This is a genomic window from Actinacidiphila sp. bgisy145, assembly GCF_057708125.1.
Genome location: NZ_JBYIRL010000001.1, coordinates 229,204 through 344,546, shown reverse-complemented (window position 1 = coordinate 344,546; position 115,343 = coordinate 229,204). Strand labels below are relative to the sequence as shown.

The window sequence follows — 115,343 nt, the reverse complement described above, 5'->3', positions numbered from 1 at the left end:
GGGGTGGCCGCGGCCATGTCGGGCGGGGACTGCGCGGCGGTGATCACCGCCGCGCTGTCGGTGGTGCCCGAGGACTCCTGGACGGCACGCTCGCTGCGGCGGGCGGTGACCGTGGCGCGCCGGGTCCGGCGCGATCCGGCGCTGAGCGTGCTCGACCGGGAGCGGGCGCTGCGCTCGGCCGTCGTGATCGGCGGCTACCCGTGGACGGACCTGGCGCCGGAGGCGGTGGGCCTGGCGTTCGGCGCGTTCGCGCTGGCCGACGGCGAGTTCACCGGCTCGGTGCTCACCGCGGTCAACATGGGCCGCGACGCCGACACCACGGCGGCGCTGGCCGGGGCGCTGGCCGGCTCGGTCGGCGGCCTCGGCGCGATCCCCGCGCGCTGGTCGGCGGCGATCGGGCCGGTGACCGGCAGCTGCCTGCCGGCCATGGCGGGCTACCACGTGCGGGACATCGCCGACCTCCTCACCCCCGCCGATCCGCTCCCCGGGCAGCGGCCCGCGCCTGCCGCCCGGGTCGCCTCGTGAGCGCCGCGCGGCCCCCGGTGTCCCTGGACCGGGCGGACACCGGGCGCGGCGGCCGGGTCGAGGGGCTGCTGCTGGGGCTGGCCGCGGGCGACGCCGCCGGATGGCCCGCCGCCCGGCACCGCGCCGCGCGGATGCCGGAGTGGACCCGGCGGCTGACCCGCGAGCTGGACACGTTCGCCGAGCAGTACGCCACCACGACACTGCCGGTGCCGATCGCCCTCAACCAGCCGCCGGAGCCCCTGCGGCTGGGGCCGTCCGACGACGCGGAGTGGGCGGCGTTCACCGCCGAGTCGGTGCTGTCCGCGCGCGGCGCGCCGCTCAGCGACCTCAGCCGCGACCGCCGGGTGCGGGCCGCGGTGGACCTGGCGTGGATGTCGCTGGCCGCGGAGATCTCCTCGGCGGCGGCGCGCGCGTCGGAGGTGGAGTCCGCGGTGGTGCCGCTGCGCGCCCGGATCTCGGTCCGGGCCGGGCTCGGCAACCTCGCGACCGGGCTGCGGCCGCCCGCCACCGGCCACGACAACCCGCACTTCTTCGACGACGCGGCGTGCGGGCGCGCCTGCGTGCTGGCGGTGGTGCACCCCGGCGACCCGGCGGCCGCCGCGGACCTCGCGGAGTACGACGCCCGGTACACGCAGGACGGCGACGGGGTTCATGGTGCCCGGGCGATGGCCGCGGCCGTCTGCCTCGCGCTGGCCGGCGCGGGCGCCGCGGACTGCGTACGGGCCGCGCTGCGCGAGCTGCCGGACGGTTCGGAGATCTCCCGCAACGCCGAGCACGCGGTCGCGCTCGCCCGGGCCGCCCGCGCGGCCGGACCCGGCGGCCGCGGGCGGGCGTTCGGCCTGGTCCCGCTGCTGGAGCACCAGATCGTGGACCACGTGTACAGCTACGGCATCGCCGCCGCGGAGACCGTGCCGGTGGCGCTGGCCCTGGTGCTGGCGGCCGACGGCGCGGTGGCCGAGGCGGTCCCGGCGGCGGCCTGCCTGTCGCGGGTGGCGGACTCCGCGCCCGCGCTGGCCGGGGCGCTGGCCGGCGCGCTCGGCGGCGGTGCCGGGGTGCCCGGCTCCTGGCGGGAGGCGTGCCGGACCCTGCCGGGCTGTGCGCTGCCCCGGCTGGCGGGCACCGACCTGGTGCGGCTGGCCGCGCAACTGGCCGGCCCCGGGCCGGAGTCGGGACCGGCGCCGTACGGAGACGGGGACGGGGACGCGGGCGGGTACGGCGCGCCGGGCCCGCCACCGTACGCCCGCGGGCCGCGCCCCGCCCCGTATCCCGTCCCGCGCACCGACCGCAGCGACCGCACCGACCGCACGGAAGGACCCGGACACCATGACACCCACTCTTGAGGACCGCGTCACCGGCTGCCTCGTCGGCGCCGCGGTCGGCGACGCGCTGGGCGGCCCGGTCGAGGGCCTGGCACCCGAGCAGATCACCGCGCGGCACGGCGGGCGGGTGCGGGGCGTCGTCGGCCCCTACCACGCGCAGTGGCGCACCGCGCGGCCGATCGCCCCGTACCACAAGGGCGACGGGCACGTCACCGACGACACCCTCATGACGCACGCGCTGGTCCGGGTCTACGCGAAGGTCCGCGACCACCTCGACGCGTACAGCGTCGCCGACCACCTGGTGCCCGACCTCATCGGCACGCCGCGCTGGATTCCCGAGCTGGAGGCCGAGGCGCTGCCGCTCCAGCGGGTCTTCCTCGCCGAGAAGTGGATCGTGGCGCGGCTGCACTACGGCCATGTCGACCCGCGCGAGGCGGGCGTCGGCAACATCGTCAACTGCGGTGCCGCGATGTACATGGCGCCGGTCGGCGCGGTCAACGCGGCCAACCCGGCCGGTGCCTACGCCGAGGCGCTGGAGGTCGCCGCGCCGCACCAGTCCTCCTACGGGCGGGAGGCGGCGGGGGTGTTCGCCGCCGCCGTGGCCGCGGCCTTCCTGCCCGGCGCCACCGCCGCGTCCGTCGCCGAGGCCGCGCTCGGCCTGGCGAAGGACGGCACCCGGGCGGCGATAGCGGCGGTGTGCGAGCGGGCGGCGGGGTTCGGCGACTGGGAGGAGGCGCTGGGGCCCCTGCGGGAGGCGGTCGCGCCCTTCGACACCGTCGGGCCGCGCTACCGCGAGCCGTCGCTCGGCGCCCGCCGCCCCTCGCGCCTGCACGCCATCGAGGAACTGCCCATCGCCCTGGGCATGCTGCTGGTGGCGCAGGGCGCGTACGAACCCGCGGTCCTCGGCTGCGTCAACTACGGCCGCGACTGCGACTCCATCGCCACGATGTGCGGGGCGCTGGCCGGCGCCCTGGGCGGCTGCGCCGCCGTACCGGCCGCCTGGGCCGATCAGGTCGCCCGCGCCAGCCGGCTCGACCTGCACGCCCCCGCCGCGGGCCTGGCCGCCGTCACCCGGGAGGTCTTCGCGCGCGACACCGCCCGCCGCCGCGCCCACGAAGCCGCCTTCGCCGACCTGGCAGGCCCGCGATGACGCCGGACGCGGGGGCGCTGCGGTTGACGTGGGTGCAGGTGGAGGACCTGGTCGGGCACGAGCTGCGGCAGTCCGCGCAGGAGGGCCGCGAGGTGGCGGCGCTGCGGGAGCGCTGGTCGGCGGCGGGCGGGGCTGCGGCGCCGGAGCGGGCGGGGGCGTCGCCGGGGCCGGCGGCGCCGGGCCTGCGCGAGCTGGCGGCGCGGCTGCTGGACGAACTGGCGGCGCTGCCCTCGCCGTTGGCCGATCGGGAGCCGACGGAGTGGGCGCAGATCCGGGCGGCGGCAGGCAGCCCGCCTGCCGCGTCCTGGGCCGGTTGCCCGGAGCGGCTCGCCGAGCGGCTGGAGGCGGGCTGGACGGGCCGGGCGGCGGGCTGCCTGCTGGGCAAGCCGGTGGAGAAGCTGCCGCTGGCGGGTATCCGGGCGATCGCGCGGTCCACCGGGAACTGGCCGCTGCGCGGCTACTTCACCGCGGTGGGCCTGGACCCGGCGCTCGCCGCCCGCCACCCGTGGAACCGCCGCAGCCGCGCCACGTCGCTCGCCGAGAACATCGACGGGATGCCCGAGGACGACGACCTGGACTACCCGCTGCTGAACCTGATGCTGCTGGAGCGGCACGGCCACGGCTTCGGCACGGCGGACGTGGCGCGGCTGTGGCTGGACGAGCTGCCCGCGGGCCGTACGTTCACCGCCGAGCGGATCGCGTACCGGAACCTGCTGGCGGGGCTGGTGCCACCGCGCACCGCGAGCTGGCGCAACCCGTTCCGGGAGTGGATCGGCGCCCTGATCCGCGCGGACGTCTTCGGCTGGACCCGCCCGGGCGACCCGGCCGCGGCGGCGGCCGAGGCGTGGCGGGACGCGGTGCTCAGCCACCGCGCGAACGGCGTGTACGGGGCGATGTTCGCCGCCGCGGTGGTGGCGCGGGCGGCGGGGGGCGGCGCGGACGTGCACGCGTGCCTGGCCGCCGGGCTCCAGGTGGTGCCGCCGGAGTCGCGGCTGGCCGGCGCGGTACGGCTCGGCATCGACCTGGCCCGGGCCGAGCCGACGGGCACCGTCGCGGGCTTCGAGGCGGTCGTGGACGCGCTGCACCGGCGTTTCCGGCACCACCACTGGGTGCATGTGCTGCCCAACGCGGCGCTGCTCGCCGCGGCCCTCACGCACGCCGACGGCGACTTCACCGGCGCCGTCTGCCGTGTGGTGTCGGGTGGTTGGGACACCGACTCCAACGGGGCGACGGCCGGTTCGGTGACCGGGCTGCTCGCCGGTTCGGCCGCCGCGCTGCCCGCCGCCTGGACAGCGCCGCTGGACAACCGCCTGGCCAGCACCGTCGCCGGTTTCGACGGCATCGGCTTCGACGCGCTCGCCCGCCGTACCGCCGCCGTGGCCGTCCTGCCGCCGCCCGCACCGACCCCACCGGAGCGCCGCACGCCCGCACCGGCACCGCCGGAGCGCCGCACGCCCGCCGGCGGCCCCGCCTCCCCCACCGGCACGCGCCCGGCGGTCACGCTCGTCCTACCGGCGGCGCACCCCGGCCCGCCGGAGCGCCGCGCACCCGCACCCGGCGACTTCGAGGAAGGCACCTGATGAGCAGCGATCCGATCGTTCCGGCCGAGCGGCCGGAGCCGCCCGAACGCCCCGGGAGCCGCGGGCGGGCCCGCATCGTGGTGATGGGCAGCGCCAACATGGACCTGGTCGCCTACACGCGGGTGGCGCCCGCCCGCGGCGAGACCGTCACCGGCGAGACGTTCCGCACCGTGGCCGGTGGGAAGGGCGCCAACCAGGCGGTCGCGGCCGCGCGGGCGGGCGGCGTGGTGGCGTTCGTGGGCGCGGTGGGCGACGACGACTTCGGGCCGCGGCTGCGCGCGGCGCTCGACGGCGCCGGGGTGGACACCGCCGCGCTGCGCACGGTGCCCGGCCCGAGCGGCATCGCGCACATCGTGGTGGACGGCGAGGGCCACAACGCGATCGTGGTGGTGCCGGGCGCGAACGGCACCGTCACGGGGCTGGCCGCGGGCGACGAGGAGGTGGTCGCGGCGGCCGGTGCGCTGCTGCTCCAGCTCGAACTGCCGCTGGCCGGTGTGCTGGCGGGTGCGCGGGCCGCGCACCGGCACGGCGTGCGGACGGTGCTCACACCCGCGCCCGCCCAGCCGCTGCCGGACGAACTCCTCGCGGTGACCGGCCTGTTGGTACCCAATGAGCACGAGGCCGCCGCGCTCACCGGCCGCGGTGACCCGCGGTCGGCGGCCCGCGCGCTGCTCGACGCGGTGCCCGAGGTGGTGGTGACGCTGGGCGCGGCGGGCTGCCTGTACGCCGCGCGCGGCCGGGAGCCGCTGGCGGTGGCCGCGCTGCCCGCGAAGGCGGTGGACACCACCGCGGCCGGTGACACGTTCGTCGGCGCGCTGGCGGTCGCGCTCGGCGAAGGGCGGCCGGTGCGGGACGCGTTGGCGTGGGCGACGGCGGCGTCCGCGCTGTCGGTCGAACGCGAGGGCGCGTCGTCGTCGATGCCGGTGCGCGCGGAGATCGACGCGCGGGCGGGCGGCGGCCGTACCCGCCCATGAGCTTGCGCGGCCGCGAACCGCCACCCACGAACCGCTACCCATGAACCGCCACCCACGAGCCGCGTACCCCACGAGTGAGGATCGGCGGCCGGGCGAACCCGCCGGCCGCCGAAGCACGGTGAACGAAGCCGAGGTGATTTCCATGGACCACCCCCGACTCCCCCGTCCCCCCGCCGCGCACCCGGCCGTACCCGCGGCCGCCCCCGTACCGCCGCCCAGGCCGGCGCCGTCCACCGCCGCCGCGGCCGAACCACCGCTGCCCTGCGGTCCGTTGACGGGCATACGGGTCCTGGACCTGGCCACGCTCTTCGCCGGGCCGAGTGCGGCCACCCTGCTGGGCGACTTCGGCGCCGACGTCGTCAAGGTGGAGCACCCGCGGCGGCCCGACCCCTCCCGCGGCCACGGCCCGAGCAAGGACGGGGTGGGCCTGTGGTGGAAGCACCTCGGCCGCAACAAGCGCACCATGACCCTGGACCTGTCCACCCCCGGCGGCCGGGACGTGCTGCTGCGGCTCGCCGCGTCCGCGGACGTGGTGATCGAGAACTTCCGCCCGGGCACGCTGGAGCGCTGGGGCCTGGGCTGGGAGCGGCTGTCGGCGGCGAACCCGCGGCTGGTGCTGGCACGGGTGACGGCCTTCGGGCAGTTCGGACCGTACGCCCGGCGGCCGGGCTTCGGCACCCTCGCCGAGGCGATGAGCGGCTTCGCGTCGGCGACCGGCGAGCCGCAGGGCCCGCCCACGCTGCCGCCGTTCGGCCTCGCCGACGCCGTGGCCGGGCTGGCCGCCGCGTACGCGGTGCTGGCCGCGCTGACCGGCCGGGAGCGCACGGGCGCGGGCCAGGTGGTGGACCTGGCGATCATCGAGCCGATGCTCGCGGTGCTCGGCCCGCAGCTGATCTGGTACGACCAACTCGGCTATGTGCAGCCGAGGATGGGCAACCGGTCCACCAACAACGCGCCGCGCAACACCTATCGGACCGCCGACGGCGCGTGGCTGGCGGTGTCCTCCTCCGCGCAGTCGGTCGCGGAGCGGGTGGTACGGCTGGTGGGGCGGCCGGAGTTGGCGGCGGAGCCCTGGTTCGGCACCGGCGCCGGACGGGCCGCACACGCCGACGAGATCGACGCGGCGGTCGGCGGCTGGATCGCCGCGCACGAACGGGCCGAGGTGGTCGCGGCGTTCGAGGCCGCGCAGGCCGCGGTCGCGCCGGTCTACGACGTGCGCGACGTGCTCGCCGACCCGCAGTACGACGCGCTGGGCACCGTAGCGTCGGTGGACGACGCGGAGTTGGGGCCGATACGGATGCAGAACGTGCTCTTCCGGCTCTCCGGCACCCCCGGCACGATCCGCTGGACCGGCCGCCCGCACGGCGCGGACACCGACGCCGTACTGGCCGAACTCGGCCTGGACTCCCGGGAGATCGCCGCGCTGCGGGCGCAGGGCGCGCTGTGACCGCGGGACTTGGCGCGGCGCGGGTGGCCGTGGCGGCGCCGGAACCCGACGACGGCCTCCTCCTGACCTGGCTCTACGCCCCCGGGGACCGGCCCGAGGTGGTCGCGAAGGCGCTGCGCTCGGGCGCGGACGTGGTCGTGGTGGACCTGGAGGACGCCGTCGGCCCCGCCCGCAAGGCGTACGCCCGGGCCGCCACCGCGGAACTGCTCACCGCTCCGCGGCCGGGCCCGCCCCGGGTGCATGTCCGGCTCAACGCCCTCGGCAGCCCGCTGTGCGCGGCGGACCTGGCGGCGCTCGCCGGGCGGCCGGGCCTGGACGGGCTGCGGCTGCCGAAGGTCGGCGGGCCCGGCGACGTGGCGGCCGTACGGCGGCGGTACGGCGAGGTGGCCGGGAGCGCGGCCCGGCTGCCCGGCCTCTACCCGCTGCTGGAGTCGGCGCTCGGCGTGGAGAACGCCTTCGCCGTGGCCACCGCCGACCCGGCGGTGCGCGGCCTGGCGCTGGGCGAGGCCGACCTGCGCGCCGATCTCGGCGTGGCCGGGGAGGACGCGCTCGCCTGGCCGCGGGTGCGCACGGTGGTGGCCGCCCGCGCGGCCGGGCTCGCGCCGCCCGCCCAGTCCGCGTATCCGGACGTGCGCGACCTCGACGGCCTCGCCGCGTCCTGCCGCCGCGGCCGGGACCTCGGCTTCCTCGGCCGCACCGCTCTCCACCCCCGCCAACTCCCGGTGATAGCCCGCGCCTTCCTGCCCCCACCCGACGAAGTGGCCGCCGCCCGCGAGATCGTGGCCGCGGCCGCCGCCCACCCCGGCGCGCTCGCCCTGCCCGACGGGCGGTTCGTCGACCCGGCAGTGGTGGCCGGCGCCCACCGCGTCCTCGCCCTCGCCGCCCGCGCGGAGCGCTACGGGTGAACGGCCGCCGAGGCGCACCTTCTCCTCGCCTGGCCCGCGCCCCACCGCGTCGCGCACGACCTGCCACGGGGGCGCGGGGCGTCGGCCAGGTCATCTCACGTCGCCCTCGGGCCGGTCGGCCCGACGAGGCGATCGCCGGACAGCAGCGTGCCTGCTTGCTTGACATGCCGTAGGACAGGTGAGACTTCCATGCTCTGCAGGCCAGGCAGGCCGCCGATGCGCTCCGACGTGAACTCGAAGAGTTCGTCGAGGTTGCGGCAGTGGGCGACGGCATGGATGTTGTACGGGCCGGAGATGGCCGCGGCGAAGGCGATCTCGGGTTCTCGGGCCAGCGCGCGTCCGGCCTTCTTCACCTCTGCCGGGTGCACGCGCAGCCACAGGTTGGCCCGTGCGTGATAGCCCAGGGCTGCCGGGGCGATCTCGACGTCGATGTGGACGACGCCTTGCAGGAGCAGGACGCGCAGGCGGCGGGATACCCGACCCGGGGTGGAGTCCGCCGCTGCGGCGAGGTCGACGAGACTGGCCCGGCCGTCCGCGGTGAGCACGTCGAGGACCTTCTCGTCCTCGGCGGTGAGGTCTGCGGGGGCGTCCGTGACGGCCGGAGACTCGGTGAACGGAGGGAGGTCGCCTCCGAGCACCGCTTCCTCCTGAGGCGTCAGCGTGCCCTGGAGCGCGGCCCAGTAGTGGCCGCGGCCTCCCATGAACTGGCGGAGCATCGCGAAGGCGTTGATGTCGAGTACCGCCGCTGTGCGCGGCAGCCGCCGGCCGAGGAGTTCTTCCCGCTGCGCCTGGTCCCGTGACTGCGTCGCGCAGGTGACTTCGGAGCCGGCCGCGCCCAGAGCCACCCAGTTGACGTCGTCCCGCTTGGCGAGGGCGCCCGCGATCGCCGCTGCGCTGCCGGGCCGGCAGCGCAGGCGTACCAGCCATCTGCTCTGCCCCAGCGCGCCCGGATTGACGACGCCGACGACGCGGATGACGCCGTCGGCGTGCAGGCGCCGATACCGGCGCCTGACGGTGCCCTCGGTGAGGCCGAGCGCCACTGCCATCGAGGCGAAGGAGGCTCTCGGAGCGACCTGGAGTGCGCGAACGATACGCACGTCATCGGACTGGATTGCGATGGATTCACGCATTGAGGTACCGGCCATGGCACAAATCCTACAAATCGGCCGCTCTGGATCACGCCTTCGGCAGGGCACTGAGCAGACTTGTCGCGTACCGCTGAAGAGCCACAGCAGTGCTGGACACCGGTGCCGCCCCGAGGCGGCCTCGATCAAGGACGCACGAAGTGAGCTCGCCACACAACAGAACGGAGATGACGCTGGATGTCATCGACTGACACCCCGCAGCACATGCCGACCGCCCTCATCGTCGGGGCCTCGCGCGGCCTCGGCCACGCCATGGCGGCCGAATTCCTCGGCCGCGGGTGGAACGTCATCGGCACGGTCCGCGACGCCTCGGCGCGAACGCTCCTGCACGATCTCGCAGACCGGGCCGAGGGCCGCGTCACCGTCGAGTACCTCGACATCAACGAGCCCGACCACCTCGCGCCCCTGCGCGCGCGTCTTGCGGACCGACGGCTTGACCTGCTCTTCGTCAACGCCGGCACCACGAACAACGAGGAGACGCCCATCGGCGAGGTGGCGGCGGACGATTTCGTGGAGGTGATGATCACCAACGCCCTCAGCCCCATGCGCGTCATCGAGGCGCTCGAGGACCTGGTGTCCCCCACTGGCCTGATCGGGGCGATGTCGTCCGGGCAGGGCAGCATCACGAACAACACGACGGCCGGCCGCGAGGTCTACCGGGGAAGCAAAGCGGCCTTGAACATGTTCATGCGCAGCTTCGCCGTCCGGCAGGCCGCGACCCAGCGCGGTTTCGCCCTCCTGGCACCGGGCTGGGTCCGCACCGCGCTCGGCGGGCCGGGCGCTCCCTACACCGTCGAGGAGAGCGCCCCGCTGCTCGTGGACGTCCTGCTGTCCCAACTGGGCACGCCCGGTCTGGCGTATCTGGACCGCTCGGGCCAGACCGTGCCCTGGTAGGCCGGCCGGCGCCTCATGACGTCCAGGCGGCCTGCGCGGCACCCGCCCCGCCGCTGTTGTGCAGGTGGACCAGGGGCAGGAACAGGTCGTCGACGATCGACCGGATGCGTGCGGGCCGAAGGGGTTCGGGGTCCAGCAGCAGGTCGTTGCGCACCAGGTCGAACGGCATGGCGAGCACCGCGGAGGGAATCCGTTCGAGGTCGATCTCACCGCGGTCGTGTGCGCGCTGGTAGAGGTCCTGGGTGAGCAGCGGCCGCCGGTCGCCGAAGATCCGGTCGCGCACCTGGGCGGGAGTGAGCCCGGTGCTGGCCAGGAGTCCGGAGAAGGCCGTGGCCGAGGCAAGGGCGAAGAAGCCGGCGCGGGCCTCGCCCATGACGCTCAGTGCGGCCAGCAGGTCACCGCGCAGGGAGCCGGTGTCGGGGATGTCGACGGGGTGGGTGTCCCGGTAGTGCCTGAGCGCGGCGAGCACGAGCTCGTCCTTGTTGGCCCAGCGGCGGTACAGCACGGATATCCCGGTACCGGCGCGGGCCGCGACGGACTCCATGGTGAGTTTCGCGAAGCCGGCCTGGGTCAGCTCGTCCCAGGCCGCGTCCAGCAGCGCGGCTTCCAGTTCGGGGCCGCGCCGGCGCCCGCGGGGCGGCTCGGTGGCAGGCAGGGGCATCCCACCAGTCTAGAGGAGGTTTGCATTCCTTATCGAGCCGCCCTACGCTCGTAAGAGAGGGATTCCTCTCTTATTCGTTCGGATCGCGCCGCGCGGGGCCCGAGCCACTACGAGAACGGCAACGAGCATGAGCACAGCGACAGGTACGCGTTCCACCTTTTTCGCGGACGCCCGGATGAACTCGATGACCCGGGCGATGCTCGGGCGGGTGTACACCGGCGCGGCGGACACCGGCGAGACGCTGACGACGATCGACCGCGTCACCGACGGCGACCTCGCCTCGTGGGCACGCGCGTGGGAGGCCACCGCCGCACGCGTCGCCGCGATCGGTGACGACTGCGTGCACCGCGGCCACCGGGTGAGCGGGCGCAACGCGCTCCTGCGCGCCGCGACCTACTACGCGGCGTGCGTCCTGGTGGCCGACGCGTGCGCGGAACCGGACGAGACCCGGTCGCGGACGTTCGCCGCGTACCGCCACTGCTGGGAGCGGTACCTCGGCCTCCTGGACAACCCGCCCGAGCCGCTGGAGATCCCGTACGAGGGCACCACGATGCCCGGCTGGTACTTCGCCGCACCCGGCGAAGGGTCCAAGCCGACGCTGGTGATGGTCAACGGCGCCGACGGCGCGGCGAGTTACCTGTGGCCCGGCTACGGCACCGAGGCGTCCGTACGCGGGTACAACGTCGTGGTCTTCGACGGGCCCGGCCAGCAGCGCATGCTGTTCGAGCGAGGCGTCCCCTTCCGGCCGGACTGGGAGCACGTCGTCACGCCGGTCGTCGACGCGGCGCTGCGGCTGCCGGGGGTGGACCCGGAGCGGCTCGCCCTCTACGCCGTCAGCCAGGGCGGGTACTGGGCCCCGCGCGCCCTGGCGTTCGAGCACCGGTTCAAGGCCGCGGTCATCGACGACGGTGTGGTCAAGGTGTCCGAGGCGTGGCATGCCGCGCTGCCGCCCGAGCCGAGGGAGCTTCTCGCGGCCGGTGACCGTGACGCCTTCAACGCCGCGATCGCACGCCTCCCGGAAGACGTCAGGCTGATGTTCACCTGGCGGGCCGGGCCGTACGGCTGCCCCAGCTTCTACGACACGTTCCTCGAGGCGGACCGCTACGAGATCACCCCGGAACTCGCCGCGCGGATCACGACGCCGGTACTGATCGCCGATCCCGATCAGGAGGGGTACTTCGCCGGCCAGCCGAGGCGGCTGTACGACATGCTCCGCGGCGAGAAGGCGCACGTCCGGTTCACCGAGGCCGAAGGGGCTGCCGGGCACTGCGAGCCGATGGCCCGGTCGCTTGCCGCACAGCGGTTCTTCGACTTCCTCGACGACCACGTCGGCCGCACCGACTCCGCCGCCGGTCCGAGCACACCAGGTGCCGTAGCGGCGCGGTAGGTTGGGCGGCGACCGGGTCGGCGAGGGAGCTGGGGGTGGCGGTGGTGGCGGGTATCCGGGTCGTGGTGTGCCTGCCGGCGGCGGCAGCCGGGGACCTGCGCGGGGCGATCGGGGTGGCGCTGGCACCGTTCCGGCTGGGGGAGGTGCCGCGGTGGCGCGGGATCTGGGACGAGTGGACGGTCCGCGGCGGCAGTGACGGCACCGGGTTCACAGCGCTGCCCGGGCACGCGGACGACCCCCGGCTGATCCATGACGACGACGGGTACGACGGGACGCCCCTGCCGAGCCCGCCCGGCCGGTGCGCGGGCGGCCCGCGCGGCCTGCTGGACCTCGCCGCCTTCCGCCTGCGCGCCCGCTGGCAGCCCGACCTGCTCACCCTTGACGGCTGGTGGATCGAGGACGGCCGCCATCCGCGGCACAGCAGCTGCGCCGGCGAGGAGTCCTGCCCGCACCTGGCGACCGGGGAGCGGTACGTGCGGGACTTCTACGGCCACTTGGAGGCGCAGCCGGCCGACACGCTGCTGGTCGCCCTGAAGTGCCACGGCTGACATTCGTGTGCCTGGTACGGCCCGCACCCCGCCGGCCCCGTCGGCACCGTACGTCTCAGGCGCCCCAACGGCCCTGGTCAGCCCGCCTGTTCGGCCCGTGAACGGCGAACCGGAGCGCCCGGGTCGGTAGTATCCCGCTGGGCGTCAGGCGTCGTGGGGAATGGGGGAGGCCGGACATGGCCCGTTGGAAAGCGCTGCCCGCGGAACTCGGCCCGGCGCCGTGCCGGCGGGTGGCGCGGCCGGGCGGACCCCGGCTGCTGCTGACGGTGGTGGTGTCCGCCGCGCTCGGCTCCGGGGTGACCGCGGTGGTGCTGCGGGCACAGCCCGCGAAGGCGGCGGCCGACCCCGCCACTCCCTCGGCCACCACCTTCCACGTCGGCTGTACGTCCTCCGCGTGCGACGGGCGCGACCCGGGCACCATGCTGTGCGGGGTCGGGCCCGAGACGCTGCTCCAGACGCAGACCCCGGCCGGCGCCGGTGCCGAGATCCGCTACAACCCGCTGTGCCGCGCCGCCTGGGCCCGGCTGTGGAACGTCGCCCCGGGCACCGCGGTGCGCCTGGCGGTCAGCGGCCACCCCGTCCAGCGGATGACCGTGCGCCACGCCCGCGACAGCGACCCCTTCGTCTACACCCCGCTCGTCGCCCTCCCCGGCCCCGGCATCCCCGTCCGCCTGTGCCTCACCGCCCCCGCCGCCCGGCACCCGAGCTGCTACTCCGCCGCCCTTCCGCGCTGACTCACGCCACCAGCAGCCGCAGGCCCAACTCGGCCGCGTCCAGGGCCACCAGGTCCCGGTTGCGCTCGGCCCAGCGCCCCGAGCCGAGGTCGTCGCGCAGCGCCCGCACCGCACGGCGCTCGGCCTGCGGGCCGACCCGCGTCCACACCGACACCGCCCGGCGCACGTGCTCGTCGAGATACGCCTCGGGCCGCCGCCAGTACGCCTCGAAGAAGCCGTCCGCGCAGTCCCACGGCACGAGCACCGGCTCCGCGCGGCCGCCGATCGCGCGGGTCAGGTCGGCCAGCGAGGGCCAGTCCACCAGCAGGTCGGCGAACTCGGGCAGGTAGTCGCGGGTGAGCCAGAACCGCTCCCGGCGGCCCGGGTCGCTCGCGTCGTACGTGAAGACCACCACCCGGCGCGCCACCCGCCGCATCTCACGCAGGCCCGCGATCGGGTCCCGCCAGTGGTGCACCGTGCTGAAGGCCATCGCGGCGTCGAAGGCGCCGTCGGGGAACGGCAGGTGCTCCGCGGCGGCGGCCACGCACGGCGCGGCGCCGGCCGGACGCTGCGCCCGCATCACCGCCGACGGCTCCACGGCGGTGACCTCGCGGTCCGGCGGTTCGTACGACCCGGTGCCGGCTCCGACGTTCAGGACGGTCCGCGCGTCGCCGAGCGCCTCCCACACGCGGGCCGCGATGCGCGGCTCGGTACGGCGGGTGGCCGGGTAGGCGGACCCGATGACGTCGTACAACTGTGCTCCGAACACTTCGAGTTGCTCCTCAGGTGTGGTCGCGATGCCCATGGCGCGCGCCTGGAGTTCCCGGTCGATGGCCGTCACCATGGCCGCGGCGCGGTCGCGCTGCTCCAGCAGCAGGCCGCGCAGCCGGCGCAGGTGCGCGACCGCGTCGGTGGCCGGGTCGTCGACGAGATCGGCGATCTCGCGCAGTCCGAAGCCCAGCCGCCGGTAGGCGAGCACCTCGCGCAGCCGTTCCACGTCACCGGCCGCGTAGGCGCGGTACCCGGCGGCGGTCCGCGCCGAGGGCACCACCAGGCCGATCTCGTCGTAGTGGTGCAGGGTCCGCACGCTCACGCCGGCCAGTTCGGCCACGCGCCCCACGGTCAGGTGTCCTGCGCCCAGGTGCTCTTCCACGCCCCCGACGATGCCCCCTCACGCCGCGTGAGGGTCAAGCCGCTGGGCAGGGCGAGGCCCGGGGCGGCGGCGCGCCGCCCTTGCGTTCCGGGGCGTGAAATGATTCATCGAAAATCGCCTCTCCCGTGTACCACACGCCTCGGCGCGGGGCGCGATGCGGCCGCCCCGAGGCTGATTCCACCTGCCGTAGAACGGTTACTCGATACCTTGACAGCGCTCCGGGGCGGACCTATCTTCGTGCCGTGAATCGATTCATTTCAAACCGTCAACGGAGGGTCGCCCATGCCTGAGCTGTCGGCGGTGAAAGCGGCGCTGCGGGCGCAGGTGATCGAGACCCCCTCATGGGGCTACGGCAACTCCGGCACCCGGTTCAAGGTGTTCGCCGAACCGGGCGTGCCCCGCGACCCGTTCGAGAAGCTCGACGACGCCGCGCAGGTGCACGCGGCCACCGGGGCGGCCCCGGTGGTCTCGCTGCACATCCCGTGGGACGCGGTGGACGACTACGCGGCGCTGGCCCGCCACGCGAAGGAGCGGGGCCTGCGGCTCGGCGCGGTGAACGCCAATGTCTTCCAGGACGACGCCTACCGGCTCGGCTCGGTCGCCAACCCGGACCCGAAGGTGCGCCGCAAGGCGATCGACCACCTGCTGGCCTGCGTCGACATCATGGACGCGACCGGTTCGCGCGACCTGAAGCTGTGGTTCGCCGACGGCACCAACTACCCGGGCCAGGACGACATCACCGCCCGCCAGGACCGGCTGGCCGAAGCGCTCGCCGAGGTGTACGCGCGCCTCGGCGACCAGCAGCGGCTGCTGCTGGAGTACAAGCTGTTCGAGCCGTCCTTCTACACCACCGACGTGCCGGACTGGGGCACCTCCTACGCGCACTGCCTCACCCTCGGCGAGCGGGCGCAGGTCGTGGTGGACACCGGCCACCACGCGCCGGGCACCAACATCGAGTTCATCGTCGCCTTCCTGCTGCGCCAGGGGAAGTTGGGCGGCTTCGACTTCAACTCCCGCTTCTACGCCGACGACGACCTGATGGCGGGCGCGGCCGACCCGTTCCAGCTCTTCCGCATCCTGCACGAGGTCGCCAGGAACGGCGGCTTCGCGCCCGAGGCGGGGGTGGCATTCCTGCTCGACCAGTGCCACAACATCGAGGGCAAGATCCCCGCCGTCATCCGCTCGGTGATGAACGTCCAGGAGGCCACCGCCAAGGCGCTGCTCGTCGACCTCGACGCGCTGGGTGCCGCCCAGGCGGCGGGCGACGTGCTCGGCGCCAACGCGGTGCTGATGGACGCGTACAACACGGACGTCCGGCCGCTGCTCGCCGAGGTGCGCCAGGAGCAGGGGCTCGACCCCGACCCGCTGGCGGCCTACCGTGCTACCGGCTACCAGCAGCGGATCGTCGAGGAGCGCGTCGGCGGCACCCAGGCCGGCTGGGGCGCGTAGTCCCTCCGCCGGGCGCGGTGCGCAACGTCCGTGCCCGGCCCGCGCCCGCTGCTCCCGCGCCAAGCCGCTCCCCCGACCCCTCCGCCCGACCTGCCACGCCACCCGCCCTTCAGCGAAGGAAGACGACCGTCATGACCCTCCCTCCCGAGGCAGCCGCACTCCTCGAGCGTTCCAACCGACTGGGCGCCGATCCCCGCAACACCAACTACGCGGGCGGCAACACCTCCGCGAAGGGCACCTCCCCGGACCCGGTGACCGGCGCCGACACCGAGCTGATGTGGGTCAAGGGCTCCGGCGGCGACCTCGGCACGCTGCGCGAACCGGGCCTGGCCGTCCTGCGGTTGGACCGCCTGCGCGCGCTCACCGAGGTCTACCCGGGGGTCGCGCGGGAGGACGAGATGGTCGCCGCGTTCGACTACTGCCTGCACGGCAAGGGCGGCGCGGCCCCGTCGATCGACACCGCGATGCACGGCCTGGTGGACGCCGCCCATGTGGACCACCTGCACCCGGACTCCGGGATCGCGCTGGCCTGCGCGGCCGACGGCGAGGCCCTGACGAAGGAGTGCTTCGGCGACACCGTGGTGTGGGTGCCCTGGCGCCGCCCGGGCTTCCAACTCGGCCTGGACATCGCCGCGGTGAAGCGGGAGAACCCCAAGGCGATCGGCTGCGTGCTGGGCGGCCACGGCATCACCGCGTGGGGGGAGACCAGCGAGGAGTGCGAGCGCAACTCGCTGCACATCATCCGCACCGCCGAGACGTTCCTCGCCCAGCGCGGCAAGGCCGAGCCGTTCGGCCCGCTGCTGGACGGCTACGGGCCGCTGCCGGCCGGGCAGCGGCGCTCCCGCGCGGCCGAACTCGCGCCGCTGCTGCGCGGCCTGGCCTCCGCCGACCGGCCGCAGGTCGGCCACTTCACCGACACCGACGAGGTGCTGGACTTCCTCGCCCGCGCCGAGCACCCCCGGCTGGCGGCGCTGGGCACCTCCTGCCCCGACCACTTCCTGCGCACCAAGGTCCGCCCGCTGGTCCTGGACCTGCCGCCGACCGCGCCCCTGGCGGACGTCAAGGCCCGGCTGAAGGAGCTGCACGCGGCGTACCGGGCGGAGTACGCCGCCTACTACGAGCGGCACGCCGCACCGGACTCCCCCGCGATGCGCGGCGCCGACCCGGCGATCGTCCTGGTGCCGGGCGTCGGCATGTTCTCCTACGGCAAGGACAAGCAGACCGCGCGCGTGGCGGGCGAGTTCTACGTCAACGCCATCAACGTGATGCGCGGCGCCGAGGCGGTCTCGACGTACCGGCCGATCGAGGAGGCGGAGAAGTTCCGCATCGAGTACTGGGAGCTGGAGGAGGCCAAGCTGCGGCGGATGCCCGCGCCCAAGCCGCTGGCCACCCGTATCGCGCTGGTCACCGGCGCCGGCTCGGGTATCGGCAAGGCCATCGCGCACCGGCTGGTCGCCGAGGGCGCGTGCGTGGTCGTCGCGGACCTCGACAAGGCCAACGCGGCAGCGGTCGCCGAGGAGTTGGGCGGTCCGGACAAGGCGGTCGCGGTCACGGTCGACGTGACCTCCGAGGAGCAGATCGCGGCGTCCTTCGCGCAGGCGCTGCTCGCCTTCGGCGGGGTGGACCTGGTGGTCAACAACGCGGGCATCTCGATCTCCAAGCCGCTGCTGGAGACCACCGCGAAGGACTGGGACCTCCAGCACGACATCATGGCGCGCGGCTCGTTCCTGGTCTCGCGCGAGGCCGCCCGCGTGATGACCGAGCAGGGCATGGGCGGCGACATCGTGTACATCGCGTCGAAGAACGCGGTGTTCGCCGGCCCCAACAACATCGCCTACTCCGCGACCAAGGCCGACCAGGCCCACCAGGTGCGCCTGCTGGCCGCCGAGTTGGGCGGGCACGGCATCCGCGTCAACGGCATCAACCCCGACGGCGTGGTCCGCGGCTCGGGCATCTTCGCGGGCGGCTGGGGCGCGCAGCGCGCCGCGGTCTACGGCGTCGAGGAGTCCGAGCTCGGCGAGTTCTACGCCCAGCGGACCCTGCTGAAGCGGGAGGTGCTGCCCGAGCACGTGGCCAACGCGGTGTTCGCGCTGACCGGCGGCGACCTCACGCACACCACGGGCCTGCACGTGCCGGTGGACGCGGGTGTCGCGGCGGCGTTCCTGCGCTGAGCCGCGCCCGCCGATCCACCTCCGCCACCGCCGCCCGTTCCCGCCGCCCGCTTCTCCCTCCCCCCTACCGCCGCCCGCCATCCCCTACCGCCGCCCGCTTCCCGCCACCTCCCGTGCGGTGTACGGCGCCACGCCGTCCCTGGCCGCACCCGAGCCGTACCGACCGAGGTAACCGCCGTGCCCCGCAGCCCCTCCTCCGCCTTCCCGTCCGCGTTCGCCGCCGCCGACCTCGGGGCCACCAGCGGCCGCGTCATGGTCGGCCGGGTCGGCCCGGCCAACCTCGACCTGAGCGAGGCGCACCGCTTCCCCAACCGCCCGGTCCAGGCCGGCGGCAGCCTGCACTGGGACGTACTGAGCCTGTACCAGGGGGTGCTGGACGGGCTGCGCGAGGCCGCGCGGGCCGGCGGCGTCGCGTCGGTCGGGGTCGACTCCTGGGCGGTGGACTACGGCCTGCTGGACGCCGACGGCCGGCTGCTGGGCAATCCGTACCACTACCGCGACGACCGGACGCAGGCCGCGGTGCCCCAGGTGTGGCGGAGCGTGCCCGCGCCGGAGCTGTACCGGGTCACGGGGTTGCAGCACCTGCCGTTCAACACCGTCTTCCAGCTCGGCGCGGCGCGCGGCAGCGCCCAACTGGCCGCCGCCCGTACGCTGCTGCTGGTCCCGGACCTGATGGTGCACTGGCTGACCGGCACGGTCGGCGCCGAGCTGACCAACGCCTCCACCACCGCCCTGCTGGACGCGGCCACCGGCACCTGGTCTGCCGACCTGCTCGGGCGGCTCGGCATCGAGCCGGGGCTGCTCCCGGCGATCCGCCAACCGGGCGAGGTGGCCGGGGAGTTGCTGCCCGAGGTGGTGCGGGCGACGGGGCTGGCCGAGGGCACCCCGGTGGTCACCGTCGCCTCCCACGACACGGCGTCCGCGGTGGCCGCGGTGCCCGCCGACCGGCCCGGCTTCGGCTACGTCTCCTGCGGCACCTGGTCGCTGGCCGGCCTGGAACTGGACCGGCCGGTCGTCACCGAGGCGTCGCGCGCGGCGAACTTCACCAACGAGCGCGGCATCGACGGCACGTTCCGCTTCCTGCGCAACATCATGGGGCTGTGGCTGCTGTCGGAGACGCTGCGCACCTGGGCGGCCGAGGGCCTGCCGAGCGACCTCGCGCCGCTGCTGGCGATGGCCGCCGAGGCGCCGCCGTTCGCCGCGCTGGTCGACCCGAACGCGCCGGAGTTCCTGGCGCCCGGCGACATGCCCGCGCGGATCACCGCGTACTGCGCGCGCACCGGTCAGCGCCCGCCGGACGACCAGGGCGCCATGGTGCGCTGCATCCTGGAGAGCCTGGCGCTGGCGCACCGGGTGGCGCTGCGCACCGCGGCCGAGCTGTCCGGCCGCGACCTCGACGTGGTGCACCTGGTCGGGGGCGGCAGCCGCAACGACCTGCTGTGCCAACTCACCGCGGACGCCACGGGGTTGCCGGTCGTGGCCGGGCCGACCGAGGCGACCGCGCTCGGCAACATCCTGGTGCAGGCCCGCGCGCACGGGCTCGTCGCCGACCATGCCGCCATGCGCCGGCTGGTGGCCGACACACAGCATCTGCGGCACTACCGGCCGAGCGGCGATCCCCGCGCCTGGGCCGCCGCGGGCGCGCGGGTCGGCCTGGGCTGAGCGCCAACGCCCCTTCGTTCGCGCCTAGTTGCCCCAGCCCCCGGGCGTACCGAACCCGCCGTACCGTACGGCCGCCGCCCGGGGCGGCCGTGGACCACCGCACCGCACGACCACCGCACCGCACACCGCATACCCCGAAGGAGCCGCATGCGGGTCGCACTCTTCGTCACCTGCGTCAATGACGCGCTGTACCCCGACACCGGATGGGCCACCGTGAGGCTGCTGGAGCGGCTGGGCGTCGAGGTGGACTTCCCCGAGGCCCAGACCTGCTGCGGCCAGCCGCAGTTCAACACCGGCTACCGGCGCGAGACCGAGCCGCTGGTCCGCCGGATGGCCCGCGCCTTCGACGGCTACGACTACGTGGTCACGCCGTCCGGCTCCTGCGCGGCCATGGTGCGCGACAACTACCCGCGGATCGGCGCCAAGGCGCTCGCCGAGGGGCGCGGCAGCGAACTGGCCGACGCCGCCGCGTCGTTGCAGCACCGCACGCTGGAACTCACCGAGTTCCTGGTGGATGTGCTCCAGGTGACGGACGTGGGCGCGTACTTCCCGCACACCGTCACCTACCATCCCACCTGCCACGGCCTGCGCATGCTCGGACTGGGCGAACGCCCGCGCAGGCTGCTCCAGGCCGTCAAGGGGCTTCAACTGAGGGAGTTGGAGGGCGCCGAGGAGTGCTGCGGCTTCGGCGGCACCTTCGCCGTCAAGAACCCGGACGTGTCCGTCGCCATGGGCCAGGACAAGGTCCGGCACGCCCTCGACACCGGCGCCGGGGTGCTGTGCGCCGCGGACAACTCCTGCCTGACGCACATCGACGGCATCCTCCGTCGGGACCGCTCGCCGCTGCGCACCGTCCACATCGCGGAGATCCTCGCGTCCACCGAGGACGAGCCGTTCACGCCGCCCCCGGCCCCCGCCGCAGCCACCTCAGCCACCTCAGTCACCACAGCAGCCGCCTCCAGCGCGGCAAGGAGCCGGTCATGAGCCGTACGGACCTGGGCATGCCGACGTTCCCGCAGGCCGCGCGGGTGTCGACGAAGGACACCCAGCTGCGGGCGAACCTCACCCACGCCACCCACACCATCCGCGCCAAACGCGCCACCGCCGTCAGCGAACTCCCCGACTGGCCCCAACTCCGCGAAACCGGCGCCGCCGTCAAAGACCACACCCTCCACCACCTCGACCACTACCTCCTCCAACTCGAAGCAGCCGTCACCCAAGCCGGCGGCACCGTCCACTGGGCCACCGACGCCCACGAAGCCAACCGCATCACCACCGACATCATCAAAGCCACCGGCGAAACCGAAGTCGTCAAAGTCAAATCCATGGCCACCCAGGAAACCGGCCTCAACGAAGCCCTCGCCCACCACGGCATCCACGCCTACGAAACCGACCTCGCCGAACTCATCGTCCAACTCGCCGACGACCGCCCCTCCCACATCCTCGTCCCCGCCATCCACAAAAACCGCACCGAAATCCGCGACATCTTCACCCAGCACATGGCCGACTGGGGCCGCCCCGCACCCCACCACCTCACCGACAACCCCACCGACCTCGCCGAAGCCGCCCGCCTCCACCTCCGCGAAAAATTCCTCACCACCAAAATCGCCATCTCCGGCGCCAACTTCATGATCGCCGAAACCGGCACCCTCGTCGTCGTCGAATCCGAAGGCAACGGCCGCATGTGCCTCACCCTCCCCGACACCCTCATCTCCATCGTCGGCATCGAAAAAACCATCCCCACCTTCCACGACCTCGACACCCTCCTCCAAACCCTCCCCCGCTCCTCCACCGCCGAACGCATGAACCCCTACACCACCATGTGGACCGGCACCACACCCCACGACGGCCCCACGAACTTCCACCTCATCCTCCTCGACAACGGCCGCACCGACACCCTCGCCGACCCCACCGGACGCCAAACCCTCCGCTGCATCCGCTGCTCCGCCTGCCTCAACGTCTGCCCCGTCTACGAACGCGCCGGCGGCCACGCCTACGGCTCCCCCTACCCCGGCCCCATCGGCGCCATCCTCACCCCCCAACTACGCGGCACCACCACCCCCCTCGACGCCTCCCTCCCCTACGCCTCCACCCTCTGCGGCGCCTGCTACGACGTCTGCCCCGTCGCCATCAACATCCCCGAAATCCTCGTCCACCTCCGCGAACGCGTCGCCGACCAGAAGGACGGGCACCGCGCGGAGCGGACCGCGATGAAGGCGGCGACCTGGCTGCTGGACCACCCGGCGGCGCTGGCGGCGGCCGAACGCGCCGCGTCCACCACCCGGCGGCTGCACCCGGCGAAGCTGCCGCTGCCCGGGCCGGCGAAGGCGTGGAGCGACGCGCGCGACCTGCCCGAGGTCGGGGCGGCGTCCTTCCGCGCGAGCTGGAAGAAGAACCGCGGCGCCGCGAACGCCCCGCACCCGGGCCAGGGCGCGGGCACGGGCACGGGCACGGGCACGGGCACGGGCAGCGCAGCCGACGAGCCGAAGCACGACACGGACCACAGCGAGGACACCCCGCGATGACACAGCCGACCCCGTCCAGCCGGGACATCATCCTCGGCCGTATCCGCGCCGCGCTCGCCGACGTCCCCCGCACCCCCGGCGCCACCGGCGCCACCGGCGCCCCCGACACCAGCCGCATCCCCCGCGACTACCTCAACGCCCACGTCCCCGACGACGACCCCACCACCCTCACCGACCTCCTCGCCACCCACATGACCGACTACCGCGCCCACGTCCACCGCACCACCACCGACCAACTCCCCCACACCATCGCCCAACTCCTCACCACACACCACACCCGCACCGCAGTCCTCCCCCCCGGCCTGCCCGAACCATGGCTGACCCACGCCACCGACATCACCACCACCACCGACCACAACCACCTCACCGCAACCCAACTCGACACCATCGACACCGTCATCACCGGCTGCGCCCTCGCCATCGCCGAAACCGGCACCCTCGTCCTCGACGCAAGCCCCGACCAAGGACGCCGCATCCTCACACTCGTCCCCGACCACCACATCTGCGTCGTCCACACCCCCCGCCAAATCGTCGCCTCCCTCCCCCAAGCCCTCCCCCGACTCGACCCCACCCGCCCCCTCACCTGGATCTCCGGCCCCTCCGCCACCAGCGACATCGAACTCGACCGCGTCGAAGGCGTCCACGGCCCCCGCACCCTGGACGTCATCCTGGTCGAGCCGTAGGCCGTGTCTGCCAAGTCCCGCGCGGCCGCAACGAGAGGACACCCACCGTGCCCCGTTCCGTGCCCATCGAGCCGCCCCGTAGGCCGTTGACGTGGCCTCGATCGCCTACACGGTCTTCCCGGCCCACCGCCGCCGCGGCATCGCCCCGCGCGCCGTCCGCCTCGTCACCGCCTGGGCCTTCCGCGACCTCGCCCTGACCCGGCTGCTGCTGGAGGCCGACGAGGCGAACACCGCATCGCTCCGGGTCGCCGAGAAGTGCGGCTTCCGCCGCCTCGGCACCCGCACCTCCCCCACGTCCGACGGCACCGTCCCGCGCGGCACCGCGCTCTTCGTCCGCACCGCCGCCTGACGGCCGTCGTGAGCGGCGCGCCGCGGCCGTCGGATCGCGCGGACGCCGGCGGCGGGGCTCACCGCACCGGGAGGCTGGAGCCGCGGACCACCAACTCCGGGAGGAGCACCGCGCGTTGGTGCTGGTGCAGGGCGGCGCGGGGGCCGGTCTCCTCCAGGAGGAGTTCCGCGGCCATGCGGCCCATCTCGGCGGCCGGCTGCCGTACGGAGGTCAGGGGGACCACGGCGGCCGCGGCGAACTCGATGTCGTCGTAGCCGACGATCGCCAGGTCGCGCGGGACGGCGATCCCGGCGGCGTAGACGACCTGGAGGACGCCGAGGGCCAGCAGGTCGTTCGCGCAGAAGACCGCGGTGGGGCGCTGCGCGAGGCCCAGCAGGCGGGAGGCGGCGTCGCGGCCGGCGGCGACGTCCAGCCGCTGTGCGGGGATCTCCAGCAGCGCCTCGGGCCCGAGCCCGGCCTCCGCGAGGGCCTGGAGCATGCCGTCCCGGCGGTCCTTGACCTGCTGGAGGTGCGGCGGCCCGCTGATGTACGCGATGGTGCGGTGCCCGGCCGACACCAGGTGGCGGCCGGCGAGCGCGCCCCCGATCGTGTCGTCGACCGACACCGAGCAGCCGTCGTCGGCCTCCCCCGCGCCCCGGTCCACCAGGACGAACGGCACGTTCTGCTGCCGCAGCAGCTCCAGGCTGGCGCCGGTCGGGTCGGCCGGGGTGAGCAGTACCCCGCGCACCCGCTGCTCGGCGAAGAGCGAGATGTACGTCGCCTCCTCGCTGGCGCTCTGCCCGCTGTTGCAGAGCATCACGCCGAGCTCCGCCTCGCGCGCCGCGGACTCCGCGCCGCGCGCGACGTCCACGAAGAACGGGTTGCCCATGTCGAGGACGAGCAGCGCCATGATCCGGCTCTGGCCGGCCCGCAGCTGGCGGGCGGACTCGCTGCGGACGTAGCCGAGCTGCTTGATGACGCTCTGCACGCGGTCCCTGGTCTCCTCCGAGACCAGGTCGGGGCGGTTGATCACATTGGACACCGTGCCCACCGACACGCCGGCCTGCCGCGCCACGTCCTTGATCCCGACCATTCGCACCATGTTCTCCTCAGAGGGGGCTCCGCGCACCGCCGGACCGCAATGTACTGAACGGGTCGGCGATCTCCCCATTGAAACAGTTCACTCGACCTGCCGCTGCGGCGGCCCACTCCACCCACGGGCGCCGTCGCCAACCGGCCCACCGCGCCCTTCCCGTACGGCCCGCGACCGATTGAAACTATTCAACCCGGTCCCCCGACCCTAGGACCGACCTCGGCAGACGTCAACCCTCACCCCCTGACATACACCCCCACACCCGCCCGATCCCCCGATTTGATGCTTTCAATACAACCCCGCACCTGCGCGGAACGGGCGGGCAGGGGGGCGCGGGCCGCCGTCACCGCGCGGGGAAGTCCGTCTCCGGGGCGGTGGCGGCGTTGGCGGCGAGGTCGGCGCGCAGCGCCTCGACCTTCGCGGTGGCGTAGGCGTGCGCGTCGGAGCCCAACAACTGGCGCAGCGGTCCGCCGGCGGCGGCCCGGCGGACGATGGCGGCGGCGCCCTCGACCGGGTCGCCGAGCTGGTGGCCCTGGAGTGCGAGGTGCTCCGCGACCATGGTGCGCACCGCCGGGTAGTGCGCGGACACCTCCGCGGGCAGGGCGAGCGAGTCGGTCGTCAGGAAGGACGTGCGGAAGTACCCGGGTTCCACGAGCGCGACCTCGATGCCGAACTCCGCGACCTCGGCGGCCAGCGCCTCGGTCAGGCCCTCCAGCGCGAACTTGCCCGCGCAGTACAGCGCCCAGCCGGGGACCGCGGTGAGGCCGAGCACTGACGAGACGTTGATGACGCGGCCCGCGCGCTGCCCGCGCAGGACCGGCAGCGCCGCCCGCAGGACGTTCCACACGCCGACGATCTGCACGTCGAGCATGGCGCGCACTTCCTTGTCGCCGGTCTCCTCGACCGCGCCCAGGAAGCCGTAGCCGGCGTTGTTGACCACCGTGTCCAGGCGGCCGAAGCGCTCGACGGTCCGGTCGACGGCGTTCTTGACCTGCGCCTCGTCGGTCAGGTCGACCGTCAGCGGCAGCAGCCGGGAGGTGTCGGTGTCCGGGCCCAGGGCGGCGGTGAGCCGGTCGGCGGAGCGGGTGGTGGCCGCCACGCTGCCGCCCAGGGCGAGCAGGTGCCGGACGAGTTCCAGGCCCAGGCCGCGGGAGGCGCCGGTGACGAACCAGGTGCCGGGGAAGCCGCCGGGAGCCGTGCCGTCGGAGGAGGCGGGAGCAGTGGCGGGAGAGCTGCTGGAAGAAGAGATGGAAGAGGTGGAAGTGGTCATGGCGATCCTTCGCGAGGCCGGAGCTGAGGCCGGAGCTGACGGGGGGTGCGGCCGGAGCGGTGGTCCGCGGTCCGGCGCTGCCCTCCACTCTGGTCGCGTGCCACGCCCCTCGCGGCGCCATGATCGGCCCTCTCGCGCCCCGGTCCCGGCTGACTAGGACGCACCGACCCAGGTAAGGCGCCCGGCGCCCGCGGGGGGTCGTCCACACTGGAGGCATGGCCGCCACCACCAACCGCGAACTCGCCGACTTCCTCCGGCGCGCCCGCGCCCAGTGCGACCCGGCGCGGGCCGGGCTGCCGCCGGACGGCCGGGTCCGGCGCGTCCCGGGCCTGCGGCGCGAGGAGGTCGCCCGGCTGGCCGGGGTCTCCGCGGACTACTACGCCCGGCTCGAACAGGGCCGCCGGATCACCCCCTCCCCCGCCGTCGTGGAGGCGGTCGGCCAGGCGCTCGGGCTCGACGCCGCCGGGCGGGCGCACCTGGCCGACCTGATCGGCACCACCGCCGGCCCCGTACGCACCCGCCCGCCCGGCGTGCAGCGCCTGCGGCCGGGCGTCCACCAGCTGTTGGACTCGCTGGACGGCGGCACCCCGGCCCTCGCGCTGGGCCGCCGCGCCGACGTCCTCGGGGCGAACCGGCTGGCCCGGGCGCTGTTCGCGGACTTCGACGCCTTTCCGGCCGCGGAGCGCAACTACACCCGCTGGCTGTTCCTCGACCCGGGCGCCCGGGCCCTCTTCGTGGACTGGGAGGTGCAGGCCCGGGCGGCCGTGGAGAGCCTGCGGCTGGACGCCGGCCGCGACCAGGGCGACCCGGCCGCGCAGCGGCTCGTCGCGGAACTGCGGGAGCGCAGCGGCGACTTCGACCGGTGGTGGCGCAGCCACCGCGTGCACCAGCGCACCCACGGGTCGAAGCGCCTGCGCCACCGGCTCGTCGGCGACCTCACCGTCGAGTACGAGACGCTCACCCTGCCCGGCGACAGCGAGACGGTGCTGTACCTCTACACCGCCGCCGCCGGATCGTCCTCCCGCCGGGCGCTGGACCTGCTCGCCTCCTGGGCCCCCGAAGCCGGCGCCGGGCGGGAGAACGTCCGCGTCCTCAGGCCAGGGGCGCCTGACCGTACGGCGTGAGGCGGACCGGGCCGATCAGGCCGTAGGGCTGCGCGGCCATCGTGCCGTAGACCGAGGGGTCGCAGACGCGCAGGCGGTTGCCGAGGGTGGTGGCGACCTCCACCTCGATGGTGTTGTCGCCGCGCCGCAGGCAGCCGCCGAGGTCGACGACGGGGTGGAGGTGGTCGACGGGCGGGAGGGCGCGGCCGTTGACGGTCACCCGGCAGGTGTCGTAGACGGTGCCGAGGTCGAGGTAGGCGCCGTAGCCGCCGGTCCAGGGGCCGTCGAGGTGCACGGTCGTGCGGTAGGTGCCGATCCCGGAGGCGTCGGCGATGTCCGGCAGGGTGGGCCAGGCGGCGAGGGCGTCCAGGGACAGGTGGTGGCGGACGACCGAGGTGGTGGTGGCGGTGGCGCCGGGCTGCCAGTCCTCGACGTCAAGGTCCCACTGCGTCAGCGTCGTCGGCTGCGGTATCCCACTCAGGGTGGTGTGCACCGTGCCGCCCTTGGACAGCGCGGTGGTGTAGCGGCCGTCGGCGGTCGCGCGCACCACGAGCTGCCCGTCCGCGAAGAGCGCTTCCTGCGCGTCGGTGGTGACCGCGTGCGGGTCCTTGGCGTTGCGGTCGCCGAACAGCCCGGGCGCCCCGACCGCCACCACCATCGTCTCGCCGGGCTGGAGGGCCACGCGGAAGGTCACCGCGCCGTCCTTCCCCTCGGTGTACTGCCCGATGCGGGTGATCTCGCCGGTCCACAGGTCCAGCAGGTAGGGCACGTCGCCGGTGCGCTGCCGCGGCAGGGTCACGTCGTGGTCGATGGCGGCGACCGGCGGCTTGACGGTCTCGGCGTGCTTGCCGTTGCAGAAGTAGTAGTAGTCCACGCCGCCTGCGTACCGGTGGGCGTTGAGCAGTGTGGAGCTCGCGCCGTAGGAGACGTACGGGGTGATGCCGAGGTCGGCGAGCGCGGTCGGGATCTGGGTGAGGTCGCTGAGCACGCGCACCCGCGGCTGGGCGAGCAGTTGCGCCATGACCGCGGCCAGGCGGGCGTTCTGGCCGCCGGGGTCGACGCCGGGGATGCTCGGGGCGGACCAGTCGCCGAGCAGGATGATCGGCAGTCCGGCCTTGGTGAAGGCGAGGAACTTCTCGGCGGTGGCGACGGACAGGGTGATGTCCATGCTGGAGAAGCGGTCGCCCTCGACGAAGACCGCCTGGTAGGCGGCGCCGTTCGCGGCGAGCTTGCCGCCGGTGACCTTGGCCGCGGGCAGGCTGAGCAGCGGTTCGCTGATGAAGGAGTGGTTCCAGCCGAGGGTGATGCCGGTCGCGGTGAACCAGGAGGTGCCGATGCCGGTGTCGGCGTAGCCGGTCTGCCGGAAGACAGCGACGTCGATGCGCGGCTTCCCGCTCTGGAGCACCTGGTGGATGCGCGAGAGGTAGCCGGACATGTCGGCGATGTGGCGCCAGGTCGGGTGCCGCGGCCCCCAGGACTCGGCGTAGCCGACGGCGCCCTTGTACGGGGTGAAGGCCGCGTAGCCGGGCCACTGCACGCCGGGCAGTTCCGCGTAGGAGAAGCCGTGGATGACCGTCTGGTTGACGCCCGCGGCGTACGCGCCGCCCATGGTGAGCAGGAACTTCTGCCAGGTGGTGCTGTAGGCGCCGCCGGTGTAGGCGCCCGACTCGCAGGACAGGATGGTGGTGCCGGCCATGTCCCGGCCGCCGGTGAGGCTGCGGTAGTCGTCCAGGTTGTGGAAGCCCAGCGACTCGCCCTCGGGGATGTCGAGGATCGCGGCGGTGTACGTCGCGTCGGTCTGGAGGCCGTACGGCTGGGCGCGCAGCTTCAGGCCGAGGGCGTTGGCCCACTTCTTCACGGCCGTGGCGTGGTGCTCGTTGTACAGCTCGGACAGCGTCTGCCAGTAGTCGTGGCTGACCTCGCGCGTCAGCCGGGCGACGAACGTGTACGCCTGGTTGCCGCCGCTGACGAGCAGGGTCGGCAGGTAGGGCAGCAGGTCGTAGCCGCGGCGGCGGGCGAACTCCGCCAGCACGTCGGGCGTCCACAGCAGGGACTTGCTCTCCAGCTCGATGGAGTCCTCGAACAGGGCGCCGCCGGCCTTGGCGATGAGCCGCCGCACCGGCTTCGTGAGCAGGTCCGACTCCCAGAAGTCGGTGATCGCGTGGGTGCCGGCGGGGCTGAAGTGGTCCACGACGTAGGCGGCGGGCACGGTGTGCGGGCCGGCTTCCGGGGTCTGGCCGACGCCGCGCTGCCAGTACGCGAACAGCAGGTAGGTGCCGTCGGCGGGCGCGGTCCAGGAGATCCGCGCGCCGACGGCCGCGTCGCTGGACGTCCAGGTCCTGGGCCCGGTGACGCCGGCGGTCAGGTCGGTCACCGAGTCCGCGTCCAGACCGGTGAGCTTGGTGGTGCTGTAGGCGGTGTCCACGCGTACGGCCTGGACGGCGACGAGCGTCTGCCGCGTCACCGTGCTCGCGGCGGCGGCCGCCGGGGCCGGTACGGTCCCGGCGTAAGTGGCGCCCGCAGCCACGGACACCACGCCGTGGGCGAGTTCCTTGAGCGCGCCGTCGCTGTCCGGGGTGATGGTGGGGACGGCTGCCGGCCAGGCGGGGCCGATGGTGATGTCGACGGTCATGCCGCGCTTGTCGGCCTGCTCCAGGGCCGCTTCGACGCCCGCGATCCAGGAGGGGCTGCCCCAGCCGTGGTGCGCGGTGTCGAGTACGGACGTGTCGTCGACGCTGTGGTGCACCGCGGAGATCTCGACGCCGCCGAAGCCCGCGTCCGCGATCTGGTCGATCTCCCGGCGCAGTTCGGCCGGGTCGACCAGGCCGTCCGGCCACCACCAGCGGAACTTCGGCTGGAGCGGGCGGGCGGGGGCGGCCAGCCAGTCCGCCTTGCCGGTGCCCTTCGCGGCGGCGGACGCGGCGGCGTTCGCGTCGGCGTGGGGGTTGGCGCCGGTGCTCGCCCCTGAACTCGCCTGCGCGGCGCCCGCCGCCGTGCCCCACGCCAGCGCGGTCATCGCGCCCGTCGCGGCGCCGGCCTGCAACACGCGTCGCCGGGTGAGCCGATCCGTACCCGCTTGTCCCGCGTGCCCCGCTTGCGCTGCCTGCGCTGCCTGTTCCGGCTGACCTGCCTGGCCCGGCTGCTCCTGAACGCCCACGGCTACCCCTCTTCCTCGCGCCCCGCCAACGATGAATCGATTTAATTCCGACCGGACCGTATGGCCGCACTCCGCCCACGTCAATGCCATGAACAGCCTGAATGCGCGTCAGGACGATCTTTTTGCGCACCGATGGGCATTGAAACCCTTCAATCCGCGACTCCTGAGACGCATGTGACCCCCGCGCGCCGGGGCGGCCCGCCGGCGTGGACCGACCCTCGGCCGGGTACGCTGCGCCGCGGAGGCGCCCGCCGGGAACGCGGGGCCGACCGCTCACGGCTCCCGACGTGAGAGGGGCGCCCGACGTGAGAGGGTGGCGAGGGCGCCTGCCCGGGTGTGCGCCGAACGTCCGCTGCCGTGGACGCGCGCGGGGCGGGCGCCGGACGGGAGGCACCGTGCACCGCCCCGACATGTCCCGCGCCGCGCGCCTGGCCGCCCACGGCGCCGTCGCCACCTCGCTCGCGCTGTGCGGCGAGGCCGGGCTGCGTGAACTGCTGGCCGCCGCCACCCCGCTGGGCTCGGGCATCGGCGGGAAGACCCTGCTACTGGAGGTCGAGGGGACCCCCGTCTTCGTCAAGCAGGTCCGCCTGACCGACCTGGAGCGCCGCCCGGAGCACGTCCACTCCACGGCCAACCTGTTCGGCGTCCCTTCCTGCTGCCAGTACGGCATCGGATGCGGCCCGGGCGTCAGCGCCTGGCGGGAATTGGCCGTCCACACGATGACCACGAACTGGGTGATCGCCGGGGCGCACGAGGGCTTCCCCCTCACGTACCACTGGCGGGTGCTGACGGACTCCGGCCGGCCGCTACCCGACGAACTGGCCGACGTCGAAGGCACCGTCGGCTACTGGGGCGGCGATGCCGGAGTACGCCGCCGCATCGAGGCGCTCCAGCAGTCGACGGCAAGCCTCACGCTCTTCCTGGAGTACATCCCGCACACCCTCCACGACTGGCTCGGCGCCCAGTTCGCGGCCGGCGACGAAGCGGCCGGACGCGCCTGCGCCATGGTGGACCGCGAACTGGAGGCCGCCACCTCCTTCATGACCACCCGCGGGCTGCTCCACTTCGACACCCACTTCCACAACGTCCTCACCGACGGCCGCCACCTGTACTTCGCCGACTACGGCCTCGCGCTCTCCACCCGCTTCGACCTCACGCCGGGCGAGCGCGGCTTCCACGAGCGCCACCGCGGCTACGACCGCTCCTACACCGCCTCCTACTTCGTCCACTGGCTGGTCAACGCGCTCTACGGCCACCCCCACGGAAGCCCCGAGCGCCACGCCCTGGTCCGCGCCTACGCGGAGGGCCGCCACCACCCCACCGGCATCCCGGCACCCGCAGCGGCCCTCCTCACCCGCGACGTCTCCCTCTCCCTGACGATGTGGCGGTTCCTCCACCAGCTGCAACACGAAGACCCCCGAACCCCGTACCCTGTGGACGCGCTTCGCCACACCGCACCATCAGCCAACCCCCTGTGACACGGCGCCCCGGCCCCCGCTGCTCCCGTTAGGCTGCTGCGATGAGCACTGCCGACGTCGACTCGGCCTTCGTCCGTTCGCTGCCGAAGGCCGAACTCCACGTACACCTCGAGGGCACTCTTGAGCCCGCCACCGCGTTGGCGTGTGCTCGTCGCAACGGGGTGAGTCTGCCGTGGGGCAGCGAGGAGGAGCTGCGGGCGGCCTACGACTTCGCGGACCTGCCGGCCTTCCTCGAGGTGCTCTTCCGGGTGGCCGGCACCCTGCGGCAGCGGCAGGACTTCTACGACCTAGCGATGGACTACCTGCGCCACGCGCACGCCGACGGCGTCACCCGGGCGGAGGTCTTCGTGGGGTCCCAGACCTTCCTCGACGCCGGCGTGCCGATCGAGGTCGTCCTCGACGGCGTGCTCTCCGCTTTCCGCGAAGCCGGCGAGGAATGGGGCATCGACGCCCGGCTGATCTGCACCGCGCAGCGCCACCGGGAGGAGTCCACCGCCCTGGAGCTGCTCGACCTGATCGAGCCGTGGCGCGAGCAGGTCATCGGCATCGGGATGGGCTCCGCAGAGCGGGGCAACCCGCCCTCGAAGTTCGCGCGCTTCTTCGCCGAGGCCCAGCGCCGCGGCTACCGGACCACGATCCACGCCGGCGAGGACGCGCCCGCTTCGTACGTCGTCGAAGCGTTGGAACTCGGGGTGGACCGGATCGATCACGGTGTGGCCGTGGCCGATGACCCGGTGCTCGTCCGCCGGGTGGCCGACCTCGGCATACCGCTGACCATGTGCCCGCTGTCCAACGTCGCGCTCAAGGTGGTGCCGACCCTTGCCGCCCACCCGCTCAAGCGCCTGCTCGACGCCGGTGCGGCAGTCACCCTCAACTCCGACGACCCGCCGTTCTTCGGTGGCTACGTCGCCGACAACTACGTGGCGAGCGCCGCCGGCCTGGGCCTGACCCGGGCGGAACTCGCCCGGCTGGCCGAGAACTCACTGGCCGCCTGCTGGTCGCCGCGCTGACCGGATGACTCCTCGGGCCGCCGAAGCGTAACGGGGGCGGCAGCGCACCTCGCCCGGGTGGCCGGAGGCGGGCTACTCGGCGGGGAAGAGACGGCGCGCCGTCATGGGCCGCTACTCCGGTTCCCAGGCCACCAACTGGTCGAAGACACCCCGGTCGCCGTCGAGTTTCAGGGAGTCCAGCGGAACACGGCCGTAGAAGGCGAGGACCAGCTCGCCGGCCGCACCTTCGGCGGAGGCGTCAGCCGTCTCCGGTGCCTCGCGGGTGGCGGCAGCCGCAGGTGCGCCGGGGGCGGGCAGGCGGGCGGCCCGTGCGCCGTCTCCGGAGAGCCAGTTGCGCCAGGAGCGGCCCTCGGTGGCGTGGTAGTCGACGACGGCGGGCTCATGCGGCCATGCCACCGTCGTGGTGCAGAGGGTGAAGAGGAACTCCTCGACGCCGTCGAGGGCCACGTCCTCCGGCAGCGGCTCGGGGGCGCCCACCGTCAGCTGGGCGTCGTAGGCGTGCACCGCGATCTCGTGGAGCTGGTGCCGGGCGACGGCACCGCATGTCCGCGGCGACTGGGACGTGCCCCACCACACCCAGCAACCGCGGTCCGGACCGGCCGCCCGCAGCGCGTCCAGCAGCAGTTGCGTCGACTCCGCCAGCCAGCGCAGCAGGGCCTCGCGCTCCCGTGGTGCGGTCGCGTCGCCCTGGGGCGCTGCGACCTTGGCAGTGGCGTCGGGCCCCGCGGCGACGGTGGCGGCCCAGGCGCGGCGCCCCTCGCCCAGGTGCTGCACCAAGTCGGAGAGCGTCCAGTCGGGGCAGGTCGGCACCCGCACGTCGAGGTCGGGCGCGGAAGCGATCGCGGCACGGAAGGCGGCCGACCGCTCGTCGATCAGCCGCAGCAGATCGGGGAAGTCCAGGGTCTCTTGCACGCCGGATGTCTATCACCCCGCTCCGGAGGACGGACACCGGTTTCTCCGCCTCCGCCTCCGCAGCGTCCACCCGCCAGGCCCACGCGCACCGCTGACCGGGTCCGCACGGCTGCCTCCGTCGTCGACGACCGGCTCGCCCTGGACCCTTTGCCGGATACGGCAACGCCGCCCGGTCCGATGCGCGCGGGCGGGCGGCGCGGGGTTCAGACACCCCATGTCGTTTGAGGTCAAGCGGCATGGGGGTGTGCGTGGTGCGACCAGGCGGTTGCTTCGTCGTAGGGGGTGCGGGTCTTCAGGCATCCGTGGAGGACGCCGACGAGGCGGTTGCCGACCTGCCGGAGAGCGGGGTTGTATCCGGCCTCGCGGTCGCGTTGCTTGTCGTAGTAGCGGCGGGCGCCGGGTGAGACACGCAGGGCGGCGAACGCCTGGTGTTGAAGGGCGTCGGCCAGGCGGTTGTTGCGGATGTAGCGGGACTGGACGGTGCGGCTCTTGCCGGAGGCCCGGGTGATCGGGCTGGTGCCGGCGTAGTTCTTGCGGGCCTTCGCCGATGCGTAGCGGGTGGGGTCGTCTCCGAACTCGGCGAGCACCCGGGCGCCGGTGATCTGGCCGATGCCGGGCATCGAGAGGTAGATCTCAGCGTCCGGGTGCGCGAGAAAATGCGCCTTCACCTGCTCTTCCAGCACGGCTATCTGTTCGTTCAACGCGATGATCAGGCGTGCGTGGGCCATGGCGGTGGCCGCGTAGGCGGCAGTGACCGGCTCGGGCAGGCCGAGCTGCTTCTCGCGCAGCGTGGTCTGGATCGTGGCCGCTTTCGCGTCCCGGTTGCGTCGGCGGTGGCGGGTCAGGACCGTGGTGATCTGGGCGCGGGTCAGCTTCGCCGCTGCCTGCGGGGTGGGTGCCTTGATCAGCAGTTCCATCGCATCCGTGCTGGTCAGGGTCAGATCGGCGTAGGCGTGCAGGGCAGCGGGGAAGTACTCGCGCAGCGCGGTGCGAAGGCGCTGGTAGGTCCGGGTGCGTTCCCAGATCAGGGTCTGGTGACCGCGGGCGACGACCTTGACGGCCTGGGCAGCCTCGCTGTCGCCGGCCACCGGCCGTAGCTGGTCCCGGTCGATGCGGACCATGTCGGCCAGCGCGTGCGCGTCACCTTTGTCGCTCTTGGCTCCGGAGGTGCCGTAGCGTTCCTTGAAGCGGGCGACCTGCCGCGGATTGATCGCGTAGACCTGGTAGCCCGAGGCGATCAGGGCCTGCACCCACGAGCCACGGTCGGTCTCGGTCCCCACCACCACCTCGGCCGGGTCCAGGCCCTCCCCGCCGTGCCGGGCGACGAGTTCGTGCAGCCGCGCGATGCCCTGCACTCCCTCGGACAGCTTCGCGGCGGCCAGCTTCCGTCCGGCCCCGTCCTGGAGCTCGACGTCATGGTGGTCCTCGGCCCAGTCATCACCGATCAGCAGCAACACAACCTCCAGGTCACGTACTTCACACAGCGGTGCAGCCCGCGGAAGGCACGGCGCGCGGCCTAATGGATTCAGTGCTCACGCCCCGCGGGGCGGGCACGCCACCCCATCAGCGGTCTGGCCTCCCGGCCGACCAGCAGGGGCACGGTCTGAACCCAGAACTCGAACGGTTCCGGCGGCGATAGTGCTCACCTGCTGACGGCTACGGCACCGAGTCTCTCCACCCGGCAGCTCCCATTAGGCGGTGCGGACGTCCGGTCCGGGCTCGGCGTCGGGGCCATCGGGGCCACCGGGGGCATCAGAGGCGTCGAGCGCGTCGAGGACCGCCTCGCCGTTGTCCCTCGCCCACTCCGTCAGCGCGTGGATCGGTCCGATGAGTGTCGCCCCGAGCGGCGTCAGCTCGTACTCCACGCGCGGCGGCACCTCGGCGTAGGCGTGGCGGCGGACGAGGCCGTGCGCGGCGAGCCGTCGAAGCGTCTGGGTGAGCATCTTGCGGGAGATCCCGCCGATCAGGTCGACCAGCTCGCCGTGCCGCACCGGGCCCTTGCTGAGGCCGGCGAGCACCACGACCGTCCACTTGTCGGCGATCAGCTCGACCGCCATGCGCGCAGGGCAGTCGGCGAGGAAGGGGTCGCCGGGACCGAAACCGCTCATGGGGCCAAAGGTACCCGCGGGTTCCTGTCAGCCGCTTAGCGTGGGTGTCCTTCCCCCGCACGTCCCCTCCCCTCCCCTCCCCCCTCTTTGGTTCCCCCTTCCCTCCGCACACCAGGAGCGTCATGCGCGTCATCACCCAGCACGAACTCGGCGGCCCCGAGGTCCTCACGATCGTGGACGCACCCGAGCCGCGGCCGCTGCCGACCGAAGTCCTCGTCCGCGTCCGGGCGATCGGCCTCAACCCGCTGGAGGCGCGCCTGCGGGCCGGCGAGGTCCCGTTGATGGGCCCGCCCCCGTTCGTCCTCGGCTGGGACATCAGCGGCGTGGTCGAGGACGCGCCGCAGACGTGGCGGTTCCGGCCGGGCGACGAGGTGTTCGGGATGCCGCTGTTCCCGCGCGCGGCGAACGCGTACGCCGAGGTGGTGGCGGCGCCCGCGCTGCACCTGGCCCGCAAGCCCGCCTCGCTGTCGTACGTGGAGGCGGCGGCGCTGCCGATCGTCGGGCTGACGGCGTGGCAGGCCCTGGTCGACCTCGCCGGTGTGGCCGAGGGCGACCGCGTCCTGGTGCACGGCGGCGGTGGCGGGGTCGGCCACGTCGCGATCCAGCTCGCGAAGGCGCTCGGCGCTCACGTGATCACGACCGCAGGTGCCGGCAAGCGCGCGTTCGTCGAGGGGTTCGGGGCCGACGAGGTGATCGACTACACCGCGGTCGACTTCACCCGCGCGGTCCGCGACGTCGACGTCGTCCTCGACACGATCGGCGGTGACACGGCCGAACGGTCGCTCGCCGTGCTGCGCCCGGGCGGCCACCTGGTGACGGCGGTCGCCGAGGACGACCCGGGGCTCGCCGCACGCTACGAGGCGGCCGGAATGCGCTTCAGCGGCGTCGCGGTCGACCCCGACCCGGTCGGGCTGCGCGGGCTCGTCGCGCTCGTCGAGCAGGGCCGGCTCCGGGTCCACGTGCAGGAGACGTTCCCCTTCGCCCGCGTCGCCGACGCGCACCGGCTGCTCGACGGCGGCCACCTGCGGGGCAAGCTCGTCCTGACATTGTGAGCCCTCCGCCGTGCGGCCGCCGTGCCCGCGCCGCTCATGACGCCTCGGAGCCGGTCAGCGGCGCGTCCTCGGTCCGCTCGCCGAGCAGGGCACGCAGGAACACCAGCGACTCCGCGGGGGTGAGGGCGGTGTCGCGCAGTACGTCGTAGGCCAGGCGCAAGGGCTCGACGTCGTCCGGGTCCTCGGTCAGGTGGCCGTTCCAACTCCCCTGCACGAACGCCACGGTGGGCGCGTCGCGGAAGTAGACCAGTTCCAGCGGGCCGCGGATGCGGTGCGGCCCGGTCCCGAACGGCACCACCTGCACGCAGACGCCCGGGCGTTGGGCCGCGTCAACGAGGTGCGCCACCTGCCCGGTCCACGTCTTCGGGTCGCGCGCCCCACGCCGCAGCGCACCCTCGTCGATCAACGCCCGGTAGTGCAGCGGGTTTCGGCCGGCCAGCCGCTCCTGCCGGCCGATCCGGGCCGCGACCTCCGCCTCCACCTGCTCCTCGCCCACGTGCGCCGCGTGCACTTGCTCCCGCGCGTACGCGGGGGTCTGGAGCAGGTCGGGGACGGCGCCGACCGCGTACTCCTGGATGCTCACCGCGTCCCGCTCCAACGGCTCGATCCCCGGCAGCAGCCGGTCCTTCGTCTCCCGCCGCGCCAGATGCCACAGCCGCACCAGCAGGTCCCCGGTCCCGTAGACCTTGTCCAGCGCGGCGGCCGCCTCCACCGTCCCGAGCCGCTGCCCCCGCTCCAGCCTGTGCAGATACGACTGCTCGTAGAGGCAGAGCGCCGCGAGCTCCACCAGCGTCATCCCCGACTCCCGCCGCCGGTACGCCAGTTCCCCGGCGTACCACTCCCGCGCCGAAAAACACCTCCGCCCGCCGACGCCCCGGCCTTCCGATTCCTCACCGCTGTCATCCATGCGGATACCCTCTCTTCAACGGAGATTTCCGGGCGCCGCACATCTCCTGACGCACATCGCCATGCGGATCGGAGACCACGGACGCGTGGAAGTCCCACTACGTTCCTTGCCGTCCCCTCCAGTCAACGCGTGCGAAGCGCGGCCCGGTAGTCAACAGGGGTCAACACACCTAGGGTTAACCCCTGTCGCCTGCGGGAACGGGCGGCTCCATCGAAGGCCACGCCGTGAGAGCGGATGCACGCCGAAGGATGAGCTCATGCCGCTGGGAGAGGGACTTCGAGCCGCGCGAACCGCTCACGGATGGTCGCAGGAACGGCTCGTCCGTGAAATCGAACGCTACGCCCGGCGCCACCTTCTGGACGTGGCCTCGACTGCCAGTCTGCGCGTCTACGTGTCGGATTGGGAGAACAGCCGTCGATCACTTTCCGGCCGCTACACGAGAATCTTGCGGGCGCTGCTCGGCATTACGGATACCGAGCTGAACGGAAAAGCATCAGCCGAGTCCCACGTCGTCAGCGGATACGACGAGTTGCTCGCATGCATCGACTCCGCTCGCAACGTCAGCCTCACCATGGTGGAAACGTTCATGGCGCAGACCGAACTGCTGCGCACGATCGACCGGCAGGCGGGTGCGGCAGGTCTCGTCGACCAGATGCGGGGGCATCTCGCGGCGCTGGAGGAAGCTCTGACCTTCGCGATCCTGCCGGAGACGAAGCAACCGATCGCCCTCGCGCTCGCGGGCGCAGCAACCCTGGCGGCCTGGCAAGCACTGGACGTCGGTGCGGTCGAACGGGCGTGGAGGCACTACGAACTCGGCAAACGGGCAGCTCAAGAGGCCGGCGCGCCCATGTACCTCGCGCACGCCATGGGCGAGCAGGCGTACGTGTTGTACGAGGCCGGACGCCCGGAGACGGCGCTGGAGATCATCGGCAGGGCCCGGCATGCGGGTCGCCGACAGCACTCTCCGCGTCTTCGTGCGTGGTTGCTCGCTGCGGAAGCGGAGATGTCCGCGCTGTCCGGCGACAGCGACACGTGCCGGAGGGCGCTCGACGCCGCGAGCGACCTTCTCCCCCCGGGTGACGCGGCCCGTGATCCGGACATGCTCAGTATCTTCCTCAACCCCACCCACCTGGCCAGGTGGCGCGGCCACTGCCTCACGCTGCTCGGCGACGACGACGCGATGAGCTGCCTGTACGCCACTGTGAGAACGACCGACCCCACGTTCGTCCGTGCGTCCGCCGGCGTACGGCTCGACCTGGCGACGGCGCACCTGGCCCGTGAGGAACACACGCAAGCCGACGAGCATCTGCGCGCGGCTCGTCTCATCGCGGGGCGGACAGGTTCCGTACGCTACCGTCGGCGGATCGAACGCCTCACCGAACTCCTTTGACCGCGGAACGGCCGCGTGCGGCCAGCAGGTGGAGAAGGGCGACGAGCGTGCCGGAACCCATGAGCTCGCCACGCGTCATCATCGCCGGGATGTCGGACAGCGGCACCCACGCGACGTGCCCTGCTTCCTCGGCGTCGGCCGGCTCACCGGTACGCCGGGCACCCCGCCCTACGAACACCGCATGAGGCGAGTCCACCATGCCGATCATCGGCTGGAACGTGACCACGTGCCGCAGTTCGTCCGGTCGCCAGCCGGTCTCCTCCTCGACCTCCCGCAGCGCCGCCTCCTCGGGACCCTCCCCGGATTCCACGATCCCTCCCGGCAGCTCCCACCCCCACTGCCGTGGCACGAAACGGTAGCGCCAGAGCATGAGTACACGGTCCTCCTGGTCCACGACAGCGGCGACGGCGACCTGGTGCAGCGCGACCACGTGGTGCTCGAAGCGCTCGACGCCGGGCGGTTCGACGTCCACCAGGGACACTTCGACCCACCGGTTGTCGTACACCGTGCGGGCGCCGTGGACCTTCCACGGCTCGAGGTCCCCCGGCGGGGCCGCACTCACCGCGGGAGCCGGAACGACGTAGGCGCTTCGCCCGTGCACCTCCAGTACGCCCTCCGCCACCAGGCGTGCCAGCGCCTGCCGGAGAGCGGTGCGCCCGATGTCCAGTTCCTCGACCAGAGCGCGTTCGGACGGCAACTTGGCGCCTGGCCCCACCTTGCCGGTACTGATCCGCTCCCGCAGCGTCCGGTAGACCCGTGTCGTCTTCGGCCCCATCCCGCCCTCCTCACGCCGCCCTCTGGTGCGCACCACGATATCCGCGCAGCCGCCACGCCCCATTGCCCCCTCATCCCGGAGGCCCCGCCATGGACCCCTCGCGTCGCAGCGTCATCGGAGCCTCGCTCTTCTCCGCGGCCCTCGCCATCCCCGGCTGGCAGGACGTGGTCGGCCGGATGGAGGCCGTACGGTCGGGCGGGGCGCAGCGGATCGGAACGGCCGAAGTCGACTCCGTGGTCGCCGTGACAGACCGTCTTTCCGATCTGGACGACCAGTTCGGCGGACGGTACGCGCGACCGATGGCCGCGGCCTTCCTGGTGAACGTCGTCGCCCCCTATTTGAAGGCGAGCGCGCCCGAAGACGTACGGAGGGCGATGATGTCCGCCGCTTCGTTCCTCTGCTACCTGACGGGCTGGATGGCCGTGGACGAAGGGCTGCACGGCGTCGCCCAGCAGTACTACGTGAAAGGTCTGGAGCTGGCGGGCGCCAGCCATGACCACCTGACCTACTGTCACATCATGCGCGGCATGTCCGTGCAGTCCGTGGACCTCCGGCACGGCCCGACGGCTGTGAAGTGGGCGGATGCGGCAAGCGAGGCGTCACCCGCGGCCGGGCCGAGGATGGCCGCCTTCATGTCGGGCCAGCAGGCCCATTCCTACGCCGTCGCCGGCGAGCGCCACAACGCGCTCAGCAGCATCCGGAAGACCGAGGTCTCCATGAGCAGGGCTGACAGTCAGGCCCGGACCTTCGGCGGTTACAGCGCCGCCACGCTCGCCTATCACACCGCGCAGGTCAGGTACGAACTCGGCGACGTGGCAGGCAGCGTCGAATCGCTCCAACTGCACTTCCGCCTGCGCGAGCCCACGAACGAATCCCACCGCAGCGGCATGCGCTTCACCTCGATGCTGGCCGAGCGGCAGTTGGCCCTCGGGCACCTGGACGCGGCGTGCGCCACCTGGCACGAGGTCCTCGACGACTACCCGTCGATCCAGTCCGGACAGGTCGACAAACACGTCAGGGAAATGGCCCGGCTCATCCGCCCCCACACCAGGAACCCGACCGCGCGGGACCTCCACGAAAGGGCCCACCTCGTCGCACCCGCCCTCTTCGACGGGACGCGGCCTCGTTAGCGCTACGGCGCCAAGCCACGGAGGACGTCGCACTCGCTGCCCCCGGGGTCGGCCATGACCACCCGGTCGCGGCGGAGCCCCTTGCCGGGCACTTGGAACCGTATCGAGGTCTCCGGTGGACAGCGGTGCCGCCAACTCGTCTTCGCGCCCCCGGTCGGCGCGCGGTCGTGGAACGTCCACCTGCGGGAGGGCGCCGGAGCGAACGCCCGCTTCGCGCTGCTGTTCCGGGACTTCCTGCGGGCGGACGAGGGTGCCCGCCGGGCCTGGGGCGCCTTCAAGCAGCGGCTGGCGCTGAGCGTGCCGGACCTGGCGGACTACGGGCAGATCAAGGCTCCCGCCACGGAGGTGCTGATGGCCGCGGCCGAACGGTGGGCCGCCGCCACCGGCCGGCGCGGTCCCGCAGCGGCCTGAGCCCGTGCGCCGGGTTCACCCGCGGTCGTGGAGCGTGACCTGATATCCGTCGGGGTCGGCGAAGGTGAACGTACGGCCGAACGGCCCGTCGACGGGGGCCGAGACGATCGTCGTACCGGCCGCGGCGAGCGCGTCGTGGATGTCCTGCGCGTCGGGGGCGTGCAGCCACAGCGCCACGCCCTGGCCCGGCTGCGCGAGCGCGTCGAGGTCGACGCCGGCGACGACGTCGCGGACCGCGAACGCGATCGGCTTGGTGTCGAAGACGACCGCGTGCGGCGGCCCCGCGGCGGAGCGCTCCAGCCCCAGGTACCGCTCGTAGAAGTCGGCGGAGCGCTCCAGGTCGCGCACCTGCAGGGAAACGAAGTCGGGTCCGGTGACCGCCATGGTCCTTACCTCCTCAAAGCAATGTCAGGCTTCTGACATACCCAACGTATGTCAGACTGCTGACATGAGTCAAGGCGAGCCCGGAATCGAGCTGGACACGTCGCTGGGGTACATGCTGAAAGCGGCCTCCAGCGCCCTGCACTCCGCCATGGAGGCCGTGCTGAGCCCGCTCGGCATGACGATCACGCACTACTCGTGCCTGGAGCTGCTCTCCCAGCGCCCGGGCCTGTCCAACTCCGAGCTGGCCCGCGGCACTTTCGTCACCCGGCAGTCGATGAACGTGCTCCTGAAGTCCCTCGAACGCCAGGGACTCGTCGCCCGCGCCGCCAAGGCGCCCGTGGGCAGGGCGCTGCCCACCGAACTGACCGCCGACGGGCGCCGCCAGCTCGAGACGGCCAGCGCCGCGGTACGCCGGGTCGAACGGGCCATGCTGGCCGACCTCGACACCGGCGAACAGGATCAGATGCGGCGCCTGCTCACCAGGTGCATCGCCTCGCTGACCGCACCCCCGGCGCTCCCGGCACCTCCCGCGGCAACCCCACCAACCGCACCGGCCCGCCGGGACGGTTGAGCCCGCACACGGTCGGCCCGTCCCGCGGAGCCAAGCGCGTGGGCGGAGCCGCCTGACATCGGCCCCGCCCACGGGTCGTGGGGGCGGCGAGCAGCCCGAAAGCGCTGCTCCGCCGCCACAAGGTGACAACGTTGTCAGACTATACGCCGATCCGACCGCCGATGGATACCCCTCGACACCCTCCGCCTACGGCCCGTTCGCCACCACGGCCCCATCAGGGCCCCGCCACCGCCCCATCACGGCCCCGCCACGGCCGGACCCGCCCCGCCCCCGGGGGCCCCGTCACACCCGCGAGACCCACCACGACCACGTTTTTACTTACGTTGTAAAGCCCCCGCGGCCCGCCGGGACCCGGTCCCGCCGCACGTCGCGGGCCTGCGGCCGGACGCCAGGGACGCCAGCTCACCCCTCCCGCCCCCGCACCCACTTCTGCCCGGGGTATGGACACGCCCAACGCCAAGTGCTGTCATGCCGGTTGGCGTCATTCTTTGCAACGTTGGAACAGCACGACAGCGCTCCCCCACGGCCCGCGCCCCACCTCCCCGCGTGCCTCTGCCCCGCCTGTCCCGCCCTGCCCCACCGTCCGGCCTCGCACTGCCCCGCCCTGCTCGACTCCCGCGTCACGCCGCACCACCACGTGCCCGTCCGTCCCCCCATCTCCGCGCCCCTGCCGCAGAAACGGATCACCGTGACTTCCGACGAGACCCGCTCCCCCCGCCCCGGCCGCCGCGACCTGCTGAAGTGGACCGGTGCGCTGACCGCGGCCGCCGCCACCGGCGGGTGGTTCACGGCCGGCCCGGCCGCCGCCGCGTCCCCCGCGGGCCTACCCGTTTCCGCCGCGGACGCCACAAGTGCCGCGTCCCCCGCGGCCGCCTCCACGTTCGCACCGCTGCGGCCGCCCGCGGTGCCGCTCGCGGTCCGCTCGCCGTACCTGTCCACCTGGGTGGCCGCCGACAACCTCGCCGGGACCTGGTCGAGCTTCTGGAACGGCCACGTCACCGCGCTGTGCGGGCTCGCCCGGATCGACGGCACCGCCTACCTCTTCGCCGGGGCGCCGAACCTGCCGGGCGGCCCGGCGCTCACCACGATGCAGCAGGTCTCGCTCCAACTGACCGCCACCCGCTCGATCTACCGGCTCAGCGGGGGCGGGGTGACACTGACCGTCACCTTCTTCTCGCCGGTCGACCTCGACGACCTCCAGCGCCAGTCGGTGCCGCTGTCGTACGTGACCGTGCAGGCCGAGAGCAGCGACGGGCAGGCGCACGCGGTGGACGTGCACCTGGACGTGTCGGGCGAGTGGGTGCACGGCGACACCTCGGCGCAGATCACGTGGGCGCAGCAGCAGGCCGGTTCGCTGACGGTGCTGACCGCGCAGCCGGCGAGCCCGGGGGTGCTCCAGGAGAGCGGCGACCAGGCGTCGTGGGGGCGGTTGGTGTTCGCCGCGCCGAGCGGGTCCGGGCTGACCTGGCAGATCGGGCAGGACACGGTGGTGCGGGCCGCGTCGGCGGGCAGCGGCAGGCTGGCCGGGACGGTGGACTCCGCGCAGCCGCGGGCGATCAGCGACAGGTGGCCGGTGCTCGGTCTGAACCGGGACTTCGGCACGGTGAACGCCGGTACGCCGTCGGCGGAGTTCACGGTGTCGCTGGGGCATGTCCGTACGCCCGCGGTGAGTTACCTCGGTACGCAGTTGCAGCCGTGGTGGACGCACTACTGGTCGTCGTGGACGGACATGCTCCAGTGGTTCGACGCGGACCGATCGGCGGCGCTGTCGGCGGCGGCGGCGCTGGAGCAGCGCGTCCATGACGACGCGGTCGCGGCGGTGGGCGGCGGCACCACGGGCGACCACTACGCGGCGGTGTGCGCGCTCGCGGTGCGGCAGGCGGTGGGCGGTACGGAGTTGGCCGACCGCGGCGGCAGCCCGTGGGCCTTTTTGAAGGAGATCTCCTCCGACGGCAACATGTCGACGATCGACGTGACGTATCCGGCGTTCCCGGGGTACCTGTACCTGTCGCCGGCGTATCTGCGGCTGCTGCTGGAGCCGATGCTGGACTACGCGGAGCACGGCGGCTGGCCGAAGGACTTCGCCGAGCACGACATCGGTTCGTCGTATCCGAACGCCGCCGGGCACAACGACGGCAACGAGGAGGACATGCCGGTCGAGGAGTCGGCGGACCTGCTGATCATGGCGGCGGCGGTGGTCCAGCGGCTGCCCGCGGCGGACGGGGCGGCGTTCGCCGCCGCGCACTACCCGATCCTGCGGCAGTGGGCGGAGTACCTGGTGTCCAACGCGCTGGACCCGGGCTACCAGAACCAGACGGACGACTTCACCGGCTTCATCGCGCACAGTGCGAACCTCGCGCTCAAGGGCATCATCGGGATCGGCGCGATGGGCGTGGTGGCGCGGGCGACGGGCAACAGCTCGGATGCGGCGCGGTACGCGACGCTCTCGCGCAGCTACGTCAGCCAGTGGACGACGCTCGCGGCGGACTCCTCGGGCGCGCACCTGAAGCTCGCCTACGACCAGGACGGCACCTGGAGCCTGAAGTACAACGGCTTCGCGGACCGGTTGCTCGGCCTGGACCTGGTGCCGGTCGGCACCGCGGCGATGGAGGCGTCCTGGTACGGGGCGCACACCGGCACGTACGGGGTGGTGCTCGACCCGCGCAACGACTACACCAAGGCCGACTGGGAGCTGTGGACGGCGGCCTGGCTCGCCGATCACGGCACGGTGCGCGACGCGCTGGTCAACGGGGTGTACGGGTACGCGAACGCGACGCCGACGCGGGTGCCGTTCAGCGACTGGTACACGGTGGCGAGCGCGGCGCAGCGGGGTTTCCAGAACCGGCCGGTGGTCGGCGGGATGTTCGCGCCGGCGCTGGCGCCGGCCGGCTCGGTGGTGGTGTGGTGCCGTATCCAGAACCGGAACTCCGGGAAGGTGCTGGCGGTTTCGGGGATGTCGCTGGCGGACTCGGCGGAGGTCACGCAGTACACCGACAACGGCACCGCGGACCATGTGTGGACGCTGCTGGACAACGGCGACGGCACGGTGCGGATCGTGAACCGCAACAGCGGGAAGGTGCTGGCGGTGCACGACCAGAGCCTGGACGACGGCGCGCATGTGCAGCAGTACCAGGACAACGGCACACCGGACCACGTCTGGCGGTTCGTCGACAACGGGGACGGCTGGTCGAAGATCGTCAATGTGCGGTCGGGGAAGCTGCTCGCCGTGGACGGCGCGTCGACCGCGGACAGCGCGCAGGTCACGCAGTGGAACGACAACGGGACGACCGACCACCTGTGGCGCATGATCTGAGGCCGCGCCGCGCGCAACCCACCCCCCACTTCCCACGATCAGGGAGCATGTCCATGGATCGTCGTACCTTCCTTCGCGGCGGCGCCGTCGCCCTCGGCAGTGTGGCCTTCGCCGGCCGTATGGTCACCTCCTCCTGGGGGGCGGCCGGGGGCGGGCCGGGGGTGGTGCTGGTCGGTGACACCTCCGGCGGCGGGCTGTACCACCCGTATCCGGCGGGGCTGACCCGTACCCCGTTCCTGAAGCTGCCGACCGGGAGTGTCACCGCGTCGGGCTGGCTGGCGCAGCAACTCGCCCTGGAGGCGGACGGGATCGCCGGGCGCTATGACGAGGTGTCGCACTTCCTGGACACCTCGACCACCGGCTGGTTCCACCCGGACCAGGTCGGCTGGGAGGAAGTGCCGTACTGGGTGCGGGGGTTGACCGCGCTGGCCGGGGTGACCGGGGATGCCGCGCTGCGGGCGAAGGCGGACACCTGGGTGAACGGCGTGCTGGCGACGGGGCAGTCCGACGGCTTCTTCGGGCCGACGAGCCTGCGCACGTCGCTGGGCGGCGGCCCGGACTTCTGGCCGTTCATGCCGATGCTCCAGGCGCTGTGCACCTACCAGGAGTACACCGGGGACAGCCGGATCGTGCCGTTCCTGACGAAGTTCTTCCAGTACCAGAACACGTTCGGCGCCTCGGCGTTCAACCAGAGCTGGGGTTCGGTGCGGTGGGCGACGACGCTGCACTCGCTGCACTGGCTGTTCGCCCGGACCGGGGACAGCGCGCTGCTGGGGCTGGCGGACAAGATCCACCAGTACAGCGCGAACTACGTCGACAACCTGCCGTCGCTGCACAACGTGAACCTGGCGCAGGGCTTCACCGAGCCGGCGTTCGCGGCGCTGCGCGGGGACGCGTCGCTGACGCAGGCGTCGTACCAGGACTACGCGACGATCCAGGGCACCTACGGGCAGTTCAGCGGCGGCGGGTTCGCCGGGGACGAGAACGCCCGGCCCGGGTACGGCGATCCGCGGCAGGGTTTCGAGACCTGCGGGATCGTGGAGTACATGCAGAGCTTCGAGTCGATGGTGCGGATGACCGGCGACCCGAGCTGGGCGGACGGCACCGAGACGCTGGCGTTCAACTCGCTGCCGGCCGCGATGGAGCCGAACCACACCTCGCTGCACTACGCGACGGCCGCCAACCAGGTGCAGTTGGACGACTACGACAAGACGCTGCACCAGTTCGACAACACCTTCTCGATGCAGGCGTATCTGCTGGGCGTGGACAAGTACCGCTGCTGCCCGCACAACTACGGGCAGGGCTGGGCGTACTTCACGGAGAACGCGTGGTTGGCGACGGCGGACAACGGCCTGGCGGCGGTGCTGTACGCGCCGACGAAGGTGACGGCGAAGGTCGGTGCCCAGGCGGCGCAGGTGACGGTCACCCAGAGCACGAACTACCCGTTCACCGACAGCGTGTCGCTGGCGCTGTCGATGACGGGCAGCGTGGCCTTCCCGCTGTATCTGCGGGTGCCGTCGTGGTGTGCCAAGCCGTCGGTGAAGGTCAACGGGGCCGCGGTGAGCGCGTCGGGCGGCGCGGGCTTCGTGGCGGTGGACCGCACCTGGAAGAACGGGGACACCGTCGCGGTGTCCTTCCCGATGGAGGTCGCCACCACCACCTGGGCGCAGAACCACGACTCGCTGTCGGTGCGGCGCGGCCCGCTGACGTACGCGCTGGAGATCGGGCAGAACTTCCTGCGCACCAATGACGCGTCCTCGCACTGGGCGGAGTACGAGGTGTTCCCGACGTCCGCGTGGAACTACGGCCTGGTGCCGGGGACCTTCACGGCGACCGCGACCGGGGCGAGCGGCAACCCGTTCACCCCGCAGGGCACGCCGGTGGCGATGACCGCGCAGGCCCGGCCGATCCCCAACTGGCTCGCGGACCAGCAGGACGTGGTGACCACGCTCCAGCCCAGCCCCGTGGCGTCCGCGGAGCCGGCCACCACGGTGACGCTGATCCCGATGGGGGCGGCCGCGCTGCGGATCACCTCCTTCCCGACGATCGGCGCGGGCGGCCGGGAGTGGCAGCTGCCGGCCACGCCGTCGGCCTCCTGGTGCTGGTCGGGCGACACCGTGAACGCCCTCAACAGCGCGTACACGCCGAGCAGTTCCTACGACCAGTCGCACCCGCGCTTCACCTGGTGGGACCACACCGGCAGCAGCGAGTGGGTGCAGTACAGCTACTCCGCTCCGGTGACGGTCTCGGGCGCGTCGGTGTACTGGTACGACGACACCGGGCACGGCCAGTGCCGGGTGCCGGCGTCCTGGCACGTGGAGTACCAGGCGGCGGACGGGTCCTGGCAGCCGGTGTCCGGCGCGGGCGCGTACGGCACGGCGGTCGACGCCTTCAACGCGGTGGCGTTCACGCCGGTGCGCACCACGGCGGTGCGGGTGGTGGCGCAGCTGGCCGCCGGGGTGTCGGCGGGCATCCTCCAGTGGGATGTGACGGCTCGTCAGGCCGTGGTGGACGGCGGCACCTGGTACCGGGTGCAGAACAAGAACAGCGGCAAGGTGCTCGGGGTCGACGGCATGTCGACGGCCGACAGCGCGAACGTCGTGCAGTTCGCCGACAACGGCACCGCCGACCACGACTGGCGGTTCACCGCAGTGGGCGACAACCGCTTCACGATCACCAACCGCAACAGCGGGCTGCTGCTGGCGGTCGCGGGCGCCTCGCGCGCCGACAGCGCGCAGGTGCAGCAGTACCACGACAACGGCACGGCCGACCACTACTGGCAGCTGCTCGACAACGGAGACGGCTGGTTCCGGATTCGCAACGGCAACAGCGGTCTGGTGCTGGGTGTCGACGGTATGTCGACTTCCGACAGTGCGCGGGTGGTGCAGTTCGAGGACAGCCGTACCGACGACCACCTGTGGCGCTTCGTGTAGTTCGCGGTTCCTCCCGGGCGCGGGAGGGGGGGAGCGCCGGCGGTGGAGGCACCACCGCCGGCGCCCGTCAGTGGGTCGCACCTCGGCGGCACACGGCGACGCGTACGGCGGGGTCACACGGCGTACAACGATGTAAAGCCGAGCAGGGAAATGACAGCATGTCAGTGCGGCCATGTCCAGCCCGCGTACCGAAGTTTCCCCGGTTCAGCCGGGATCGTACCGGACTCTTGACACGTGGTCGTCAATCCCGCAGGGTCCTCTACATCGTTGTAAAGGACGGGCTTTCCGGCCGTCTTCGTGCCGCCCCCGCTCCGCACTGCACCTCTGCGCTCCGCCCCCTGTTTCTTCCCGTATCCACGAGGATGTGATCGGCGCATGAACGTCTCCTTCCGGGCCAGAACCGCTGCCGCGGTGCTCACCGTCGGCCTGTGCCTCGCCGCGAGCGCCTGCACCAACTCCGGCAACGACTCGTCCGGTTCGGACAAGGCCGCGGCCTCGGGCAACACCGCGGCCGCCCAGCAGACCGACTCCCCCACCGCCTCGGGCGGTACCGCCTGCACCTACCAGACCTACGGCGGCGGGGTGCCGAAGCTGGACATCACCGACGGCAAGACGATCGTCGGGTTCTCCCAGTCCGAGTCGACCAGCAACCCGTTCCGCGCCACCGAGACCAAGAGCATCGAGGCCGAGGCGAAGGCCAAGGGCGTCAAGCTGATCGAGCGGAACGCCAACGCGGACGTCAACGCGCAGAACTCGCAGATCGAGGACATGATCGCGCAGGGCGCCAAGGTGCTGATCGTGGCGCCGGAGAACTCCGACGGGCTCGGCCCGGCGCTGGCCAAGGCGAAGTCGAAGAAGATCCCGGTGCTCACCATCGACCGCACCGTCACCGGCACCGCCTGCGGCGACTTCATCTCCTTCATCGGCTCGGACTTCTACGGGCAGGCCCAGATCGCCGCCGACGACCTCGGCACGGCGACCGGCGGCACCGCCCACGTCGCGGTCCTCACCGGCACCCCGGGCAACAACGTCTCCACCGACCGCACCAAGGGCTTCAACGACGAGGTCAAGAAGAAGTACCCGAACATCAAGGTGGTCGCCTCGCAGACCGCCAACTTCACCCAGACCGACGGCCAGAAGGTGATGGAGCAGCTGCTCCAGGCGCACTCCGACATCAACGCGGTCTACGCGGAGAACGACGAGATGGCGCTCGGCGCGCTCCAGGCGATCAAGTCCGCCGGCAAGACCCCGGGCAAGGACATCAAGGTCGTCTCCATCGACGGCACCCAGCAGGCCGTCCAGGACGTCGCGTCCGGCGCGCTGGTCGCGGATATCGAGACCAACCCGCGGTTCGGCCCGCTGGCCATCTCGTCGCTGGAGAACTTCTACGGCACCGCCGGCGTGTCGGCCGACGTCATCATCAAGGACGGCCACTTCACCTCGGACAACGCCAAGCAGGCGCTCGCCCAGGGCCTGGTGTACTGACGCCCCGCGCGGTCCGGCCGGGTCCGGGCCAGGGCCTGCCTGTGGCCCGGCCCCGCCGCGTACCGCCCCCACGCCCAGCCGTTGCGCACAACTCCCCACGAGGAGGAAGACGTTGGTCCAGCAGGACCCGGACCCCCGCAGCGCCGCCATCCTGGAGGTGGCCGGGGTCGACAAGAGCTTCGCGGGCGTCCACGCCCTGCGCGAGGTGGACTTCACGCTGCGGCCCGCCGAGGTGCACGCCCTGATCGGCGAGAACGGCGCGGGCAAGTCCACCCTCATCAAGGTGATGACCGGCGTGCACCGCCCCGACGCCGGCACCGTACGCCTCGCCGGCCGGGAGCGGGACTTCCGCAACCCGCTGGAGGCCCAGGCGGCCGGCATCTCCACGATCTACCAGGAGGTCAACCTCGTCCCGCTGATGTCGGTGGCGCGCAACCTCTTCCTCGGCCGCGAGCCGCGCCGCTTCGGGCTGGTCGACCACGGCCGGATGAACCGCGAGGCGGCGCGGGAGCTGGGCCGCTTCGGGGTGCGGGTCGACGTCACCCGGCCGCTGCGCACCCTGGGCCTGGGCGCCCAGCAGATGGTGGCGCTGGCCCGGGCGGTACAGATCGACGCCCGCGTGGTGATCATGGACGAGCCGACCTCGTCGCTGGAGCCGAAGGAGGTCGAGACCCTCTTCTCGGTGATCCGCGGCCTGAAGGAGCAGGGCATCGCGGTGGTGTACGTCAGCCACCGGCTCGACGAGCTGTACGCGGTGTGCGACCAGGTCACCGTCATGCGCGACGGCCGCGTGGTCCACACCGGCCCGATCGCGGGCCTGGAGCGCCTGAAGCTGGTGTCGCTGATGCTCGGCCGGGAGATGTCCGCGGTCCGCGACAAGGGCACCACCGCCTTCGACTCCGACGGACACGAGCGCCAGGACGGCCAACCCCTGCTGCGCGCAAGGGATCTGACGGTCCGCCACAAACTGCACGGGGTCTCGCTGGATGTGCACCCCGGTGAAGTCGTCGGCCTCGGCGGGCTGTTGGGCGCCGGCCGCAGCGAGACCGCCAAGGCGGTCATCGGGGCGCTGGCCACCGAGGAGGGCACCGTCGAGGTCGAGGGCAGCGCGATGCACCGGCGCAGCCCGGCCGCCGCGATCCGCGCGGGCGTGGTGATGCTGCCGGAGGACCGCAAGGCGGAGGGGGTGATCCCGAACCTGTCGGTGCGGGAGAACATCTCGCTCGCCGCGCTGCCGCGGCTGTCCCGGGCGGGGCTGGTCTCGCAGGCCAAGCAGGACGAGATCGTCACGTTCTTCATGGAGCGGCTGCGGATCAAGGCGTCCGGCCCGGACCAGAAGGTCGGCGACCTGTCCGGTGGCAACCAGCAGAAGGTGCTGCTGGCCCGCTGGCTGTGCCTGAACCCGAAGGTGCTGCTGCTGGACGAGCCGACCCGCGGCATCGACGTCGGCGCCAAGGCCGAGGTGCAGGGCCTGATCGACGAACTCGCCCGCGACGGGCTGGGCGTGCTGCTGATCTCCTCCGACCTGGAGGAGCTGATCGAGGGCTCGGACCGGGTGGTGATCCTCAAGGACGGCCGCGTCGTCGGGCACCTGTCCGGGGACGACGTCACCGAGGACGGCCTGCTGGACGCGCTCGCCACCGCGCCGGAGCAGGCCCCGCCCGCCGCACCGAAGGAGACCCCCGCATGACCTCCCTGACCTGGCCGGGCGCGGCCCTGGACCGGGGCCGCCTGCTGCGGCTGCTCCAGCAGTACGGCGTGTACGCCGCGCTGGTCGTCCTGTTCGCCGTCGCGGTGGGCCTGGACGGGAACTTCCTGTCCACCAGCAACATCCGGGTGCAGCTGTACCAGGTCGCCCCGACCCTGCTGGTCGCGCTCGGCATGTCCCTGGTGATCGGCACCGAGGGCATCGACCTGTCGGTGGGCGCCACGATCGCGCTGGCCGCCTCCGTGGTGCCGCTGTACGCCGGGTACGGCCTGTTCGCCGCGCTCGCGGTCGCGCTGCTGCTGGGCGCGGCCACCGGCGCGCTCGGCGGCGCCATGGTCGCCTTCGCCCGGGTCCAGCCGATCGTGGCGACGCTGTCGCTGATGATCGGGGTCCGCGGCCTGGCCGAGATCGTCAACGGCAACTCGGCCAAGCCGATCACCCAGTCCGGGCTGGTCGACCTCGGCTCGCGCACCGTCGGCGGGGTCCCCGAGATGGCCTGGATCGCCGGGGTGTGCGCGCTGCTGACCGGGCTGCTGGTGCGGCGCACCACCTTCGGCCGGCAGCTCGTCGCCATCGGCGACAACCGGCAGGCGAGCCGGCTGTCCGGACTGCCGGTACGCCGGGTGCTGATCACCGTCTACATCCTGTCGGGTGTGCTCGCCGCGCTCGCGGGCGTGCTGATCGTCGGCCACGGCGCGGAGGCCGACCCGGCCAACCAGGGCCTGAACATGGAACTGGACGCCATCACCGCGGTCGTGGTCGGCGGCACCCCGCTGTCCGGCGGCCGGGTGCGGGTGCTGGGCACCGTCGCCGGCGCGCTGTTCATGCAGCTGATCACCGCGGTGCTCACCCAGCACAACGTGCACACCTCCTACACCCAGATCGTCGAGGCCGCGATCATCTGCTTCGCGGTGTACGCCTCCCAGGAGCGAGGGACCCGATGACTTCCACCGCCCTCCAGCCGTCCGCGGTGCCGCCGCCGCCCGCCGTGCCCGACGACGGGCCGGCCGCGCGGGTCCCGGTCCGCGAGCGGATCGCCTCCCAGGTGCAGCGGCACGGCGCGCTGGCCGTGCTGGTCCTGGTGGTCGTCATCGCCTCGGCGACCTCCTCGACCTTCCCGACCTGGAACAACATCAGCAGCATCCTCGGCAACAACGCCTTCGTGTGGCTGCTGGCGCTCGGCATGACGTTCGTCATCATCACCGGCGGCATCGACCTGTCGGTCGGCTCGATGTTCGCGCTCGGCGGGGTGCTCGGCGCCTACGGTTCACGGCACGGCACCTGGCTGGCGATCCTGCTGCCGCTGGCGGTCGGCGCGGTCTGGGGCACGGTGCAGGGGCTGCTGATCGCGTACGCGCGGATGGCGCCGTTCATCGTCTCGCTCGTCGGACTGCTGGGCCTGCGCGGGCTGTTGCAGGCGGTCACCAACGAGGGCGCCACCACCTACCTGGTGCCGGCCCACTCCTGGTTCCGGCACCTGGGCGCGGGCACCTGGACCCCCGTGCTGATCGTGGCGGCGCTCTTCGCGCTCGGCGCGGTGCTGCTGACCCGCACCCGGTTCGGCGCCACCCTCACCGCGCTGGGCGGCAACGAACACGCGGCGCGGCTGATGGGCCTGCCGGTCGCCCGGGCGAAGGTGCTGGTCTACCTGCTGTCCGGCACCCTGGCGGCGGGCGCGGGCGCGCTGGGCGGCGCCCGGCTCGGCTCGGGTGTGACCACCATCGGCGTCGGCTACGAACTGACCGCCATCGCCTCGGTGGTGATCGGCGGCACCCTGCTCACCGGCGGCGCCGGCTCGGTCGGCGGCACGGTCAGCGGCGTGCTGCTGCTGGCGGTGATCCACAATCTGATCGACCACTATTTCTCGCAGTACGGATCGGCCTTCACCGACACCGTCAACGGCGGCTTCCTGGCCGTCGTGGTACTGCTACAGACACTGCTGAGCCGGACCCAGCAACTGGAGTGAGGCCGCCGCGCCGCAGCGGGGCGGCACCACCGCGGACCGGGGGCCGGCACCGACCCGAGCCGGACCGCGACGCAACCGGTCCGACCGAGAGAGGATTTCCGTGGGCGTCAGCCTGAAGGATGTCGCGCTGCGCGCCGGCGTGTCCGTGAAGACAGTCTCCAACGTGGTGAACGACTACCCCCACGTCACGCCCGGCACCAGACGGCGGGTCCAGCAGGCGATCGACGAACTCGGCTACCGGCCCAACCTCACCGCCCGCCACCTGCGCAAGGGCCGCACCGGCATCATCACGCTGGCGGTGCCCGAACTCGGCAACCCCTACTTCGCGGAGGTGGCCGGCGCGGTGATCGACGCGGCGGCCCGGCACGAGCTGACGGTGCTGCTCGACCACACCGCCGGGCTGCGCGAGAAGGAGGTGCTGGTCTCGCAGGGGTTCCGCTCGCACGTCATCGACGGGCTGATCCTCAGCCCGATCCGGCTGGAGAGCGAGGACCTGCTCTCCCGCCCGGAGGGCCCGCCGATGGTGCTGCTCGGCGAGCGGGAGTACGACGCCCCGTACGACCACATCATGATCGACAACGTGGGGGCGGCCCGCAGCGCCGTGCGGCACCTGCTGGACATCGGCCGGCGCCGGATCGCGTTCCTCGGCGCCCGCCGGGAGAGCGCGCGGCAGCCGGCCCACCTGCGGCTGCGCGGCTGGCGGGAGGCGATCACCGGCGCGGGGCTCGCCCCCGACGAGTCGATGGTCGCGGCCACCGAGGGGTACGACCGGGCCGACGGCGCCGCGGCGATGGCCGCGCTGCTGGACCGCGAGGACCGGCCCGACGCGGTGTTCGCCTACAACGACCTGATCGCGCTCGGCGCGATGCGCACCCTGGTCGAACGCGGCCTGCGGGTGCCCGAGGACATCGCCGTGGTGGGCTTCGACGACATCGAGGAGAGCCGCTTCGGCATGGTCTCGCTGACCACGGTCGCCCCGGACAAGGGCGCGCTGGCCCAACTGGCGGTGGACTGCCTGGTGGAGCGGATCACGATCGCCGGCGGCACCGAACCCCCCAGCCCCCGCCGTATCCTCCCCGGCTACCGGCTGATCGTCCGCGAGTCGACGTCGGTGCGAAGAAGCTAGGCCGTGTCCGACACATAGCGTCGTCCCGCCCGAAGGGCGGGGGCTGACCGGGGCCGGCGCGCCCCCATGGCCTTCGGCAGGGGAGGTGCCCCGCGATCGCACGGCGGAGGGTGGGTCGTTCCCAGGCGAAGCTCCGGGGAACAGAGCGCAGCGGGCCGCGCCGACGACCGGCAACGCCGGGGGCGCCTCCCGCCGAAGGCCGGGGCAGAGCATGCGTGCCGGCCCCCCGTCAGCCAGCCGGGATGTGTCGGACACGGCCTGGGGTCGCGGCCTGCGGCGCAGGTCACGGCCTGCGGCGCAGGTCACGGCCTGCGCGGCGGGTCCGTATCCGGGGGAGCGCCCCCGGGCCGCCGGGGGCACCCCGGTAGGCTCGGGCCGAGGGCGACCTCGACCGGGCCCACCGCCGCGCCCACCACCAGTCCCGCCCGACCGCCGCCGGGCCACGCCGTCCGCGTGCCGCGGCCAGGCGGCGGCACGCCCTCCCACCGACCCTCGTCACAGGATGACCATGCCCTCTCACTCCCCCGCGCCCGCTTCCACCGCCGCCCTGCGCAGCGCCCCCTTCGGCACCGCACCGGGAGGTGACGCCGTCGAGTGCTGGACGCTGGACTCGGGCACCGGGGTGCGCGCCGAAGTCCTCACCTACGGCGCCGTCCTGCGCTCCCTGACGGTGCCGGACACCGCCGGCCGCACCGCCGACGTGGTGCTCGGCCTGCCGACGCTCGCCGACTACACCGCCGAACAGCCCTACCTGGGGGCGGTCGTCGGCCGCTACGCCAACCGCCTCGCGCACGGCCGCTTCACCCTGGACGGCCAGGACCACCAGGTGCCGCTCAACGACCGCGGCCACGCCCTGCACGGCGGCCCGGACGGCTTCGACCGCCGGGTCTGGCAGGCCGGGCCGGCCGACGGCAACGGCCCGGACGCGGCGGCGCTGCGGCTGACCCTGCACAGCCCTGACGGCGACATGGGCTTCCCCGGCGCGCTCGACGTCGAGGTGGTCTACCGGCTGACCCCCGACGGCACGCTGAGCATCGACTACCGGGCCCGTACCGACCGGGCCACGCACCTGAACCTCACCAACCACGCCTACTTCAACCTCGCGGGCGCGGGCAGCGGCGACATCCTCGGCCACACCCTGCAACTGCACTCCGCCGCCTATCTGCCGGTCTCCGCGCAGTCGGTGCCGCTCGGCCCGGTCGAGCCCACCGCGGGCACCCCGTTCGACTTCACCGCGGCCCACCCGATCGGCGAGCGCATCGGCGAGTCCCATGTGCAGCTCACCGACGCCGGCGGCTACGACCACTGCTGGGTGCTGGCCGCCCCTGAGGCGGGCCGGCCGCCGCTGCCGGCCGCCCGGCTCACCGACCCGGCCAGCGGGCGCTGCCTGGAGGTGTGGACCACCGAACCCGGCATCCAGGTCTACACCGGCAACTCACTGGACGGCGCGCTCAAGGGCGCGGACGGCCGGCCGTACGGGCGGCACGGCGCGGTCTGCCTGGAGACGCAGCACTACCCGGACGCGCCGAACCGGCCGGAGTACCCGAGCACGGTGCTGCGGCCCGACGGCCTCTACCGCAGCCGCACCGAGTTCCGCTTCCCCCACCTGCCGCTGTCCGACGGCTCGTCCGCGGCCCCGCGCGCCGAGGGTACGGACGCCAGGTAGCCGTCGCCGTCCGCGGGTCCGTCCGCGCCGCCCGAGGCCCGCAGCCTCGGGTAGGCGCGGCGGCCGAACAGCAGCCGCTGGAGGAAGAAGCCGATCGCGAGGGTGACCGCACCGGCCACCGCGTCGGCGAAGAAGTGGTTGGCGGTGGAGATGATCACCACGAACGTCGCCAGCGGGTAGCAGATGCCGAGCACCCGCAGCCAGGTCCAGCGCGCCAGGAAGAACAGCGTCAGCCCGCACCACGCCGACCAGACGATGTGCACCGACGGCATCGCCGCGTACTGGTTGGAGACGGTGGAGACGTGCCCGGAGTCCCAGGAGCCGTGGGTGTGGTGGGCGACGATCGTGTCGATGAAGCCCTCGGACCGCAGGAACCGCGGCGGCGCCAGCGCGAAGAAGGTGAAGCCGACCAGCGCCAGGCAGGTCGCGGTGTACAGCGCGGTGCGGGCCGCCCGGTAGTGCTGCGGGCGGCGCGCATACAGCCAGATCAGCACCGCGGGGGTGACCGCGAAGTGCAGCGTGGCGTAGTAGTAGTTCATGCCGACCGTCAGCCAGCTGACCTTGTCCACCGCGTGGTTGAGGCTCAGCTCGAAGTCGACGTGCAGCAGCCGCTCGAAGTGCAGGACCTCGCGGGCGCGGTGCAGCGCCTGGGTCTTCTCCCGCGGGACGTAGCGGCGGGTGCGGCTGTAGGCGAGGTACAGGGCGACGGTGAAGGCGAGTTCGAGCAGCAGCCGGGGCCGGTTGCGCGGGCGCATCCGGGCGGGCAGCAGCGGGAAGCGCCGTACGGCGGCGGGCCGCTCGTCCGGATCGGCGGCGGCCACAGGGCTCGTGGAGCCCTCCGCGGTGGCGGTCACCTGGCACCCCCGGCGCCGGCCGCGGCCCGCCGACGTGCCCGGTCACCGGCCGGGCGGTGACAGGTCGGTGCAGGTCCCGGCCGTCGCCCGCGCGGCGACTGGCTCGGCAGGCTCGGCGGATACGCCAGCAGCATGCGGTCGATCTCTCTTCCCGAACTTCCCGAACGATCCGGCAGCGCGCCGGGCGACTCGCCCGACACTACATCGGACACCAAAACGTCCGTCTACCGATACCGGGAGGACATCTCGGCGCGTCCCACGTGGTCACGGAGCGTACCCGTCGCGGCGCCGGTCCCCAAGTCGCGGGCACCGGTGCCCCGGTGGGCGCCTGCCCGCGGCGACCGGGCCCAGACACCGTCACATTGGGTGAGGCGAGTGATCTTTGCCACACATCTCCCGCACCGGCAGGCCATACGGAGGCCACCGGCGCGGCACAGCCGCGACACGCTCCAGGTGACGATACGGCACCCGTGTGCGGGCGCCGCACGCGCGGTACGCGGGGATTCAGGGCGCCGGGACGGTGACGCCGGTCGCTCCGGGCGAGGCGGCCGCGGTGCCCGACGGGCTCGGCGGCGGGCTCTGGGTGGACGGCGTGGTCGGCGTGGACGGAGTCGTCGGCGTGGACGGCGTCGGGTTCGGGGAGGCGGCGCGGTCGGGGTGGGCGGCGCGGTCGGCCTCGATCGCGTCGAGCGCCTGCTGGTCGGCGAGCGCGATGGCCAGTTCGCCCGCGGCGGTGGGGTGCAGCGGTGCCTTCCCGGCGGCGTCCTGCACGAACGGCTGCTTGCTGCACAGCTGGTGCCCGGTGAACCCGGGCCGAGCGACGGCGAAGTGGAAGGTGGCGGCGCCGCGCTCCAGCACGGCGTTGAGGTCGGACAGCCGGGAGCCGAGGACGTCGGCCTTCTCCCGGGTGATGCCGTCCTTGGCCAGGCACGCGGTGTCCGGGCCGAAGGGGTCGTAGTACTCGTTGAGGACCACCGCCGGGTGGTGCGGGAGCGCGGCGAGCTGTTCGAGCAGGTCCAGGTAGTCCTGGGTGAAGCCGGCCAGCTCCTCCTTGAAGTACGCGGTGGACGCGTCGTCGTCGCAGACCGGTGCGGCCGCGCACAGGCCCGTCAGCAGCCCCCAGTTCATGTCGTTGGCGCCGATGCTGACGATCACCGCGGACGCGCCGGTCGCGCGCTGGGCGACCGCGAGCTGCGGCGGCGCGACCTTCCCGCCGCGCACCTGGACCCCGAGGATGCCGTCGCTGACGGTGGCGCCCTGGCAGGCGAGGTTGAGCACCTTCCAGCGGTTGGCGGCCGCGAGGTCCTCGGCGTAGGAGTCGGAGCTGCGGCCGCAGGTGCGGTCGAGCGCGGTGGGGTGGGGCACCAGCGGGTTGCCGATGCCGGCGGCGGTCGAGTCGCCGATCACCACCGCGTGGATGCCGGGCAGCGCGGGCCCCTTGGCGGCGGGCACCGGGGCCGCGCGGGTGCGGCCGACCAGGTCGTCGAGCGTGTGCACCTGGCGCAGCGCGCGGGGCGTGCCGGAGGCGAGCAGGTAGACGCCGGCGGCGTTGGCGGCGCTGACGGTCACCAGTGTGGCCGCGAGCAGCGTCAGCATGGTGCGCGGCGAGGTGCGGCCGATCCCGGCGACGGCGATGGTGATCACGCCCGCGCAGCCGGCTGCGACGAGGCTCTCCCAGATGCAGTAGCGCTTCCAGCCCGCGGCGAGCTGGCGGCTGAGCATCGGCACCAGGGCGTTGTCGCCGTCGGCGTGGAAGGCCTGGTCGACCTGGGAGTCGAGGGTGATGTGGGAGAGCATCAGCTTGGGGCGGATCGGCCCGTCGAAGCGCGGCTGGGTCGGGATGGCCTCGCCGAAGAGGTTCAGCTCGCCGGGCCCGGACCGGCTCAGGTCCGGTTGTACGGCGCCGACCTGGACGTTCTGCCCGGCCGCGGCGACGGACTGCATGGGGGTCAGCCGTACCGCCAGCCAGATCCCGGCGGCGCCGGCGACCGCGACCAGCACGGCCGCGAGCAGCAGGTTGCGGCCCCGGCGCAGCCACCGGGCCCTGCCGTCCGTCCACCGTACGAGCCGCACGTGCCGTCCCTCTCGTCCCGCCGGGTCCCGCCTGCGCGGGCGGCCCGATCCGTTCCCTGTCCGCCCCCTGTCCGTTCCCGGCTACCGACGACCCTAACGGTCCATCGGCGGGCCAACCCGGACGAACACCCCATCGCGCCCCCGGTGCGCCCCCGCGGGTACACTCCGCCGCCCGCCCGGCTTACGGTGGAGGTCATGTACCGGTTGCGCCCGTTCGAACCCGCCGACGCCCCCGACCTGACCGCGATGCTGCACCGCGCCTACGCCGAACTGGGCGCGGGCGGGCTCAACTTCACCGCGGTGGACCAGACCGAGCAGACGACGCTGCGCCGTGCGGACACCGGCGCGTCCTGGCTGCTGGTGGACGGCACCCGCATCGCGGCGGCCCTGACGATGACGCTGCCCCCGCACGAGCCGCTGCGGCTGCTCAGCCCCACCGCCGCCGCGCCCGGGCGGGCCTGGCTCAACCAGATGGCGGTCGACCCCGCCGACCGCGGCCGCGGGCTCGCCTCCCGCCTGTGGGCGGTCGCCCGCAAACGGGCCCACGCCGAGGGCGCCTCGCACATCGGCGTGGACACCGCGCTGCCCGCGGCCCACCTCATCGGCATCTACACCGCGTGGGGCTTCGTCCCGCGCGAGACCATCCAGTGGCCGGGCAAGACCTACCGCAGCACCGTCATGGAACTCCCCACCCCGACCCCGGCCTGACCGCACCCGCCCGGCCGAGGCGGCCTCGGGGCGCGCGGGGGCGACATGGGGTCGCGGGTGGGGGTGGTGGGGCGGGGGGCGGCGTACGCTCCGGGCATGAAGGACAGCGATTTCGTGCGCCGGATCATCGGGATTCTCACCGAGGCCCGGCAGATGCAGGTGCTGCTGGCGGAGGACCCCGAGCGGCAGGACATCTCGGGGGACAACGTACGGGCGCTGCTCAACGAGACGATGCCGACGATCGAGTTCCCCGCGGACGCCAGCCCGGGGGAGATCGGCGAGGCGCTGAGCGTGCAGCTCAGCCCGGTGATCGAGCGGTTGACCGGGGCGTTCTCGCTGATCTTCCTGCAACTGGCGGACGTCCATGACGCGGGCCGCACGGACGTGTCCTCGGCGGACCTGCTCCAGGACCTCGCGCTGCGCGCGGACGAGCTGTGGCCGGGCGACGAGGAGGGCGACGGGGCCTGAGCGGCGGCGCCCGAGCGGCAGGTCCTCGAGCCGCGGGCCGGCCGTTCAGCCGGCGGGGGTGCCGGCCTTCCGGTCCTCGAGTGCGGCGCGCAGCGCCGCGAGGCCGTCGCCCACGGCGGCCAGCGCGGCGGCGTCGAGCACGCCGCCGACGAGGCCGTCCAGCGCGTCGGCGAAGGTGCGTTCGGCGGCCTCGGTGAGGCGCGCGCCGGAGTCGGTGAGCGCCAGCAGGGAGGAGCGGCGGTCGGCCGGGTTGGCCCGGCGCTCGACCCATCCCTGCCGTTCCAGGCGGTCGGCGCTCTTGCTGGCGGCGCCGATCCCGACGGCGAAGACGGCCGCGATGTCGGCGACGCGCGCGCCGGGGTGGTCGCGCAGGTGGCGCAGGAGCTCGAACTGCGAGGTGACGATGGCGTGTTCGGCCTTCAGGCGCTCGCCGAGGGCGTTGTAGAGCCGTGTCTCGCAGCGCACCAGGTCGGAGAAGAGGCCGGGCAGCAGGTGGCGGCGGTCACCGTTGGACATTTAACTTCCTAGGCATATAGTTCTTTGGAAGATACTTCCTGGGCTACTTCTATGAGGGAGCATACGCATGAGCACTGAGCAACGCGCCCGGATCGATGCGATGCTGCGGCGGCCGCAGCCCGCCGGCCCCCAGCCGATCGAGGAGATCCGCGCCGGGTTCGAGAAGCTGATGGCCACCATGGCGGTGCCGCCGGACATCCGCACCGCGCCGGGTACGCTCGGCGGCCGGCCGGTGCTGCGGGTCGACCCGGCCGGCCCGCCGCGCGCCGGCACGATCCTGTACTTCCACGGCGGCGGCTGGGTATCCGGCTCGCCCCGGACCGCGCTGTCACTGACCGGGAACCTGGTCGCCAGGACGGGCGTCCCGGCGTACTCCGTGGACTACCGGCTCGCGCCGGAGCACCCGTTCCCGGCCGCGATCGAGGACGCCGTGGCCGCCTACCGCGCCCTGCTCGACGCGGGCACGCCCGCGCCCTCCGTCGTGTTCGCCGGGGACTCCGCCGGGGGCGGGCTGGCCGTCACCGCCTGCCTGGCCGCCCGGGACGCCGGACTGCCGCTGCCCGCCGCCCTCCTGGCGCTCTCCCCCGGGCTCGACGCCACCCGCACCGGCGCGAGCATCGACGGCAAGGAGGACGCCGACCCCGTCTTCACCCGTGCGGGCGTGGAGTACACCGGGGCGATGTACCTCGCGGGGGCCGACCCGCGCCAACCCCTGCTCAGCCCCGCGGTGTCGGGCGACCTGACCGGCTTCCCGCCGATCCTGCTCCAGGTCGGCACGAACGAGATCCTGCTCGACGACGCCACCCGCCTCGCCACCCGCGCCCGGGAGGCCGGCGTGGACGTCATCCTCGACGTGACCGCGGGCGTGCCGCACGTCTTCCAGGCGTTCACCGGCCTCCTCGACGAGGCCGACGAGGCACTGGACCGCGCCGCGCTCTTCCTCACCCAGCGCTTGACGCCGCGTTGACGGCGCCGCCGGCGTCCCCGCCGACCGGGCGGCGCTCGCCGAGCCACTGCTCGGCGCCCCAGGCGTGGAACCGCTCCACCTCGGTGAAGCCGAGCTTCGCCGCCAGCCGCATCGAGCCGAGGTTCGCGGTCTGGGTGGCGAGCACCACCGCCTCCCCGGGCAGCGCGCCCTCCAACCAACCGAGTGCGGCCGTGCACGCCTCGGCGGCGTACCCCTGCCCCCAGGCCCGCGGCAGGAACAGGTAGCCGAGGTCGGCCTTCCCCGCGGCCGCGGGGCGCTGGGAGGCGCTGCGTCGCATCAGGATCTGGCCGATCATCTCCCCGCCGCACTCCACGACGAAGCTCCCCGGCCACTCCTCGGGCACCGCGGGCAGCTCCCGCTCCAACTCCTCCCGCCGCTGCGGCCCGCCGAGGTAGGTGTGCACCTCCGGAGAGGCCAGCAGCTCGACGAACGCCGCGCGGTCGCGCGCTTCGGGTGCGCGCAGGACCAGCCGCGCGGTCCTGATCGGGTCGGGCGGCCAGGCGACAGTCAGCGGATGCGTCATGCGGGCAGGCTAACAGCCGTGATCCGGCGGGACGTTGTGGTACCGGCGCGGGGCGGGGAGAGGCCGTCAGCGGGTCTTGACGCGGCGGACGTGCCACAGGCAGAAGGCGGCCAGGGCGGCGGTGGCGGTGAGGCAGATGCCGGTCTCCAACAGTTGGAGCGGGAGGAACTGGTCCATGGTGAAGGAGCTGTTGTAGCGGCCGACGATGTGGTGCCGCGCCAGGCATCCGGAAAAGTCCTGGAGGCCGGGACCGGAGCAGGGATTGCGGCGGGTGAGGGTGCCGTCGGACCGCACGTAGCCGAAGCCCTGGAACCAGCCGTCGAGCGGGGTGCTGGGGAAGTCGAGGCTGCGGGTGCGGCGGATGTGCGGGGTGAGCAGGTGCGGCCGCAGCTTCTCCAGCCCGAACAGGGCGGCTTCGCCGAGCCCGGCGGCCGCGGCGACCGCGGGCAGGGTGCGGCGCACCAGCAGGCCGGTGGCCGCGCCGGTCGTCAGGGCGAGCAGGAGGTGGGCGACGCCGACCGGGCCGGTCCAGGCGAAGAAGTCCCAGTCGTTCCACCAGACGACCGCGCGCCATGCGAAGCGGTCCGGTCCGCCGTCGTGGCCGCGCCGTGCGGAGTACCACCACCAGCTGGCCGGCACCGTCACCACGACGGCGGCGAGCGTGGTGACCGCGGCCGCCAGGCCGAGCCGGACCGCGGCCCACTCACGGCGGCCGACGGACTGCGTCCAGGCCAGCCGGTGGGTGCCGGACTCCAGCTCCTGCGCGAACAGCGGTGCGCCGACCAGCGCGCCGACCGCGACCGGCAGGTAGCGAAGCACGTACGGCGCCACATGCGTGACGGTCGGCGCCGCCACGTCGCCGCCGCCCAAGTCGCACCCGTCCGCCGCGCGGCAGAGGTCGGCGTAGTGGTGGACGGCGCCGACGAGTTGGTGGTGCTCCCGGACCGCTCCGATCCCGGCGAGCAGGGCGAGGGCGAGCATCGTACGGAAGGCGGCCCGGTGCCGGCGCCAGGCGGGCCAGGCCGGTCCGGCCAGGCGCGGCAGCCGCAGCGGGGAGGGCAGCGGCAGCCGGAAGCGCCGCCGGGCACGGCGCTCCTCGCGCGGCGGCCAGGCCACGTAGCGGGCGAGGGCGCTCATCGGCCGGGGTCCGCTTCGTCCTGGCGCCTGCGCTGGTGCTGGTGCTGCGGCGCGCGCGCCGCGTCGGCCGGCCGGACCAGCGGCTCGTCGGCGGGCGCGACCAGCGGCGGGGCCTGCGGATTGCGCAGGTAGGCGAGCAGGATCTCCTCGAGGCTGGGCGCTTCGGCGCTCACGGCGCGGTTCAGGGCGGTCGGCAGTTGGAGCAGCGCGGTCACCCGGCGCCCGGTGGTGCGCGCTTCCACGACGGTGTGGCCGAGCAGCGCCGCCGGCAGCGGGGCGGCAGGGTCGGCGGGGGCCGGGCCGCGGCGCCCTGAGCGGGGATCGCCGGGCCCGGCGCCGAACGGTTCGCGGCCGTCGAGCGTGTGGGTGACCAGGGTGTGCGCGGCCTGGACGAACTCCACGTCGTCGGCGACCAGCATCCGGCCGTGCGCGAGCAGCAGGACGTAGTCGCAGACGAGGTCCAGCTCGGCGAGGATGTGCGAGGACATCACCACGGTGGTGCCGTGCTCGGCGGCGGTGGTCATCAGCGCGGCCATCATCGCGTGCCGCCGCAGCGGGTCGAGGTCGGCCATCGGCTCGTCCAGCAGCAGCAGTTCGGGGCGCTTGCCGAGCACGAGCGCGAGGGCCGCGCAGGTGCGCTGGCCGCCGGAGAGCTGTCCGACCTTCGCCCTCAGCGGCACGTCGGCGTCGGCCAGGACCGTACGGGCGGCGGTGTCGTCCCACCGCGGGTTCATCTCCCGGCCGTAGCGCAGCGTCTCGGCGACGGTGAACGCGGTGTGCAGCGGCCGGTCCTGGAGCAGCACGCCGACGCGGGGCAGGGCGGCCGCGCTGCCGGGCCGGTGGCCGAGCACCCGCAGGGAGCCCTCGGTGGGGGCGCGCAGTCCGGCGGCGACCGCGAGCAGGGAGCTCTTGCCGTCGCCGTTGGGCCCGACGAGGCCCGCCACCCGGCCGGGCGGGACCCGGAAGTCGCTGTGGCGCAGCGCCCAGTCGGCGCGGTTGCGGATGCCGAGGCCGCGCGCTTCCAGCGCGGGCGGTTCGGTGCGGGCGTGCGGGCCGCCGGCCTTCGGTTGGTCGGTCATGGCTTCGCGCTAGCCGTGCGGGTGGGCGTCGCACGTCTCCGCGCCGGGCACGCGGGGGTCGGCACCGGTCGGGAAGTACGTGTCGAGCGCGGCGGACAGCAGCGCGGCGACATCCTCGCGGCCCAGGTCGGCGCCGCGTGCGGCGGCCATCCAGGCGTGCAGGCTCTCATGGAGCGGGGAGCCGGCCGCGGCCCCGGGCTGGGCGAGCGACCTGCGGACGAAGGTGCCGACGCCCTGCCGCGCCTCGACGAGCCCCTCGTTCTCCAGCTCGCGGTACGCCTTGAGCACGGTGTTGGGGTTGATCGCGGTCGCGGCGACCACCTCCGCCGCCGAGGGCAGCTTGTCGCCGGGCGCCAACTGGCCCAACCGCAGGGCCTGTTTGGTCTGCCAGACGATCTGCTGGTACGCGGCCACGCCGCTGCGCCGCTCGATACGGAAGGTCACCACCCGCCACATCATACCCCTAGTGGACTAGTGGACCTGGAGCGGTTGACACCAGCGGTCCGCGCCTTCGACACTCGGTCCACTAGTTAAGTAGTGGACCGAGTGAATCGGACGCGCCCCCGCAAGCCACGGGCCGCGCGGCGATGACGCACGCCCTCTTCCGGACGGGAGCAACCGCGGTGCCCACCTCGCCTGTTGACGTATCCGAACGCGCCGCGCCGGTCGGCGTGTCCGCACCGGCCGCACCGGCGCCGCCGCAGACCGCCGGCCGGACCGCGCGGCGCCGCACCGTCGGCTGGACGCGGCACCCGGCCGGGCAGGCGCCGCTCCTGATGCTCCTCGCCCTCGCCGTGCGCGCGCCCTCCTTCCGCCGCCCGTTCTGGAGCCCCGACGAGGGCTACCTCGGCACCGAGGCGATCGCCCTGCGGCACGGCGGGCGGCTCTACACCGACGTCGTGGACCGCAAGCCCCCGCTCGTGCCCTGGCTGTACGAAGCCTGCTTCGGCCTGACCGGACCCGGCACGCTGTGGCTGGTGCGGCTGTGCGCGGTGGCGGCGCTGGCGCTCACCGCGCTGTTCGTGGCGCGGCTGGCGGCAAGGGAGTGGGGGCCGTGGGCCGGGCTGCCGGCCGGGGTGCTCACCCTCGCCGCGTCGGCGGCGCTGCCCGCGCCCGACGCGATGGCCGCGACCTTCGAGGTGTTCATGCTCCCGGCGACGGCCGCCGCCGTGTACTTCGGCTCCCGCCGCCGCTTCCTCGCCGCCGGGCTGGCCCTGGCCGCCGCGACCCTCACCAAACAGGTCGGCCTGGCCCCCTTGCTGCCGGTCGCGCTCCAGGTCCTCGCCGGCCCGCGCCGGGACCGGCTGCGGCACGGCGCGGCGCTGGCCGCGGGGGTGTTCCTGCCGGTGGCCGGCTGCGCCCTGCTGCTGGGTGTGCGCCCGTTCGTCTTCTGGAACTTCCTGGCCTCGAGCTCCTACGCCGCCTCCCCGCCGGGCACGGCGGCGATGTGCGGGCACGCCGGGAGCATCCTGCTGCGGCTGGCCGTACCGTTCGCCGGCTTCGCCTTCCTGCTTCCGCGCCGGCTGCCCCGCCGGATGCCCCGCCGGATGCCCCGCCCGCTGGGCCGGTGGCGCGGTGTCACCGAACTCCGGCCGCGGACACGGACGTTCGACCGGGTGCTGTGGCTGTGGCTGATCGCGTCGGCCGCGGGCGTCACCGCGGGCTTCCGCTTCTACGGCCACTACTTCCTGCAACTCCTCCCGCCGCTCGCGCTGTTGGCGCTGCGCGCCGCCGACAGCGCCCGCACGCGTGCCCTCTCCCGCCGCCCAGCCGGGCCCCGCACCCGGGACCGCGCCCTGGCGGCCGCCTGCCTCTGCGCGGTGGCGGCCGCCGCGCTCTTCGACGCGGGCGCGCTGCGGGCCGAGCCGCCGCAGATGGGCAAGTCCCTCGCCCTGGCCTCGGCGCTGGACGCCCGCAGCCGGCCCGGGCAGAGCGTGTTCCTGTGGAGCATGCACCCGGAGGTGTACTGGCTCGCGGGCCGTCCCGCCGCCGGCCGCTACCTGACGGCCGGGCTGCTCACCAACTTCAGCGGCGGCGCGGACGTGCGCCGGGTCGGCGCCCGCTACGCCGTGCCGGGCGCCTGGGCGGGCCTGCGCCGCGAACTGGCCGCCGCTCCCCCGTGCCTGGTGGTCGACGACTCCGCGGGCACCCCGTACCCGATGGCCGGGTATCCGGCGCTGGTGCGCCTGGTACGCGACGGCGGCTACACGCGGGTCGCCGCCGTCGAGGGCGCGGTCGTCTACCGCCGGGCCGGATGCTGAACGGCGCGCGCCCCGGGGGCGCAGGCGCGGCCCCGGACACCGCTGGTGGGGGGCGGGGTGTCCGGGGCCGCGGGTCACTGTGGTGATACAGGTGCGGGTGCGGTGGGGCTAGGGGTAACTCACCACGTCGGTCGGGGTGGTGTCGGACGCGGTGACCGCACCGGTGTCGTTGATGACATGGGTGATGGTGCCCACGCCGCCGAGCGAGACGGTGAGCGCGTCGTGGAACTTCACGCCCGCGGTGTCCGGTGCCTCGAAGGCGTGGTAGTTGTTCACGGCCGGGTTGACGTTGAAGTAGCAGTAACTGCCCAGGCCCCACGCCTCGTGCGAGGTGACGTCGTCGGCGACCTTGTAGGCCGCGTAGCCGTCGACCCCCGACGAGCTCATCCAGGACGCCTGGTCCGGCGGGTCGTACGGGTTCTCGTTCTGGAAGAAGATCGTCCTGCCGCCCTGGCCGTTCCACACCACCTCGTACTTCTGGTAGTGCTCGACGAACAGGCCGTCGGCGAGGACGTCGTCGCCGTTGACGGTCAGGCCGTTGTCGGCGGTGTTGGTGGTCCAGCCGACGCTGCCGGAGTTGCCGTGGTCGGCCCGCCAGGCCCAGATGTGGTCGATGATCGTGTTGTTGCTGTTGACGACGAGGCTGTCGGTGGCCTTGCCGGCGTTCTCACCGCCGATCCGGAAGAAGACGTCCTGGATCGTGGTGGGGTCGGCCGAGTGGTCCGCGGTCGACCCGGACGGCCCGACGGTCAGCAGCGCCTGGGAGTTGGTGGTGCCGGCGTCGAAGAGCAGGCCCTTGAGCCGGACCCCGTCCACGTCGGCGACCTTCATCGCGTCCACGCCGTTGTCCGGGACGAAGGTCGGGTAGCCGACGCCGAGGATCGTGGTGTCGGCGCGGGTCACGTCGAGCGTCTGGTCCAGGTGGTAGACGCCCGGGGTGACGAACAGGTTGCAGCCCTCGGCGAGCGCGGCGTTGATGGTCTCTGCGGTGTCGCCGGCCTTCACCACGTAGAACTGGCTCATCGGCAGCGAGGTGCCCGCGGTGCTACCGTTCGCCCAGCTGGCGCCCGAGGAGTCGGTCTGGAGGCTCGGCTCGAACACCCGGTAGTTCCCGGAGCCGTCGACGTACAGGTAGGGCACGTCGCGGGAGACCGGGGTGGTGGCGAGCGTGGTCTCCGGCGGGTTGGGGAAGGTGGTCGACGGCGCCCCGGACACGCCGGAGAAGACCATGTTCCACACGCCCCCGTCCCAGCTGCCGAGGTTGCTGTTGCGGGTGTACCACTGCTGCTGCGACACCGACGACGCCTGGCCGCTGACCTTGGTGTCGGCGATGAAGCCGCCGCTGGCGTAGCCGTAACTGGCCGGGTAGAGCGCCAGGTTGCCGCGCACGTCGATCCGGCGGAAGGGCGCGGCCTGGGCCACCGCCCAGCGGTCGGTGCCGCTGGAGGGGGTGATCGCCAGGTTCTCCGCGCTGCGCCAGAAGTTCTGCGTGGCGTTGCCGGCGTCGGAGGCGTTGAAGGCGTCCACGGTCACGTCGCCGTTGATGGAGACGTCGTCCGGGTTCTGGCCCAGGCCCGCCACCGACGTGTAGAAGCCGACGTTGTCCTCGACGTTGTAGGTGCCGGGCTTGAACAGGTCGGCCACCCGGTTCTCGCTGAACTGGGCGGTGGCGGTGTCCTTCATCTGGTTGAACTGGGAGTCCAGTTCGGACTGGATCGCGGCGTCGCCCATCGACGGGTCGAAGACGTGCACGTTCGGCCCGAAGTCCGGGGTGTCGGACTGCGCCGGGCAGTCCGCCGCGTCCGCCGCGGGCCGCGCGGCCGTGGCGCCGTGGCCCGTCGTGGCGCCGTGGCCGGCCGCCTCCGCCGAGGCGGCACCGGCCGCGCCGGTCAGGCCGGTCAGCGTGGCGAGCAGCAGCGCGCCCGCGCCGAGGGCGGCGTAGCCGCGGCGCCGGGGACCGGCATGGCGCCGCGGCTGCGCGGTGGGGGGCTCAAGGGGTGGTCTGCGCATGGGGGTCCTTTCACCCGGGTTCACGAAGTGAACGCGCGGGTCAGCGCGGATAGTGGGGGTTGATCGCGCTTTGGCTCCACTACTTCACTGCCACAGCACCTGACGACCCTTCGATTCGCAGATCGGAGAACGCTCTCAATCTAAGGATCGGGGGCGCTGCGGCTCGTTAGGCAGTCTCAGCCGCCCTTGCGCCACCGTCAAGGAGTGGGCGCCCGGCCCGCACACACTGAACACATCGCCCGCACGGAACCCGCACGGTCGCCCTCCCGTGGCCAACTCCTGAAGGCCGGGGGCCCGTTGTGTCAAGCCCTGGCCTCAGGAAGTGACCCGATCGCCCCGCAGCGCCTCGTCGGTGGCCTCAGGCGCTTCGGGGGGCCGGGTCCGGGCGCGGTGGGCCGCGACGCGCTCGCGGGTGGCGCAACGGCGCGAGCAGTAGCGGCGGTTCGGCCCGCGCCCTTCCATCACGTAGACGTTCGGGCAGCTCGGGGAGGCGCAGACGCCGCCTGGCGGCCGCCGCCGGTCCCACAGCAGGACCGCGAGCGCCAGACAGGAGGAGGCGAGGAACCACTCGGCCCAGGGCGCGTCGTCGTCGCTGTCCAGGTGCGGGTGCCAGGAGGTGGTGCCGCCGTGCGTGGTCAGGCGCAGCGGGCCGGTGCCCGAGGCGAGCAGCCGGTTGAGGCGGACCGCGGCCTCGTCGGCGTCCTCGGCGGCGAAGACCTCGCGGAGCCGGCGGGCGGCGGCCCGCAGGTCGGCGAGGTCGGCGGGGGTGAGGCCGAAGGGTTCCGTCTCGCCGTAGGCGCGCAGGACCGCGGCGACCGCGGCCGTCACCGCGGCCGTCTCTTTTGGCTCCGCGTCGTCCGCGAGCGCGTTGACGAGGTCGGCTGCGCGGCGGGCGTTGGCCTGCACGGAGTGGTGGGCGGAGCTGTCGTCGTACGTCGGGGCCATCCGTGCACGGTAACGCAGGTGGCGCGGTTTTGGGTTACTTGCGTACCGTCCTCCGCATGCGACAGCGTGACGTCGGCCCGGCCGTGGGGTCGTACCTCGGCGGGGCGGCCGCCGCCCGGATCGGCGACGAGACGGCGGGGCCCGCGCTGCTGCTGGCAGGTCTGGCCGCCACCGGGTCGGCCGCCCACGCGGCCCTGGTCCCGGCCGCGCTGATGGCGTCGGCGGCGGTCGGCGGCCCGCTCTTCGGCGCGTTCCTGGACCGCTCCGCCCGCCCCGGGCGCCTTCTCGCCGCCGCCCTCGCCGGCTACGCGGCCGCCCTCACGCTGCTCCTCGCCGCCCTCCCCCGGCTCCCCCTCGCCCTGACCGTCCTCCTCGCCGCCCTCGCCGGCCCCCTCGCCCCGGCCCTGTCCGCCGCCTGGTCCGCCCAACTCCCCCACCTGCCGGGCCCCCCGGGCCCCGAAGGCGCGCAGCGGCTGGCGCGGGTCACCGCGTTCGACGCGATGACGTATGACGTGGCGGGGCTGGCGGGGCCGGCGCTGGCCGGCGCCGTCGCCGGGTGGTCGGGAGCGGGGGCGGCGGTCGTGGCGGCGGCGGTGCTGGTCGGGCTGGCGGTGCCGTCCGCGTGGACGCTGCCGCGGGCGGCGCCCGACCGGCGCGAGGTGCCTGCGGGCCTCCGCCGTGAACTGGCCGCCGGTTTCCGGGCGATCGGCGCGTCGGGGGCGCTGGGGCGAGCGACGGCCGCCTCGGTGGTGTCCTGCGTGGGCGCGGGCATGTTCGTCACGTGTGCGCCGGTCGCCGGGGCGGCGGCGCTGGGCGGGGCCGGGCACGGCGCCTACCTGCTGTCGGGGGCCGCCGTGGCATCCCTGGTCGCCAACGGGCTCCTCGCGCGCCGCCCTTCCGCGGTGCGCCCGGAGACCGTGCTGCGGTGCGCCACCGCGGTGCTCGGCGCCGCGTTCCTGCTCGCCGCGACGGTACGGCCGCCCGTACTCGCCCTGGCCGCCGTACTGGCCGGCGCGGCCGAAGGACCGCAGCTCACCGCGCTGTTCGCGATCCGGCACCGCGAGGTGCCGCCCCGCCTTCGCGGCCAGGTCTTCACCACCGGCGCCGGCCTGAAGACCGCCGGCTACGCGCTCGGCACCGCGCTCGCCGGCCTCCTGGCCGCCCGGTCGCTTCCGGCCGCCCTCCTCACGGCCGCCGCCTTCCAGGCCCTCGCCCTGCTCGCCCTCACCCCCCGCCCCCGGCGGCCACGGGGAGCGGACGCGTCGCCGGACAGGTCCGCGAACGCTCCGCTCAGGCGGGGACTTCGGTGACGCCGAGGGCGAAGTCCAGGTTCCCCACGCCGTGGTGGGCGAGGCCCACCGTGACCACGCCCGCTCCTTCCAGCCAGTGCGCCATCTTCAGGCCGCCGACGTCCAGCGGCCGCAGCCCGAGGCTCTCGACGAACGCCCCCACCCGCGCCTTGGCCGCCGCGTCGTCGCCGGCGACGAAGACGTCGGGCCGGCCCTTCTCCAAAACCTGGCGGAAGACGGTGTTGAACGCCTTCACCACACTGGCGCCGGCCGGGGCCACCTTGGCGACCTCCTGGGCGACCGAGGTCTGCTCGTGGTGGGCCAGCCCGTCGAAGGTGGCGTTGAAGGGGTTGCTGATGTCGACGACGACCTTGCCCGCGAGGGCGTCCCCGTACTGCGCGACGGCCGGCACGACGCCGTCGTGGAGCAGCGCCACGATGACGATGTCCCCGGTCGGGGCGGTGCCCCATGCTCCGGTGGTGGCGCCGTCACCGAGAGCCTCGGCCAGGTCGGCGGCCTTGGACCGGTCGCGGCCCATGATCTCGACGGTGTTGCCGCCCGCTATGGCCCGCGCGCCGAGGGTGCGGGCCATGTTCCCGGCGCCGATGATGCTGATGCTGCTCATGGATGTCCTGCCCTGGGTGTGGGTTGTCGGGTTCAGATGGCAGTGGTGCCGCCGTCGGCGACGAGTTCCATGCCGTTGACGTAGCTGGAGTCGTCGGAGGCGAGGAAGAGGGCGGCGGTGGCGATCTCGTCGGGCCTGCCCATCCGGCCGCGGGGGATGAGGGACTCGAACTGGCGCTTGGTGGCCTCGTCGAAGAGTTCTTCCTGCTTGGCGGTGGCGACCTGGCCGGGGGTCAGGACGTAGACGCGGATGCGGCGGTCCTTGAGTTCGTTGAGCCAGATCCGGGCCCAGGCCTGCTGGACGGCCTTGCTGCCGGCGTAGACGCTCCAGCCGGGGAAGGCGCCCAGCGAGGCGTTGGAGCCGGTCATGAGGATGGAGCCGCCGTCGTTGAGGAGCGGGAGCGCCTTCTGGACGGTGAACAGGGTGCCGCGGGCGTTGAGCCCGAACCAGGTGTCGAACTGGGCCTCGGTGATCTCGCCGAGCGGGGCGGGCTCGCCCCCGCCGGCGCTGGCCCACAGCACGTCGATGCTGCCCTTCTCCCGCTTGACGGTGTCGTAGAGGCGGTCCAGGTCGTCCAGGTCGGCGGCGTCGCCCTGGACGCCGGTGACATTGCGGCCGATCTCCTTCACGGCCTCGTCCAGGGCCTCCTGGCGGCGGCCGGTGACGAAGACATGCGCGCCCTCGTCCACGAACAGCTTCGCGCCGGCCAGCGCCATGCCGGTGGAGCCGCCGGTGATGACCGCGACCTTGCCGTCGAGCTTTCCCATGGTCGTTCCCTCGGGTCGGTGGTGCCGTGCGCACCTGGGGCGACGGTGTTATGTACACCGCCCTGTGTGCTTACGGTACGGACCTGCGGGCCGGGGCGCAACTATGTACACCGGTCGTTACCCAGCCGCGGTAGGCTGGGCCCATGACGGAGTTGGAGAAGGGCCCCACGGGCCGCCGCCGCGGCCGGGGCGCCCGCGAGCGCATCCTCGGCGCGTCCCAGCAGCTGTTCCGCGAGCAGGGCATCAACCGCACCGGCATGGACCAGCTGTGCGCGGCGGCCGAGGTGTCCAAGCGCACGGCCTACCAGCACTTCGGCGGCAAGGACGAACTCGTCGCCGAGTACCTGCGCCAGTTCGACCCCTCCGTGCTGCCCGGCGTCTTCGACCGCACCGACCTCACACCCCGCGAACGGCTCCTCGCCGCCTTCGACATCCCCGCGGACACCCCCCTGTGCCCGTACATCGCCGCCGCCGTCGAACTGCACGACCCCCAGCACCCGGCGTCCCGGTACGCGCGCGACTACAAGAAGGCCGTCGCCACGCGGCTCGCCGACACCGCCCGTGTAGCCGGCGCCGCCGACCCCGAACAGCTCGGCGAGCAGCTCGCGCTGCTCATCGACGGCGCCGCGGCCCGCACCCGGGTCCTCGACGCCGACGCCTTCCCCACCGCCGCCGCCATCGCCGCCGTCCTCATCGACAACGCCATCCCCGCCGCCGGCAGCGACCGGCGACCGGTGACCGGTGACGTAGAAGGCTGACGCCGCGTCACACCCCGCTGGACGACGCCGCACGAGCTCGCGCCGTGCGGCCCGTCGGCACGCCCGCCACCCCCGGTTCCGGGGCGCCCGGGAACCTCGCGAAGCAATTATTTGGCTAGCCACACAATCGGTGCTACTTTTATGTGGCTGGCCACAGAACGTGGCCGGTGAAGCGTCCCCCTGCGAGGAGAGCAGTCATGAAGGCCATCGTTTTCGACACGTTCGGCGGCACCGAGGTCCTGCACGAGGCGGAGGTCGAGGTGCCCCAGCCCGGCCCCGGCCAGGTCCGGGTGCAGGTGAAGGCCGTCGGCGTCAACCCGGTCGACGGCAAGATCCGCGCCGGCGGCATGGAGGCGATCTTCCCCACCACGCTGCCCGCCGTGCCCGGCGGCGAGATCGCCGGCGTGGTGGACGCCGTCGGCGCGGGCGTCGACCACCTGAAGGTGGGCGACGAGGTGCTCGGCTGGTCCGACACCGGCGCCTACGCGCAGTACGCCCTGTCCCCCGCGACCGCCCTCGCGCCCAAGCCGGCCGGTCTGGACTGGACGCACGCCGCGGCCCTGCCGGTGGCGAGCGACGGCGCCGAACGCGTCCTGGACCTGCTCGGCGTCACCGCCGGCGAGACGCTGCTCATCCACGGCGCCTCCGGTGCGCTGGGCACCATCGCCGTCCAACTGGCCGTCGCCCGCGGCGCCCGCGTCCTCGGCACCGCCGGGCCGGGCAACCAGAGTTACGTCGCCTCGCTCGGCGCGACCCCGCTGGTCTACGGGGACAACCTGGTCGAACGGGTCCGCGCGCTCGCCCCCGAAGGGGTGGACGCCGTCTTCGACGCCGCGGGCAAGGGCGCGCTGGAGGACTCCCTCACCCTGCGCGGCGGCACCGACCGGATCGTCACCACCGCCGACTTCCGCGCCGCCGAGCTCGGCGTCGTCTTCGCCGAGGGCCCCCAGCGCCGCTCCGGCACGCGTCTCGCCGAGCTGGCGCGGCTGGCCGCCGACGGCACCCTGGCCACCACGATCAGCGCGGTCCACCCGCTCGCGGAGGCGGCACGCGCGCAGCAGGCCAGCGACGCGGGCCACAACCGGGGCAAGATCGTCCTCACCGTCGACTCGACCGTTGCGTGAGGAAAAGAGGCCCCCATGTCGGACACCACCCCGTCGGAGCTGCCGGACACCGCGGGAGCGGGGCCGTTGAGCTACGCCATCTTCCAGCTCGCCCGCACCCACCGCGCCCACGCCGCCGCCATGCTCCGCGCGATGAACCTGCACCCGGGGCAGGAACTGCTGCTGATGCAGCTCTTCGACCGCGACGGGCGGACCCAGGCGGAACTGCTGGAGCTGGTCGGCCTCGACCACTCCACCGTCTCCAAGTCGCTGCGCCGCATGCAGGAGGCGGGGCTGCTCACCCGGGAGCCCGCCGCCCACGACCGGCGGGTCATGGTGGTCCACCTCACGGACGCCGGGCGCGCCCTGCGGCAGCCCATCGCCGACATGTGGCGGACCCTGGAGCGGGCCTCCGTACGCGACCTGACGCCGGATCAGGTCCGTGAGTTCACCGCCTGCGCGCACATCATCGAGAAGTCGGTCCGGGACCACGACCGACAGCCGCCCGCCGCGTAGGCGGGGGCGACACGTCCGGCCGATCGGCCGGCACCCGCCACGCCCGGTGCGGAGCGAGGGCCTGCCCCAGGGCAGCCCTCGCCGCCCGGGCGGGGAACCCCGAAGAACCCCCCTCCCGCCGGCGAACGGCGGGCCCTCATACCCGACATTTCATGACCGCAAGGAGCTCTCCGCCATGCCGAACCCCTTCTCCCCCGTCGACGTCGCCGGCCGGCAGCTGGCCAACCGCATCGTGATGGCGCCGATGACCCGCAGCCGGGCCTACGGGCCGGGCGCCACCCCCACCGACCTGATGGCGGCGTACTACAGCCAGCGCGCGAGCGCCGGCCTCATCGTCACCGAGGGGATACAGCCCTCGCCGGTCGGCCAGGGCTACCCCGACACACCGGGCCTGCACACACCGGAACAGGTCAGCGCCTGGCGCGAGGTCACCGGCGCCGTCCACCGCGCGGGCGGGGTGATCTTCGCGCAGCTCATGCACACCGGCCGTATCGGCCACCCCAGCCTGCTCCCCGACGGCCTGGTACCGGTGGCGCCCTCGCCCGTCGCCGCGAAGGGCCAGGTCTTCACCCACCAGGGCCCGCAGGACTTCGTCACGCCGCGGGAACTGGACGCCGACGGCATCGCCCGCACCGTCGCCGACTTCGCCGACGCGGCCCGCAACGCGATCGCCGCCGGCTTCGACGGGGTGGAGATCCACGGCGCGAACGGCTACCTGATCCACCAGTTCCTCGCGCCCAACACCAACCACCGCACCGACGAGTGGGGCGGTGACGCCGCCGGCCGGGTCCGCTTCGGCCTGGCGGTGGCCGAGGCCGTCGCCGCGGCGATCGGCGGCCACCGCACCGGCTTCCGGGTCTCGCCCGGCAACCCCTACAACGACATCGCCGAGCAGGACCCGGCCGACGTGCAGAGCACCTACACCGCGCTGCTCACCGGGCTCGGCGCGCTGGACCTCGCCTACCTGCACGTGATCGGCGGGCCCGACCAGGAGCTGACCGCACGCCTGCGCGCCGCCTGGCCCGGCGCCTTCGTCCTCAACCCCTTCACCCATCCGCAGCCCACCGGGCCGGACGCCCTGGCCCTCGTCGAGGACGGCAGCGCGGACCTGATCGCCTTCGGGGCGCTCTTCCTCGCCAACCCCGACCTGCCCGCGCGGCTGGCCGCCCAGGGCCCCTACAACACCCCGGACCCGGCCACCTTCTACGGCGGCGACCACCGCGGCTACACCGACTACCCGTCCCTCGCCCCGCGCGACGCGGCAGCGGTCAGCTCCGGCTGAGCAGGGCGAAGTCGGCGAAGTCGAAGCCGGGCGTGACCACGCAGCTGACCAGCACGTCGCGGTCGGCGGCCGGCTCGGCGCGCTGCCAGGAGCCGGCCGGCACCGCGAGGTGGAAGCAGGGGTCGGCGCCGGTCGGCGGGTCGGGGGTCAGCAGGTGCTCGGTGACGGTGGTGGGGGCGGGCCCGGGCGGGCTGGTGTGGAGCCGCAGCGGGCCGCCGTGCTGCCAGAACCACACCTCGTCGGAGGCGACGTTGTGCCACTCGTTGCGGCCGCCGGGGGCGAGCAGGTAGTGGATCATCGTCGCGGAGGCGCGGGACCCGCCGCCCGCGGGGTGCCGTACGGGCACCGGCGAGGTGTAGATCCTGCGGTACCAGCCGCCCGCCGGGTGCGGGCTCAGCCCCAGGGTCCGGGCGAGTTCGGGTACGTGCGGCATCTTTCGACCCCATTCGGCTACGTCGGGTGCGCCCCATTGTGGGGCACGCGTCCCCTCCGGCCCGCGTGCCCGGCCCGGACCGCGGGCCGGACATGGCACGATCGGGGCACTCCGCCCCGCACCCCATCCCCATCCCACCGCCACCTACGGACACCCGCAAGGGAGGCCCGCCATGCGCCTGCTGCTCACCACCGACACGCATGTGCCCCGGCGGGCCCGGGAGCTGCCGCCGGCGCTGCTCGCCGAGATCGACGCCGCCGACGCCGTCCTGCACGCGGGCGACTGGGTGGACACCGCGACGCTCGACCTGCTTCAGGCGCGGGCGCGGCGGCTGGTCGCGGTGTACGGCAACAACGACGGCCCGCAACTGCGGGCGCGGCTGCCGGAGGTGGCCCGGGTACGGCTCGGCGGCGTCCGTTTCGCGGTCGTGCACGAGACGGGCCCGGCGCGCGGGCGGGAGGAGCGCTGTGCGCGGCTCTTCGACGACGCCGACGTCCTGGTCTTCGGGCACAGCCACATCCCGTGGGACACGGTGGCCGCGAACGGGCTGCGGCTGCTCAACCCGGGTTCGCCGACCGACCGGCGGCGCGAGCCGTACCGCACGTACATGACGGCCGAGGCGGCGGACGGGACCCTGTCGGACGTACGGCTGCACCGCCTGGCGCCGTAAAGGCGCCACGACGCCGCCCCTCCCCCGCACCGCCCGCCATCAAGGGCGCCCGGGCGTACCGTCTTCGGCGGCGGTTCAGGTCGCCGGGCCGGCCGAGGGCGCCGAACTGCTCCCGCCCGCCCCGTCACCCGCGCCCGCCCGCGGCTTCGTACCGTCGTCGGCCATCGGCGCCCGCAGCGGCCGGGCCAGCGCGGTGATGCCCTCGTCGAGGCGCTGGAGGTGGCGCAGGACCCGGTAGGTGACGGTGCCCGAGCGCACATGGGCGCCGCCCGAGTCCTCCAGCATGGCCGCGATACTCGGCCCGCTGCGCACCTCGGGCCGGCGCGGCGGCGCGCCCTTGCCCTTGCCGCCCTGCGGCCGGCCGCCCTCCCCCGGCTCCGGGGCCGGCGCGGCGGCGAGCGCGAGCGCCCGCTCCTTCGGGGTCTCCTGCTCCTCGACGTGGCTGATGAGCGCGTCGATGTTGTGCGCGATCCGCGGGCCGACCGCGGCGAGCCGGGGGTCGGCGGCCACGCTCCTGCTGTACGGCACCAGTTCGGCGGTCGCCGCGAGCGAACGCGCGTGGTAGGCGCAGGTCTCCAGCAGGGCGACGAGGTAGCGGGCGGTGCGGCGGCGGACCCGCAGCGGGGTGATCGGGTAGGTGAGCGGGCTGGTGGAGCGGCGCAGGGCGTCCAGCGCGCTGTCGAGGTCGCGGGACATGTCGACGAGGTCCACGGCGGGGCCGCCGCCGAGCTGGTCCACGGCGGCCACCGACACGTCGCGCAACCGGGTCAGCACGGTGACGAGTTGGGCGTCGGTGTGCTCGTCGGTGTGGATGGGCAGCACCAGCACCGCGGCGATCACCCCGCACGCGGCGCCGAGCGCGGTCTCCTCGATCCGCAGCACCAGCACCGACAGGCTGTAGGTGTGCAGCAGGGTGTAGAGCAGCCCGAGCATGGCGGTGACGAAGAACGACATCAGCGTGTACGACACCGGCGCGGTGAAGAACATCCCGAAGATGCAGACCAGGACGAGCGCGAACGCCGTCCAGGTGTGGTGGCCGACCGCGCCGGCGAGCAGGACGCCGGCGACGACGCCGCAGATGGTGCCGATCAGCCGGCGGTAGCCCTTGACCAGGATCTCGGCGGTGGAGGAGGTGTTGAGGAACACCACCCAGCAGGTCAGGACGGCCCAGTACCAGCGCTGCGAGGACAGGAACTCGCCGCCCAGGACGGCCAGCGCGGAGCCGGTGGCGACCTGGAAGGCGGCCCGGGTGCTGGGGCGGTCCAGCCCGGCGCGGGCGGCGGGCGCGGTGTCCTCGGCCAGCGCCAGGTCCTCGGCGTCGAACTCCTCGCGGGAGCGGACGGTCTCGGGGGCGTCGTCGGAGTCGTCGCCGGGGCCGTCCAGGGCCATCCGCAGGCCGAGGACGGCGCGGGCGGCCTCGCCGATCCCGCGGAAGGCGTCCTGGACCGCCGGGGTGGCGCGCGGCAGGTTCGCGTCGTCGCGGTAGGACAGCAGGCGGTTGCGCAGGTGGACGACGGCGGTGCCGAGGTCGTTGCCGGACAGCCGGGCGACGAGCAGTTGGAGGGCGCGCACCTCCTTGCGGAGGGTCTGCACGGCGTCGTCCTCGTCGCCGAGCCGGCGCACGGGCGCCGGCAGCGGGGCGTTCGGCAGGTGCAGGGTGAGGGTGTCGGCGCGGCCGGCGCCGCGGGTGTTGAGCAGCAGGATGCCGAGGCGTTCGGCGGCGATCTCGGCGTCCACGACGCGGCGTTGGAGCTGGTTGGCGACCGCCGGGTCGGAGGTGCCGTCCTCCAGCCGGTTCTGGATCATCAGGGCCGTCTCGTGCAGCCGCGCGGTGTCCTTGCGCAGGTCGGCGACGGCGTTGTCCAGCCGGTCCGGGGGCGCCTCCAGCACCTCCAGCTGGGTGGCGACGAGTTGCGCGGTGCGCGCGCGGAACGCCTGCCGCAGCCGGCGCAGGACCCGCTCGGGCGTCTCGGGCACGAACGCGAAGCGGGTCAGCGCGCTGCACACGAAGGCGACGGCCAGGGTGCGGCACAGCCCGGGCAGGTCGGCCGTGGTGGCGTGCACGAACAGCGAGACGAAGTACACCTGGAAGCTGATCATGCCGACGGCGGTGTAGCGGTCGCCGAACCGGCGCACGTACGCGGCGACGAAGATCAGCAGCACGAAGAAGATGTCGCCGACCACGACGTGCGGGTTGAGCACCGCGCCCAGCGACATCGAGGCGAGTGCGGCGGGCAGCCCGAGCGCGAGGGTGACGGCCTGGTCGGCGACGCGCTTGTCCCGGATGGCGAACGTGGAGACCATCGCCGTTATCGCGCCCGCGACCAGCTGCGGGACCGGGGTGTCCATCGCGGCGAGGACCAGCAGGGCCAGGCCGATCGAGCCGACCGTGCGCAGGCCCGCCATCAGCCGCAGCAGCCCGGGGTCGGAGGCCGAGTAGCGGTCCCACAGGTCCGTGAGCGCCCTTCGTGTCCCTGTCATCGCCACTGTCGTGTTCCCTCGGGTGTTCGACCATGCCCAGCATCGCATGCGCGGGCCGCGCTCCCGCGCGCGGCACCCCGTGACCTCGGCGCGGCCCCCGGCGCGGTACGGCGCCCGCGCCGCCGGCCGGCGGCTACTTCGTCCCCAGTTCGCGGGTGAGCGCGACGGACTTCGAGAGGTAGACGGTGCCGGTGACGACCATGGCCACGCCGAGGAGTTCGGGGACGAACCACCAGCCGGTGCGGATCTGCTCGGCGTACACGGTCAGGCCGAGCAGCAGGCTCAGGGTCGCGTCGCCCAGGGTCAGGGCGGGCTGGGAGGCGGCGATGGAGCCGGACTGGAGGGAGTTCTCCAGCAGGAAGACCGCCGCGATGCCGCACAGCGCGAAGCCGTAGGTCTGCCAGGCCGCGAGGAAGGCGCCGAAGCCGTGGGCGGAGAAGGTGTTGGCGGCGGACTTCATCAGCGCGGCGGTGAGCGCGTTGGCCGCCGCGGCGGCGACACCGAGCAGCGCGGCCCGGGTCGGCCCGCTGCGGCGGTGCCGGGCCAGGGCCACCGCGGCCAGCGTGAAGCCGCCCACCCCGGCGACCGCGGGCACCCAGCGGGCCAGCGACGCCTGGTCGGTGCCGCCGTCGGGTGCGGCGCAGGCCAGCGCGATCGCCAGCCCGAGCACCATGCAGGCCACGGCGAGCCAGGCCCGGGTGGGCAGGCTGCGGCCCAGCACCGGCATCGCGATCAGCAGCGCGAAGGGCAGTTCGAGCACGAACACCGGTTGGGCGAGCGCGAGCGGGCCGGTGACCAGCGCGAGCGCCTGGAACAGCGCGGCGAAGGCCACCCCGCAGATGCCCAGCAGCCACACCGTCTGGTGCAGCATGTCCACCAGCAGCCGGAAGCGCATCGCGTCCTCCGCGGGCACCCGCAGCGCGGCCTTGCGTTGGAGGACGGTGCCGGCCGCGTTGCTGGCGGCGCCGAGCAGCGCGAAGAGCACACACAGCACCAGCAGGGCGGACCTCCCGCAGCGTCACCCACGGTCCCGCCCGCGGGCGGGACCGTACTCGAAGCGGCGCCGAGGCGGCGGGCGCCGTACCGGCGGACATGCAGGCCCGACGTTACCCGCGCCGCACCGCCGCCGCCGGTGCCGACATGCCGCGCTGCCCGGCCGCACCCGTTCGCCGCCGGACCATACCGGACCCGTTTGCCGCCGGGCCGCCGGTCCGCACCCGTTTGCCGCCGCGCCGTACCGGTTCGCCGCCCGGCCGTACCGGTTGGCCGCCGGGCCGGCGCGGGGATCAGCTCGGTATGGGGCCGGGGGCGCCGGGCTCGGTGAGGTCGACCCGCCAGTCGTTGCAGGTGATGGGGTGGCCCTTGGGGTACTCGAAGGCGACCTCTCCGAGGAGGGTGAAGCCGGCGCGGCGGCACACGCCGTTGGACGCCGGGTGATCGACGGACGGGTAGGCGTGCAGGTGGCGGCGGTTGCCGAGGGCGGCGGCGCGGCCGACCACGGCCCGGGCGGCCGCTGCCGCCACACCGCGGCCCTGGAACTCGGGCAGCACGCCCCAACCGGTCTCGTAGACCGCCTCCTCCTGCCACACCCGGCCCCAGAAGCCGATGCTGCCCATCACCTCGCCGCGTATGTCCGGGCCCGGGTCGGCCTCGATCACGTACATCCGGCCGCCGTCGCCCCCGAGCCGCAGATACCGCTCATGGCGCTGGAGCACCTGCTCCTCGCCCTCGGGGCCGCCGAGGTGCGCGGTCATCTCCGGCTCGTTCGCCCGCCTCAGCACCCACAGGTCATCGGCCGCCCACTCCCGCAGCCGCACCGCCACCGGCGCCGCCGCCCGTCCCGTCTCCACCCGTTTCTCACCCATACCCGCACATTACGCCGACCCTCTGACAACGGCCCCTGACCAGCGCGAACGCCGTACTCACCGCGGCAGCAGGGTGCCTTTGCGGCCCAGCAGGAACGCCTTGAAGGCCGCGACCGGCGCGCTGTCGCGCTGTCCGTCCAGCCAGGCCACGCCGATCTCGCGGACGGCGCGCTGCCCGATCAGGTCGAGTTCGGTGACGCCGGGCCTCGGGACGGCGGGCGGCGGCAGCAGCGCCACCCCGAGCCCGGCCGCGACCAGCCCGCGCAGCGTCTCCGCCTCCTCCCCCTCGAACGCGACGCGCGGCGCGAACCCGGCCTCGGCGCACAGCGCGTCGGTGATGCGGCGCAGCCCGTACCCGGTCTCGAGGGTGACGAACGGTTCGGCGGCCGCCTCCGCGAGCCGGACCCGCCGCCGCCGGCCGAGGCGGTGCCCGGCGGGCACCACCAGCCGCAGCCGCTGCTCGTCCAGCCGCCTGACGACCAGGCCGGGCCCGGCGGGCAGCGGCGAGGTCAGGCACAGGTCGAGGGCGCCGGCGCGGAGCCGTTCGAGCATGGCCTCGCCGTAGGTCTGCACGAGGTGGAAGCGGACCCGGGGGTGGTCGGCGCGGAAGGCGCGCAGCAGGGCGGGGACGGTCTCGGGGCCGAGGGTGTGGAGGAAGCCGAACGCGACACGGCCGCTGCCGGGGTCGGCGTCCGCGCGGACCTCCTCGGCGGACCGCTCCACCTCCGCGAGGGCGCGTTCGGCGGCCTGCTGGAAGGCGCGGCCGGCGCGGGTCAGCCGCAGGGTGCGGCCCTGGCGGGCGAAGAGGGTCACGCCGAGGTCGGCCTCCAGCCGGGCGACGGCCCGGCTGAGCGTGGACTGCGGCATGCCGAGGCGGTCGGCGGCCCGGGTCATGTGGGACTCGCGGGCGACCGCGGCGAACTGCGCCAGGCGCGGGGCGAGCAGGACCGGCCAGGCGCCGGCCGCAAGTTCGGCCAGAGCGGTGGGTTCTGCCGGTGCGGTGGGTTCGGCGGGTTCGGCTTGAGCGGAGGGTTCGGCTTGCGCGGCGGGTTCGGCTTGCGCGGGGGGCGCCGCGGGCGCGGCCGGGCCGCCGTTCTCCGTCCCGCCCGGGAGATCTTTGCCGCTGCCGGTCGTCACGGAAGTCCCCTTCATCCTGTGCTGATGCGCTGACGGATCGATTCTTCCGTATCCATGCATTGGACGCATGCAAAGCGGGCGGCCTAGCGTCGCCGCCATGGACCCCGCAGATACCGGCGCGGCCGTGCCGCGTACGGGCGCCGCACCCGCCGCCGCCACCGCCGCCGTCACGGCCGCCCCCGCCGACGACCGGCTGCGGGCCGGGACCCGCGCCTACCGCCGGGCGAACCTCGCCCTGTTCGCGGCGGGACTGGCCACCTTCGCGCTGCTGTACTCCACGCAGGCGCTGCTGCCCGCGCTGTCGGCGGGGCTGTCGCTGTCCCCGGCGCAGGCGAGCCTGACGGTGTCGGCGAGCACCGGCGCGCTGGCGGTCGCCCTGCTGCCGGCGAGCGCGCTCAGCGAGAAGTACGGGCGGACGCGGGTGATGACGGTCTCGGTGTTCACCGCGTCCCTGCTGGCCCTCGCGGTGCCCTTCGCGCCGGACCTCGCGGTGCTGGTCGCGCTGCGCGCGCTCCAGGGGCTGGCCCTGGCCGGGCTGCCGGCCACGGCCATGGCGTACCTCGCGGAGGAGGTCCACCCCTCCGCGGTGCCCTCGGCGATCGGCCTGTACGTCGCCGGGAACTCCATCGGCGGGATGAGCAGCCGGGTCGCGGGCGGCGCCCTCGCGCAGGCGTACGGCTGGCGCACCGCCCTGCTGGCGGTCGGCGTCACCGCGCTCGCCTGCGCCGTCGTCTTCCGCCTGCTCGCCCCGCCCGCACGGCACTTCACGCCCGGGTCGATCTCCCCGGCGGCGCTCGGGCGTACGGTCGCCGGGCACCTGAGGGACGGGCGGCTGCGGCGGCTGTACGCGGTCGGGCTGCTGTTCATGGCCGTGTTCGGGGCGGTCTACACGGTGCTCGGGTACCGGCTGACCGCCGCGCCGTATGCGCTGTCGCAGTCCGCGGTCGGTGCGGTGTTCCTGGTGTACCTGGTCGGTACGGGTACCTCGGCGGCGTCCGGGGCGCTCAGTTCGCGGGTGGGGCGGCGCGGGGCCTTCGCGGTGGCGCTCGCGCTGTGCGGGGGCGGGGTGGTCGTGACGCTGGCGCGGCCGCTGGGGGCGGTGCTGTTCGGGTTGGTGCTCATTACCGGGGGGTTCTTCATCGGGCACGCCGTCGCGTCGGGTGCGGTCAGCCGGACGGCGGTGCGGGGGCGGGCGCAGGCGTCGGCTCTGTATTTGACGGCGTACTACGTCGGGAACAGCCTCGGCGGGACGGTTGGCGCCGCGGCGTATCACCTGGCCGGGTGGGGCTCTACGGCTCTCGTCGCCCTTCTCGCGCTTCTCCTCGCTGTCCCCGCGGTGGGGCGGCGCCCCTGACCCCCCGCCCGGGTTCGTCCTGCCGGTTCCGGGACCACCTCGCGGTGGTGGGCTGGTCGCGCAGTTCCCCGCGCCCCTGCGGACCCGCCGCCTTACTTGCGGGCCGCACCCCGGCCTACGCCCGGTGGCCCCTGCGGAAACCCGCCGTCGTGGATGCGGGCCGCACCCCGGCCTGCGGCCGGTGGCCCCTGCGGAAACCCGCCGTCGTGGATGCGGCCGCGCCCCGGCCTGCGCCCGGTGGACTGTTGCGCGCGCAGTTCCCCGCGCCCCTGCCGACCCGCCGCCTTGCTTACGGCCGCACCCGGCCTACGCCCGGTGGCCCCTGCGAAAACCCGCCGTCGTGGATGCGGCCGCACCCCGGCCTGCGCCCGGTGGACCGTTGCGCGCGCAGTTCCCCGCGCCCCTGCCGACCCGCCGCCTTGCTTACGGCCGCACCCGGCCACCGCCCGGTGGACCCTGCGGAAACCCGCCGTCGTGGATGCGGCTGCACCCCGGCCTGCGCCCGGTGGACTGTTGCGCGCGCAGTTCCCCGCGCCCCTGCGGGCCCGCCACTTTCGTTGCTGCCCGCACCCCGGCCAGCGGCCGGTGGGCCCTGCGGACGGCCGTTGTCGTGGATGCGGCCGGGGGGTAGGTTCGGGGGATGTTCTTCCTCTGTGTGTAGGGCGCTTGGTGTGTGAGACGGACCAAGTCGCTGCGCGTTTCAGGGGATAGTCATGTCTTCGCAAGGTCAGGTGGCGTCGTATGGCGCCGTTTTTCGGTTGCCGGATGCACGGGTGGCGTTCGGGGCCGCGTTGGTGGGGCGTCTGGGCTACGGGATGCTCGGGGTGGCGCTGCTGTTGGAGTTGAGTGCGGGTGGGGGGTCGCTGGCGCGGGGCGGGTTGCTGGCGACGGGGTTCGGGACGGTGTCGGTGGTGCTGGGCCCGGCCCGGGCGGATCTGGTGGACCGCTGGGGGGCGGGTAGGGCGCTGCCGGCGCTGGCCGCTCCGTTCGCGGGGGCGCTGCTGACGCTGGCGTGCTGCGGGCGGTCGACGAACACCGCGGTGCTCGGCCTGCTGGTGGCGGCGGGTGGTGCGACTTGCCCGCCGCTGGGGCCGACGATGCGGGCCGTGTGGGGCGCGCTGGCGCCGCAGGAGGCGCTGCTGCAACGGGCGTTCGGGCTCGACACGGTCGCGGAGGAGGTGCTGTTCCTGGTGGGCCCGCCGCTGGCGGTGGCGCTGGACCCGGCGCGGGCGCTGGCGGTGGCGGCGGTGCTGGTGGCCGTGGGGGCGTGCGCGCTGGCGGCGGCCCCGGCGACCCGGCTGCTTGCGGCGGGGGGCACCGGTGGGGCACGGCCTGCGCGGGCGCGGTCGGGGCCGCTGTCGGCGGGGGGCGCGGGGGTGCGGCGCACGGCGGTGGCGGCGCTGGCGGTGGGGGTGTGCCTGGGAGCCGTCGACCTGTACGTCCTCGCGTGCGCGCGGCAGGCGCACCACGCGGGCGCCGTGGGGTGGGTGCTGGCCGGGCAGTCGGCGGGCAGCGTGGTGGGCGGGCTGGTCAACGGGCGGCTGCGGTGGCGGCGTCCGGCTCCGGCGCGGCTGCCGCTGCTCTTGGCGGGGTTGGCCGCCCTGCTGTGCGTGGACGCGGTGGCGGCGGGCTCGCTGCCGTGGCTGGCCGGGTGCGTGGCGGCGACGGGCACGCTGCTGGCGCCGACGCTGTCGACGGCGTACCTGGCCGCGGCGCGTACGGCGCCGGAGGGTGCGGCGGCGCGGGCGACGGGGTGGGTGAACTCGGCGGTGAACGCCGGTTCGTCGGCGGGTGGGGCGCTGGCGTCGGCACTGGTGGGTGCCCATGTGCTGCCGGTCGGGTTCCTGGCGACGGGGGCGGTGGTGGGGTTGTGTGCGTTCGGTGCGGGTGAGCGCGGGCGCAATGGGTGAGTACGCGGGCGTACGCACGAATTGACCCATTACTTCATGCGGTACAATTCTTTACCTGCCACATACCAATGGCGGGTGAGCGGAAGGGATGGCGGTATGGCTCGGTACGACTCGACCACCGCGCTCGCGTCCGCCGTTCCGTGCGGGTGTGCGCCGCGCGACCGGGTGCCCGATATCGGCGCCTGAGGTCCGCGCAGCCGCGGGCCCTGGCGCCCCGCACCCTTCCCCCACCCGGCGGGCCGGTACGGCCGGGACCGTATTCCGGCGCGGCGTCCGCGGCCGCCGCCGGACGGCCGGCCGGTCCGTGCCGTACGGCCGTGCCGGTCACCCGCGCCCGGCACGTCGGCACGCACCACCCCGTCCCCACCCCCGTACGCCTTGGAGCACGCCATGGGCCTGTCGGCTCGCCTTCGCAAGACCCCGCTGCCCGGTGTCGGCAGCCGCTACGACCTCGACACCGACGCCGGCGGGCACCTGTCGGTCGTCGTCCACCAGGACGGGCGCCGGGAGTTGGCGCTGCGCGACCCGGCGGACGAGGACGCGTGCGCCGGCGCCGTCCCGCTGACCGAGGCCGAGGCAGGCGCGCTGGCCCGGCTGCTGCTGCCGGACCCGGTGGCGAAGCTGCGCCGCGCGCAGGTCGGCATCGACCTGGTCACCGAGCGGATCGAGATCGACAGCCGGTCGCCGTACGCCGGGCGCACGCTCGGCGCCACCCAGGCCCGTACCCGGACCGGCGCGTCGATCGTCGCGGTGCTGCGGCGGACCTCGGCGCACCCGTCGCCGGCGCCCGACTTCCGCTTCGCGCTCGGGGACACGCTCGTCGTCGTAGGCACCCGCGAGGGCGTGGACGCCGTCGCCGAACTGATCACCGGAGGATAGCCGCCCGTGCACAACACGACGTCCATGCTCGTCGAACTCGGGGCGATCATCCTCGCCCTGGGACTGCTCGGCCGGTTCGCCGGCCGGGTGGGTTTCTCCCCGATCCCCCTCTACCTGCTCGCCGGGCTCGCCTTCGGCCAGGGCGGGATACTCCCGCTGGACGCGAGCGAGGACTTCGTCGCCACCGGCGCCGAGATCGGCGTCGTCCTGCTGCTGCTCCTGCTCGGCCTGGAGTACAGCGCGTCCGAACTGGTCACCAGCCTGCGCACGCAGTACCCCTCCGGCGCGGTGGACTTCGTGCTCAACGCGGTGCCCGGCGCGGCCGCCGCCCTGCTGCTGGGCTGGGGCCCGGTCGCCGCGGTGGCGCTGGCCGGCGTCACCTGGATCTCCTCCTCGGGCGTCATCGCGAAGGTGATGCGCGACCTGCGCCGGCTCGGCAACCGCGAGACCCCCGTCATCCTGGGCGTGCTGGTCATCGAGGACCTGGCGATGGCGCTGTACCTGCCGATCCTCACCGCGCTGCTGGCCGGCGCGGGCCTGGCCGGCGGCACCGTGACGCTGCTCATCTCGCTGGGCACGGTCGGCGCGGTGCTCTACCTGGCGCTGCGGCACGGCCGGTTGATCAGCCGCGCGGTCTCCTCCGACAACCCCGAGATGCTGCTGCTGGTGGTGCTCGGCCTGACCCTGCTGGTCGCGGGCGTCGCCGAACGCCTCCAGGTCTCCGCGGCCGTGGGCGCGTTCCTGGTCGGCATCGCGCTGTCCGGTGACGTCGCCGAGGGCGCGAGCAATCTGCTCACCCCGCTGCGCGACCTGTTCGCCGCGGTGTTCTTCGTCTTCTTCGGGCTGTCCACGGTGCCCGCCGACATCCCGCCGGTGCTGGTCCCCGCGCTGCTCCTGGCACTGGTCACCACCGCGACCAAGGTCGGCACCGGCTGGTTCGCCGCCAAGCGCGCCGGTATCAAGGCGCCCGGCCGATGGCGGGCCGGCGGCACCCTGGTCGCCCGCGGCGAGTTCTCCATCGTGATCGCCGGCCTCGCGGTCGCCACCGAGCCGCGGATCGGGCCGCTCGCGACCGCCTACGTGCTGATCCTGGTGATCCTCGGGCCGGTCAGCGCCCGCTTCACCGAGCCCCTGGCCCGCCGGGTCACCGCCCGCTTCCCCGGCCGCGCGGCGCAGCCCGCCCTGGCCGGAGCGGGCGGTCCGGTCGGAGCGGTCGGCGCGGCCGGCGGCGAGGGCGCGACCGGCGTCGGCGTGGGCACGGAGACCGACGTCGAGATCGACTCGGAGTTCGACGGCGTCCTGGACGCTGGGCTGGACGGCGGGCTGGACGGCGCCATCGGCGACGGGCTGGACGAGGGGTTCGGCGACGGACCGGGCGGTGAACTCGACGGCGAACTCGACGGCGGCATCGAGGGCGACGAGGACGGCGGCGTCGGTCCCGACCGCGGCGGCCCCAGGACCGCGCGCGCCAAGGGCTGACCCGCACCCGCCCGCCGCCGGGCCGTACGCACCGCACCCGCCCGCCGCACCCCGCGGCCCGACCCCACCTGCCCACCCATCCCAGCGGCACCGGCAACGATCGGGGGCACCATGACCGTGGACAACCTGCCGAAGACCTTCCTGACCGGCTACGCGGAGATCCTGCTGAAGGCATCGGCGACCGGGCGCCGGCTCACCCGGGAGGAACTCAGGCGCCACCGCGCGCTCGGCGCGCAGGCGGCTGAGGCGGGCTGCGACTGGCGGCAGATCCTGCGCGAGCACCTCGCGGCCGGACGGGTCGTGCGGCCCCGCTCGGCCGCGGACCTCGACGGCGTGCTGGCCACCGTGGGCCAGGCCCTGGACGCCTTCGCCGACGGCTACCAGCGGGCCCAGCGCGCGGCGGCGCACCGCCACGACGCGGCCCGGCGGGAGTTCATCGACGGCCTGCTGTCCGGCGCCTTCGACCCCGAGCAACTGGCCGCCGGCGCCGAGCGGTTCGGCCTCCAGCTGTCGCACGCGCACGGCACCGCGGTCGCGGTCGGCCCGGAGGCGTACGGCGACGGGCACCCGGTGGTGCGGCAGGTCGGCGCCGAGACCCTGGGCCGGTTCGGCAACCGCGGGGTGCTGCTCGCCGCCGTGGACGGCGCGCTGGTGTGCGTGGCGCCCGGCGGGCAGGACGAGGTGCTGGCCCACTTCGCGGACCGGGCGGTCGCCGCCGGCGCGCTGCGGGTGGCGGTCGGCCGGGCGCAGCCGGGTGCCGCGGGCTGCGCGCGCTCCTACCGCGAGGCGCTGGGCGTGCTGTCGGTGGCGGAGCGGATGGAGTTCGAGGAGCGGGTGCTGCACGCGGCGGACCTGCTGGTCTTCCCGGTGCTGACCAGGGACCGGCAGGCGCTGGCCGACCTGGTGCGGACACTGCTGGGCCCGCTGGAGCAGGCGCGCGGCGGCCCCCGTCCGCTGCTGCGCACCCTGGAGGTCTACTTCGACGCGGGCTGTGTGACGGCCGAGGCGGCGCGGCGGCTGTCGCTGAGCGTGCGCGCGCTGAGCTACCGGCTGCACCGGGTGCGGCTGCTGACGGGCGCGGACCCGGCCGACCCCCGCCACCGGTACGCGCTCCAGACCGCGGTGATCGGCGCGCGCCTGCTCGACTGGCCGCGGGAGGAGCCCTGACGGCCCGTCCGGCGGGGCCGTCAGGGCGGCCGTCCGGGCGGGCGGGCGGCGGGTTTCCGCAGGTAAGCGTGCGGGCCAGGGGGCGGACACGGCGGGGGTGGTTCGTCCGCCGGGGACGGCTGGGCAGTAGGGTCCAGATGACGTAGCCGACACCGCCCTCGCAGGGCTGAGCGATCGGGAGACCTGGAGTGGCCACCGAGCCGGAACCGCAGCCCGTACTCGAGCCGTTGACGACCGCCGCGATCTTCCTGGTCCTGACGGTCGAGGACGGCGGCGAGCAGACCGTGCGCGAGCTGCTCGCCGACCTGGCCGGGCTGACCCGGGCCATCGGCTTCGGCGCGCCGGACGGGCGGCTGAGCTGCGTCGCCGGGGTCGGGTCGGCGGCGTGGGACCGCCTGTTCGCCTACCCGCGGCCGGCCGCCCTGCACCCCTTCACGCCGCTGGAGGGCGCCCGGCACCGGGCCCCCGCCACCCCCGGCGACCTGCTGTTCCACCTGCGCGCCACCCGGCTCGACCTGTGCTTCGGGCTGGCCGCGCAGATCATGGACCGGCTGCGCGGCGCGGTGGCGCTCCAGGACGAGGTGCAGGGCTTCAAGTACCTCGACGTGCGGGACCTGCTGGGCTTCGTGGACGGCACGGAGAACCCGGTCGGGCCGGCGGCGCGCGAGGCGGTGCTGGTCGGTGCGGAGGACCCGGAGCACACCGGCGGCAGCTACGTCATCGTGCAGAAGTACCTGCACGACCTCGACGCCTGGAACGCGCTGCCGGTCGAGGCGCAGGAGCGCGTCATCGGCCGGACGAAGGCGACCAACATCGAGCTGGACGCGGCGGACTCGCATGTCGCGCTCAACACGGTGACCGGGCCGGACGGCGAGGAGCAGGACATCCTGCGGGACAACATGCCGTTCGGCAGCCCGGGCCGCGGCGAGTTCGGCACGTACTTCATCGGCTACGCGCGCACCCCCGACGTCACCGAGCAGATGCTGCGGAACATGTTCCTGGGCACCTCGGCGGCCTCCCACGACCGCATCCTCGACTTCTCCACCGCCGTCACCGGCACGCTCTTCTACGTGCCGTCCGCGGACTTCCTCGACGACCTGCCGGACGCCCCGGACCGCACCGCCGCGCTCGGGGCGGGGGCAGGGGCGGCGGGGGCGGCGGAGCCGGCACCCGGGTCCTCCACCGAGCAGACCGAGCCCACCGAGCCCACCCCTGTACCCGCGCAGTCGGCAGCGCCCGCTTCCGCCGCGCCCGCCTCCGACGGCAGCCTCGGCATCGGCAACCTGAAAAGGAGCACGTCCTCGTGAACAACCTGCACCGCGAACTCGCGCCCATCTCCGCCGCCGCGTGGGCCGACCTGGAGGCCGAGGCCCGGCGCACCTTCGCCCGGCACGTGGCGGCCCGCCGCATCGTGGACGTGCCCGAGCCCGCCGGTGTCGAGCTGTCCGCGGTACCGACCGGCCACCTGGACCAGATCGCCGCGCCCGCGCAGGGGGTGACCGCCCGCACCCGCCGCTCGCAGCCCGTGGTGGAGCTTCGGGTGCCGTTCACCGTGGACCGCGGCCAGGTCGACGACGTGGAGCGCGGCGCGAAGGACGCGGACTGGCAGCCCGTCAAGGACGCGGCCAAGCAGCTCGCGTACGCCGAGGACCGGGCGATCTTCGAGGGGTACGGCGCCGCGGGCATCACCGGTATCCGCGCGGCCTCCTCCAACCCGGAGCTGACGCTGCCGGCGGACGTGCGGGAGTACCCGGACGCGATCAGCCACGCCGTCACCACGCTGCGGCTGGCGGGCGTCGACGGGGCGTACACCCTGGCGCTGAGTGCCGACGCGTACACCGCGGTCAGCGAGACCTCCGACCACGGCTACCCGATCCACCAGCACCTGGCGCGGCTGCTGGACGGCGAGATCGTGTGGGCGCCGGCGATCGACGGGGCGTTCCTGCTCGCCACCCGCGGCGGGGACTTCGAGCTGCGGCTCGGCCAGGACGTGTCGATCGGCTACCTCGGCCACACCGCGACCACCGTGGACCTGTACTTCCAGGAGTCGCTGACGTTCCTGGTGCACACCTCGGAGGCGGGTGTCGCCCTCAAGCCGGCCGCGGGCTGAGCGCCCGGCGCCGCGACCGCGGTCCGGGGCGCGGCGGAAGGCGGTACGGTGACAACAGCCGTGTGCCCCACCCCATTTCAGGGGTGGTGCACGGGGTACGGCACCGGATAGGACAGGGTGGCACGGGGTAGGAACAGTGCCGGGAGCCACCAGGGGCTCGACGGGGCCGACACCGTCGGCAGGGCCGTCCGGCCCGATGAGTGGATCGAAGGATGGGGGCAGCGCGTGGCCGAGGAAGAAGCGACATTCGCCGAGGAGACCGGCGTTTCCGACCGGTTACGGCAGGACCTCCCGCACAGCGCGCGGATGTACGACTACTACCTGGGCGGCAAGACCAACTACGCGGTGGACCGGACCGCGGCCGAGGACGTGATCCGCCGCTTCCCGGCGATCAGGACCGTGGCACAGATCAACCGGGCGTTCGTGCACCGCTCGGCGCGCTTCCTCGCCCGTGAGCGCGGCATACGCCAGTTCATCGACATCGGCACCGGTATCCCCACCTCGCCGAACCTGCACGAGGTCGTGCAGCGCGAGGTGCCGCGGGCCCGGATCGTCTACGCGGACAACGACCCGATCGTGCTGGTCTACGCCGACAACCTGCTCGCCAGCACCCCCGAGGGCGCCACCGAGTACGTGGAGGCCGACGTCACCGAGCCGGCCGCGCTGCTGGACGCGGTGGAGGCGGCGGACTGCCTGGACTTCTCCCAGCCGATCGGCCTGAGCCTCAACGCGGTGCTGCACTTCGTCACCGACGACATGGGCGCCTACAGCGTGGTGGAGACGCTGGTCGACCGGCTCGCGCCCGGCTCGCACCTGGCGATCTCGCACTGCACCCCGGACTTCGACCCCGACGCCTGGGCCGCCATCACGGACATCTACACCGACGGCGGCACCCCGCTCCAGGTCCGCTCCCGGGCCGAGGTGGAACGCTTCTTCAAGGGCCTGGAACTGGTCGAGCCCGGCGTGGAGGTGGCCCACCAGTGGCGGCCCGAGGCCGGCGAGGGTCCGACCCTGGTCACCAACGCGCAGTCGTCGCTCTACGCGGGCGTGGCCCGCAAGGTCTGACCGGCGGTGGCCCGCAGGGTCTGACCCCTCCGGGCGGCCGACAGCCGACGGCCCGCGTGCGATCCCTGTCGCGTGCGGGCCGTCGTGGCGGTCGTGGCCGTGGTGGCGGCCGTCAGCGGAACTTCTTGATGTGGTCCTGTATGCGGCGGACCGTCGCCCGCTGGCCCAGTGAGGCGATCATCAGCCGGTCGAAGCCCTTCACGTGCTCGTCGACCTCCTGTTCGTCCTGGAGGTAGAGGCCGCCGCCGGAGCGCTCGATGTACACGATGTCGGGGAGCTGGCCGTCGGCGAAGTCGAAGATCGTCGTGGTGCCGATCTGCACCGGCAGGTTCGGCTTGCCCAACTCCACCAGGTTGAAGCCGATGTCGGGGTCGTCGGCCAGGGATATCAGGTGTTCGAGCTGGCGGCGCATGCCCTCGCGGGAGCCGTACGGCCGCACCAGGGTGACCTCGTCCAGCACGCAGAGCAGCTTCTTGCCGGGCTCGCGCATCAGCCGCTGCTGGCGCATCGCGCGTAGCTCGATGATGCGCTCGATCTCCTGCTCGCTCTTGCCCGGCGCGTTGGCGCGGATCAGCGCGCGGGTGTATTCGGCGGTCTGCACCAGGCCCGGCAGCTGGGCGATCTCGTAGCTGCGGATGCGCTGGGCCATGTCCTCCAGGCTGACCAGGGTCTGGAGGGTCTTGGTGGAGACGTCGCTCCACGCGTCCCACCAGCCGCGCTCGTTGGCGGCGCGGGCGAGGTCGAGCAGCAGTTCGCGCTCGCCCTCGTCGCGGACGCCGTAGACGTCCAGGAGGCGTTGGAGGTCGGCCTCCTTGAAGTCGTGCCGGCCGTTCTCCATCCGGCTGATCTTCGAGGCGGAATGGCCGATCTGGCGCACGACGTCCTCGGCGGTGAGGCCGAGCGCCTGGCGGCGCTGCCTCAACGTCTCACCGAAGATCATCCGTTGCGCGGTCGGGGCCCGCCCGGACAGATCGTGGACGTTACGGGCCCCACGCGGACTGCGAGACGGTTGAGCTGGCACGGTCGGTCTCCTTCTCGGGGCGTCGCACCCCGTACGGGTCACCTATCGTGCCGCAGCGCTCACGAAGCGGAGGGCCCGACGTCACATCTGGCTGGATCTCGCTACTCCACGGCGAAGTCGCCACGCACGACGCCGGCGACGAACGCCCGCATCGCGGCGCGGTCCACGGTCAGGAACGGACCGCTCTTGTCCTTGGAGTCGCGGATTCCGATCGTTTCGTGGTCCAGTTCGGCCACCTCGACGCAGTTGCTCTCGTGGTTGCTGTAGGAGCTCTTGCGCCAGCTCACCACAGTTTCGGCCATGTTCGGCCGCAGCACCGGAGCAACATGGCGCGAGGCGCCTTCGCCTTGACCGGTCATCGTTCTCCTCCTAGCAGTGGGGGTCGTCGGCACAACCACAGCTGCAATTGCATACGGTCGGCCTCTCTCATACTGGCCAGGCCGCACACATTTCATGCACACACCCCGTGTACTCCTGTATCAGGCAACCAAGTTGAGCCATCGGGGCGCTGCCACCACCCGCGACACCCCCGCGCCGGCTACCAGCGGCGGCGCTGCGGGGGCGGGGCGAGCTTGGCGGCCAGTGCGGACAGGAAGGTCGGCAGCTTGTCGACCATGGCCTTGGGGACCGCGGTGGTCTGGACAGTGCCCCGCCGCAGGTCCCGCACGACGAGGGCGTAGCTGCCGTCCTCCTCGACGAGTTCCGCGGTGAACAGCAGTGTCCGGGTGGAGGTGTCCATCACGACTCCTGGGTCTGGGTGTCGTCGAGCCAGGCGGTCCACTCCTTGACCGCCTGCTGCTCGTCGGTGTCCTCGGCGAACAGGTGGTGGCCGAGCCAGCTCGGCACCTGCCAGGTGCTGCCGTTGAAGAAGCGGTAGAGGGCGTCCGGGCCGCGCAGGCCGACGAAGTCGGTGCTGAGCCAGTCGACGACCACCTCCACGGGGTCGCGGTCCGGGCCGGGCCCGCGCAGCGCGAAGCGGTCGCCGACGGCGGCGTCGTCGGCGAGGCCGAGGCGGCGGCGCAGGGCGGCGAAGTCGGCCGGATCGGTGGCGGGTTCTGCTCGCGCGGCCCGGACGTAGACGGCGGGGCGGCCGGCGAAGTGCCGCAGGTACTCGGCCAGGCCGTGCTGGTAGAAGTCGACGTGCTTCTCGGCGGCGTCGGACTTGGCCTCCCAGGCCCACGCCTCGTCGACGACGCCGGTGTGCACCCAGTGGATGCCCATGCGCAGCCGGCTGGTGCCGCCGGCGGCCGGCTCGATGCGGTAGCTGAGGGTGTTGGAGAACCCGCCGTCCTGGGTCGCCCGCAGGGCGAGGTGGCGCGGCGGCTCCCAGGTCAGCACGGTGGCGTCGCCGCGGGTGGCCCGGCCGCCGACGCGCGGCTCGACCTCCATCGGGTAGAGCCAGCCGCGGTTTCCGGCCCCGGTGGCCACCGCGTCCCAGACCTGCTCGGGCGGGGCAGGCAGGTCCTGCTCCCGGCGGACCTCGAACTCTCGGACCATGGTCGGTACTGCTCCTTCGTCGTCGTTCACACGCGGTAGGCGAGCGGGAGGGCGGTCAGCCGCCGTTGCAGCGGGTTGGGCCGCCACTCCAGCGCCGCCTCGTCGCACAGCCGCAGGCCGGGCAGCCGGCGGACGAGCGTGCCGACGGCCACCTCCGCCTGGAGTTTGGCCAGCGGGCCGCCGAGGCAGAAGTGCGGACCGTGGCCGAAGCTCAGGTGCCGGTTACCGGTGCGGGTCAGGTCGAGCCGGTCGGGGTGGTCGAACCGCTCGGGGTCGCGGTTGGTCGCGCCGAGGAAGAGGTAGGCCAACTCGCCCTCGCGCAGCGTCTGTCCGCCGATCCGAAGGTCCTCGGCCACGACCCGGACGACCGCCTGGGTGACCGTGTCGTAGCGGGCGAGTTCGTCGACCGCGCCGCGGATCAGGCCGGGGTCGGCGCGCAGCCGGGCGAGTTGGTCCGGGTGGCGCAGCAGCGCCAGGACGCCGTTGCCGATCAGGTGGGTGGTGGTCTCGTCGCCGGCGGTGATGAGGATGAAGCAGGTGGCGAGCAGTTCGGAGTCGGTGAGCCGGCCGTCCTGGGACTGGGTGGCGACCAGGGCGCTGATCAGGTCGTCGCCCGGGGTGTGGCGGCGCTGCCGGATGAGCCCGGAGAGGTACTCCTCGTACTGGTCGATCGCCGCCTCGGACTTGGCGATGTCCTCGCTGAGCCGGCCGAAGCGGCGGAACCAGCTCTTGACCTGCGGCCGGTCCGCGTCCGGGATGCCGAACAGCTCGCAGACGACGGACATCGGCAGCCGGGAGGCGAAGTCCTCGAGCAGGTCCATGGCCGGGCCGGCCGCCACCGCCTCGTCGATCAGCCGGTCGACGCTCCGCTGGACGCCCGCGCGCAGGGCCTCGACGCGGCGCGCGGTGAACGCCTTGTTGGCCAGTTTCCGCAGCCGGGCGTGGGCCGGCGGGTCGGTGTTGGTCATCACCCGGCCCAGCCGCTCGGTGAAGCGGCTGAGGGCTTTGAGGTCGCCGCCGCGCGCGCTGTAGGCGCGGGTCATCCGGTCCCGGTCGTTGGACAGCCGGAGGTCACCGAGGGCCGCCTCGACGTCGGCGTACCGGGTCAGGTACCAGATGCCCTGGGGGCTGCGGTGGACCGGGTCCTCGCGCCGCATGCGGGCGTAGAAGGGGTAGGGGTCCCGCCGCGCCTCGGGGGTGAGCAGGGCCGCGGCGAGGTCGCCGGGCCGGGCGGGGCCCGCGGCTTCGCGGGTCCCGCCCAGGGTGTCGGTGGAGGTCACGTCGGCCGCGCTACCGCTGGGCGTCCATGGCGTCGGCGAGGCTCCTGGGCCGCATGTCGGTCCAGGACCGCTCGACGTACTCCAGGCACGCGGCGTGGGTGTCGGGGCCGTGGGCGGTCGTCCAGCCGGCCGGGACGTCCGCGAAGTGCGGCCACAGCGAGTGCTGGTTCTCGTCGTTGACGAGGACGAGGAAGGTGCCGTCCTGGTCGTCGAAGGGGTTGGTCACGGGTCAGTCCTCCTGGTGGGAAAGGGCGGTGCCGCCGGCGCCGCGGGGGTCACCGGGGTCGTGGACGGCCTCGGCGATCCTGGCGGCCAGGATCGGGCCGATCTGGGCCAGCGAGCCGGCCTTGGTCATCTGGTCGTGCCGGGTGGTGATCTCGTGCGACTCGATCCGGCCGGCGACGTAGGGGCGCCAGACGCCGGGACCGGCGTCGTCGTCGGAGCGGTCGATGGTGGAGTTGAACAGCAGCAGGTCGCCGTCGTGGCGGCCGGGGACGAAGTCGACCGACAGCTTCGCGTTGTTGATCATGATCTGGACGATCACCTCCACCTGCCGCTCGTCCAGGCCGGCCAGCGCGCTGCCCCGCCGGTTGAGCACCTCTGCGACCTCGGCGTAGGTGATCTCCCGGTCGCCCAGCTCGTCGGGGTCCACGTCGAGCACCCCGACCAGCACGTCCCGCACGGTGGGCACCGGTTCGTCCTCGAACTTCACGTCCTTGACGGGATAGGCGTCGAGGATCGCCAGCAGCGCGGTCCGCTCGCCGCGTGCCCGCAGTTCGCAGGCCAGCGCGTGGGCGATCAGCCCGCCGGCGGACCAGCCCAGCAGCAGGTAGGGGCCCTCCGGCTGGATCTTCTGGACCTGGTCGGCGTAGTCGGCGGCCATCTCCTCGTAGGAGGCGGGCAGCGGTTCGGGCCGGCCGAGGCCGCGCGCCTGGAGCGCGTAGACCGGGTGCTGCGGGCCGAGGTGGTTCAGCAGCCCGCTGTAGGACCAGCTGATGCCGCCGCCGGGGTGGACGCAGAACAGCGGCGTGGCCGTCCCCGTCGAGCGCAGCGGCAGCAGCACGTCCAGCGCGTCGGCCGGGTCGTCCATGGCCAGGCGTTCGGTGAGCCCGGCCACGGTCGGCGCCTCGAAGAGCATCCGCAGGCCCAGTTCGAGGCCCAGGGTCTCGCGGACCCGGGCGGCGAGCCGGGCGGCCAGCAGCGAGTGCCCGCCCAGGTCGAAGAAGCCGTCGTCGATGCCGACGTGCTCTCGGCCGAGGACTTCCGCGAACAGGCCGCACAGCAGCTGCTCCTGCGGGGTGCGGGGGCCGCGTCCGGCGGCGGAGACCCCGTAGTCGGGGGCGGGCAGGGCGGCCCGGTCGAGCTTGCCGTTGGCGGTCAGCGGCAGCGCGGCCACGGTGACGAACGCCGCCGGCACCATGTAGTCCGGCAGGTCGCGGCGCAGCCGCGCGGCCAGCTCGGCGGGCTCTGGCGCGCCCTGCGGCAGGGGCACCACGTAGGCGACCAGCCGCTTGTCGCCGGGCCGGTCCTCGCGGGCGACCACCGCGGCCTGGGCCACGCCCGGGCAGCCGGAGAGCACCGCCTCGATCTCGCCCGGCTCGATCCGCAGGCCGCGCAGCTTGACCTGGTGGTCGACGCGCCCGGCGAACTCCAGGGTGCCGTCCGGCAGCCACCAGGCGAGGTCGCCGGTGCGGTACATCCGGCTGCCGGCCGGGCCGTACGGGTCGGCGGTGAACCGCTCCGCCGTCAGGCCGGGGCGGCCGACGTAGCCGCGGGCCACGCCGGTGCCCGCGAGGTACAGCTCGCCGACCATGCCGGTCGGCACCGGCCGCAGCCGGTCGTCGAGCACGTAGGCGCGCATGTTCGCCATCGGCCCGCCGATCGGCACGGTCGGCGCGTTCTCGGCGAGGTCGCGCACCCGGTGGCAGGCGGCCAGGGTGGTGGCCTCGGTGGGTCCGTAGCCGTTGACCACCTCGATGCCGGGGCAGGCGGCCAGCACCCGCGCGGCGGCGGCCGGGGAGACCACGTCGCCGCCGGTCCACACCTCGCGCACCCCGGCCAGCAGGCCCGGCCGCTCCTCGGCGACCAGCCGGAACAGCCCGGCGGTCAGCCACAGTCCGGTCACCGCGTGGGTGGCGACCGTGTGCTGGAGCAGGTCGAGGTCGAGCTGCTCGGGCGGGGCGACCACGACGCGGCCGCCGCCCAGCAGCGGGACCCACAGCTCGTACGTGGACAGGTCGAAGGCCGTCGGGGAATGCATCAGCACCCGCTCGTGTCCGCCGCCGCGCCACTCGGGGCTCAGCGCGAGGCCCACCACGTCCCGGTGGGTGACGCCCACGCCCTTGGGCCGCCCGGTCGAGCCGGAGGTGTACATGATGTACGCCAACTGGTCCGGCGCGCAGGGTACGTCGGCGCCGGCCCGGTCGTCCGGCGCGGACTGCGCCAGTGCGGTGAGCACCTCCGGGGTGAGCACCAGGGCGGCGCCGCTCTCCCGCAGGATCAGCTCGATCCGGGAGGAGGGGAAGCGGGAGTCCAGCGGCAGGTAGGCGCCGCCGGCCTTGAGGACCGCGAGGATCGCCACGACCAGGTCGGCCGAGCGCTCCAGCATGACCGCGACCGGGGTCTCCGGCCGTACGCCCTGGCGGGCCAGTGCCGCCGCCAGGCGCCCGGCGCGCTCGTCCAGTTGCGCGTAGGTCAGTTCGGTGCCTGCGGCCACCACCGCCACCGCGTCCGGGGTGGCCCGCACCTGGCGGGCGAACAGTTCCGGTACCGAGGCCGGCGGCAGGGGTGCGGCGGTGTCGTTGAACGCGTGCAGCAGCTGGTGGCGTTCGGCGCCGGACATCAGGTCGATCCGGCTGATCGGCCGGTCCGGGTCGGCGGCCGCCGCGCGCAGCAGGCGGGCCCAGCGCTCGAACAGCAGCTCCACGGTGGACGCGTCGAACAGGTCGGTGGCGTACTCCACCGCGCCCACCAGGCCGTCGGCGGCGCCGTCCGGGCGGAACTGCTCGGCGAGGCTGAAGGTGAGGTCGACCCGCGCGGTGCCGGTGGACGCCTGGAGGTGGCCGGTCTCCAGCCCCGGCAGCGCGAACTGGCCCACGGGGGCGTTCTGGAGGGCCAGCATGACCTGGAAGAGCGGGTGGTGGGCCAGGGAGCGCACCGGGTTGGCGACCTCGACCAGGTACTCGAACGGCACGTCCTGGTGGTCGTAGGCGGCCAGTGCCTTGTGCCGGACCCGGCCGAGCAGTTCGGCGAAGCCGGGGTCGCCGCCGGTGTCGGTGCGCAGCACCAGGGTGTTGACGAAGAAGCCGACGAGGTCGTCCAGCGCCTGGTCGGTGCGGCCCGCGATGGGGCTGCCGACCGGGATGTCGGTGCCGGCGCCGAGCCGGGTGAGCAGCGCGGCGAGTCCGGCCTGGAGCACCATGAACATGCTGGCGCCGTGCGCTGCGGCCATCTCCCGCAGCGCCTGGTGCAGTCCGGGGTCCATCCGGACCACGACCCGCTCGCCGCGCTGGGATGCCACCGGCGGCCGGGGCCGGTCGGCGGGCAGCTGCACCTGCTGCGGGATGCCCGCCAACTCCTGTTTCCAGTAGTCGAGTTGCCGGGCGAAGAGGCTGTCCGGGTCGTCGGTGTCGCCGAGCAGGTCGCGCTGCCACAGCGTGTAGTCGGCGTACTGCACCGGCAGCGGGGCCCACTGCGGCTCCTCGCCGTGGCAGCGCGCCGCGTAGGCCGCGGCGAGGTCGGCGGACAGCGGGCCCATCGACCAGCCGTCGGCGGCGATGTGGTGCACCACGACCAGCAGCACGTGCCGGTCGGGGGCGAGCGCGAACAGCTCGGCGCGGACCGGCGGCTGCTCGGCCAGCTCGAAGCCGCGCCGGGCGGTCTCCGCCAGCCGCCCGGCCAGTTCGTCCGCGCCGACCTCGGCCACCGGCAGCTCCGGGCGGGCCAGGTCGGCGCTCAGCACCACCTGGTACGGCACGCCGCCGGTCTCGCGGAAGACCGTGCGCAGGCTCTCGTGCCGGGCGACGACGTCCGCGAGCGCGGCGTGCAGCGCCGGCCGGTCCAGGGCGCCGGTCAGGCTCAGCGCGAGCGGCATGTTGTAGGTGGCGCTCGGCCCGTCCATCCGGTGCAGGAACCACAGGCGGCGCTGGGCGAAGGACAGTTCCACGCGCTGCGGGCGGGGCCGGGCGGTCAGCGCGGGCCGGGCCCGCCCTGAGCCGTCCAGGCGGGCGGCCAGTCCGGCCACGGTCGGGGTCTCGAAGAGGGTGCGGACCTCCAGTTCCGCGCCGAGGGCCGCCCGGACCCGGGCGGCCAGCCGGGTCGCGAGCAGCGAGTGCCCGCCCAGGTCGAAGAAGCTGTCGTCGACGCCGACCTGCGCGAGGCCGAGCACTTCGGCGAACAGGCCGGCCAGCAGCTGCTCCTGCGGGGTGCGCGGCGCCCGCCCGGCCGCGGACCGGCCGGGGTCGGGGGCGGGCAGGGCGGCCCGGTCGAGCTTGCCGCTGGCGGTCAGCGGCAGCGCGTCGAGCGCGACGAACGCCGAGGGGACGAGGTGGTCGGGCAGCCGCTCGCGCAGCCAGTCGCGTACGTCGCCGAGCAGGGCGCCGGTGCCGCGGCTGCCGGTGGGGCGGTTGGTCAGCGCGGCGAGCGGCCGGTCGGCCGCTCCGGCCGGGCGGTAGGGCTCGACCGGGGCGCCGTGGAGCGCCCGCGGGTCGGCGAGGACCACGTCCAGGGCGTCGTCCGCGGTGGCCGACCAGGTGACCGCGACCGCGCGGCCGCACGCGCGGCCGAGGTCGTGGAAGTCCTCCGGGTCGGGCAGGGCGTCCTCGTCCGGGGCGTGCAGCTGCTCCAGCAGCGGTGCGAGCGGCTCGTCGCCGTCCTGCACCGCCCGGGCCAGGGCCGCTTCCCGCAGGACGCGCCGGTTCGGCACCCCGGTGATCCGCAGGGTCCCGGTGGGCGGGTGTTCCAGCAGGGCGCGCAGCTCGTCGAGTCCGCCGACCTGCCGGCCCCAGGCCAGCTCGGTGCAGGGCGCGGTGGTGCAGGGCGCGGTGGCGGAGGGCGCGGTGGCGGAGGGCGCGGCGGTGGACGGCGTGTCGGGCCGGGGGGCGGCCGGCGGCTTGTGGAGCGTCACCTCGTAGCGGTAGCGGGTCAGTTCGTTGTGGTGACGGCCCCGCTTGACCTCCACGGTCACCGCGCCGATGCCCGGGTCCTGTGCGCGCAGGGCGGTGAAGAAGTCCGGATCGACCAGGAGTTCCTTCTCCACCCTGAGGGCCTGCTCCACCGCGCGGCGCACGGCCGCCCGGTCGGCGCCGGCGGCGGCCCGGCGCAGGTGGACGGCGGTGGTCAGCGGGCGCAGCAGCCGCAGGTTGCGGACGTCGCCGATGAAGAGGGCGCCGCCGGGGGCGAGCAGCCGCATCAGCCGGGCGACGACGTCGGCGAGGTAGTCCGCGGACGGGAAGTACTGCACCACCGAGTTGATGACGACGGTGTCGAACTCCCCGGCGGGCAGCCCGTCGGTGTCGTGCGCGGGGCGGGTCTGGAGCACCACGCGCCCGGCCAGCTCCTCCTGCCGCGCGACCTGGGCGGCCAGCGCGTCGACGGCGGTGGCGGAGAAGTCGGTGGCCCAGTAGGTCTCGCAGTGGGGTGCGATCTGCGAGAGCAGCAGGCCGGTGCCGACGCCGATCTCCAGCACCCGGCGCGGGCGCAGCGCCAGGATGCGGGCGACGGTGGCGTCCCGCCACTCCCGCATCTGCTCGACGGGGATCGGGGCGGCGTCGTAACTGCTGTTCCAGCCGACGAAGTTGTGGCCGAAGGCCGCCTCGTCGGGGGCGAGGGGCAAGGCGTCGTAGATGTGCTGCCACTCGTCCACGTGGTCGGCTTCGGTGCCGCTGTCCCGGGCCGGGTCCTGGCGCGGGACGACGTAGCCGACCAGCCGGTCGTCGCGGGCCGCGACGGCGGCCTGGGCGACGGCGGGGTGCTCGGCGAGCGCGGCTTCGACCTCGCCGGGTTCGACGCGGAAGCCGCGCACCTTCACCTGCTGGTCCGCGCGGCCGGCGTACTCCAGTTGGCCGTCGCGAAGGCGCCGCGCCAGGTCGCCGGTGCGGTACATCCGCGCGCCGGGCAGGAACGGGCAGGCGACGAAGCGGCCCGCGGTCAGGTCCGGCCGGTGCAGGTAGCCGCGGGCCAGGCCCGGCCCGGCGACGTACAGTTCCCCGGTCACGCCCGGCGGCACCGGTTGCAGCCGGTCGTCCAGGACGTAGGCTCGGGCGTTGGCGATGGGCCGGCCGATGGGCGGGGTGCCCGCGCCCGGGGTGAGCGGGTCGCTCATGGTCGCGCAGACCGTGGTCTCGGTCGGGCCGTAGGCGTTGATCATCCGCCGCCCGGGCGCCCAGCGCTCCACCAGCTCCGGCGGGCACGCCTCACCGGCCACCACCAGCGTCGAGAGGCTCAACGCGCCCTCCGGCACGGCGGCGAGCACCGACGGGGGGACCGTGGCGTGGGTGACGTGCAGGCGCGGGTCGCTCAGCGCGGCGAGCGGATCGGCGGCGGGTGGCAGCACCAGGGTGGCGCCGCACAGCAGGGCGGTGCAGATCTCCGACACGGAGGCGTCGAAGCTGGGCGAGGCGAACTGGAGGACCCGGCTGCCGGGTTCGATCGCGAAGCGCTCGACCTGGGCGGCGACCAGGCTCGCCACACCCGCGTGGCTGACGACGACGCCCTTGGGGCGGCCGGTCGAGCCCGAGGTGTAGATCACGTACGCCGGGTGCCGCACATCGAGCGGAACCCGCGGATCGGTCTCGGGCCGGGCGGTGGTCTCGGCCACCGTCGCGATGTCGTCGACCACGACCGCGGGCCGCGCGTCCGCCAGCATGAACGCGATCCGGGCGGCCGGGTACGCCGGGTCCACCGGCAGATAGGCCGCGCCGGCCTTCCACACGCCCAGGGCGGCGACCACCGACTCGACCGACCGCGGCAGCGCCACCGCCACCACCTGCTCCGGGCCCACCCCCCGGGCGATCAGCTCATGCGCGAACCGGTTGGCCCACGCGTCGAGTTGACGATACGTCAGCTCTGTGTCACCGCGGACCAGCGCGACCGTGTCCGGCACCGCCGCCGCCCGCGCCCCGAAGGCCCGCGGCAGCGGGAGGGCGGCGACATCCCGATCGGTCGCGTTGTCCTGCTCCAGCAGCCGGTGCCGCTCGTCGGCGTCGAGCAGGCCGATCGCGCCGATCGGCTGCTCCGGGTCGGCGGTGACGGCCCGCAGCAGGCGCGTCCAGCGGCGGACCAGGGCGGTGACCGTCGAGCGGTCGAACAGGTCGGTGGCGTACTCGGCGGTGCCGGCGACGCCGGCCGGGCTGCCGTCGGCGGCGAACTGCTCGGCCAGGCTCACACCGAGGTCGAACTTGGCGGTGCCGGTCGCGACCGCGTAGGTGGCGACGTCCAGGCCGGGCAGTGAGAAGCGCCCCATCGGCGCGTTCTGCACGGCGAGGATGGTCTGGAACAGCGGGTGGTGCGACAGCGAACGGGACGGGTTCAGCGCTTCCACCAGGTGCTCGAACGGCACGTCCTGGTGCGCGTACGCCGACAGCGCCGTCTCCCGCACCCGCCCCAGCAACTCCGCGAACGACGGATCACCACTCGTGTCGGTCCGCAGCACCAGCGTGTTGACGAAGAACCCGACCAGATCGTCCAGCGCCTCGTCCGTACGCCCCGCGATCGGACTCCCGATCGGGATGTCCGTGCCCGCACCCAGCCGCGTGTACAGCGCCGCCAACGCCGCCTGGAGCACCATGAACAGACTCGCCCCACTACCGCGCGCCAACTCCACCAGCGCCGCGTGCAGTTCGGCGTCGAACGCGAAGTCGACGTGGTCGCCGCGCCAGCCGGCGACGGGCGGGCGGGGCCGGTCCGCGGGCAGCCGGATCAGCTCCGGCAGGTCGGCCAACTGCCTTTTCCAGTAGTCGAGTTGCTCGGCGAACCGGCTGTCCGGGTGGTCGGCGTCGCCGAGCAGCTCGCGCTGCCACAGCGTGTAGTCGGCGTACTGCACCGGCAGCGCCGGCCGCTGTGCCGGCCGGCCCTCGCAGCGGGCCGCGTACGCCTCGGCCAGGTCGCGGGCGAGCGGGCCGGTGGACCAGCCGTCGGCGGCGATGTGGTGCATGACCAGCAGCAGCACGTGCTCGTCCGGCGCGAGGGCGAACAGCTCCGCGCGCAGCGGCACTTGGGTGGCCAGGTCGAACGGCCGCCGGGCGGCCTCGGCGAGGGCACGGGGCAGGTCGTCGCGCGCCACCTCGGCCGGCCGGACCCGCGGCCGGACCGCGGCCGGGTCCAGCACCCGCTGGCAGGGCACGCCGCCGACCTCCTGGAAGACCGTCCGCAGGCTCTCGTGCCGGGCCACGACGTCGGCCAGCGCCCCGTCCAGCGCAGGCCGGTCGAGGTCCCCGGACAGCCGCAGCGCCAGCGGGATGTGGTACGTCGCGGCGGCCGCGTCCATGCGGTGCAGGAACCACAGCCGGCGCTGCGCGAAGGACAGCGGCACCGCCTCGGGCCGCGCGCGGGCGGTCAGCGCCGGGCGGGCGCGGTCGGCGCCGGCCAGCGCCCCGGCCAGGCCCGCCACGGTGGGCGCCTGGAAGAGGGCGCGCAGGCCGAGTTCGACGCCGAGCACCGAACGCACCCTGGCCGCGAGCCGGGTGGCGAGCAGGGAGTGCCCGCCCAGCGCGAAGAAGTTGTCGTCGGCGAAGACCCGCGGCAGGCCCAGCACTTCCGCGAACAGCTCGCACAGGATCTGCTCCTGCGGGGTGCGCGGGGCGCGGGAGGCGCCCGCGGGCGCGACCTCGGGCGCGGGCAGCGCCGCCCGGTCCAGCTTCCCGTTCGGCGTCAGCGGCAAAGCGTCCAGCACGGTGAGGACGGTCGGCACCAGGTAGTCCGGCAGCCGCTCGCGCAGGTGCGCCGCCAGCTGCGCGGGCCGCGCCTCCTGGCCGAGGCGGACCGTGACATAGCCGACCAGCCGGTCATCCCGGGCGGCGACGGCGGCCTGGGCGACGGCGGGGTGCTCGGCGAGCGCCGCCTCGACCTCGCCGGGTTCGATCCGGAAGCCGCGCACCTTCACCTGCTGGTCCGCGCGGCCGGCGTACTCCAGCTGCCCGTCGCGAAGGCGCCGCGCCAGGTCACCGGTGCGGTACATCCGCGTGCCGGCCGGGCCGTACGGATCGGCGACGAACCGCCCGGCGCTCAGCCCCGGCCGGTCCAGGTAGCCGCGGGCCAGGCCCGGCCCGGCGACGTACAGCTCCGCCACGACGCCCGGCGGCACGAGGCGCAGCCGCTCGTCCAGCAGGTAGGTGCGGAAGCCCGCGACCGGCCGGCCGATGGGCGGGGTGCCCGCGCCCGGGGTGAGCGGGTCGCTCATGGTGGCGCAGACCGTGGTCTCGGTCGGGCCGTAGGCGTTGATCATTCGCCGCCCGGGCGCCCAGCGCTCCACCAGCTCCGGCGGGCACGCCTCACCGGCCACCACCACGGTGGTCGCGGTGATCCCGGCGCCGTCCAGGGCGGCCAGCGCCGAGGGCGGCAGCGTGACATGGGTGACGGGGGTGCTCGGGTCGGTGAGGGCCTCCAGCGGTGAGGCGCCGGGGGCGAGGACGAGGGCGGCGCCGCTCAGCAGCGCGCCGCACAGGTCCCAGAAGGCCGCGTCGAAGCTGGGCGAGGCGAACTGGAGCACCCGGCTGCCCCGGGTCACGCCGAGCCGGCCGGCCTGGGCGGCGACCAGGCCCGACACGCCCGCGTGGCTGACGACGACGCCCTTGGGGCGGCCGGTCGAGCCCGAGGTGTAGATCACGTACGCCGGGTGCCGCACCTCGAGCGGAACCCGCGGATCGGTATCGGGGCGGCCGGCCGACGCGGCGACGGCCGCCACGTCCTCGACCACGACCGCGGGCTGCGCGTCCTGGAGCATGAACGCGATCCGTGCGGGCGGGTAGTCCGGGTCGACCGGCAGGTAGGCCGCGCCCGCCTTCAGCACGCCCAGCACCGCGACCACCGACTCGACCGACCGCGGCAGCGCCACCGCCACCACCTGCTCCGGGCCCACTCCCCGGGCGATCAGCTCATGCCCGAACCGGTTGGCGCGCACGTCGAGTTGACGATACGTCAGCTCGGTGTCACCGCAGACCAGCGCGACCGCGTCCGGCGCGGCCGCCACCTGCGCGGCGAACAGCTCGGGCAGGCTCGCGCGGGCCGCCTCCTCGGGGCCGGCCGGCAGCGCCTCGCGGCGCTCCTCGGCGGACAGCAGCTCGATCGCGCCGATCGGCCGGCCGGGGGCGGCCGCGACCTCGGCCAGCAGCCTGGTCAGCCGGGCGGCCAGGGCCTCGACGGTCGGCCGGTCGAACAGGTCGGTGCTGTACTCGACGGAACCGGCCAGGCCCGCCGGCGCGCCGTCGGGGCCGAATTCCTCCGCGAACCCGAAGGTCAGGTCGAGCCGCGCGGTCCCGGTGAGCACCGCGACCCCGGAGACCTCCAGACCCGGCAGGGCGAAGTCGCCGCCGGGCGCGTTCTGCACGACCAGGCCGGTCTGGAACAGCGGGTGGTGCGACAGCGAACGGGACGGGTTCAGCGCCTCCACCAGGTGCTCGAACGGCACGTCCTGGTGCGCGTACGCCGACAGCGCCGTCTCCCGCACCCGCCCCAGCAACTCCGCGAACGACGGATCACCACTCGTGTCGGTCCGCAGCACCAGCGTGTTGACGAAGAACCCCACCAGATCGTCCAGCGCCTCGTCCGTACGCCCCGCGATCGGACTCCCGATCGGGATGTCCGTGCCCGCACCCAGCCGCGTGTACAGCGCCGCCAACGCCGCCTGGAGCACCATGAACAGACTCGCCCCACTACCGCGCGCCAACTCCACCAGCGCCGCGTGCAGTTCGGCGTCGACACGCAGTTCCAGCACGTCGCCGCCGTACGACATGGCGGCCGGGCGGGGCCGGTCGGCGGGCAGGCGCAGTTGCTCGGGCAGCCCGGCCAGCGCCTCCTTCCAGTAGGCGACCTGGCGGGCGAACACGGAGCTGTCGTCGTGCTCGTCGCCCAGGATGTCGTGCTGCCACAGGGTGTAGTCGCCGTAGGTCACCGGCAGCGGCGGCCACACGGGCGCCGCGCCGCCGAGCCGGGTGGTGTAGGCGGCTGCCAGGTCGCGGGCGAGCGGTCCCATGGACCAGCCGTCGCCGACGATGTGGTGCATGACCAGCAGCAGCACGTGCTCGTCCGGCGCGAGGGCGAACAGCTCCGCGCGCAGCGGCACTTCGGTGGTCAGGTCGAAGCCGCGCACCGCGGCCGCGCGCAGCAGGGCGGGCACCTGCGCCGCGCCGGCCGTGCGCACGGCCAGCCGGACCGGGACCTCGGCGGCCTCCAGCACCCGCTGGCGCGGGATTCCGGCGGTGTGCGGGAAGACGGTGCGCAGCGTCTCGTGCCGGGCCACCACGTCCGCGAGGGCGGCACTCAGCGCGGCCCGGTCGAGGTCGCCGGACAGCCGCAGCGCCAGCGGCATGTGGTAGGTGGCGCTCGGCGCGCCGAACTGCTGGAGGAACCACAGCCGGCGCTGCGCGAAGGACAGCGGCATCGGCTCACGGCGCGGCCGCGGCACCAGGGCCTGCCGCGCGACCTCGGCGTGCCGCAGCCCGGCCGCCACCCCGGCGGGGGTCGGGGCGCGGAACAGGGCGCGCAGCTCCAGTTCGACGCCGAGGGTCGCCCGGACCCGGGAGACCAGCCGGGTGGCGAGCAGGGAGTGCCCGCCCAGCGCGAAGAAGTCGTCGTCGGCGAAGACCCGCGGCAGGCCCAGCACTTCCGCGAACAGCTCGCACAGGATCTGCTCCTGCGGGGTGCGCGGGGCGCGGGAGGCGCCCGTGGTCGCTACCTCGGGCGCGGGCAGCGCCGCCCGGTCCAGCTTCCCGTTCGGCGTCAGCGGCAAAGCGTCCAGCAGCACGAACGCGGACGGCACCATGTACTGCGGCAGCCGCTCGCGCAGGTGTGCCGTCAGCGTCCCGGCGCTCGCCGCGGCGGGGTCGGAGGGCACGACGTACGCGACGATCCGGTCCTCGCGGGCCAGCACCGCGACCTGGGCGACGCCGGGGTGCGCGGTCAGTTCGGCCTCGATCTCGCCCGGCTCGATCCGGAAGCCGCGCACCTTGACCTGGTGGTCGGCCCGGCCGGCGAACTCCAGCTCGCCGTCGGCCCGCCAGCGCACCAGGTCGCCGGTGCGGTACATCCGCGTGCCGGCCGGGCCGTACGGGTCGGCGACGAACCGCCCGGCGCTCAGCCCCGGCCGGTCCAGGTAGCCGCGGGCCAGGCCGGTTCCGGCCAGGTACAGCTCGCCGAGCACGCCGGGGGCCACCGGCCGCAGCGCCGTGTCGAGCACGTAGGTCCGGCAGTTGGCGATCGGGCGGCCGATCGGCACCAGCTGCGGGCGGTCGGCGGGGTCGGCCGGCAGCGGGTAGGCGGTGATGACATGGGTCTCGGCCGGACCGTAGTGGTTGTGCAGCACCCGGCCGGACCGGGCGGCGTGGAAGCGGCGCACGGCGGGTCCCCGCCGCATCGCCTCGCCGGCCTGCGCGACCAGCCGCAGGTGGGGCAGGGCGAGCCCGGACTCCTCGGCGGCCTCGGCCAGTGCCTCGACCACGAGGTTGGGCGCGAACAGCTCCTCGACGCGGTGCCGGTCCAGCCAGTGGGCGAGCAGTTCGGCGCTGCGGCGCTGCTCCTCGGTCGGCACCACCAGCGTCTTGCCGTAGAGCAGGGCGGAGAGCACTTCCTGCACCGAGACGTCGAAGCTGATCGCGGTGAACTGCGCGGTGCGGGTGCCGGGTTCGCCGCCGACGGCCCGGTGGTGCCAGGCCAGCAGGTTCAGCAGGCCGGCGGCGGGCATCACCACGGCCTTGGGCCGGCCGGTGGAGCCGGAGGTGTAGATGACGTAGGCCGGGTGCCGGGGGTCCACGGGGACGCCGGGGTCGTGCTCGGGAAGCTCCCCGGCCGGGTCGAGGTCCGCGAGGTCGTCGAGCACCACGGCCGGGCGGGCGTCCGCCAGCATGAACGCGATGCGGGCGGCCGGGTAGTCCGGGTCGATCGGCAGGTAGGCGGCGCCCGTCTTGAGGACCGCGAGGATCGCGACCACCAGCTCGGCCGAGCGCGGCAGCCGCAGGGCGACGATCCGTTCCGGGCCCGCGCCGCGCTCGAGGAGCGCGTGGGCCAGGCGGTTGGCCCGGCGGTTCAGCTCGCGGTAGGTCAGCGCGGTGTCCTCGCACAGCACCGCGGGGGCCCCGGGGGTGGCCCGGACCCGCGCCTCGAAGAGCGCGGGCAGCGTGGTGGCGGGCAGCGGGCGGGCGGTGGCGTTGCGGGCGACGAGCAGTTCGTGCCGCTCCTCGGCGGTCAGCACGTCGATCCGGCTCAGCGGGCGGGCCGGGTCGGCGACGACGGCCGCCAGCAACCGCAGCCACCGGGCGACCAGTGCCTCCACGGTGGCGGCGTCGAACAGGTCGGTGCGGTACTCGACGCGTCCGACGATGCCCTCGGCCGGGCCGCCGGTGCCGCCGCGCTCCAGCAGGTGGAAGCCGAGGTCGAACATGGTCGTCGGGGTCCGCACCAGCAGGACGTCGGCGGTCAGGCCGCTCAGCGCGAACTCGGTGCGGGGCACGTTCTGGAGCGCGAGCAGCACCTGGAACAGCGGCTGGTGGGCGGCCGACCGGGACGGGTTGAGGGCCTCGACGACGTGCTCGAACGGCAGGTCCTGGTGCGCGTACGCGCCGAGCGCGGCCTCGCGGACCCGGACCAGCAGCTCGGCGAAGGCCGGGTCACCGCTGGTGTCGGTGCGCAGCACCAGGGTGTTGACGAAGAAGCCGACGAGGTCGTCCAGCGCCTGGTCGGTGCGGCCCGCGATCAGGCTGCCGACCGGGATGTCGTTCCCCGCGCCCAGCTTGTCCAGCAGGGCGGCCAGGGCGGCCTGGAGCACCATGTACACGCTGGCGCCGTGTTCCCGGCCGAGCCGGACGAGCCCGGCGTGCAGGTCGGCGTCCAGTTCGACGGCCAGGTGGCCGCCGGCGTCGGAGGGGGCCGCGGGGCGGGGGCGGTCGGCGGGCAGCCGGATCTGCTCCGGCAGGTCGGCCAACTGCCGCTGCCAGTACGCGAGCTGCTCGGCGAACCGGCTGTCGGGGTCGCCGGGGTCGCCGAGCAGCTCGCGCTGCCACAGCGTGTAGTCGGCGTACTGCACCGGCAGCGGGGACCACTGCGGGGCCTCGCCGCGGCGGCGCGCCGCGTACGCGGTGGCCAGGTCCGCGGCCAGCGGGCCCAGCGACCAGCCGTCCCCGGCGATGTGGTGCATGACCAGCAGCAGCACGTGCTCGTCCGCGGCGAGCTCGAACACCTCGGCGCGCAGCGGCACTTCGGCCGCGAGGTCGAACGAGCGCGCAGCGGCCGCCGTCAGCAGGCCCGGCAGGTCCTGCTCGCCGGCCGGGGTGAGCGGCAGCGCCGGGCGCGCCGCGGCGGCGGCCAGCACCTGCTGGCGGGGCACGCCGTCGGCGGCCGGGAAGACCGTCCGCAGCGTTTCGTGCCGCTCGGTGAGGTCGCCGAGCGCCGCTTCCAGCGCCGCCAGGTCCAGCGGGCCCGAAAGCCGCCACGCCAGCGGCATGTTGTAGACCGCGTCGGCGCCCTCCACCTGGCGCAGGAACCACAGCCGGCGCTGCGCGGAGGACAGCGGGACCACCGCGGGCCGCTCCGCCCGCCCCAGGGCGAGCCGGGCCCGGTCGGCGCCATCCAGGCCGGCGGCCAGCCCGGCCACCGTGGGGGTGCGGAACAGGGCGCGCAGTTCCAGTTCGACGCCGAGGGTCGCCCGGACCCGGGCGACCAGCCGGGTGGCGAGCAGGGAGTGCCCGCCCAGGTCGAAGAAGTCGTCGTCGGCGAAGACCCGCGGCAGGCCCAGCACCTCGGCGAACAGGCCCGCCAGGACCTGTTCCCGGGGCGTATGCGGTGCGCGGCCGGCCCCGGTCGCGGCGGCCTCGGGCGCGGGCAGGGCGCGCCGGTCGAGCTTGCCGCTGGTGTTCAGCGGCAGGGCGTCCAGCAGGACGAACACGGACGGCACCATGTAATCCGGCAGTTGGCCGCGCAGGTGGGCCCGCACGTCCTCCGCCCGGGGCGGCTGCCCGGCTGCGAGCGGCTGCCCGGATGCGGACTGTTCCCCGGCTGCGGACTGCTCCCGGGCTGCGGGCTGCACGTAGGCGACCAGGCGGGCGTCCTGGCCGCGGTCGGAGCGTACGACCACGGCGGCCCGTGCGACCTGCGGGTGTGCGGCGAGGGCGGCCTCGATCTCACCGGGCTCGATCCGGAAGCCGCGCACCTTGACCTGGTCGTCGCCGCGGCCGAGGAACTCCAGGTTCCCGTCCGCGCCCCACCGCACCAGATCGCCCGTGCGGTACATCCGGCTGCCGGCCGGACCGTAGGGGTCGGCCACGAACCGCCCGGCGGTCAGGCCGGGCCGGTCGAGGTAGCCGCGCGCCAGACCCGCGCCGGCGACGTACAACTCACCGGCCACGCCGGGCGGGACCGGCCGCAGGCCGCCGTCGAGCACATGCAGCCGGGTGCCGCCGAGCGGCCGGCCGATCACCGGCCGCGGGCTCGACGCGAGCGGCGCGCAGACGCAGTCCACGGTGCACTCGGAGGGCCCGTAGTAGTTCAGCGAGAGCACCCCGTCGGCCGCCCGCAGCCGCTCCCACAGCGGCTCGGGAACGGCCTCGCCGCCGAGCCCCACCATCGACGGGCGCCACCGCGGGTGGTCCAGCAGGCCGTGCTCGACCAGGACGTGCAGGTAGGAGGGGGTGCCGCCGACCGTGTCCAGGCCGACCCGCGCGGCGTAGGCGAGGTAGGCGTCCGGATCGGTCCAGGTCGCCTCGTCCAGGACGTGCAGTTCGTGGCCCGCGAAGAGGGCGAGCAGCTGGTCGCAGGAGGCGTCGAAGGACACCGAGGTGGTCAGGCCGACGCGCATCCGCCGCTTCGCCCGGAAGATCAGCGGAAGCTGGTTGGCGAGCAGGTTGAGCAGTCCGCCGTGGGTGGCCACCACGCCCTTGGGCCGCCCCGTCGAACCCGACGTGTAGATCACATACGCCGGATGCGCCGGATCGACCGCCACCGGCTCCACCACCTCCGACCCCGCCACCAGGGCAGCCGTCGCCGGATCATCCAGCACCAGAGACCCGACCCCGCCGAGCTCCGGCAACCCCGCCGCCGTAGCCGTATCCGTCACCACCAGCACCGGCCGCGCATCCCCCACCATCAACGCGACCCGCGACCGCGGATACCCCGGGTCCACCGGCACATACGCCCCACCCGCCCGCACCACCGCAAGCAACGCCACCACCAACTCCACCGACCGCGGCAACACCACCGCCACCAACCGCTCCGGCCCCACACCCCGCCCCGCCAACACCCCGGCCAACCGGCCCACCCGCGCATCCAACTCCGCATACGTCAGCGCCACACCACCACACACCACCGCCACCGCACCCGGAGCCCGCCGCACCCGCTCGGCGAACAGCCCCGCCAGGCCCCCCACCGGAGCCTCCACCACAGGCCCGGTGCCCCAACCCGCCACCACCCCGCGCTCCCCCGCCGACAGCAGCTCCACCCGGCCGATCCGCCGCTGCGGGTCGGCGACCGCGGCGCGCAGCAGCCGCTGCCAGCGGTCGGCCAGCTCCTCGACGGCGGCCGGGTCGTAGAGGTCGGCGGCGTACTCGACGGAGCCGTCGATGCCCTGCGGGGTGCCGTCGGCCGCGAGGCGCTCGGACAGGGTGAGGACGAGGTCGAGCTTGGCGGTGGTCGAGGTGGGCGGCACCTCGGCCACCCGCAGTCCGGCGGGGGCGAAGTCGGCCCGGGGCGCGTTCTGGAGCACCAGCATGACCTGGAAGAGCGGGTGGTGCGCCAGGGAGCGGGCGGGGTTGAGGATCTCGACCAGGTACTCGAACGGCAGGTCCTGGTGGGCGTATCCGCCGAGCGCGGTGTCCCGGACCCGGGCCAGCAGTTCCGCGAACGTCGGGTCGCCCGAGGTGTCGGTGCGGAACACCAGGGTGTTGACGAAGTAGCCGACCAGGTCGTCCTGCGCCTGGTCGGTCCGGCCGGCGACGGGGCTGCCGATCGGGATGTCGTCCCCCGCGCCCAGCTTGCTCAGCAGGGCCGCCAGCGCCGCCTGGAGCACCATGAACAGGCTGGTGCCGTGCGCGCGGGCGAGCTCGCGCAGTCCGCGGTGCAGTTCGGCGTCCAGCCCGGCGGCGACGCTGCCGCCGCGGTGCGAGGCGACGGGCGGGCGGGGCCGGGTGGTGGGCAGGTGGAGCAGTTCCGGCAGCCCGGCCAGCTCCCGCGTCCAGTACGCGGCCTGCCCGGCGAGCAGGCTGTCCGGGTCGGCCGCGTCGCCGAGCAGGTCGTGCTGCCACAGGGTGTAGTCGGCGTACTGCACCGGCAGGGGTGCCCACGCGGGGGCCTCGCCGCGGCGGCGCGCCGCGTAGGCGGCGGTCAGGTCCCGGGTGAGCGGGCCCAGCGACCAGCCGTCGCCGGCGATGTGGTGGAGCACCAGCTGGAGCACGTGCTCGTCGGTTGCGAGGGCGAACAGCCCGGCGCGCAGCGGCACTTCGGCCGCCAGGTCGAACGGGCGGTCCTTCGCCCGGGCCAGGGCGGCCGGCAGTTCGGCCTCGGTGGTCGCGTGCACGGGCAGCGGCGGGCGGACGGCCTCGGCGGGCAGCACCCGCTGGTGCGGTACGCCGTCCACCGCCGGGAAGACGGTGCGCAGGCTCTCGTGCCGCTCGACGACGTCGGCGAGGGCGGCTTCCAGGGCCCGCCGGTCCAGGTCCCCGGACAGCCGCCAGGCGAGCGCGATGTGGTAGTTCGCGCCGCCGTCCTGGAGCTGGTGCAGGAACCACAGCCGCCGCTGCGCGAACGACAGCGGGACCGCCGCGGGCCGCTCGCGGCGGGCCAGCGCGGTCTGCGCCGGGCCGGCCGCAGTGAGGGCGGCGGCCAGGCCCTCCGGGGTCGGCGCCTCGAACAGGGTGCGCAGCGGCATCTCCACGCCGAGCGTGGCGCGGACCCGGGCGGCCAGGCGGGTGGCGAGCAGCGAGTGCCCGCCCAGGTCGAAGAAGCCGTCCTCGACGCCGGCCGACGCCACCCCCAGGACCTCAGCGAACAGCTCGCAGAGGATCTGCTCCCGCGGGGTGCGCGGGGCGCGGGAGGCGGTCGCGGGGGCGGGGCCGGGGACGGGCAGGGCGCGGTGGTCGAGCTTGCCGTTGCCGGTCAGCGGCAGGGCGTCCAGCACGACGAACGCCGACGGCACCATGTACGCCGGCAGCTGTTCGCGCAGGTGGGCGCGCAGGTCGGCGGGGTCGGGCGCGGTGCGGTCGGCCGGGACCAGGTAGGCGGTCAGCCGGGTGTCGTCGGCGCGGTCCCGGCGGGCCAGGACGGCGACCTGGGCGACGCCGGGGTGCGCGGCGAGCGCCGCCTCGACCTCGCCGAGCTCGATCCGGAAGCCGCGCACCTTCACCTGCTGGTCCGCGCGGCCGACGTAGCGCAGGGTGCCGTCCGCGGCGCGGCGCACCACGTCGCCGGTGCGGTACATCCGCGTCCCGGGCGCCCCGAACGGGTCGGCCACGAACCGCCCGGCGGTCAGGCCGGGCCGGTCGAGGTAGCCGCGCGCCAGGCCCGCGCCGGCGACGTAGAGCTCGCCGGGCACGTTCGGGGCCACCGGCCGCAGTCCGCTGTCGAGCACATAGGTCCGCAGGTCGGGCAGGGCCGAGCCGATCTGGCCGGCGGCGGTGCCGGAGTGGTCGAGGGCCGCGTGGGTGACGTGCACGGTGGTCTCGGTGATGCCGTACATGTTGACCAGGCGCGGCGCGTCCTGCGGGTGCCGGCCGTACCAGTCGGCCAGCCGG

General features: G+C 74.1%; 87 protein-coding genes (2 of these 87 only partly in view). 52 read left to right on the top strand and 35 right to left on the bottom strand.

Annotation, left to right across the window (positions count from 1 at the left end; all coding sequences use genetic code 11):
• The 7 genes from AC3ERT_RS01340 to AC3ERT_RS01310 all read left to right on the top strand — a co-directional run.
• Positions 1 to 525 carry the end of an ADP-ribosylglycohydrolase family protein gene (locus AC3ERT_RS01340; protein WP_435133337.1) on the top strand. Its footprint begins 573 nt before the window's first position, so the window shows 525 of its 1,098 coding nt (coding positions 574-1,098); its start codon lies beyond the left edge, outside the window; the stop codon is at positions 523 to 525.
• Positions 522 to 1,865, top strand: coding sequence for an ADP-ribosylglycohydrolase family protein (locus AC3ERT_RS01335; protein WP_435172274.1), 1,344 nt, complete (start codon positions 522 to 524; stop codon positions 1,863 to 1,865). The genes AC3ERT_RS01340 and AC3ERT_RS01335 overlap by 4 nt, the downstream gene beginning before the upstream one ends.
• Complete coding sequence (locus AC3ERT_RS01330; RefSeq protein WP_435172273.1) at positions 1,849 to 2,994, top strand: ADP-ribosylglycohydrolase family protein; 1,146 nt, start codon at positions 1,849 to 1,851, stop codon at positions 2,992 to 2,994. Before AC3ERT_RS01335 ends, AC3ERT_RS01330 begins: the two co-directional genes overlap by 17 nt.
• A complete protein-coding gene (locus AC3ERT_RS01325; protein ID WP_435172272.1) occupies positions 2,991 to 4,574 on the top strand; it encodes an ADP-ribosylglycohydrolase family protein in 1,584 nt (527 codons plus the stop codon). Before AC3ERT_RS01330 ends, AC3ERT_RS01325 begins: the two co-directional genes overlap by 4 nt.
• Complete coding sequence (locus AC3ERT_RS01320) at positions 4,574 to 5,548, top strand: ribokinase (protein WP_435172271.1); 975 nt, start codon at positions 4,574 to 4,576, stop codon at positions 5,546 to 5,548. Before AC3ERT_RS01325 ends, AC3ERT_RS01320 begins: the two co-directional genes overlap by 1 nt.
• 142 nt (positions 5,549 to 5,690) lie before the next feature.
• Positions 5,691 to 6,995: a CaiB/BaiF CoA transferase family protein gene (locus AC3ERT_RS01315; protein ID WP_435172270.1), complete on the top strand. Its 1,305-nt coding sequence runs from the start codon at positions 5,691 to 5,693 to the stop codon at positions 6,993 to 6,995.
• A 29-nt stretch (positions 6,996 to 7,024) separates the two neighbouring features.
• Positions 7,025 to 7,900 (top strand): HpcH/HpaI aldolase/citrate lyase family protein, encoded by an 876-nt coding sequence (locus AC3ERT_RS01310; protein WP_435172337.1) that lies wholly within the window; start codon positions 7,025 to 7,027, stop codon positions 7,898 to 7,900.
• A 95-nt stretch (positions 7,901 to 7,995) separates the two neighbouring features.
• Here the strand turns inward: AC3ERT_RS01310 and AC3ERT_RS01305 are convergent, their stop codons facing one another.
• Positions 7,996 to 9,045, bottom strand: a complete 1,050-nt coding sequence (locus AC3ERT_RS01305) for an Lrp/AsnC family transcriptional regulator (protein ID WP_435172269.1) — start codon at positions 9,043 to 9,045, stop codon at positions 7,996 to 7,998.
• 177 nt (positions 9,046 to 9,222) lie between these two features.
• Here AC3ERT_RS01305 and AC3ERT_RS01300 point away from each other — a divergent pair, with 177 nt between their 5' ends.
• Entirely contained in the window at positions 9,223 to 9,939 is a 717-nt protein-coding gene (locus tag AC3ERT_RS01300; protein WP_435172268.1) for an SDR family NAD(P)-dependent oxidoreductase, read from the top strand.
• A gap of 13 nt (positions 9,940 to 9,952) precedes the next feature.
• Here AC3ERT_RS01300 and AC3ERT_RS01295 read toward each other — a convergent pair whose 3' ends face one another.
• Entirely contained in the window at positions 9,953 to 10,600 is a 648-nt protein-coding gene (locus AC3ERT_RS01295) for a TetR/AcrR family transcriptional regulator (RefSeq protein ID WP_435172267.1), read from the bottom strand.
• A gap of 127 nt (positions 10,601 to 10,727) precedes the next feature.
• Here AC3ERT_RS01295 and AC3ERT_RS01290 point away from each other — a divergent pair, with 127 nt between their 5' ends.
• The 3 genes from AC3ERT_RS01290 to AC3ERT_RS01280 all read left to right on the top strand — a co-directional run bounded on the left by AC3ERT_RS01290 (position 10,728) and on the right by AC3ERT_RS01280 (position 13,269).
• A complete protein-coding gene (locus AC3ERT_RS01290; RefSeq protein WP_435172266.1) occupies positions 10,728 to 11,987 on the top strand; it encodes an alpha/beta hydrolase family protein in 1,260 nt (419 codons plus the stop codon).
• A gap of 35 nt (positions 11,988 to 12,022) precedes the next feature.
• Positions 12,023 to 12,535 (top strand): hypothetical protein, encoded by a 513-nt coding sequence (locus AC3ERT_RS01285; protein WP_335972948.1) that lies wholly within the window; start codon positions 12,023 to 12,025, stop codon positions 12,533 to 12,535.
• Positions 12,536 to 12,711: 176 nt separating this feature from the next.
• Complete coding sequence (locus AC3ERT_RS01280) at positions 12,712 to 13,269, top strand: DUF2690 domain-containing protein (RefSeq protein WP_435172265.1); 558 nt, start codon at positions 12,712 to 12,714, stop codon at positions 13,267 to 13,269.
• Position 13,270: 1 nt separating this feature from the next.
• On the opposite strand, the gene AC3ERT_RS01275 is transcribed toward AC3ERT_RS01280, so the two are convergent.
• Complete coding sequence (locus AC3ERT_RS01275; protein WP_335973105.1) at positions 13,271 to 14,359, bottom strand: MerR family transcriptional regulator; 1,089 nt, start codon at positions 14,357 to 14,359, stop codon at positions 13,271 to 13,273.
• 324 nt (positions 14,360 to 14,683) lie between these two features.
• On the opposite strand from AC3ERT_RS01275, the gene rhaI reads away from it, so the two are divergent.
• The 7 genes from rhaI to AC3ERT_RS01240 all read left to right on the top strand — a co-directional run bounded on the left by rhaI (position 14,684) and on the right by AC3ERT_RS01240 (position 23,240).
• Positions 14,684 to 15,850 (top strand): L-rhamnose isomerase, encoded by a 1,167-nt coding sequence (gene rhaI / locus AC3ERT_RS01270; protein ID WP_335972957.1) that lies wholly within the window; start codon positions 14,684 to 14,686, stop codon positions 15,848 to 15,850.
• Positions 15,851 to 15,981: 131 nt separating this feature from the next.
• Positions 15,982 to 18,021 (top strand): bifunctional aldolase/short-chain dehydrogenase, encoded by a 2,040-nt coding sequence (locus tag AC3ERT_RS01265; RefSeq protein WP_435172264.1) that lies wholly within the window; start codon positions 15,982 to 15,984, stop codon positions 18,019 to 18,021.
• A gap of 252 nt (positions 18,022 to 18,273) precedes the next feature.
• Positions 18,274 to 19,683, top strand: coding sequence for a rhamnulokinase (locus AC3ERT_RS01260; RefSeq protein ID WP_435172336.1), 1,410 nt, complete (start codon positions 18,274 to 18,276; stop codon positions 19,681 to 19,683).
• 147 nt (positions 19,684 to 19,830) lie between these two features.
• A complete protein-coding gene (locus AC3ERT_RS01255) occupies positions 19,831 to 20,667 on the top strand; it encodes a (Fe-S)-binding protein (RefSeq protein ID WP_435172263.1) in 837 nt (278 codons plus the stop codon).
• Positions 20,664 to 22,208, top strand: coding sequence for a lactate utilization protein B (locus AC3ERT_RS01250; RefSeq protein ID WP_435172262.1), 1,545 nt, complete (start codon positions 20,664 to 20,666; stop codon positions 22,206 to 22,208). The genes AC3ERT_RS01255 and AC3ERT_RS01250 overlap by 4 nt, the downstream gene beginning before the upstream one ends.
• Positions 22,205 to 22,891 carry a LutC/YkgG family protein gene (locus tag AC3ERT_RS01245; protein ID WP_435172260.1) on the top strand — a complete coding sequence of 229 codons (687 nt, stop codon included), beginning with the start codon at positions 22,205 to 22,207 and terminating at the stop codon, positions 22,889 to 22,891. Before AC3ERT_RS01250 ends, AC3ERT_RS01245 begins: the two co-directional genes overlap by 4 nt.
• Before the next feature lie 91 nt (positions 22,892 to 22,982).
• Entirely contained in the window at positions 22,983 to 23,240 is a 258-nt protein-coding gene (locus AC3ERT_RS01240; RefSeq protein ID WP_435172258.1) for a GNAT family N-acetyltransferase, read from the top strand.
• Positions 23,241 to 23,298: 58 nt separating this feature from the next.
• On the opposite strand, the gene AC3ERT_RS01235 is transcribed toward AC3ERT_RS01240, so the two are convergent.
• On the bottom strand, positions 23,299 to 24,321 hold the full coding sequence (locus AC3ERT_RS01235; RefSeq protein WP_335983044.1) for a LacI family DNA-binding transcriptional regulator: 1,023 nt from the start codon (positions 24,319 to 24,321) through the stop codon (positions 23,299 to 23,301).
• Positions 24,322 to 24,655: 334 nt separating this feature from the next.
• Positions 24,656 to 25,582 (bottom strand): SDR family oxidoreductase, encoded by a 927-nt coding sequence (locus AC3ERT_RS01230; RefSeq protein WP_435172256.1) that lies wholly within the window; start codon positions 25,580 to 25,582, stop codon positions 24,656 to 24,658.
• A gap of 215 nt (positions 25,583 to 25,797) precedes the next feature.
• Here AC3ERT_RS01230 and AC3ERT_RS01225 point away from each other — a divergent pair, with 215 nt between their 5' ends.
• Entirely contained in the window at positions 25,798 to 26,706 is a 909-nt protein-coding gene (locus AC3ERT_RS01225; RefSeq protein WP_435172254.1) for a helix-turn-helix transcriptional regulator, read from the top strand.
• Here the strand turns inward: AC3ERT_RS01225 and AC3ERT_RS01220 are convergent.
• Positions 26,675 to 29,731 carry a glycosyl hydrolase gene (locus AC3ERT_RS01220; protein ID WP_435172252.1) on the bottom strand — a complete coding sequence of 1,019 codons (3,057 nt, stop codon included), beginning with the start codon at positions 29,729 to 29,731 and terminating at the stop codon, positions 26,675 to 26,677. The two genes, AC3ERT_RS01225 and AC3ERT_RS01220, sit on opposite strands and share 32 nt — an antisense overlap.
• A gap of 521 nt (positions 29,732 to 30,252) precedes the next feature.
• On the opposite strand from AC3ERT_RS01220, the gene AC3ERT_RS01215 reads away from it, so the two are divergent.
• A complete protein-coding gene (locus AC3ERT_RS01215; protein WP_435172335.1) occupies positions 30,253 to 31,320 on the top strand; it encodes a BUD32 family EKC/KEOPS complex subunit in 1,068 nt (355 codons plus the stop codon).
• A 41-nt stretch (positions 31,321 to 31,361) separates the two neighbouring features.
• Positions 31,362 to 32,330 carry an adenosine deaminase gene (gene add, locus AC3ERT_RS01210; RefSeq protein WP_435135930.1) on the top strand — a complete coding sequence of 323 codons (969 nt, stop codon included), beginning with the start codon at positions 31,362 to 31,364 and terminating at the stop codon, positions 32,328 to 32,330.
• A 111-nt stretch (positions 32,331 to 32,441) separates the two neighbouring features.
• Here add and AC3ERT_RS01205 read toward each other — a convergent pair whose 3' ends face one another.
• The 3 genes from AC3ERT_RS01205 to AC3ERT_RS01195 form a co-directional block, all read right to left on the bottom strand.
• Positions 32,442 to 33,242: a maleylpyruvate isomerase family mycothiol-dependent enzyme gene (locus AC3ERT_RS01205; protein WP_435172250.1), complete on the bottom strand. Its 801-nt coding sequence runs from the start codon at positions 33,240 to 33,242 to the stop codon at positions 32,442 to 32,444.
• Positions 33,243 to 33,469: 227 nt separating this feature from the next.
• Complete coding sequence (locus tag AC3ERT_RS01200; protein ID WP_435172248.1) at positions 33,470 to 34,696, bottom strand: IS110 family RNA-guided transposase; 1,227 nt, start codon at positions 34,694 to 34,696, stop codon at positions 33,470 to 33,472.
• 237 nt (positions 34,697 to 34,933) lie between these two features.
• Positions 34,934 to 35,350, bottom strand: coding sequence for a winged helix-turn-helix transcriptional regulator (locus AC3ERT_RS01195; protein ID WP_435172246.1), 417 nt, complete (start codon positions 35,348 to 35,350; stop codon positions 34,934 to 34,936).
• A gap of 122 nt (positions 35,351 to 35,472) precedes the next feature.
• On the opposite strand from AC3ERT_RS01195, the gene AC3ERT_RS01190 reads away from it, so the two are divergent.
• Complete coding sequence (locus AC3ERT_RS01190; protein ID WP_435172245.1) at positions 35,473 to 36,402, top strand: NADP-dependent oxidoreductase; 930 nt, start codon at positions 35,473 to 35,475, stop codon at positions 36,400 to 36,402.
• Positions 36,403 to 36,436: 34 nt separating this feature from the next.
• Here AC3ERT_RS01190 and AC3ERT_RS01185 read toward each other — a convergent pair whose 3' ends face one another.
• A complete protein-coding gene (locus tag AC3ERT_RS01185; RefSeq protein ID WP_435172243.1) occupies positions 36,437 to 37,309 on the bottom strand; it encodes a helix-turn-helix domain-containing protein in 873 nt (290 codons plus the stop codon).
• 262 nt (positions 37,310 to 37,571) lie between these two features.
• Here AC3ERT_RS01185 and AC3ERT_RS01180 point away from each other — a divergent pair, with 262 nt between their 5' ends.
• A complete protein-coding gene (locus AC3ERT_RS01180) occupies positions 37,572 to 38,699 on the top strand; it encodes an NsdA family TPR-like regulatory protein (protein ID WP_435172334.1) in 1,128 nt (375 codons plus the stop codon).
• On the opposite strand, the gene AC3ERT_RS01175 is transcribed toward AC3ERT_RS01180, so the two are convergent.
• Complete coding sequence (locus tag AC3ERT_RS01175) at positions 38,683 to 39,474, bottom strand: NUDIX domain-containing protein (RefSeq protein ID WP_435172241.1); 792 nt, start codon at positions 39,472 to 39,474, stop codon at positions 38,683 to 38,685. The two genes, AC3ERT_RS01180 and AC3ERT_RS01175, sit on opposite strands and share 17 nt — an antisense overlap.
• A gap of 89 nt (positions 39,475 to 39,563) precedes the next feature.
• On the opposite strand from AC3ERT_RS01175, the gene AC3ERT_RS01170 reads away from it, so the two are divergent.
• Together AC3ERT_RS01170 and AC3ERT_RS01165 are read left to right on the top strand one after the other, a co-directional pair.
• Positions 39,564 to 40,604, top strand: coding sequence for an NsdA family TPR-like regulatory protein (locus tag AC3ERT_RS01170; RefSeq protein WP_435172240.1), 1,041 nt, complete (start codon positions 39,564 to 39,566; stop codon positions 40,602 to 40,604).
• Positions 40,605 to 40,685: 81 nt separating this feature from the next.
• Positions 40,686 to 41,015, top strand: coding sequence for a GrpB family protein (locus tag AC3ERT_RS01165; RefSeq protein ID WP_435172239.1), 330 nt, complete (start codon positions 40,686 to 40,688; stop codon positions 41,013 to 41,015).
• A gap of 15 nt (positions 41,016 to 41,030) precedes the next feature.
• Here the strand turns inward: AC3ERT_RS01165 and AC3ERT_RS01160 are convergent, their stop codons facing one another.
• Positions 41,031 to 41,399 carry a VOC family protein gene (locus AC3ERT_RS01160; protein WP_435172237.1) on the bottom strand — a complete coding sequence of 123 codons (369 nt, stop codon included), beginning with the start codon at positions 41,397 to 41,399 and terminating at the stop codon, positions 41,031 to 41,033.
• A 64-nt stretch (positions 41,400 to 41,463) separates the two neighbouring features.
• On the opposite strand from AC3ERT_RS01160, the gene AC3ERT_RS01155 reads away from it, so the two are divergent.
• The 9 genes from AC3ERT_RS01155 to AC3ERT_RS01115 all read left to right on the top strand — a co-directional run bounded on the left by AC3ERT_RS01155 (position 41,464) and on the right by AC3ERT_RS01115 (position 56,167).
• Positions 41,464 to 41,970, top strand: coding sequence for a MarR family winged helix-turn-helix transcriptional regulator (locus tag AC3ERT_RS01155; protein ID WP_335983021.1), 507 nt, complete (start codon positions 41,464 to 41,466; stop codon positions 41,968 to 41,970).
• Between the two features lie 688 nt (positions 41,971 to 42,658).
• Positions 42,659 to 45,283, top strand: coding sequence for a glutaminase domain-containing protein (locus AC3ERT_RS01150; protein ID WP_435172235.1), 2,625 nt, complete (start codon positions 42,659 to 42,661; stop codon positions 45,281 to 45,283).
• A gap of 53 nt (positions 45,284 to 45,336) precedes the next feature.
• Entirely contained in the window at positions 45,337 to 48,216 is a 2,880-nt protein-coding gene (locus AC3ERT_RS01145) for an RICIN domain-containing protein (RefSeq protein WP_435172234.1), read from the top strand.
• A 375-nt stretch (positions 48,217 to 48,591) separates the two neighbouring features.
• Positions 48,592 to 49,701: an ABC transporter substrate-binding protein gene (locus tag AC3ERT_RS01140; protein ID WP_335983015.1), complete on the top strand. Its 1,110-nt coding sequence runs from the start codon at positions 48,592 to 48,594 to the stop codon at positions 49,699 to 49,701.
• 112 nt (positions 49,702 to 49,813) lie between these two features.
• Positions 49,814 to 51,391, top strand: a complete 1,578-nt coding sequence (locus AC3ERT_RS01135; protein WP_435135952.1) for a sugar ABC transporter ATP-binding protein — start codon at positions 49,814 to 49,816, stop codon at positions 51,389 to 51,391.
• Positions 51,388 to 52,353, top strand: a complete 966-nt coding sequence (locus AC3ERT_RS01130; protein WP_335983011.1) for an ABC transporter permease — start codon at positions 51,388 to 51,390, stop codon at positions 52,351 to 52,353. The genes AC3ERT_RS01135 and AC3ERT_RS01130 overlap by 4 nt, the downstream gene beginning before the upstream one ends.
• Complete coding sequence (locus AC3ERT_RS01125; protein WP_335983010.1) at positions 52,350 to 53,375, top strand: ABC transporter permease; 1,026 nt, start codon at positions 52,350 to 52,352, stop codon at positions 53,373 to 53,375. Before AC3ERT_RS01130 ends, AC3ERT_RS01125 begins: the two co-directional genes overlap by 4 nt.
• 100 nt (positions 53,376 to 53,475) lie before the next feature.
• Positions 53,476 to 54,501 (top strand): LacI family DNA-binding transcriptional regulator, encoded by a 1,026-nt coding sequence (locus AC3ERT_RS01120; protein WP_435172232.1) that lies wholly within the window; start codon positions 53,476 to 53,478, stop codon positions 54,499 to 54,501.
• A gap of 508 nt (positions 54,502 to 55,009) precedes the next feature.
• Positions 55,010 to 56,167, top strand: coding sequence for an aldose epimerase family protein (locus AC3ERT_RS01115; RefSeq protein WP_435172230.1), 1,158 nt, complete (start codon positions 55,010 to 55,012; stop codon positions 56,165 to 56,167).
• Here AC3ERT_RS01115 and AC3ERT_RS01110 read toward each other — a convergent pair.
• Both AC3ERT_RS01110 and AC3ERT_RS01105 read right to left on the bottom strand, forming a co-directional pair.
• Complete coding sequence (locus tag AC3ERT_RS01110) at positions 56,074 to 57,021, bottom strand: phosphatase PAP2 family protein (protein WP_435172229.1); 948 nt, start codon at positions 57,019 to 57,021, stop codon at positions 56,074 to 56,076. The genes AC3ERT_RS01115 and AC3ERT_RS01110 overlap by 94 nt on opposite strands.
• 504 nt (positions 57,022 to 57,525) lie before the next feature.
• Entirely contained in the window at positions 57,526 to 59,094 is a 1,569-nt protein-coding gene (locus tag AC3ERT_RS01105) for a GDSL-type esterase/lipase family protein (protein WP_435172227.1), read from the bottom strand.
• A gap of 195 nt (positions 59,095 to 59,289) precedes the next feature.
• Between AC3ERT_RS01105 and AC3ERT_RS01100 the strand changes: the two genes are divergently transcribed.
• On the top strand, positions 59,290 to 59,802 hold the full coding sequence (locus tag AC3ERT_RS01100; RefSeq protein WP_435135961.1) for a GNAT family N-acetyltransferase: 513 nt from the start codon (positions 59,290 to 59,292) through the stop codon (positions 59,800 to 59,802).
• Between the two features lie 96 nt (positions 59,803 to 59,898).
• Positions 59,899 to 60,270, top strand: a complete 372-nt coding sequence (locus AC3ERT_RS01095; protein WP_435135963.1) for a hypothetical protein — start codon at positions 59,899 to 59,901, stop codon at positions 60,268 to 60,270.
• A gap of 45 nt (positions 60,271 to 60,315) precedes the next feature.
• Here AC3ERT_RS01095 and AC3ERT_RS01090 read toward each other — a convergent pair whose 3' ends face one another.
• Positions 60,316 to 60,786 carry a MarR family winged helix-turn-helix transcriptional regulator gene (locus AC3ERT_RS01090; RefSeq protein WP_435135965.1) on the bottom strand — a complete coding sequence of 157 codons (471 nt, stop codon included), beginning with the start codon at positions 60,784 to 60,786 and terminating at the stop codon, positions 60,316 to 60,318.
• A 67-nt stretch (positions 60,787 to 60,853) separates the two neighbouring features.
• Here AC3ERT_RS01090 and AC3ERT_RS01085 point away from each other — a divergent pair, with 67 nt between their 5' ends.
• Complete coding sequence (locus AC3ERT_RS01085) at positions 60,854 to 61,753, top strand: alpha/beta hydrolase (protein ID WP_435172225.1); 900 nt, start codon at positions 60,854 to 60,856, stop codon at positions 61,751 to 61,753.
• On the opposite strand, the gene AC3ERT_RS01080 is transcribed toward AC3ERT_RS01085, so the two are convergent.
• The 4 genes from AC3ERT_RS01080 to AC3ERT_RS01065 all read right to left on the bottom strand — a co-directional run bounded on the left by AC3ERT_RS01080 (position 61,728) and on the right by AC3ERT_RS01065 (position 64,957).
• Complete coding sequence (locus AC3ERT_RS01080; protein ID WP_435172223.1) at positions 61,728 to 62,297, bottom strand: GNAT family N-acetyltransferase; 570 nt, start codon at positions 62,295 to 62,297, stop codon at positions 61,728 to 61,730. The two genes, AC3ERT_RS01085 and AC3ERT_RS01080, sit on opposite strands and share 26 nt — an antisense overlap.
• A 66-nt stretch (positions 62,298 to 62,363) precedes the next feature.
• On the bottom strand, positions 62,364 to 63,434 hold the full coding sequence (locus tag AC3ERT_RS01075) for an ABC transporter permease subunit (protein ID WP_435172221.1): 1,071 nt from the start codon (positions 63,432 to 63,434) through the stop codon (positions 62,364 to 62,366).
• Positions 63,431 to 64,513: an ABC transporter ATP-binding protein gene (locus AC3ERT_RS01070; protein WP_435172219.1), complete on the bottom strand. Its 1,083-nt coding sequence runs from the start codon at positions 64,511 to 64,513 to the stop codon at positions 63,431 to 63,433. Before AC3ERT_RS01070 ends, AC3ERT_RS01075 begins: the two co-directional genes overlap by 4 nt.
• A 9-nt stretch (positions 64,514 to 64,522) precedes the next feature.
• Positions 64,523 to 64,957 carry a GntR family transcriptional regulator gene (locus tag AC3ERT_RS01065; RefSeq protein WP_435172333.1) on the bottom strand — a complete coding sequence of 145 codons (435 nt, stop codon included), beginning with the start codon at positions 64,955 to 64,957 and terminating at the stop codon, positions 64,523 to 64,525.
• Between the two features lie 179 nt (positions 64,958 to 65,136).
• Between AC3ERT_RS01065 and AC3ERT_RS01060 the strand changes: the two genes are divergently transcribed.
• Positions 65,137 to 66,774 (top strand): glycosyltransferase family 39 protein, encoded by a 1,638-nt coding sequence (locus tag AC3ERT_RS01060; protein WP_435172217.1) that lies wholly within the window; start codon positions 65,137 to 65,139, stop codon positions 66,772 to 66,774.
• A 108-nt stretch (positions 66,775 to 66,882) separates the two neighbouring features.
• Here the strand turns inward: AC3ERT_RS01060 and AC3ERT_RS01055 are convergent, their stop codons facing one another.
• Together AC3ERT_RS01055 and AC3ERT_RS01050 are read right to left on the bottom strand one after the other, a co-directional pair.
• The gene (locus tag AC3ERT_RS01055; RefSeq protein WP_335982984.1) at positions 66,883 to 68,784 is read right to left on the bottom strand and encodes a hypothetical protein; all 1,902 of its coding nucleotides are present in this window, start codon (positions 68,782 to 68,784) and stop codon (positions 66,883 to 66,885) included.
• A 315-nt stretch (positions 68,785 to 69,099) separates the two neighbouring features.
• On the bottom strand, positions 69,100 to 69,729 hold the full coding sequence (locus AC3ERT_RS01050) for a CGNR zinc finger domain-containing protein (protein WP_435172215.1): 630 nt from the start codon (positions 69,727 to 69,729) through the stop codon (positions 69,100 to 69,102).
• Between the two features lie 56 nt (positions 69,730 to 69,785).
• Between AC3ERT_RS01050 and AC3ERT_RS01045 the strand changes: the two genes are divergently transcribed.
• The gene (locus tag AC3ERT_RS01045) at positions 69,786 to 71,039 is read left to right on the top strand and encodes an MFS transporter (RefSeq protein WP_435172214.1); all 1,254 of its coding nucleotides are present in this window, start codon (positions 69,786 to 69,788) and stop codon (positions 71,037 to 71,039) included.
• On the opposite strand, the gene AC3ERT_RS01040 is transcribed toward AC3ERT_RS01045, so the two are convergent.
• Entirely contained in the window at positions 71,020 to 71,643 is a 624-nt protein-coding gene (locus AC3ERT_RS01040) for an NADPH-dependent F420 reductase (protein ID WP_335982978.1), read from the bottom strand. The two genes, AC3ERT_RS01045 and AC3ERT_RS01040, sit on opposite strands and share 20 nt — an antisense overlap.
• Positions 71,644 to 71,675: 32 nt before the next feature.
• Positions 71,676 to 72,410, bottom strand: coding sequence for an SDR family NAD(P)-dependent oxidoreductase (locus tag AC3ERT_RS01035; RefSeq protein WP_435172212.1), 735 nt, complete (start codon positions 72,408 to 72,410; stop codon positions 71,676 to 71,678).
• Positions 72,411 to 72,553: 143 nt separating this feature from the next.
• Here AC3ERT_RS01035 and AC3ERT_RS01030 point away from each other — a divergent pair, with 143 nt between their 5' ends.
• The 4 genes from AC3ERT_RS01030 (at position 72,554) to AC3ERT_RS01015 (ending at position 76,069) form a co-directional block, all read left to right on the top strand.
• Complete coding sequence (locus tag AC3ERT_RS01030) at positions 72,554 to 73,168, top strand: TetR/AcrR family transcriptional regulator (RefSeq protein WP_435172210.1); 615 nt, start codon at positions 72,554 to 72,556, stop codon at positions 73,166 to 73,168.
• A 197-nt stretch (positions 73,169 to 73,365) separates the two neighbouring features.
• A complete protein-coding gene (locus AC3ERT_RS01025; RefSeq protein ID WP_435172208.1) occupies positions 73,366 to 74,292 on the top strand; it encodes an NADP-dependent oxidoreductase in 927 nt (308 codons plus the stop codon).
• A 15-nt stretch (positions 74,293 to 74,307) separates the two neighbouring features.
• A complete protein-coding gene (locus AC3ERT_RS01020; RefSeq protein ID WP_435135990.1) occupies positions 74,308 to 74,787 on the top strand; it encodes a MarR family winged helix-turn-helix transcriptional regulator in 480 nt (159 codons plus the stop codon).
• Positions 74,788 to 74,962: 175 nt separating this feature from the next.
• Positions 74,963 to 76,069, top strand: coding sequence for an alkene reductase (locus AC3ERT_RS01015; RefSeq protein ID WP_435172206.1), 1,107 nt, complete (start codon positions 74,963 to 74,965; stop codon positions 76,067 to 76,069).
• Here the strand turns inward: AC3ERT_RS01015 and AC3ERT_RS01010 are convergent.
• Positions 76,056 to 76,502 (bottom strand): cupin domain-containing protein, encoded by a 447-nt coding sequence (locus tag AC3ERT_RS01010; protein ID WP_435172204.1) that lies wholly within the window; start codon positions 76,500 to 76,502, stop codon positions 76,056 to 76,058. The two genes, AC3ERT_RS01015 and AC3ERT_RS01010, sit on opposite strands and share 14 nt — an antisense overlap.
• A 172-nt stretch (positions 76,503 to 76,674) precedes the next feature.
• On the opposite strand from AC3ERT_RS01010, the gene AC3ERT_RS01005 reads away from it, so the two are divergent.
• Complete coding sequence (locus AC3ERT_RS01005; protein WP_435172203.1) at positions 76,675 to 77,172, top strand: metallophosphoesterase family protein; 498 nt, start codon at positions 76,675 to 76,677, stop codon at positions 77,170 to 77,172.
• Positions 77,173 to 77,247: 75 nt separating this feature from the next.
• On the opposite strand, the gene AC3ERT_RS01000 is transcribed toward AC3ERT_RS01005, so the two are convergent.
• The 4 genes from AC3ERT_RS01000 to AC3ERT_RS00985 all read right to left on the bottom strand — a co-directional run bounded on the left by AC3ERT_RS01000 (position 77,248) and on the right by AC3ERT_RS00985 (position 82,496).
• Positions 77,248 to 79,653, bottom strand: a complete 2,406-nt coding sequence (locus tag AC3ERT_RS01000; protein WP_435172201.1) for an FUSC family protein — start codon at positions 79,651 to 79,653, stop codon at positions 77,248 to 77,250.
• A gap of 133 nt (positions 79,654 to 79,786) precedes the next feature.
• Positions 79,787 to 80,653 carry a DMT family transporter gene (locus AC3ERT_RS00995; protein ID WP_335983049.1) on the bottom strand — a complete coding sequence of 289 codons (867 nt, stop codon included), beginning with the start codon at positions 80,651 to 80,653 and terminating at the stop codon, positions 79,787 to 79,789.
• Positions 80,654 to 80,939: 286 nt separating this feature from the next.
• Positions 80,940 to 81,518, bottom strand: coding sequence for a GNAT family N-acetyltransferase (locus AC3ERT_RS00990; protein WP_435172199.1), 579 nt, complete (start codon positions 81,516 to 81,518; stop codon positions 80,940 to 80,942).
• Positions 81,519 to 81,575: 57 nt separating this feature from the next.
• On the bottom strand, positions 81,576 to 82,496 hold the full coding sequence (locus tag AC3ERT_RS00985; RefSeq protein WP_435172332.1) for a LysR family transcriptional regulator: 921 nt from the start codon (positions 82,494 to 82,496) through the stop codon (positions 81,576 to 81,578).
• 256 nt (positions 82,497 to 82,752) lie between these two features.
• On the opposite strand from AC3ERT_RS00985, the gene AC3ERT_RS00980 reads away from it, so the two are divergent.
• From AC3ERT_RS00980 to AC3ERT_RS00945, 8 genes are all read left to right on the top strand, one after another.
• A complete protein-coding gene (locus tag AC3ERT_RS00980) occupies positions 82,753 to 84,009 on the top strand; it encodes an MFS transporter (RefSeq protein ID WP_435172197.1) in 1,257 nt (418 codons plus the stop codon).
• A 773-nt stretch (positions 84,010 to 84,782) separates the two neighbouring features.
• Positions 84,783 to 85,919 carry an MFS transporter gene (locus AC3ERT_RS00975; RefSeq protein WP_435172195.1) on the top strand — a complete coding sequence of 379 codons (1,137 nt, stop codon included), beginning with the start codon at positions 84,783 to 84,785 and terminating at the stop codon, positions 85,917 to 85,919.
• A 390-nt stretch (positions 85,920 to 86,309) separates the two neighbouring features.
• On the top strand, positions 86,310 to 86,798 hold the full coding sequence (locus AC3ERT_RS00970; protein ID WP_335982952.1) for a cation:proton antiporter regulatory subunit: 489 nt from the start codon (positions 86,310 to 86,312) through the stop codon (positions 86,796 to 86,798).
• Positions 86,799 to 86,804: 6 nt separating this feature from the next.
• Positions 86,805 to 88,277 (top strand): cation:proton antiporter, encoded by a 1,473-nt coding sequence (locus AC3ERT_RS00965; protein ID WP_435172193.1) that lies wholly within the window; start codon positions 86,805 to 86,807, stop codon positions 88,275 to 88,277.
• A 111-nt stretch (positions 88,278 to 88,388) separates the two neighbouring features.
• A complete protein-coding gene (locus AC3ERT_RS00960; protein WP_435172191.1) occupies positions 88,389 to 89,444 on the top strand; it encodes a PucR family transcriptional regulator in 1,056 nt (351 codons plus the stop codon).
• Between the two features lie 188 nt (positions 89,445 to 89,632).
• Complete coding sequence (locus tag AC3ERT_RS00955) at positions 89,633 to 90,751, top strand: Dyp-type peroxidase (protein WP_435172190.1); 1,119 nt, start codon at positions 89,633 to 89,635, stop codon at positions 90,749 to 90,751.
• Positions 90,748 to 91,554 (top strand): family 1 encapsulin nanocompartment shell protein, encoded by an 807-nt coding sequence (locus AC3ERT_RS00950; RefSeq protein ID WP_335982945.1) that lies wholly within the window; start codon positions 90,748 to 90,750, stop codon positions 91,552 to 91,554. The genes AC3ERT_RS00955 and AC3ERT_RS00950 overlap by 4 nt, the downstream gene beginning before the upstream one ends.
• Before the next feature lie 225 nt (positions 91,555 to 91,779).
• Positions 91,780 to 92,619 (top strand): SAM-dependent methyltransferase, encoded by an 840-nt coding sequence (locus AC3ERT_RS00945; protein WP_435136015.1) that lies wholly within the window; start codon positions 91,780 to 91,782, stop codon positions 92,617 to 92,619.
• 112 nt (positions 92,620 to 92,731) lie between these two features.
• Here the strand turns inward: AC3ERT_RS00945 and AC3ERT_RS00940 are convergent, their stop codons facing one another.
• From AC3ERT_RS00940 to AC3ERT_RS00910, 7 genes are all read right to left on the bottom strand, one after another.
• A complete protein-coding gene (locus tag AC3ERT_RS00940; protein WP_335982940.1) occupies positions 92,732 to 93,559 on the bottom strand; it encodes a helix-turn-helix domain-containing protein in 828 nt (275 codons plus the stop codon).
• A 182-nt stretch (positions 93,560 to 93,741) separates the two neighbouring features.
• Complete coding sequence (locus AC3ERT_RS00935; RefSeq protein WP_335982938.1) at positions 93,742 to 93,999, bottom strand: DUF397 domain-containing protein; 258 nt, start codon at positions 93,997 to 93,999, stop codon at positions 93,742 to 93,744.
• 179 nt (positions 94,000 to 94,178) lie between these two features.
• Entirely contained in the window at positions 94,179 to 94,379 is a 201-nt protein-coding gene (locus tag AC3ERT_RS00930; RefSeq protein WP_435172188.1) for a hypothetical protein, read from the bottom strand.
• Complete coding sequence (locus AC3ERT_RS00925; RefSeq protein ID WP_435172186.1) at positions 94,379 to 95,137, bottom strand: SRPBCC family protein; 759 nt, start codon at positions 95,135 to 95,137, stop codon at positions 94,379 to 94,381. Before AC3ERT_RS00925 ends, AC3ERT_RS00930 begins: the two co-directional genes overlap by 1 nt.
• A gap of 26 nt (positions 95,138 to 95,163) precedes the next feature.
• Positions 95,164 to 96,417: a cytochrome P450 gene (locus AC3ERT_RS00920; RefSeq protein ID WP_435172184.1), complete on the bottom strand. Its 1,254-nt coding sequence runs from the start codon at positions 96,415 to 96,417 to the stop codon at positions 95,164 to 95,166.
• A 10-nt stretch (positions 96,418 to 96,427) separates the two neighbouring features.
• Positions 96,428 to 96,643 carry an MbtH family protein gene (locus AC3ERT_RS00915; protein ID WP_335982930.1) on the bottom strand — a complete coding sequence of 72 codons (216 nt, stop codon included), beginning with the start codon at positions 96,641 to 96,643 and terminating at the stop codon, positions 96,428 to 96,430.
• A 3-nt stretch (positions 96,644 to 96,646) separates the two neighbouring features.
• Positions 96,647 to 115,343, bottom strand: partial view of a non-ribosomal peptide synthase/polyketide synthase gene (locus AC3ERT_RS00910; RefSeq protein ID WP_435172182.1) — the 3' portion only. It continues 5,381 nt past the right edge of the window; only the last 18,697 of its 24,078 coding nucleotides appear in the window; its start codon lies off the right edge, out of view; it ends in the stop codon at positions 96,647 to 96,649.

What these genes read in the sequence shown, in the direction of transcription:
- AC3ERT_RS01010 (WP_435172204.1), bottom strand. Translation starts at nt 76,502, where the DNA reads ATGCCGCACGTACCCGAACTCGCCCGGACCCTGGGGCTGAGCCCGCAC.
- AC3ERT_RS01155 (WP_335983021.1), top strand. Translation starts at nt 41,464, where the DNA reads ATGAGTCAAGGCGAGCCCGGAATCGAGCTGGACACGTCGCTGGGGTAC.
- AC3ERT_RS01085 (WP_435172225.1), top strand. Translation starts at nt 60,854, where the DNA reads ATGAGCACTGAGCAACGCGCCCGGATCGATGCGATGCTGCGGCGGCCG.
- AC3ERT_RS01125 (WP_335983010.1), top strand. Translation starts at nt 52,350, where the DNA reads ATGACTTCCACCGCCCTCCAGCCGTCCGCGGTGCCGCCGCCGCCCGCC.
- AC3ERT_RS01095 (WP_435135963.1), top strand. Translation starts at nt 59,899, where the DNA reads ATGAAGGACAGCGATTTCGTGCGCCGGATCATCGGGATTCTCACCGAG.
- AC3ERT_RS01000 (WP_435172201.1), bottom strand. Translation starts at nt 79,653, where the DNA reads ATGACAGGGACACGAAGGGCGCTCACGGACCTGTGGGACCGCTACTCG.
- AC3ERT_RS01075 (WP_435172221.1), bottom strand. Translation starts at nt 63,434, where the DNA reads ATGAGCGCCCTCGCCCGCTACGTGGCCTGGCCGCCGCGCGAGGAGCGC.
- AC3ERT_RS01140 (WP_335983015.1), top strand. Translation starts at nt 48,592, where the DNA reads ATGAACGTCTCCTTCCGGGCCAGAACCGCTGCCGCGGTGCTCACCGTC.
- AC3ERT_RS01045 (WP_435172214.1), top strand. Translation starts at nt 69,786, where the DNA reads ATGCGACAGCGTGACGTCGGCCCGGCCGTGGGGTCGTACCTCGGCGGG.
- AC3ERT_RS01190 (WP_435172245.1), top strand. Translation starts at nt 35,473, where the DNA reads ATGCGCGTCATCACCCAGCACGAACTCGGCGGCCCCGAGGTCCTCACG.
- AC3ERT_RS01005 (WP_435172203.1), top strand. Translation starts at nt 76,675, where the DNA reads ATGCGCCTGCTGCTCACCACCGACACGCATGTGCCCCGGCGGGCCCGG.
- AC3ERT_RS01175 (WP_435172241.1), bottom strand. Translation starts at nt 39,474, where the DNA reads ATGGGGCCGAAGACGACACGGGTCTACCGGACGCTGCGGGAGCGGATC.
- AC3ERT_RS01265 (WP_435172264.1), top strand. Translation starts at nt 15,982, where the DNA reads ATGACCCTCCCTCCCGAGGCAGCCGCACTCCTCGAGCGTTCCAACCGA.
- AC3ERT_RS00930 (WP_435172188.1), bottom strand. Translation starts at nt 94,379, where the DNA reads ATGGACACCTCCACCCGGACACTGCTGTTCACCGCGGAACTCGTCGAG.
- AC3ERT_RS01280 (WP_435172265.1), top strand. Translation starts at nt 12,712, where the DNA reads ATGGCCCGTTGGAAAGCGCTGCCCGCGGAACTCGGCCCGGCGCCGTGC.
- AC3ERT_RS01040 (WP_335982978.1), bottom strand. Translation starts at nt 71,643, where the DNA reads ATGAGCAGCATCAGCATCATCGGCGCCGGGAACATGGCCCGCACCCTC.
- AC3ERT_RS00980 (WP_435172197.1), top strand. Translation starts at nt 82,753, where the DNA reads ATGGACCCCGCAGATACCGGCGCGGCCGTGCCGCGTACGGGCGCCGCA.
- AC3ERT_RS01230 (WP_435172256.1), bottom strand. Translation starts at nt 25,582, where the DNA reads ATGACCACTTCCACCTCTTCCATCTCTTCTTCCAGCAGCTCTCCCGCC.
- AC3ERT_RS01235 (WP_335983044.1), bottom strand. Translation starts at nt 24,321, where the DNA reads ATGGTGCGAATGGTCGGGATCAAGGACGTGGCGCGGCAGGCCGGCGTG.
- AC3ERT_RS01055 (WP_335982984.1), bottom strand. Translation starts at nt 68,784, where the DNA reads ATGCGCAGACCACCCCTTGAGCCCCCCACCGCGCAGCCGCGGCGCCAT.
- AC3ERT_RS01035 (WP_435172212.1), bottom strand. Translation starts at nt 72,410, where the DNA reads ATGGGAAAGCTCGACGGCAAGGTCGCGGTCATCACCGGCGGCTCCACC.
- AC3ERT_RS01145 (WP_435172234.1), top strand. Translation starts at nt 45,337, where the DNA reads ATGGATCGTCGTACCTTCCTTCGCGGCGGCGCCGTCGCCCTCGGCAGT.
- AC3ERT_RS01020 (WP_435135990.1), top strand. Translation starts at nt 74,308, where the DNA reads ATGTCGGACACCACCCCGTCGGAGCTGCCGGACACCGCGGGAGCGGGG.
- AC3ERT_RS01300 (WP_435172268.1), top strand. Translation starts at nt 9,223, where the DNA reads ATGTCATCGACTGACACCCCGCAGCACATGCCGACCGCCCTCATCGTC.
- AC3ERT_RS01260 (WP_435172336.1), top strand. Translation starts at nt 18,274, where the DNA reads ATGGTCGGCCGGGTCGGCCCGGCCAACCTCGACCTGAGCGAGGCGCAC.
- AC3ERT_RS01330 (WP_435172273.1), top strand. Translation starts at nt 1,849, where the DNA reads ATGACACCCACTCTTGAGGACCGCGTCACCGGCTGCCTCGTCGGCGCC.
- AC3ERT_RS00940 (WP_335982940.1), bottom strand. Translation starts at nt 93,559, where the DNA reads ATGATCTTCGGTGAGACGTTGAGGCAGCGCCGCCAGGCGCTCGGCCTC.
- AC3ERT_RS00925 (WP_435172186.1), bottom strand. Translation starts at nt 95,137, where the DNA reads ATGGTCCGAGAGTTCGAGGTCCGCCGGGAGCAGGACCTGCCTGCCCCG.
- AC3ERT_RS01015 (WP_435172206.1), top strand. Translation starts at nt 74,963, where the DNA reads ATGCCGAACCCCTTCTCCCCCGTCGACGTCGCCGGCCGGCAGCTGGCC.
- AC3ERT_RS01050 (WP_435172215.1), bottom strand. Translation starts at nt 69,729, where the DNA reads ATGGCCCCGACGTACGACGACAGCTCCGCCCACCACTCCGTGCAGGCC.
- AC3ERT_RS01130 (WP_335983011.1), top strand. Translation starts at nt 51,388, where the DNA reads ATGACCTCCCTGACCTGGCCGGGCGCGGCCCTGGACCGGGGCCGCCTG.
- AC3ERT_RS01195 (WP_435172246.1), bottom strand. Translation starts at nt 35,350, where the DNA reads ATGAGCGGTTTCGGTCCCGGCGACCCCTTCCTCGCCGACTGCCCTGCG.
- add (WP_435135930.1), top strand. Translation starts at nt 31,362, where the DNA reads ATGAGCACTGCCGACGTCGACTCGGCCTTCGTCCGTTCGCTGCCGAAG.
- AC3ERT_RS01170 (WP_435172240.1), top strand. Translation starts at nt 39,564, where the DNA reads ATGGACCCCTCGCGTCGCAGCGTCATCGGAGCCTCGCTCTTCTCCGCG.
- AC3ERT_RS01215 (WP_435172335.1), top strand. Translation starts at nt 30,253, where the DNA reads ATGTCCCGCGCCGCGCGCCTGGCCGCCCACGGCGCCGTCGCCACCTCG.
- AC3ERT_RS01030 (WP_435172210.1), top strand. Translation starts at nt 72,554, where the DNA reads ATGACGGAGTTGGAGAAGGGCCCCACGGGCCGCCGCCGCGGCCGGGGC.
- AC3ERT_RS01225 (WP_435172254.1), top strand. Translation starts at nt 25,798, where the DNA reads ATGGCCGCCACCACCAACCGCGAACTCGCCGACTTCCTCCGGCGCGCC.
- AC3ERT_RS01070 (WP_435172219.1), bottom strand. Translation starts at nt 64,513, where the DNA reads ATGACCGACCAACCGAAGGCCGGCGGCCCGCACGCCCGCACCGAACCG.
- AC3ERT_RS01185 (WP_435172243.1), bottom strand. Translation starts at nt 37,309, where the DNA reads ATGGATGACAGCGGTGAGGAATCGGAAGGCCGGGGCGTCGGCGGGCGG.
- AC3ERT_RS00935 (WP_335982938.1), bottom strand. Translation starts at nt 93,999, where the DNA reads ATGACCGGTCAAGGCGAAGGCGCCTCGCGCCATGTTGCTCCGGTGCTG.
- AC3ERT_RS00960 (WP_435172191.1), top strand. Translation starts at nt 88,389, where the DNA reads ATGACCGTGGACAACCTGCCGAAGACCTTCCTGACCGGCTACGCGGAG.
- AC3ERT_RS01320 (WP_435172271.1), top strand. Translation starts at nt 4,574, where the DNA reads ATGAGCAGCGATCCGATCGTTCCGGCCGAGCGGCCGGAGCCGCCCGAA.
- AC3ERT_RS01160 (WP_435172237.1), bottom strand. Translation starts at nt 41,399, where the DNA reads ATGGCGGTCACCGGACCCGACTTCGTTTCCCTGCAGGTGCGCGACCTG.
- AC3ERT_RS01305 (WP_435172269.1), bottom strand. Translation starts at nt 9,045, where the DNA reads ATGGCCGGTACCTCAATGCGTGAATCCATCGCAATCCAGTCCGATGAC.
- AC3ERT_RS01115 (WP_435172230.1), top strand. Translation starts at nt 55,010, where the DNA reads ATGCCCTCTCACTCCCCCGCGCCCGCTTCCACCGCCGCCCTGCGCAGC.
- AC3ERT_RS01290 (WP_435172266.1), top strand. Translation starts at nt 10,728, where the DNA reads ATGAGCACAGCGACAGGTACGCGTTCCACCTTTTTCGCGGACGCCCGG.
- AC3ERT_RS01025 (WP_435172208.1), top strand. Translation starts at nt 73,366, where the DNA reads ATGAAGGCCATCGTTTTCGACACGTTCGGCGGCACCGAGGTCCTGCAC.
- AC3ERT_RS00990 (WP_435172199.1), bottom strand. Translation starts at nt 81,518, where the DNA reads ATGGGTGAGAAACGGGTGGAGACGGGACGGGCGGCGGCGCCGGTGGCG.
- AC3ERT_RS00970 (WP_335982952.1), top strand. Translation starts at nt 86,310, where the DNA reads ATGGGCCTGTCGGCTCGCCTTCGCAAGACCCCGCTGCCCGGTGTCGGC.
- AC3ERT_RS01295 (WP_435172267.1), bottom strand. Translation starts at nt 10,600, where the DNA reads ATGCCCCTGCCTGCCACCGAGCCGCCCCGCGGGCGCCGGCGCGGCCCC.
- AC3ERT_RS01245 (WP_435172260.1), top strand. Translation starts at nt 22,205, where the DNA reads ATGACACAGCCGACCCCGTCCAGCCGGGACATCATCCTCGGCCGTATC.
- AC3ERT_RS01255 (WP_435172263.1), top strand. Translation starts at nt 19,831, where the DNA reads ATGCGGGTCGCACTCTTCGTCACCTGCGTCAATGACGCGCTGTACCCC.
- AC3ERT_RS01250 (WP_435172262.1), top strand. Translation starts at nt 20,664, where the DNA reads ATGAGCCGTACGGACCTGGGCATGCCGACGTTCCCGCAGGCCGCGCGG.
- AC3ERT_RS01090 (WP_435135965.1), bottom strand. Translation starts at nt 60,786, where the DNA reads ATGTCCAACGGTGACCGCCGCCACCTGCTGCCCGGCCTCTTCTCCGAC.
- AC3ERT_RS01080 (WP_435172223.1), bottom strand. Translation starts at nt 62,297, where the DNA reads ATGACGCATCCGCTGACTGTCGCCTGGCCGCCCGACCCGATCAGGACC.
- AC3ERT_RS01100 (WP_435135961.1), top strand. Translation starts at nt 59,290, where the DNA reads ATGTACCGGTTGCGCCCGTTCGAACCCGCCGACGCCCCCGACCTGACC.
- AC3ERT_RS01315 (WP_435172270.1), top strand. Translation starts at nt 5,691, where the DNA reads ATGGACCACCCCCGACTCCCCCGTCCCCCCGCCGCGCACCCGGCCGTA.
- rhaI (WP_335972957.1), top strand. Translation starts at nt 14,684, where the DNA reads ATGCCTGAGCTGTCGGCGGTGAAAGCGGCGCTGCGGGCGCAGGTGATC.
- AC3ERT_RS01325 (WP_435172272.1), top strand. Translation starts at nt 2,991, where the DNA reads ATGACGCCGGACGCGGGGGCGCTGCGGTTGACGTGGGTGCAGGTGGAG.